Consider the following 115343-nt stretch of genomic DNA (forward strand, 5'->3'; position numbering starts at 1 on the left):
CGATTATCATCCAGCTGAAATTGCTAGCAGAGTTTATTTTAATTTTTGAACATTCAAATAGAACTCGAGAAGTACATTCTACCAACGATATAACAGTCGGGTTGTAAAAACATTGTCTTTGAGATCATCAGAAAAATTCTTCAAGCTCGTTTTCTCGTTGGTCACATGTTCATTATAGACGGTAAGCTTTAATCTGTTACTGATCTGATAAGCAAGACCATACCCCAATGTGCTAAATTTCACATCACCGTCCGCTGTAAAATTATCAGGCATTCCTATTGTCATGCCACTTGCTTTTGTATTGGGATCATACACATCGTAAGCTAATAGCGCTGTCACACCTGTTTTTGCAATTTCTTGTGTAAACCAAAGGTAATAACCGTTAAATTTCCGTTGATATAAGTCTGTCACGGGCTGTGTCGTAAAACTTCTGCTTGCGTAAGGGCCTTTGATATCGGTTCCTCCAGCGACACCTGGTTGATCACCGGCCACATATTCGGTTTTGAAGCTGGATCTCCCGAAGGTATTATCCAGTTCAACCTGCAAGTTTGCCCCATAGTAATTACGACCAATGGCTTTTCCTAGGTTGTCATCACTGGTATGCGCTGTATAACCGTTTGTGAGAGCTGTATAATAGGTTTTGGTATCGTTACGGACAGAACCTTTATAGAAAGAGCCTCCAAAACCGACATGCAATTTTTTATCTGCAAGACTGTCGAATTTAAAGGCTAAGTTACCAATCAGATCCTTTTTTGAGTCATAATCTTTGGCCGAGTGCCCACTTCCATTAACCAAAGCTAAATCTAGATTTAAGAATTTTATTTTCCCGCCAGGATGATAACTAACCATTCCTCCAAGATCCCGTTCACGTGGCATTAAAGTTTGGAAAACACGTGCCCGTTCAGGAAAATCACGGTAACCAGAAGAATAAACAATTGAATACCCAAACGGGCGGTTGAAGAGACCAGCGGTGAGACTCAGGCCCTTTTGATCAGGGTGCCGTAATTGGATGAAAGCATCCATTAATTGTACGCCGTCCTGCGTCGCATCGAGCTGGAATACAATACTAGAATAAGTGTCCACACGGTCGATCTTAAGTCGGCCACGTCGGATCATAAAACGATTGTCAGAATTCTTGGAAAAATCGCCCCCAGAAAAGGAGGTTATCCCCGGTGATTGCGCCTTTTGAAACTGCGTCTGAAGGTATCCTGTGATTTTGATATCATGTGGATCATAACTTGAAGGTGCATTGTTATTTTGCGCCATGGCTATTGCTGGGCCTATCAGACTAGCGAGTAAAAGTGCTTTTTTCATCTATTTAAATATTTATGAGTGTTTAGTCCCACCGTATAAAGGGCGCCTTTCACTCGGTTTCTTTCAGCTGCTACGAAGCGATCAGATCGATCAATTCTTTGTACAACCTCAATATACTGACGATTTTGTCAAATAAAATAATCTCCTAATATAATGAATGAGTATAGGCGCATTCCACATTTTCATTAATCACATGCCTCTCTTTTCAATGCCGTAAAAATAGACTCTCAATGTTAAGTTAATATTAATAAATTGTTAGACTATTAATTTATATACATAAAATTAATAATTTGATAATAATACTTTTGCAGAGCTATCTATCAATAAAAAAACCAACAAGCAAAACAGCTTGTTGGTTTTTCCATTTGAGAATAAATATGGTTTTTTTCAATTCAAAAATAGAGTTGATAAAAAAACTTTGTTATTTATTCTGTTCTCCAATATTGGGATTGGATTCCATTTCAGTTCTAGGGATAAGGTATTGCCAACTATCGTCTCCCGCTGCTACAGTCATCCAGTTATTAACAGAGCCCGATACATAATTAGGAACGACTGTTCTATCTAAGGGGAGGTTCAGTCTCTTTAAATCTAAAAATCTAAAACCCTCTCCCCAAAGCTCAACACGACGATGTATTAATATTTCTTCAACTAAATTCTGTCCTGTTTGGGTAGATTTTACCGCTGATAAATCACGAACTTTTACCAGATCATATAATGCATTTTGAGCGAGCCCATCCTGATTAGATTTTGCATAGGCTTCTGCTAAGATCAAATACATCTCTGAAGCACGTAGCAAAGGAACGTCTCCTAAAGTTCCACCTGCAGCCTTAACAGCAAATTTACGTGACATATACTCTTGTCTCGCAAATGTGGAAGCCGGAAGAGGGAAATTATCTGCAGTCGGTTTCGGTTCCCACATTTTTTTACGAACGTCAGTAACAGATATTTTATCGTATAATGCTGAATTTATTCGTTTAGGATTAGCCCTCATAAATGATGTATTAGCATTATAGGCAATTTGAGCGAAATAAGATCCAAAGGTATCCCCTTGGTCTGCTGTTGGCATAGAAGCCCAAACTTCTTCGCTCATCAGTGTAGCATCATTAAAACCTTTCTGATAAGTCGCCTGATCCATGAGCGGATATTTTCCGGTAGCAATAAACATACTTGCATATTTAACTGCATTTGTATAATCCTGCATAGTCAAAGCGACACGCGCACGCAGACCAATAGCGACATGCACGTTTGCCTGTGACTTATTTCCACGTGTTTCAACATTGAGCTTGATAGCTTCTTCTAAGTCATTAATAATCGCTGCATAAACATTCTCTACAGTTTCTCTTGGTTTTGCGGTGTCAGAAGATTTTAATAATAAAGGTATCCCAGGCTGGCTATTTGGCTTTGCATTGGCATTATAGCGCTTCGCATAAAGCTGAATCAAAAAAGAATAAGCATATGCTCGAAGGGTTAACGCTTCAGCCTTAATTCTTGTTTTCTCAGCCTCCGTTCCCTCAGCTTTATCTATGTTATCGATAATGAAGTTGGCATTTCCAATAATCTTATAAAATGTACGATAAACATAAAAAGTCACCGCATGATTATCTGCCCTATGTCCAACCCAATTACCCTCTCCAGTAGATGTGAACCAATTACCAGAAGATATACCAAGATCTTCACCCATAAAATCCATATCCAATAAAATTCCGCCAACACCCGGTTTATTCTGCTGATTACTAGCAACCTCATTAGTCCGTTCGAACATATATCGATAAATTCCGCTTAAGGCTGTATTCGCATTTTCTGTCGTTGTAAAGACTTTCGATATATCCACCCTATTTGTAGGTGCGGTATCTAAGTAATCTTTTTTACATGAACTAAACGCAAGTAAAGCGATCAGTCCTGAAGTTAAATATATTTTATTCATAACCTGTTCTCAAATAATTAAAATGAAACATTAATTCCCACGGTAAACGTTCTACTCGGCAAATAGGTACTTGAATTTGTACCATCAAAGCTTTCCGTTGGATTCATCCCTTTTCTTTTAGAAATTAATCCTAAATTTTCTCCTGTAAAGAATACCCGCGCGTTGGACACATCAAGTTTGCTCAAAAAAGATTTTGGTAATAAATAGGCGAAGTTCACATTTCTAAAGCTTAAATAAGATGCATCGATTAACCATCTAGTCGAAGCCGCATTAATATTTGTAGAATTTGCAGCATCAAGCCTTGGAATATCACTACCTGTATTTTCTGTTGTCCAAGCTTTTAGCGCATCAGCATGGTATGCCTTACCATAGGAAGAAGTCCCCATTAGGCCTGCGTAGTTAGAATCATAGAATTTTCCTCCGATCTGATATGTTATTAGAAAAGACAGCGAAAAATCTTTATAATTAAATGTGTTTGTAACTGCTCCAGCAAAGTCAGGTATCGCTGATCCAGAATAGTCAAATTTTGCATAATTTTGATTTTTAACATACTCTTTCCCGTCTATCACTGTAATATTTTTCGCCTCCGTACCTTCAGCTGGTAAATACAGTGAAGCTCCATCTGTATGGTCAACTCCAGCATATTGTCTTAACCAAAAAGAGTAATAATCTTTTCCAACCTCCCGACGTTTAGTTCCAGACGTAATAACTGGATTTTCCGTAGGCATTTTTGTAATCTTATTTTTAAATGTTGTAAAATTTGTAGCCAAATTCCATCTAAATTGATCGTTTCTAATCACGTCTCCATTTAACGAGACTTCTATCCCCGAATTATACATTGCACCCACGTTTCTAATTTGCGTATTAATTGCGTCTGAGACAGGAAGAGGAACGGACAATAATAACTTATCTGACCCTCTTTTATAAACCTCAATTTCTCCCGTTAAGCGGTTGTTCCAAAGGCCAAAATTAACTCCAGCGTTGAACGTATTCGAGCTTTCCCATGTTAAATTCGGATTTGGAGCACTATATAACAAGGTTCCAGGAGATACACCATTGTTTAAACCTAAAGTATAAAGAGATTGATATGCATAAAATATAGTATTGCCATCGGGATCCAAAAGATTATTATTTCCAACTTGTCCATAAGAAGCCTTTAGCCTCAAATCACTAAGCCATTCAGCACTTTCCAAAAATTTCTCTTTCTTTAAAGCCCAAGCCCCCCCAAGTGAAAAGAATGTTCCCCAACGCTTATCTGGGTGAAAAATTGATGATCCATCACGACGCACACTTCCGTCAAAGAAGTATTTTTCATCAAAATTATACGAAGCTTTTGCAAAATAAGATTCCAGCTTATTTTTATCTGTGTATCCGCTGATTGAATATGGGGTTACAAAGTTGTCAAATTCGATATTACCAGCTGAGATTAACCCTCTCTTTTCCGCTGCAGCACTATGCAAATAATAGTCATAGTTTTCATGTCCTAAGATTGCAGAAACGTTATGCTTATCAAACTTCTTTGTATAGTTTAAAATTTGGTTAAAAGTAAATGATCTTATTTGCGAATTTAGTTCGTAACCGGATCCATTTAAAGTAACACCATCACCAACCGTGTTATCCCAAAATGTACGATATGTCCTATTTCTAAGGTCAGCGTTAAAGCTAGGAGTAAATGTAAAATCTTTGAGGAATTTAATCTCTACAAATGTTCTTGAACTCAATAAAGTCCGTTTATTGTCACGATCATTAACCAATGTTTCATAATAAACATGTCGTCCAGGATTAGCTCCTTGCGGACGATTTACCGCGCCAGGATGCATTCCATAATCATACCACTGTTCTCCAGTAATGGGATTAATAACGGGATTTCCCTCATTATCCCAAGCTTTAACAGGATAAATAGGACCAATTCCTCTGATAAAATTAAAAGGGTTAACAAAAGATGAACCATTTCCTGTAGATGCGTCGGCAGCGAGATTGCCTTGCGACATACTTCCGGCGATATTAAAACCAGCTCTTAACCAACTTTTAACTTGTGTATTTAAATTCAAGCGTCCATTGAACCTTTCAAAATCAGATTGTTGCACATATCCCTGGTCTTTCAAGTAACCAAACGAAGCATAGTGATCAGATTTATCCGAAGCACCTGAAGCACTCATATTAGCTTCGGTTCTTTTGCCTGTTCGTACTATATATTTATACCAATCGAAATCATCATACAATAATTTCGCATTAGGGTTCATTTTACCATCTAAACCGACAATTTCATTATCGGCAACATTAAATGGGTTGTAAACAAGATTATTTTTAACTGTATTTTTCGCCCTTTGTGCTGCATCTGCTTCAGAGAGAGGGGTTCCACTATTCGGAAACATCAAAGAATTTTTGATAGCCTGAAATACAACAGGATAATAATTATATGTATCTACCAGGTCATACTCGGGAATTCCCCGCGACGAAAGCCCCTGTGAGAAATTAAAATTTAATGATCCTCCTCTTTTTCCTTTTTTGGTTGTAATGATTATAACACCATTACCTGCTCTTGATCCATATAGCGCAGCTGAAGTGGCATCCTTTAGAACTGATATACTTTCAATATCCGATCCATTGATGTCACCTATCTCACCATCAAACACCGAACCATCAACAACTAATAGTGGCGATTGGGATGCGGACATCGACCCAAAACCACGTAAACGAATAGAAGATCCAGTACCAGGTTGGCCATTACCAGCATTTACTGCTACCCCCGGAGCAATACCTGCTAATGCATTTGTTACATTGGTTACAACCCTTTTCTCTAAGTCTTGTGAGCTCATCGTAGCCATTGAACCTGTTACTTCCTTCTTCTTAGCAGTTCCATACGCAACAACGACAACTTCTTCCAAATTTTCATTTTGGTCATCGAGCGAAACATTGAATAATGATTGCCCTTCTTTCACAATTAATGTTTTATCAGCATAACCAACCGATCTAAAAACAATAATTTTCCCATTTGGCACAGTAATCGAATAATTACCATTTGAATCTGTTTGTGTAGCTGTGTTTGATCCTTGTACTACAATCGTTACCCCACCTAATGGCCGGCCATCAGCACTGGTTACACGACCACTTACTTTTTTCTCTTGCGCAAAAGCAACCGAAGTAAGAATCATACTGCCCACGAAAAAACTGAGTAATTTGTGTTTCATATATTTAATTTAATTAGTATATCTATTTCACAGTAAATATTACATAGGATATCCATGTAATTTATTTGCATTAAAAAAAGCGATGAGTCCTACTTTAGACTAATACAGTTAGCATTTAGCAAAATCAATCGAAATGTTAAGATTTTGTTAAAAACAAAGATAATATAAACTTTTATATTTGCAATATTGTAACAAAAATATATAAACAGATTTCAGAAAATTATTTAAATAAAAATCGGCCAAAAAAAAGGGCCAATCTTATTAAGAATTGACCCTTTCTTAGGTTATTTAAGAGAATTAACGAATTTTCAAACCTCTAATTATCAATTAGCGTCAAATTCCTGAATATCTTAGTTTAATAGTGTAGTTAATTGATATCCCAAAATATTCTACTCTTTTGTGGATCAATATCCCCCTGGGCTTTAACATTTACGCTGTTAAAACTATACTCGTTTTGAGGATACATCAAACGCAAAGGAATTTTCCTATCTCCTATACTCGAGTTTTTAGAAAGAGGTACGTCTTTAGGATATCCTAGCCTTCTGTAATCAACGTATGCTTCAAAATTATTTATACCTGGAAGCGATAAATATTTTTGGTTAATTATCAATTCCAATTTATTTGAAGCTGTTGCCCAATTTGCAGATGGGGATAGTAAAAAAGCAGTTGACACTGTATTTGCGTCAGCGACCTTTAACCAATTAAATGATTCCTTTACAGCATTTTCATAGGCCATTTTTGCATCGCCTGATATCCAGCCACGTTGAATAGCTTCAGCTTGCAAAAACAAACTTTCAACCGATGTCATTAACCATAGGGGCTGTGTTCCATCTTTCAAAATTCCTGTACCAATTACAATTGATTCTTGAGACGAAGATGCTCCTTTGACATTTGTTGCTCCAAGGTCTTTACCAACCCATCGATTATTAGGATCAACAGGGTTTCTAGCAGGCAAGAATAAATATTGATAACGAATATCATTGTTATTTTTGTATCTATTCAATAAGTAATTGCTCACACGATTAAATCCATCAGCCAATGTACCATTTTGGTTGGCAACATAAGTTGAATAAACTGGATTTACTTGGTTCGCCGCCATTGCAAATGCGATAGTAAGATTGGCTGATTTGTTAGATTCGATAAAGCCACTGCCATCTGCCGTAATTTTTGCTATCTCAGCACTCGGTGTTTTATTAAATTCGGATTGATGAATCAATAATTTCAGTGCCTGTGTATTGGCCAACTTACGCCATTTTGTCAAATCGCCGCCAAATAGCACGTCTGCATTTCTAATCTCGTCACTAATTGTCACTCCTTTCTTAAAAATAAGGCGAGCGGAGTCAAGCTGAATTAATAGGTCTTTATAGATATCCTCTGCTTTATCATATTTAGGAGCAACAGCAGCATCCCCACGCAATGCATCCGAATAAGGAACATTATTATACATATCAACCAAATACATATATCCAATGGATTTCATGACTTTCGCAGCTCCGACATAAAATAGTTCGTTTGTCGCCCTACCTTTTTTTTCCATAAAATCAGCGTCAGTCAATACGTCATACCATGATGTAGAACTATTAGCCCATTGGGTTTGTTGAAATGATGGTGTTATATCGTAGTTTTCCAAAGGCAAACTTGGGCCGAAATCACTACCTCTCCCCCAATAACCTGACCAAGATGCTGCCCAGCTATACTCTGTTCCCATACGTGTGGCAGTTTGCTTAAGTACCATAGGTAAAAGATAGCTAGCCTTAACAGTAGGTTCTGTAGGATTATTGGGATTTTCATTAATATCGAAGAAGCTATCTTTACACCCTGTAGTCGCTAAGACTACAGAAAATAGCGCTATTATAAATTTATTTTTCATCTTTAATTCTTTTGTAGTTAAAACTTAGCATTAATCGTAAATCCATAGTTTCTTACCGGTGGATTAGCATTTGAATCAACGTTTCCATAGGCATTAGGATAATCCGAAGTCATACTATTAAAATCGGGATCCATAAATTTATTTTCTTTAGGTAACCATAATGCTAAATTACGTCCCACAACAGCTATGGACAAACCTTTAATTATTTTCTGGCGTGCTGCTAGCCATTCTGCTGGCACATCATAAGTTAAAGAAAGTTCGCGCAATCTCCACTGATTTGCACTTACGATAAAATTGGAAGCCGCTCTTCTAAACTCCCCTGTATAATAATTATATATAGCTTCCTTCTCACCGATTTTAACGGATGTATTTTCAATATATTTACCGGGGTTGTTTGGATCAGCAATAACAGAATTTGGTAATACAAATGGTTCTCTATTATTATATACCGTCGCTTCGGAAACTCCAGTCCAGGCCATATCAGATCCTAAACCAAAAAACGATACAACATGTCCTCCTTTATGTTCAAACATCGCCGATAAATTAAAATTCTTCCAATGAACAGAAGGAGACAAATTAACAATCCATTTTGGCAAAGTTCGTCCAAAATTAACGTTATCAGAAGAAATAGTCGGTCTTCCTGTAGTTGAACTTACAATAATACGCCCTTGATCATCTCTTCGATAATCTGTTCCCCGCATTTGATATGCAGGAAGTCCCTTTATTGCATAATTTCCAGCTGCAACATATCCTCCTACTGAAAGCTCATTCAAACCAAGGCTTTCATCGATACTAGTAACTTTGGAATCGTTCCAGAGGAAGCTTCCTTTAAAGTTAACACCACCATTATTGAATTTTATTATTGGGGTAATATTAAAACCAAAATCTACCCCATAGCTATTAAAAGAAGCTGCATTACGGTAACTTCTTGAATAACCTGATGCTTCGGAGATATTTACACTGATAATTTGGTCAGTGTTTTTATTATAGAAATACGTAGCCTCTAAAGTCAAACGGTTATTCCATAATCCAGCCTCAAGACCAGCTTCAGTAGAATTAATACGTTCTGGTTTCAGATTAGGATTATAAGTCGTATTGTTGGCAGTCAAGCCTGGAACAGAACCAAATGGAAATCCACTCGTTGCAGGTTGAGAAAAAGTTGCTGCCAAGAAATAGGGGTCAATATCCGAATTGGCCGTTTTAGTCCACCCACCTCTAATTTTCAAATAATTGAACGCATCCGATCTCAATTCTGGAATTGCATCGGTCAAGATAACAGAAGCATTAACCCCAGGATAGAAATAAGAATTATTTCCCATAGCTAAAGTCGATGATTTATCCCAACGTCCAGTTACCTCGATATTTGCCCAATTCTTATAATTTAATCCCGCGCTACCATAATATGAGAAAAGGCGAGTCCGATAGCCATTAGAGGACCCCGATAAAATACCAATTCTATTACTTAGATTATATAACTCAGATACAACCAAATTATCAGCACCTACACGGGTTACTCTCCAATCATTTTGTCGAACATATGTTCCTAAAATTCCTTTAAAGGTAAAATTTTCATCAATCTTAGTGTTCACATCAGCAAAAAAATCTGAAGTGAGAATTGTTTGATTATAGTTATACTCTTCAATCGCCCCAGCAATTGGATCTTTTCCTCTATTAATAGCCCACTCCGATGGGTTCACTCCTACTGTTTTATTTCTTTCGGCAATATTACGTGAAGTTAAGGATGCCCGATAAGTAAAATTCAACCAGTCTGTTGCTTTTAAACCTAGATCTAAATTGGTTATTAAATCTTGTTTTTTGCCTTCTTTGCGCCAATTACCGATTGAAAAATAGGGGTTCAAACCATAGTTAGTAAACCAATTTTCATAGGTTGAAAATTTATCATTTTTATAATCCTTATATTTCGATAGAATAATGTCGGCAGGTGTATTGATTAGCTGACTAAACAAACCTGAGTTACCCCCTGTATTTTGAGCTGAGAAATAATCTGCCTGAGCCGTCTGATTATATAAATTGTAATTCTGTTGCGTATAATTGAAATTTACGCCTGCTTTAAAAACACCAAATTCTCTCTGAGAATTTAACCGGATCCCCGTTCTTCTATTTTTATCATCCGGCACAATCCCCTTAACCAAGGCATCCTCTAAACTTAAAAAGAAATCTTTTGCCGTCAATGAAACGCCTGTTTGATTTGTAACACCGGTGTTATAGAATTTTTGACGTTCATCAGTACCACTGTAAGTTGTTGTTTGCTGACTCCCATCTGGAAGCTTAGGTCCAATATCTATTGTCGAACCATCAAATGCAGGGCCCCAATTCCAGTTTTCAACCGGATCGATAATACCGTCATAACCCTGTCCAAATTGCTTTTGTAACTTAGGAAAAAATGATACATTTTGCCATTGTGTTGAATGGCTTAAATTTATTATTGGATTATCTGAGCCCTTCTTAGTAGTAACCATAATTACACCATTTCTCGCATCGGGACCATAAATTGCGGCAGCAGCTCCACCCTTTAAAACTGAAACATTTTCTACATCGTTCGGATTAAGAGAGGATAAATATTTGATATCCATTTGAATACCATCCAACACCAACAATGGGTCATTTTTACCAGTTAAAGAACGAATACCACGTAAGTTAATTTTTACATCTTCGTTTACACTCGAACTTGTCGTTGTAACGTTCAAACCAGCTACTTTACCTTGAAGGCCATTTGCTAAATTTACTGCACTAGCTTGATTAATCGTTTTTGAAGATACTTGTTCAGCTGAATACCCTAATTCTCTCTTCTCTCTCTTTACCCCTAATGCTGTTACCACCACTTCCTCCAACGAGTTATTAGAATCATCTAATGTAACATTAAAAGCTGATTGCCCTTCTTTTACAATTAATGTTTTATCTGCAAAACCTATTGAACGAAAGACAATTATCTTTCCTGTAGGCACAGAAAGCGAATAGTTACCATTCGCATCTGTTTGAGTAGCTACGTTTGATCCTTGTACAACAATCGTTACACCTGCTAATGGTTTGCCATCTGCTCCTGTAACGCGACCGCTGACTTTCTTCTCCTGAGCGAATGCCAACGAAGTTAGGATCATACTACCCACGAAAAAACTGAGTAATTTGTGTTTCATATGTTTATGTTTATTAAAAAAATGTTTATTTTCTCTGAAAAACCGGTTAGTATCGTTATTACTTTCTAACAATTATAGTATGTGCCTAGTTAGTAACCCATTTCTACAAAGCTTACGATTTGTTAAAAAATGTTAAACACAAAATTATAACTTTTTTTAACTTTTACAATGCAAGCATAACTTCTTGATAACAATTAGTTCACAAACAAACACAACAAGCTGTATATCAAATAAATAAAATTTATCTTCCATAAAAAAATTGTATCAACAAATTACTTTATTGATAGCTTTCAAGATCTAAAGACCACGATTATATTATATCAGGGAATAAATAAGCCAAATTAGGGAAAGTTCTGCTAGAGCTTAATTCTTATATAAATAGGACTAAATGGATATTCAACTCACCTTAAGGTATACCAGCAATACATTGAAGTTATATAAGTTCGATAGATAAAGAAAAAAATAGTTTAAATTTAAATTACGCTGTGTAAAACAGCCAAAAAGCTATTATCGTTTAATTAGATTCCTTGACAAAATTCATTTATTCTCAATCAGGTAGTTATCAGTCGGACGCTCCTGAATAAAAAAACGTATTAAACACAATTTAAATGAAATGAGCCCGATAGAATATCGAGCTCACTACAAATAACGGAATCTGCCCAATTTTTTGGCTGGCAGTCCAATTCAATTAAACCTAATTATTGCGGGTTATTTGGTAAAATATCTGGATTTGCATCAACTTCCGCTTGAGGAATCATAAAAAGAAACCTGTTATCACCTACAGGAATATTAAATCGACCGTAACCAGGGTGATTTGTTCCCGGATAATTTCGAATAACACCTAATTTTAATCTCTTTAAATCAAACCAAGCGAAGCCTTCACCCCATAACTCTATTCTCTTCTGCAAGATTATTTCATCTATCAAGGCCTGACCAGTTTTTGTTGATTTAGAATATTGTGGATCACGTTTACTCGTAATTTCAAATAGTACGTCTTTTGCTCCGGCTTCATTACCGGATTTTGCCAAAGCTTCCGCTTCGACATAATACATTAAAGCAGAACGCAGATAAATGTAATCGCCGGAAGTACGACCAGGGGTTAAATCTCGAAATTTAAAGCTAATGAAAGGACCATATTTGGTAGTCACAGGCGCTCCCTTCGCATTAGGAGCTGTAAACTCCTGCCCTTCACTTCCAGCGTACATTTCCTTTCTATAATCTGTCGCCGGTATTGATTCGTACAGCCTTCTATCAATAGAAATATTTCCGCCAGATGAATAACCATCGTCATTTGTATTGTCGTATAGACCAAAGAAAGTAGCAATATAGGTTGTTAATTCTGGATTGAGATCTGCCCCCCACATTGTTTCATTTTGTGAAATTTCATAAAATCCATTCTGCCAACCAGCCTTATCCAATAGCGCATAACCTTGTCGAGCTGCTCGCGCTTGGATGGCTGCTTCTTTGTAATTCCCCATTTCTAAATAAACATCAGCCAAAAAAGACTGTGCAACTTGCTTATCGATCATTTCTTTATTAGGTCTCGTATAACCTTCCAATTCTTCGATCCCTTTGCGCAAGTCACTAACAATCTGAGCATACACCTCTTCTGTCGTATTTCTTTTGGACGAAAGTTCCTTCGCACTAATGGGAATAGAAAGTTCTGAAGTATGTCCAACATACGTAGGTCCATAAATACGTGCTAACATGAAATGGAAATATCCTCTTAAAGCAATAGCCTGTCCGCGAATTGCTTTAAGTTGTTTATCTTCAGTATTCTCATCAACTTTATTTATAATGGTATTAACATTTCTTATTTGCGTATAATAAGTAAACCAGGGAAAATGGGATCTGGAATTGGTCGATATACGACCAGTATAATTATAATTGAAACCTCCCCAGTTCAAATTATCCATGACCACATCATTTCCCATTAAGTCAAGTACAGACAATACCCCTTTATGACCATGATCCTCATGCCCCGCATATCCCGTTGATTGTGCGGTCCTTAAAGTTGCTAGAACTCCTTTAAGTAAGCCAAGTGTTGCAGCTGAGGAAGTGGACAATTGATCGGAATTAATAGTAGATTCTGGATCTACATTCAAAAAACTCTTACTGCATGAAGAAAAAAGCATACCTGCAGCTAATATGTATATGATTTTTTTTGCTGTTCTCATTGTTTAAAAATTAACTGTTAAACCAAACGATACAGATCTTAGTAATGAATAACTATTCAATGTTAGACCATTATTAAGTTCTCCTCCTAGTTGCATCATACGAGGATCCAATCCTCTCCTTTTTGATAACATAAAGAGATTGCTTCCAAGCAAGCTTAGTCTTGCATTTTTAATTCCAGCCTTATCAAATGTTTTATTCGAGATATCATAGGAAATACCGACATTTTCCAAACTGATATAGTTTGCTTTCATTAAAAACATGTCGGACGAATTATACTGTGTTTGATTTTCAGAGGATAATATTGGCATAGTAGCATTTTTATTTTCTGGTGTCCATGTATTATATATGTCTTTATGATAATTAGCTCCGCTACTTCCCATTCCAGTTCCTTCGGAAAATAATCCTTGATACACCCCGTCAAATATATAGCCACCTAATTGATACGCAAATCCCGCATTAAATGATAGCTTTTTATAACGCAAGTCTAGCCCAAAACCTCCATATATATCTGGATTTGCTGTTTTATTACTCAAATACTGTGTTCCTTGCGTATAAGTTTCTGTAGTTGTCTTCTCTCCAGTTGCCTTCGCCGTCAACGGGTCTTTTTCACCGACATACCACTTACCGTTTCCAGTTTCAGGATTAACGCCAGCAAACTCTCTTAAATAGTAGGTATAAGCGCTTTCTCCTTCAACAAATCTGAAAATTCCGTCATTAACAAACGGCTTAGGTAAGCGAGTAATCTTGTTCTTATAATGAGTTGCATTAGCCCATAGATTAAGGTTCCAATCATCTGTTTTTATAACATCTCCATTTATTGCCAATTCAAAACCAGTATTCTTCATATCTCCAATATTTTTAGAGATTGCCGGAATTCCTGATGATGGTGCCTGTGGAAAGTTATATAACATATCGGATACCTTCCGAATAAAAAACTCAAACTCCACATTCAACCTGTTTTTAAACAAACTTAAATCGAAACCAGTATTAAAATTCCTTGAAACCTCCCATTTTAGATCTTGTGTCCCAGTATATACTTGTTTAACAGCAGGATCTCCCTGAGCGTCCGCCCTGATCTCAAATTGGTCCATATATGGGTAATAATTTCGAGAAAAACCAAAATGATTCCGATGATCCATTGACACATATCCCGGATAGTATAAGTTATCATTCCCTTGCTCACCATAACTTATCTTTAACTTTAGATTAGAAATGGTGCTATTAGATTTCAAAAACTCTTCATTTGAAACTACCCAAGCCCCTCCAATTCCGTAGAAATTACCCCATCTGTAGTCTGGATGAAAGACGGATGATCCATCTCTTCGAAATGAAGCGTTCAAGTAGTATTTATTTAGATAACTATAGTTCAATTTAGATAAATAGCCTTCGACTTTATAAATATCATTAAAACCGTCTAAAAAACTATACTTACTGGCATTCGTGATAAAAATAGACTCGGGAATCACGACAGAAGTTTTTGATCCAGCAAGCATTTTATTCATATAATTGGAACTTTCATGACCGATCATGATATTTAATTTATGATCGCCGAAAGTATTATCATAACTTAAAAGCTGTTGATTTGTAAGAGTACTTTCATGATTTAGCGCATTGGTTATAGAACCACCGTATGGCTGCGCATCACCGCCCTCTGTATTCCCGTAACGTAAACGATTTGCAGCCCTAAAATCATATCCTAAATTGTAAGTGAAATTAAAATGCTTAAAGAAATCAAAAGACGCAAAGGTACGCAGACTTACATTGGTATTATTATTTGTTTGTCTATCAAGTAATGTGGACGCATATGGGTTCATATTTGTTATGTAAGGCCTTTTTGCTTCCGTACCATCTGGATTTGTTGTTTCCCCACGTCCCCAATCATAAATCTCTCGACCTGCAGCATTTTTTAGAATATTACCATTCTTGTCCCTTGCAAAAATAGGATAAATAGGGGCTTGATTTCTTGACCACGAAAAAAGATTCGAATAAGTAGCAGACCCCTTTCCAGATTGCGGATCTCTGGCCTTAGTACTTGCGAAATTCACATTACCACCGACTTTCATAAATTGATAGGGACGAAACTCTAAATTCCCTCTTGCAGATACCCTATCAAAACCCGAATTTACTACGTACCCATTATCTTTTAAATAGCCACCCGACAAATACGAAGAGACCTTATCATTACCATATTTAAAATTCAGATTATGTTCATGTCTTATGCTATTTTTGAATAGATAATCGTTCCAATGATCCTGATATTTTACTGAGGCATTCTGATACAGTTTTCCCGTTTTCGGATCTACTATTTTGTTATTTGCTACGTTAAAAATATTATATCCTAAATCGTTAACCAGATTTTCCGTAGCATAGGCTCGGGCATCTGCATCATTTTCACCTAGAACAATTTCTCCCAATCGTAGACGTTGCCACCTTAATTCGTAGTATTCGCCGGGATCTGTGATATAATCGTAATCCTTCGTTGCACGGGAATTGAATCCTACTCTAGAATCTAGTGAAATATCCACTTTATCTGTATTTTTACCTTTTTTCGTCGTAATAATAATTACTCCGTTAGCCCCCCTGCTTCCATATAATGCATTTGCAGATGCATCCTTCAAGAAAGAAATTTCTTCGATATCTTGCGAAGATATAGACGCTATATCACCATTAAATGGCACTCCGTCAACGACATACAATGGATCATTGGATGATGATATGGAACCTAATCCCCTAAACCGAACAGTAGCAGCGGCTCCAGGTTGTCCTGTAGTAGATCTAATTTGGACACCTCCTACTTTACCTGATAAAGATTGAACAACGTTAGCGGATTGTACCTGCCCTAAATCCTTTGCTTTTAATGTTGCAATTGATCCTGCAACAGATTCTTTTGTTTGCGTACCATACGCAGTGACAATAACCTCTTCCAAAGCATTATTTACGTCCTCCAAAATGATATTGAAAGCATTCTGTCCTTCCTTTACTATTAAAGTTTTGTCAGTATAACCAACTGAATGAAAAACGATCACCTTACCACTTGCAGTTGATAAGGAATAATTTCCGTTGGCATCAGTTTGGGTAGCGACATTTGTCCCTTGGACAACGACAGTCACACCAGCTAAGGGCTTGCCATCCGAACCGGTAACACGACCACTGATTTTCTTCTCTTGTGCAAAAGCTACAGAAGTAAGGATCATACTACCCACGAACAAGCTGAGTAATTTGTGTTTCATATAATTTACGTTTATTAAAATATCTTTTTATTGATAGAATACTTCGGTTAGCAAAACATACTTTCCAATAAGCAATAATAGTCTACAGTTAGCAAAGAATTTACATTATATTATCTATAGTAATGTTAAAAATTCTTAATTACAAATTTATCACTTTTTTCTTTTTTTTCATTAAAAGTCTACATTACATTATAAATACATAAATAACATTCTGATTTTCAGTTGTTTATTTTTTTTTAATTATTCAAACATATAAATAAATACTACCAAAAACTTAACAACATACTTACCATATTATTTTAACTCAGTATATATCGTCCATTATAACATTACGCTCTTGTCGCCTTGTTGTTAAGAAATATCTATCTATAAGAAATTATAAAAACACAAAGTCTTTAAAATAACGAATGTCCATTCCAAAACTCATTTCCATAAAACAGGTAGGAGAATTGCATAAAAAAAGCGGTCTCTTTCGAGACCGCTTTTTTTATAAGATAAAGTCGATAGACTAGCGTTTACCGCCTGCCCACCAAACATTTTCAGTGTAGACATATTGTCCATCACCGTATGCTGCTTGGACATTCGGATTAGTCGTCGTGTCATCATTACCATATGGTAAACGTAATGGAAATTTACCTGGGTTTTTCAATTCAACAAAGTTCTCACCATTTGCTTTCCAACGGCGGATATCGTTATACATTTCTGTTGATTCACCAGACGCACCAAAGAATGCCAAATATTTCTGATTCGCAATCTCTTTCAAAGGATTAGCTTGAAATAATGGTCTAACATTATTATCAAAATAATCCGAAGCAGCTGCGCTTGTAATTTTATTTGACGTTTCAACCATTGTACCATTTGCTGCCACTGTTGGTGCAGCCAAAGCGGCATCAACAGAAACCTCCGAATTAGCTATTGAAGCGACTACAGCTTGTTTCAAAACAGGTTCCACTGTAGCAGCCCCTTGCCCTAAACGTTGCATAGCCTCAGCTTTTAAAAATAACAACTCATGATAACTCAAAAGTTGAGTAGGTGCAGTTTGAGAAAACACGAATGTTGACGTTAAATACTGATATTGTACCTGCTCACTTTCACCATTTGGAGCCAATAGATTATAAGATGCAGCATTTGATGCGATATCATTTACCTGTTTCCACACACCGGTCTTCGAATTCTGTGGTGTAAAAAAGTCACGAACCAATCGTGGATCTTTACGACCAATCATCTTATCTGCCAAACTTTTACTCGCCGCCAGACCATCTCTTGACCACTGAAAATCAAATAATGGATTCAAGTTTGTCTTACTATACTGCGTAAATTTTGCTTCGTCAGCAGCACTTGCGAAAGATTTATCCACATTTGAGATCACCTCATTTAATGCAGCGGACTTATTTGATGTAACATTCAAAAGTCGCATTCCGTAACGGGCTTTAAGTCCATATGCAAATTTTAGCCATTTAGCGCTGTTACCATTAAATAATATATCTTGTCCACCGGCAGCACCCGAGGCATGTGTATCTCCTTTAGGAAGATTGACAATAGCCGCGTCCAAATAAGCGATGACTTGCTTATATAATTCCTGCTGTTTATCTAATTTGGGATTCTTAATTTCCAAAGGTTTAAATCCTTCAGAATATGGCACATCGCCAAACATATCAGTCAACAAAGCTAAGTTGTAAGCTGCCATCACCTGGCCCATACCCAAGGTGGTATAGTTGCCAGCTTGGGGACCGCCTTCTGAACATTTCTCAATGACAATACGAGCATCGCGGAGAGCAAAATACATATTTCCCCAGGTATTGTTAAACGTCGACGCAGCTGATGGTTCATTTGTACGGTGCTCCGCATTCCATGTCTGATTGAAGACCCCTACTTCATGCTCTACATAGGTGGAAAGATAAGTATTGAAGTCCCCACCAACATTATAAAAAGCAGTTCTTGTGATTACATCAGTCAAAACAAATTTAGCTTGTACATCTGTAGGTTTGTTTACATTTTCATTGATCTTGTCCATCGCATCCTCCGAACAAGAAGTAAAAATTACTGGAGCAGCCAAAATGCCCATGGCCAATAATCCTACTATATTTAATTTTAATTTCATTGTATTAATCTTAGAATTTAACGTTAACACCTAGTCCATAACTTGATGTGCCCGGTAGAGAGAAACGCTCGAATGCACCCGACATATTTGTATTTCCTTGTGAAACCTCCGGATCAAAACCTTTTAATTCGGACCAAAGAATAATATTACGTGCGAACGCATTTACATCAACCTTGATTTTCGAATTTTGATAAACAGGATATCCCACAGCAACTTCACGTAACTTCACAAACGAAGTTCCACGGATACCAGCTTCGGAAATATTGCTCAACGTATTAAAATAATCATATGCTTTTGAAGGGTCAATTAGTATATCGTTCTTTTCATATTGACCTGGAGCTACTTCTTTTACCGCAGCCTGCTCGAATAAGAAGCCATTTCCATCACGGAAATCTACCGTCTTCTGTGTTACACCATATACATCCAGTGTATTTGAAGTACCGTGATACATTTGTCCCCCTTGTTTCCAATCCAATACCGCAGAAAGCCTTACTTTTTTGTATTCAAAGTTGGTATTGAAACCTAGGTTGAAATCTGGAGAAACACTACCGATTACTTTTTCCTCACCTGCCTGTGGAAGACCGTTTTTATCAACGACAATCTGTCCGGCATCATTTCTCAAATAAGATACACCGTAAATTACCGGGAATTTAGATCCAATACCTGCACGAACCTGTGGAGTAACAAAACCACCCATGAAGATACTATTTACACCTTCTGCCAATTCATCGACATAGTTATCGATTTTGGTAAAGTTGAATGCAAAATCCCATTTAAAATCACCTGAACGGTATGGAGCCACCGCTAAAGTAACTTCATGCGCATTCGTATGGATTCTACCACCGTTTGTCACCAAGCTTGAATAACCTGTGGAAGCTGCTAATGGTACTTCAAAAATTTGGTCTTTAACATTCTGACGTGAGAAGGTGTAATTCAAATTAATTAGGCCATTCCAGAAGGTCAGATCTGTACCGACTTCAATCGCTTGTGTGTTCTGAGGTTTTAGATTTGGATCATAAACAATGGAATATGGGGTATATGAAGTTATACCGTCACTGTTGATCGGGTAAATAATTGGTGTACCACTAGAAAAACCGCCACCATAAGTAGGTTTGTCATAATAACTTTCGTAGTAATCTCCAGCCTGACCAACTTCAGCATATGATGCTCTCAATTTACCCATGGTCAATATCGAATTCTTAACGCCTTCCAGTTCTGTAAAGACAAAGCCCGCAGAGACAGAAGGGTAGAAGAATGAACGATTATTTCTCGGCATCGACGAAACAATGTCATTACGGCCTGTAGCATTTAAAAACAACATGTTTTTATATGCCAATGCTAAACTACCAAAGGTACCGAAGGTACGTGTATGGCGCAAAGTTTGCTCACCTGTTACACTTGAAGCATTATTGATATGATTCCATCCCGGAAAGTTAAAGTTCATTCCATAAGCGTAGTCTCTTCTCCGTACACGGTTTACAATCTCGTTACCTACCATTGCATCAAAAACCAAATCATCATTGATCTTCCAATTGTAAGCAGCTGTTCCTAAGGAGTTCCACTCTGTAACAGAGACATTAAAATTTTCGACTTCGCCAAAACCATTCGCATGTCCATAACCCCAAAGATCAGTGTAATTTGTTGTATATGAATCAACACCTGCCTGATATTTTAGTGTTAATTTTTGGTTCTCTCCTAAGTTAGTCGCATATTGACCAAAGCCATTACCAAAGAAACGTTGTGTATCTTCTGTAAATCTATTATTCTCAACAGCCCAATAAGCTCCATCAAACCCAGCCGTACCGCGGTAAGTATTTTGGCTTGTAGGTGCATTTAAATAATAAGATGGTATGCCTTTTAGATCATAAGAAGCCGGAGCTCCGTAAACTGTTGCGACAATTCCATTATTTGCACCGGTCTGTTTTGAGATATGAGAATTTACGTAATTACCTGTAAAACCAGTAGTCCATTTGTCTGACAACTTAGCCTCGCCCGATAATTTAGCTGTATAACGGTCCATTCCGGTCGAAGGGACAATACCATTTGCATTGGTAGATCCTAAAGACAATGCATAACTTCCTTTTTCAAATCCTTGCACAATATTAAAAGAATTGTTAAAGGTATTTCCAACATTAAAAAAATCTTTCGCATTGTTATAGGCTTGCGGAGTTGCCCAAGGATCTAGGCCTGCATTGGCGCGCTGTGGAACGTAATACTGTCCCTGATGCTTACCATATTGTTTCGTATACTCGTTATCAGTATTTCCACCGTAAGTGGCATCATTGGCCAATTGATCGATAGCAGGTCCCCAAGACATCGACGATAGCGGTGAATACTTTCCACCTGTCCCTTGCGCATATTTTGTCTGAAATTCCGGAAGAACTGAAACCTTATCAAATGAAACATTCGAATTGTATGAAATCTGTGGTTTTCCTTGTTTTCCTTTACCGCTTTTAGTCGTAATCACAATTACACCGTTGGAAGCACGCATACCGTATAAAGCTGATGCTGCCTGCCCTTTTAGAATATTGATGCTTTCGATATCGTTTGGATCGATATCCAATCCTCTTGATGAATAATCGGCACCTGAAACAGAGTTACCTGTAGACTGGTCTGAAGTCGATGAAATCGGTAATCCGTCCACGATATATAAAGGCGAGTTGTTTCCTGTAAATGAACGCGCACCACGGATGGTAATATTTGCAGATGCTCCTGGCATACCTGATGAAGGCGTCACCTGAACCCCTGACACTTTACCCTGTAAAGCTGTCGCCAGGTTGCTATTCGCACCCTCGGTTAATTTATCTCCTTTAACCTCTTGTGTCGCATAACTCAATGCACGTTTTTGGCGGGATTGCCCCATTGCTGTCACAACGACCTCTTCCAAAGCATTGTCATGGTTATCCATCGAAACATTGAATACGCTACTGTTGTTATTAACAATGATGGTTTTATCGTCAAAACCAACTGAACGGAAGACAACAACTTTACCTGCAGGTACATTCAATGAATAATTACCATTGGCATCTGTTTGTGTCGCTTGATTAGTTCCTTGTACAACTACTGTCACCCCTGGTAACCCCTTACCATCAGTAGATGTAACACGACCACTAATCTTTTTTTCTTGTGCGAATGCGACCGAAGTCAGGATCATACCGCCAACAAGAAAACTTAGTAATGTTTGTTTCATGTTTTAGTTAGTTAATTTTATTATTTTTCTAATCCTTTATATTGATATAAATTATATCCGTTAACATAACTGTCTAAACACACATTGTTTAGACAATAAACAGCAATACGCAAAATAGCATACCGCTATTCATGTGGTAACAGTTGAAAATATTATTGGAAAAGTCAACCCTAGGTAGATGTAGAGTCAATCCATTGAAAATACTCAGCTGTAAAATTTGCTCTTTTCAGCATTTACAGTATATAATAGTTAGTGCGATTTTTATTAGCGGTTCCAAATATATAAAGCCAAAGTTGCTTTTACAAGTTTTTTAACATTCACTCATAAAAACAAAAAATAACGCAACAAAGACATCTGTATCTTACAAATTCAAACAGAAGATTCATTTTAGAATAAAAACTCTTCAAACAATTTTAAAACAGAATTTTATACGGAATCACTTATATTTAACAAAACATTAACAATGTGATAAGAAAACATTAACATAGAAGTCCGTTCGTTTTCTATCACCAAAAAAGCCGTAATTTATAATGATTCTAAAATCATTTCAAATCGAGTTATACCAAAAAAAGGGACTTTACCTGCTCAGGTAGAGTCCCTTTCAATACAAATCCCGAAAACAGGAATTATTATTTAATTATATCATTAATCAATATATTCGAATTTGGTATAAGGTACCAAAACCGCTGGTATCCGAATGCCTTTATCGGTTTGATTATTCTCTAAGATAGCTGCTACAATACGAGGTAAAGCTAAAGCAGACCCGTTTAATGTATGAGCTAGTTGCATCTTTCCTTCCGTATTTTTGAAACGCACTTTTAGGCGATTCGCTTGATAGGTTTCAAAATTAGATACGGAAGACACTTCCAACCAACGCTTTTGGGCCGAGCTATACACTTCCATATCATATGTCAGAGCGGAAGTGAAACTCATATCACCACCGCATAGGCGTAGCACACGGTAAGGTAATTCCAGTTTTTTAAGCAGCACCTGTACATACAGGCTCATTTCCTCCAACACTTCATAGGATTTTTCCGGATGAACAATCTGTACGGCTTCTACTTTATCAAACTGATGCAGACGGTTTAAACCGCGTACATGGGCACCATAAGAACCTGCTTCGCGACGGAAACATGGCGTATAGGCACAATGCTTAATCGGAAACTGCGCTTCCTTAACAATCACATCTCTGTAAATATTGGTAACCGGAACCTCCGCTGTAGGGATCAAGTATAGATTGTCATTATTGACATAATACATCTGCCCCTCCTTATCGGGCAATTGCCCTGTAGCAAACGCAGAGTCTTCATTCACCAAGATCGGTACCTGCACCTCTTCGTATCCTTGCTCAGCAGCTTGATCCAAAAAGAAATTGATCAATGCGCGCTGCAATTTTGCCCCTTTACCCTTGTAAATCGGAAATCCGGCCCCTGCGACTTTTACACCGAGCTCCAGATCCACGATATCATATTTGCTTAACAAGTCCCAATGTGGTAAAGCATCTTCTGCTAAAGCCGGAATCTCCCCATTCGTTAAAACGATTTCATTATCATCTGCGCTTACACCAACAGGAACTGATTGATGCGGTAAGTTAGGCAATTGCACAATCTTATCATTCAACTCGATTTCGATCGCACTTAATTTATCCAACAGTTGCTTCACCTGCTCTTTATATCCGGACGATTGCGATTTAACGGCTTCAGCTTCTTCTTTTTTCCCTTGGCGCATCAGATCTCCAATCTGTTTTGCCGCCGCATTAGCCTCTCCCGAAAGGGCGTCCGATTCCGCTTGGATCTTACGGCGGTCTTCATCCAAACGGATGATTTCGTCGACCAACCCAATTTCCTTGAAATGCTTGACAGCCAATCTTTCGATAACCGTATCCCTGTTTTCACGGATATAATTCAATTGCAACATAATTATGAATGTATTATTTAAAAAATAGTGAACAAACTTAGATAAATTTGCCTTCATATACAAGCAAATTTATTCTGCAATGCCTGTTTATAGCCTATTGATGCTTCTTTACAGAGTCTTGCATATGAGCGTCATCCATAGGCATGGTACAGCTGTTGATTGCTTCTGAAAGCTAGCCGATACCCGACGTATCCATTATTATTGACAGTTTGGCGAATACGTTCGATAACTTAATCACCATCGGAGCCAAGCTACTATTTATCGACAGTAGTTATAGTTCAATAATAATGAAAGCGACACCCTTCCCCTATTTATGCTATTCTGCCGCTATAATATAAAACGTTCTCCAGAAAAACAGTTTTCCAGAGATCGTTCCAAGCACTATTTTTTATCACTTATAAATTAACAATAAAAGTTTCCTGTCGGCAGGCTGATCATAAAATCAGATTTAAGCGATCGTCACCTCTTTGCATAAATAGACATCCTGGATTGCATGTAATAATTCCACGCCTTCCTGCATTGGCTTTTGAAAAGCCTTCCGCCCGGATATCAGGCCTGTTCCGCCAGCTCTTTTATTGATCACGGCAGTTTTTACAGCTTCCTGTATATCATTTTGCCCGGATGCTCCGCCCGAATTGATCAATCCCGCCCTACCGGCGAAACAGTTGAGCACCTGATAGCGACAAAGGTCGATCGGATGGTCTGATGACAACTGTGTATACATGCGTTCATCTAATTTACCATAGCTGCTCTTGCCCATATTGAGCGCCTTAAAACCACCATTCAGTTCCGGAAGTTTCTGTTTAATAATATCCGCTTTTATAGTAACACCGAGATGGTTGGCCTGTCCTGTTAGATCCGCAGCTAGATGATAATCCTTGTCTGTGGTCTTAAACGCCGAATTCCGCAAATAACACCATAATACCGTAGCCATACCGAGTGAATGTGCTTCCTCAAATGCTTTGGCAACTTCGATAATCTGACGATCGGATTCTTCCGAACCGAAATAAATGGTCGCTCCGACGGCGACTGCCCCCATGTTCCAGGCTTCGCGTATGGTACCATACAGAATTTGATCGGCCCGATTAGGATAAGTCAACAGTTCGTTATGATTGATCTTGACCAGAAAAGGAATCTTGTGTGCATATTTTCGGGCTACAGCCCCTAAAACACCAAAAGTTGACGCCACGGCGTTACAATTCCCTTCCAGGGCCAGTTTCACGATATTCTCCGGATCAAAATACTGTGGGTTGGGCGCAAAAGAGGCTCCCGCACTATGTTCAATTCCCTGATCTACGGGCAATATGGATAGATACCCCGTATGGGCTAACCTTCCTGTTCCAAAAAGCTGCCCTAAGCTGCGTAACACCTGTGGCGCACGGTCGCTGGCGCCATATACTTGGTCAATAAAAGTAGTTTCTGGAAGATGGAGCATCGATTTAGAAACTGCCGGTTTGTCGAATGCTAATAGATAATCTGATTCTGCACCGAGATGTGCCTGTATTTTTTCAATGTTTTGCATAATTTATTATTGCATTTATATAGAAAATAACTCCAAAACAAACAGAATGTTTTAGCACATATTTTATAGTAAAAAAAACTTAACTTTGACCATGTTATATTTAGTTCCAACACCTATTGGCAATCTGGAGGACATGACTTTTCGTGCAGTCAATGTTCTGAAAGAAGTAGATATTATCTTAGCAGAGGACACCAGAACAAGTGCCCCCCTTTTAAAGCATTTTGGCATTGATAAAAAAGTATTTGCACATCATCAACATAATGAACACAAAGCGGTTTCCGAAATCATTAAGTTTCTGAAAGAAGGACAAAATATTGCCCTGATTTCAGATGCTGGGACACCTGCGATCTCAGATCCTGGCTTTTTATTGGTTCGCGAGGCGATCAAGGAAGGATTGGAAGTGCAATGTTTACCGGGAGCCACAGCTTTTGTTCCGGCGCTTGTCAATTCAGGCTTGCCTAATGACCGCTTCTGCTTTGAAGGTTTTCTGCCTGTTAAAAAGGGGCGCCAAACCCGCCTGAAGGCGTTAGCGGAAGAAAAGAGAACAATGATTTTCTATGAGTCACCACACCGCATTCTCAAGACGATAGAAGAGTTTATTAGTATTTTTGGTGCCGAGCGACAAGCTTCTATTTCCAGAGAATTGAGCAAGCTGTACGAGGAAAATGTCCGCGGAACATTAACTGATTTAAAATTACACTTCGAAAACAATCCAATTAAAGGAGAATTTGTATTTTGTGTAGGTGGATTGGAATAAATTTTGACAATCTTTGATTAATAAAACGAATTTGACATGAACATGGAACAATTTGCACAAGATGGACAGGATATAAAAATCATTGAAAAATTGATTACTAAAGTCCAGGACATGCTGACTCCAGGAGAAAAAATAGATTATATCGCAGTACAGAAAAAACCTGCGGTAACCATATTGCCAGACAGTATCACCATTAGTAATAAACGCATTTTTATGTGCGAATTTACCAAGTTGGGCTTAGCGACGGATTTTGAAATTTTCGGCTGGCAGGATATTAAGGATATTGCCTTCAAAGAAGAAATCTTCGGTTCAAAAGTTACCGTCATTCCTTTCACCGGAGAGAATTTAAGTATTGACTACATTCCAAAAGTTCAAGCGAGAAAGCTCTACCAATATATTAAAGCGGCTCTTGAAAACTATAAAAAAACAGAACTGGCTGCTGAGAAGGAAAAGATTGTGATAGCACCCAGCAGTCCTCGGGAAATCGGGGTTGAGAAAGCTGAAAACAACCTAACAACTCCAGCGCCTGTAACTCCACCAGCACCGCTCATTACGCCTCCATCCGCGGCAGTACAACCTACAGCATCTGCTCCGGTTGCAGCACCAGCGGCTCCTGCTCCTGCCCCGGTTCCTCCGATAGTAGAAGAGGAAGATGATGAAATTACATTAAAACTGAAAAAACTAAAAACGCTCTTCGACAAGCAATTGATCACTCAAGACGAATACGAGCAAAAGAAAAGAGAAGTTTTATCCAGTTTATAAAATAAACGGTTATTGTGAAGAACAACTATTTATTGGCACTTTTAAGTGCCTTTTTATTGTGGTTAGGATGGCCACCAATCCCCTATTCCAGTCTGCTGCTCTTTATTGGATTTCTACCGCTGTTGATTGCACTGGAAAACATCATCCGTAGCGAAACAATCAAAAAAAAAGGTAAAAAGATCTTTCTAACAGCAGGTCTAACCGCAGTTGTCTGGAATACCGCATCTATCTATTGGGTATACAACTCCATCTCAGCAGTAATGCCGCCTTTCGCGGCAATTATGATCAGTTTGATCCCTTTCTGCCTAGGAGCAGCTTTAATGGCTCTTGCGTTCAGCTTTTATTACCAATTAAGACGCAAAACCTCATTGCTGTTATCCCTATTTGGATTAATGGGATTCTGGATCAGTTATGAATTTCTGCATGCTTCCTGGGATCTCGCATTTCCATGGATGACGTTAGGAAACGGCTTTGCCAACTTTCATCAATTGATCCAATGGTACGATATTACTGGTGTATACGGAGGCTCAATATGGATCTGGTTGGTCAATATCCTGATTTTCACCCTTTACCTTAACCGGAAAGGGATCTATCAGCTCAGAAATAGGCTTGTCTCAACACTGTGCTTGATTTTCGTCCTAACGGCTCCTGCAGCTTATTCTTTGTTTTGTTATTTCAACTATGAGGAGCACCAAAATCCAGCCCAGGTGGTGGTGGTACAGCCAAACGTGAACCCTTACATCAAGTTTCAGCTCAGTCCTGAGGAACAATTAACCACCTTGTTTTCGTTGTCCAACTCAGTAGCAAAACCCAATACAGAATTTTTCATCTGGCCCGAAACTGCGCTTTCCCAACATGGTGATTTTGACGAGGAAAACCTACGGGAGACCTACTCCTATCAACGGATTCTTAAATTTTTGGATCAATATAAAAATGGTAATGTTTTATCGGGCATAGAAAGTTATCAATTATATAATTATGCAAAGACTCCCACTGCCCGTGAAATTGCTCCAAATATTTATCAGGATAACTTCAATGCAGCAACACTGATCGATTACTCCTCCAAACTCCAATTTTACCACAAATCCAAATTAGTCCCGGGTGTGGAACAGATGCCCTTTGGTGCTGCAATGAATTTTTTAAAACCATTATTTAAAGCCTTTGGCGGCACCACTGGCGGCTATGGAAAGCAAGCGGAACCTTCGGTCTTCTATGCACAGAGTGGTATTGGGGCCGCACCTGTCATCTGCTATGAATCTATCTGGGGCGATTATGTGGCAAAATATGTTAAAAAAGGAGCCCAATTTATTGCCATTATCACCAACGATGGCTGGTGGGGGAATACTTCAGGGAAAGACCAACATCTGCAATACGCAAAATTAAGAGCTATCGAAAATCGTCGTTGGGTCGCCCGATCGGCAAATACCGGAATATCCGGTTTTATCAATCAACGCGGTGACATTGTTCAGCAGACAAAATGGTGGGTTCCCGCAGCACTCAACCAGGAAATCAATTTAAATGAGGAGATTACAACATATACTAAAACTGGTGATATTGCGGCCTATGTGGGCTTAGCAATCGCCTTGGGCGGATTTCTTATCCTCATTATACGTCGGCAACACGCACCTTTACCATGACCCACGCGAATTCAAAAACAAAATATTTCCTCTAAAACAGGAAAAAGATAAACAAAATCAAAAGATACCATAAAAAGAGCCTGATATCAGGCTCTTTTCCTTCAATCTATTTTTTGCACTTGGTTATCGTATTTTCAAAAAAGGATAAACTCCACTACAACCTTAGCAGTCTAGCTGTAGCACAATTATCGGCCCTCCCTCCCTTCACATGGAGTTTGTCCCTAAGATTTCAGTACCGCCTTAAAAAAACGACTAAATTCTGATGAAAATAAGTCATTTAATGCATTTGATTTACTTTTGAGATTTGTAATTTTGCAGCATGCAAGTATATTTTGACAATGCTGCGACTACAGCCTTAGATCCTGAAGTTATAAAAGTAATGGTAGATGTCATGGATAACAATTTTGGAAATCCATCCTCTATCCATAGTCACGGAAGACAAGTAAAAACAATCGTAGAAAAAGCCCGGAAAACAATCGCCAACCTACTCCATGTATCCCCGGCCGAAATTTTCTTTACTTCGGGCGGAACCGAAGCCGACAATATGGCTATCGTACGTTCAATTATGGACTTTGGCATCAGCCATGCAATTACTTCACCAATAGAGCACCATGCTGTTCTTCATACTCTGGAGGAGCTGGAGAAGCAAGGAAAAGTTCATCTTGACCTGCTCAATGTAGACAATAAAGGTAATTTAGACCTGAACCAACTGGAAGAGCTTTTAAGTAACAATCCACGTACTTTTGTTTCCATTATGCACGCAAATAACGAAATCGGTAACCTCAACGATATCCAGCGCATATCACAATTATGCCAACAATATAATGCGATATTTCACTCGGATACCGTACAGACTATGGGCCATTATCCACATGACCTTAGTCAGCTAAAAATTGATTTCATTACAGGCGCAGCCCATAAGTTTCACGGGCCAAAAGGGGTAGGCTTTCTCTATATCAATGCCAACAATAAAATCAAACCGTTGATTTATGGCGGCGCTCAAGAACGGAATATGCGTGGCGGAACGGAGAATGTCTATGGTATAGCGGGTCTTGCCAAAGCATTAGAACTCGCCTATGAACATATGGATGAACATCAGGCTTATATCCAGGATCTCAAATCATACATGATCGAAGAATTGCAAAAAGCAATTCCGGATATCGATTTCAATGGTGTTATCGAACCCGATAAATCGCTTTACACCGTACTCAATGTATCTTTCCCCTGCAGTGATCTTGCAGATATGTTGCTGTTCAATCTAGATATTTCCGGTATATCCTGTTCTGGCGGAAGCGCCTGTAGCTCAGGCACTGATATCGGATCTCATGTCTTAGGCGCTATTAAAACAAATTCAGACCGTCCATCCGTCAGATTCTCCTTTTGCAAAAACAACACCAAGGAAGAAGTGGATTTTGTTGTTTCCACCTTAAAAGAACTTTGTACAAAAAGCAAATAGGATCAAAGATTTATAAAAACAAAAAAACGAAGAGAATTCTCTTCGTTTTTTTGTTTTATGTAGATCATTTATCGTTCGACAGATTTCAATTTTTCGTTAGGATATAGTATTTAGAGATGTCACCGGTAATATCGTTTCCCGATAGATCGAGTTGACTCAAAAAATGGTTACCCAATTTGAATTTATAGTCGACGCCGTCCAGTGTAATAATATTTCCATCCAATTTCCATTTACCTTCACGGACAAAAACATCATCACTTTTGTTGAGATATTTGGACGAATATTTATAGGAATTATCTTTGTGCAATGAGATCAATGTTTCTATACCATCACAGTCGGCACAGGGCATGATCCCTTTATATTCTCCGATCACAATTTCCGCTTTGTCTCTTCCCTTTAATTCCTGTACATTATCTTTATAGGCAGCCACACTTTGTTTGGGATTATCACATCCCCCTAACATAATCATTACCAACAGTCCCACTGTCCAAATAAACCTTTTCATCTCTTTCCAAATTCAAAAAAATCAGCATCTAATAATTACACCCCTATAGTTTATAACAAATTAAATACCAAAAATTTAGAACGAATTAAAATTCATCGTCATCATCCTCCACTAAAAATGATAAAGCCCCCTGTAACTCCCCCAATGCATGGAAATTACGGCTTTTACGAGCAATTTCAATCCCATTTTTATAGGTGATGATTGCAACTTCCTGTTTGTCCAGTTTTTCATATAATTTTCCCAAATGATAATATGTTCCCACATAGTCGGGATGCTGCTGTATCAGTTGCTCAAATCTCGCCAAAGCTTCCTGCTCATCGTGCTGCTTCAAATATTCCGCAGCAATCGCGTATTTTAAAAAAGGATCTTCGGGACTCTCTTTCAAAAATTCTTGGAGTTGATCCAATCGTGTTGACATATCTTTTTTTTGTTTCAAACTTAACTAAAATTGCCTTCATCTGTCAACTATTATTTTAATGTCTATGTAAGGATTATATCCTACATCGAATCAACACACTCGTTTTACCAGGATTACTTAAAGGGAACATAGGAGCTCATGATAAAAACTGTTTCCTTTTCAACTCGACGGAAGATATAACAAGTGATAGCAATGATTTGTACATGCCCTATTTGACTATTTAATTCGACAGGCCGAGGAATCCACCCTACCAAAAATACTATGCTAGCATACAAAATGACACTATCCTGACGCAAGATTTTTATTAGAAAAAAGCGCTTTGTTTCAATAAAAAATTAACAATTTAACCTAAAAAAAGAGGAAAAATTATAAATAAAACAAAAACAACCTTATATATCCGATATAAATTCAAAATAACGCAACATTAAAAAGAACTAGCGAACCACAATTTTAAGAAGGTGCGGGCTTTTTATTTGACAGAAAATATGGTAAGTTTGGGTAAAACCAATCGTATATGAAAATATTAGTTTGTATAAGTAATGTCCCTGACACTACATCGAAGATCACTTTTACAAATGACAACACTGCCTTTAATACAGCTGGGGTGCAGTTTATTATAAACCCTTATGATGAGATTGCCCTTTCGAAGGCAGTTGAATTGGCTGAAGGTGGAAAAGGAACAGTGACTGTCATCAATGTTGGAGATGCATCCACCGATGCGACCATTCGCAAAGCATTAGCTATAGGCGCAGACAATGCCGTACGTATTAATGCTGTTCCAAGAGACGCCTGGTTTGTAGCCAATCAAATTGCAAATTATGCTAAGGACAATGCTTTTGACCTGATTTTGACCGGGCGGGAATCCATCGATTATAATGGTGCGCAGGTCGGTGCATTTGTTGCCGAATTGCTAAATATGCCATCTGTATCAATTGCCAAAAAGGTGGATATTACTGCGGATGCGGTCAGTATAGAACGTGAAATAGAAGGCGGAAAAGAGGTCTTAACCGCTAAGCTTCCGATTGTTATCGGCACGGCTGAGGGAGTCGCTGAACCCAAGATCCCCAATATGCGCGGGATAATGAGTGCGCGTACCAAACCCTTGGATGTGCTGGAGCCATCTACAGTGGATACACTTTCCCATATCGTCAATTATGAGACCCCGGCTCCACGCGGCACTGTAAAACTCGTCGATGCAGCAGAAGTGGAAAAGCTGGTTTCTCTGCTACATGATGAGGCCAAAGTTATTTAATCATTAAATTCCGAAAAACTATGTCAATACTAGTATATGTAGAAAATACCGATGGAAAATTCAAAAAGTCTGCTTTTGAAGTAGTTTCTTACGCCAAAGCCATCGCTGATAATACAAACACTGATCTTGTCGCCATTTCTATTGGCAATGTGGCTCAGGACGAGCTTGCTGCCTTGGGCAACTATGGGGCCTCCAAAGTACTCACGGTTAATAATGAGCAGCTCTCCTCTTTCGTCAATCAGGCTTATGCCAGCATTATCGCTGAGGCTGTCAAAAGTACAGGAGCAAATCTGCTTGTGCTTTCTAATTCATTCTCGGGTAAAGGGCTAGCCCCGCGGATTGCGGCAAAACTCCATGCGGCACTTGCAGACGGCGCATTAGCCTTACCAACAATTGAAGGCGAAAAACTAACAGTTAAAAAGACTGCGTTTTCCAATAAAGCATTCGCCACAGTAGAATTGACCGCAGCAATAAAGATCGTTGCCCTTAGCCCCAATGCCTATGAGACCAAGGAAACAGGAGGTCAAGCGGTAGTGGAATCATTTACGGCAAATGTTGCCCAAGCAGACTTTTCGACAATTGTTAAAGAGATTGTTCGTGCTACAGACAAAGTTTCGCTACCAGAAGCCGAAATTGTTGTTTCCGCAGGGCGTGGATTAAAAGGTCCGGAAAACTGGGGAATGATCGAAGAGTTAGCAGATGTTCTTGGTGCTGCCACAGCCTGCTCAAAACCTGTTTCTGACGCGGGATGGCGTCCACATTCTGAACATGTTGGCCAGACAGGAATTGTTGTAAGCCCTAATCTCTATATCGCAATCGGTATTTCTGGTGCCATCCAGCATTTGGCTGGAGTCAGTTCGTCGAAAACAATTGTTGTCATCAACAAAGATCCCGAAGCGCCATTTTTTAAAGTAGCCGATTACGGTATCGTTGGTGATGCATTCGATGTTGTTCCCAAATTGACACAGGCTTTAAAAGCTTACAAAGGCAGTTAAATTTTAATAACATATTTTTCTCCCCATTCATAAAAAAATGAATGGGGAGTTTTTGTTTGCCCTTGCTTATTTACAATTTTCCTGATAAAAAGGTCTTGATTACGAACGAGAGAACGATAAATTTGTTTCACAAGGAACGAATTTATAATTGCATATAAAAGCAAATTTATCTAAGTTTGTAGACCGCTTTGGAATTAAAATGAAGAAAATCAGATTAGATATCGTTGGTTTATCCTATAGTCAAACACAATCTGGGGCTTATGCCCTTGTATTGGGAGAAGTGGAGGGCAACAGAAGATTGCCCATCATTATTGGTAGCCATGAAGCCCAAGCTATTGCCATTCGGATAGAAAAAATGATTCCAAGCCGTCCCCTTACGCATGACCTATTTCAATCTTTCGCGGAATCTTTTGGTATTAAACTCGTTGAAGTACTTATCTATAACCTGATTGAAGGCATTTTTTATGCGAAAATTATTTGTTCTGATGGCAATAAAATAGTCGAAATCGATGCCCGTACCTCCGACGCCGTTGCTTTAGCGGTTCGATTCGAAGCCCCAATTTACGCCTACGAATTTATCATGTCATCTGCAGGGATCATTATTGAGGGACATGAATTCGCATTTTTGGAAAATCTGGACAAAGCGAACAAAGTACAAGACCCTAATATGGTTGAAGTCGAAGAAAAGACTCCTTCCAAATCTCCTAACAACCCTTTTTCTTCGTTAACGGACGAACAATTGGAGCAGGCACTCAACCAGGCATTAATGGAAGAGAATTACGAGCAAGCAGCCTTGATTAGGGATGAGATTTCCAAAAGAAAATAACTCCTCTCACTAAAGCGAAACAAAAACTCTAAATAATATCGTTTTATGTCTATTAAATTAAGATTGACCATTATGAGCTTCTTTCAGTTTTTTGTCTGGGGAGCATGGTTGATTACAATAGCTAACTATTGGTTTGGCACAAAGCAATGGGATGGCACACAATTCGGCGCTATCTTCGCCACTATGGGAATAGCCTCGCTATTTATGCCGACACTGATGGGGATAATCGCAGACCGCTGGATAAATGCTGAAAGACTATATTTTATGCTGCATTTATGTTATGCTGCCGTTCTTTTTTATCTACCGGAAGTTAATGACCCCCACACTTTTTTTTATGCGATGCTCGCAGCGATGTGTTTCTATATGCCGACTTTGGCCTTATCCAACTCAATTGCTTATACCGCATTAAATGAAAACAACTACGATCTGGTCAAAGCATTTCCCCCTATTCGCGTATTTGGAACCATTGGATTTATTGTCGCGATGTGGATCACAAATCTAACGGGTAATAAAGCCACGGCCTATCAATTTTATATTGCTGGAACAGCGGCCTTGGCCTTAAGTCTCTATGCCTTTACTTTACCCAAATGTCCGCCTAAAAAATTACAACAGGAAAACGCTTCCTGGACCCAATTATTGGGCTTAGAAGCTTTTAAATTATTTGGGAACTATAAAATGGCTTTGTTCTTTATATTTTCCATGTTCCTAGGAGCTGCATTGCAGTTGACAAATGCCTATGGAGATGTGTTTCTTGACGAATTTAAATTCTACCCGAAATTTGCCGAATCTTTTGTTGTGAAATATTCAACAATCATTATGTCGATTTCACAGATCTCAGAAACACTTTTTATCTTGGCAATACCCTTTTTCCTAAAGAGATTTGGAATTAAGAAAGTTATGCTGATCTCCATGTTTGCCTGGGTGTTACGTTTTGGCCTGTTCTCATTTGGAGACCCGACGGGTGGTCTGTGGATGATCATTCTTTCCTGTATCGTCTATGGAATGGCATTTGACTTCTTCAATATCTCAGGTTCACTATTTGTAGAAACATCGACAACCTCAAGCATACGGAGTTCCGCACAGGGCCTATTTATGATGATGACGAATGGTTTTGGCGCCGTATTCGGCAGTTATGCGTCCGGGTGGATTATTGACCATTATTTCACCAAAAGTTTTCAGAATGGACAGGATCTTGCCGGCTATCTGGATACAGATATCAACGATACACACTTTCTGAACTTCCTAAAGGAGAAAAGTATCGCACTATTGCCCGACGGCACACTGAACAATAGTCTTATGCTCAGAGATTGGCATGACATCTGGCTTGCCTTTGCGATCTACACACTGGTAATCGCGGTTCTTTTTGCCGTATTCTTTAGACATAAGCACGAACGTGAGTCGCTAAATTCGAAATAACAAAAAGCCGCAAATGCGGCTTTTTGTATATTTGCAGTATGCAAAACACATCAACGGCATTGTTAACGGATTCTCAATCGCAAATTTATAACTGGACTTTTCAATGGATTAAAAATCTAGGTTTGGACAACCAGACCAATCATTTTATCAACTCCATTATTCTATTATTGCTGGTCGTCTTATTTTTGATCATTGTTGATTATTTCAGCAAAAAAATTCTGTTATTACTGACGATCAAAGCGATCCGGCGAAGTGCCAACAGATTTGACGATTTGTTAATCCGGAATAAGACCTTAAAGCTCATTGCCCATTTCGTTCCCATTTTAGTCGCGCAATACATCATTCCTATTATTTTTATGGGCTTTCCAAATTGGAAAGAAAATATCAACAAATTATTGGCTATTGCAACCACAATCGTCAGCTTACTGATTATTCATTCCTTGTTAAAAAGTATCCGGGATATCTTACGTACAAAAAAGTCCTTTGCCGACAAACCGCTGGAGAGTTACCTACAGGTGTGCCAGATTATTATGTACTTTATTGGCGGTACGATCTGTTTTTCGATCTTGACAGGCAGTTCCCCCTGGTCATTTCTTTTATCCCTGGGTGCAGCCTCGGCAATCCTAATGTTGGTCTTTAAAGACACCATTCTGGGCTTTGTGGCCAGTATCCAGGTTTCGGCCAATGATTCCATACGGGTGGGGGATTGGATTGAAATGCCCAAATACGGTGCAGATGGGACCGTCAAGGAAATCAATCTCAACAACGTTAAAGTGCAGAACTTTGATAAGACCATCACGACAATCCCGACACATACCCTATTATCCGATTCCTTTAAAAATTATAGGGGCATGCAACAATCTGGCGGAAGACGCCTGAAAAGAGCAATCAATATTAAAATCTCCACAATCCGTTTTTTAGCGAATGAGGAGATCGAAAAACTAAAGAACATACAGATTCTCCGTCCCTATATTGAAGACCGTGCAAAGACAATTGATGAATTTAACAGCATGCATCAGATTGATCCTTCCAGTCCAATAAATGGCCGAAAAATGACCAACCTAGGCATGTTCAGAGCCTATGCACTAACCTACCTGCGTCAGAATCCTAATATTCACAAAACAATGCCTCTAATGGTGCGACAACTCGCGTCAACTGAACATGGTGTCCCCATCGAACTTTACTTTTTTGTCAATGATATACGTTGGGAATACTACGAAGGAATTGTCTCCGATGTATTTGACCATCTCTTTGCTGCCACGAAATACTTTGATCTCGAAATCTTTGAAAATCCCGCCTCGGATGATTTTAGACAGTATGTAAGCGCAAATAAAATAGGTCTTTTGAATTAATGACAATAACAGGCGTTATCCATAAAAACAGTGAAAGGTAATCCGGGGAGATTACCTTTTCACTTTAAAAACAAACTAAATTTTCAGACGTGTTTCACAACAGATCTACACATTAACCCTAACTCTTTATGAATCAAAAATTACTCTACACAAATATAGAGCTGCTATGTTAAGTGCATCTTAAGTTAACTTTAAACTTAAAACAATTCGATAAATAGTTATTTAAATTATTTATTTCGCATCGTTAATCAATGAACGCTACTTCTGTTTGATAAAACCAAAATTTGACCACCGGTCAAACCAAAACTGCGCTATTACAACCTGAATACAAACCACTTACACCTACTCACTGTACATAGCATACGATTTCAATCGCCACAAATCGATGGCGCTAACATGGGGTTAAAATATGGTATTCATAAGTCAAGCCAATCCCTTAGAGAACGGAATAGCTGAAATAATTTACCTGGGAGGCTGGAATAAATCGCATAAAAATGGGGCTATCCAATTTTTTTAGACAGCCCCTTTCCTGCAATACTACATATATAATTATTTCACCACGATACTTTTGGTAGCAAAATGTTCCCTGTTAAACATATCGGTAGCTCTGATTTCAAGCTGATATGTTCCAGTTTTAAGTTTCGGTAAATTCATCATCCATAGATGACTTGATTTCTCTGGATTGGATGGACGACGCGTTGTCATCAATTCTTCAGCAGTATCGTATTTTGCCAGCGCTTTTAAGAAAGCGGGATCACTCTCGTTAACATATTCCATCTCTTTCCAATCCCCTTGATCAATTCTGTAGGCAACTTTATCGCCTTCCCTACCAATGAAGAAGTTTGCATAAATGGGGTATCTTTTCGTGTACTTCTCCGGTACTACTGAAGCGCCATAAATATCAATCTGATAGCTTGCTGGTTTCCCGACTACCCTATAATCGAAACTATATTGATTATCTTCAATTTTTAAAATTGCATAACCTTTTGGTGTACCGTCCCGCATTGTAGAAACGGGAATTCCTTTATCATTCAGTTCACCTGAATACCAATCCCCAGATGTGGTTCCGACATTATATTCGTGATGTGGCTGTTCCTGCTTCCAACCATCTTTCTGTCCATAAAAATATTGACGTTGGAAATGTGTATGTGCTGAAAGTGAAAGTGTATGTTTAAAGGGAGCTAGTATATCAAAAAGACGCTGCCTATCTTCGTTGCGAAACACATTCGAATTTTCGTGATATAACGGAATATGGAAGGAAAGAACAATCAATTTATCTTTATCCACCTGTTTTAGATCATTTTCAACAAAATCCAATTGATCTTTTCTAAAACCGCCGAGATATCCTTTTCCAGTACGTGGATTGGGATAGATGATATCGTCCAATACAATAAAGTGTGCATTCCCATAATTAAAGGAATAGTTATTGGGACCAAAGGTCCGTTCATAAGATTCATCAGAAAGACTGTCGGTTTTGGCATCATAATTCATATCATGATTTCCCATCACATTGTACCAAGGTAAGCCCATCGTTGAAATGACCGATTTATATTTTGGTTGAAGAGATAGATCGTCACCGACCAAATCGCCTAAGCTGATTCCAAATTTTGCAATCGATTTGTCAGCAATCTCGTTGATGATTCCATACTTAAAAAATCCCAGCTCTTCTTCGGTATAAGCCTGTGGATCACCAAAGACAAAGGCCGAAAAACGGGTAGGCTCTTCCTGTTGATATAAAGCGAAGTTCAAATCGGAAGGAATTTTTCCTGTTGCCGAAACCCCGAGGTATTTTGATGCAGGACTACCTTGGACTTTGTGTATATAATAGAATTTCGGGTGGTTATTTTCATCCAGGGGCAGGGCATATCCAGAAGGTTTGACAACAAAAATGATATTATCTTTTCCAACTGGCAATTGATAATTACCATTATTGTCGCTAGTCACTACCTCGCGACCGTTACTTACAGAGACAGCTGCGATCCCTTTCTCGTTCTTATCTAATTTTCCGTTTTTGTTTATATCTAGAAAAACTTTTCCCTTTGCAAATTCCTGTTGTGCCTGTACCGCCTGGGCTAGCGCCAAAGAAATGGCCAATGCCATAAATGTTCTCATATTGAATATTGATTTTGTCGCTAAAGTACCCTATTACCATTAAGACAATATCAATTGTATATAAAGAATTCGTAAATATAAGTTCTTATCAATTCGTTACTAACTTAACAACTGGCTTTATTTTAATCAATAAATTAGAGGTGTTTCAATCGGATCTAACGGGTACTTTATACGTGTTTATCCGAATGAGGTCCGGATGAGGTCCGTATAAGCTCCCTATAAAGTCCTTGTTAGTTTACCAATTAGTATGATTTTATCCTGCACATGACATCAGACTTTCCCAAAGCATCTTCCTTAATTTGCTGTTATTATTACATCGAATGCGTTGCCCAATTTCAGCCTTTGCATAAGCTGTGTGAGGGATAATACTGCCCCAAGAGAAAATCAACATTAAATTGAAAGAAAAACTAAAAAAGGAGCGACCAAATCATTAGTCGCTCCTTTTAAAAAAAATACAATTATCGTTATTATCTTGCTTGAGCTGTTGCCAGCATACGGTTTACTTCGTCTATCATTGATTTAGCAGCATCATGCATCCGTGGGTTGCCCGCGAAATCTGCATCCAAAGTCACACGTTTCGACTTATCCTTGTAGTTGTATTCCAAGTAAAAACGAGGCACTTTAGAATTAATGGAATCTTTCTTCCACTCTGGACCGGTCATATCTGTATCCAAATTCCAAAATCCTAACTCCATTGCTTTGCGGTGCAGGTACAAAAGGTCGTCTTTTGTAAACTTTACAGTATCGGTAATTAAAGAATCTTGTTTGTCTAAATATTTATAGATACGCGTTTTCGAATTATATTCATTGACCATATGATTCGGCTCGCCATATTTGAATTCTATTGATTCAAAATCAGCAAAACGGAAGGGTGCATTTTTTATCATATTGCTGTAGTAATAAACACAATACATTAAAAATGGCACAATAATACAAAGGCCTAAAAAAATCTTTTTACTCTTTATTGTCATTTCTATAAAATTTTGACAAAAATAAGGATTTATATAGGGTATAAAAGTTTATGTCAAGATATGACATAAAAGCTACATGGATTTCATCTTGTTAGATCTTCGGAGAACCCGCATCCACAAAAGTTCTGGCATACCAGCTATCTGTAAGATCGGAAATAATAACTCCTTTGCGTGTGGATACATGTACAAATTTATTATTGTGTAAATACACTCCCACATGGTCTATCCCATTTTTACCAAAGGAAAAAAACACCAGGTCACCCTCCTCTAATTTTTCAGGTTTCTTTCTTTTTACAATACCCTCCATATCTCGGGATGTCCGTGGAAGATTACCTTTATACACTTCAATATATAGCAGGTTGACAAATCCGGAGCAATCCACACCACCTTTGGTTTGTCCGCCCATGCGATGCGGTATACCCATCCAGTCATCGATAAAAGAATAAAGCTGCGGATTTAGTTTTTTGACACTTACATTCAGTAAGGAGGCATAATTATCAAGGCGGGAACCTGAAAAGATTTTTCCACGTGCAGAGCTTGCATCGGTCAACACCGAGCCGTTGGAGGAACGGGATCCCGAAGTCATTACTTTTTTCTTCGTTGAACAGCTGCTCAAGAATAGTAGTGCGCTTAAAAAGAAGATAAAATAAGACTTTGCAATCATGCTGTTCGATTTACTTTCCTGCAGGACAAACTTAAATAAATTGCCGTTGATAAACAACCTATTTACCTCCTTCATAAAAAACAATTTATTCATTCGCTCTATTTTATTCAAAAGACTATCAGTGGCAAAAAGATGATTCCATAAATCCCGCAGCCATTATTGTTTCACTTTCGTTGAAGTCACAACAGATACCTCATCAATAGCTCGGGTTTATCATTTTTCCTTACCAAGAACGTTGGATCAGAAAAAGAATTGTTCAGAAATCGTAACTTTGCCGCCTAATTTATTTGAGAATGGAAAAATTAAAAGGTGCATTAGCCGTCTTTTTAGGTGCGAGCAGTTTTGGGATATTATCAACATTTGTAAAAAAAGCATATGGCCAAGGGCTTACTTTGGGCGAGGTGACAGGGATTCAAGTATTATTTGGCATGCTTATGCTTTGGCTTATCTTTATCACGATCAAGTTATTTTCTGGAAAAACCTTCCAATCTTCAACTAAAAAATCTTCATGGATCAAAATCTTAATCAGCGGCACATCAACTGGACTGGTGAGTGTCTTATACTATAAATGTGTACAGCTGGTTCCCGCCTCTCTGGCTATTGTTCTGCTGATGCAGTATATATGGATAGGCGTGGTCATCGAGTTTATCTTTTTCAAAGCAAAGCCATCAAAAAATAATCTGATCGGCATCGGCATTGTACTGGTTGCCACATTATTCGCGACAGGGCTCATCGAAAAGGGATTGGAAGATCTCAATTTAACCGGCCTACTATTTGGATTCCTGGCCGCAACGGCTTATTCCGTATTTATGATCGTGAATGGCCGTGTGGGTAATGATTACCATCCGATACAAAAGAGTGCAATCATGGTAACAGGTTCCTGTATTTTGATTTTCACCTTATTTCCACCGACTTATTTATTTAATGGTCAATTTGATGGTAATTTTCTACATTTTGGATTGATACTATCGCTGTTTGGCACCGTCATTCCACCATTGCTATTTGCTTATGGTTTGCCTAAAACAGGCTTCTCTTTAGGTGGAATATTAAGTTCTGCGGAATTGCCTGTCGCCACCTGCATGTCCTATTTTATACTACATGAATCTGTTTCACTTGTACAATGGATCGGTGTCCTTTTGATTTTGGGTACGGTGATCTGGTTAAATGCTGCAAAAAGCAGTTCTCACTAACCAAGATATTCGTTTAAAACATGATGACAGGTATTCCATACAACAATATCGAATGGCAAACCAACATTCATCGGAGAAGAAGGGAATAAAGATTTTCATCATGAAAAAGGGGTAATCTTTCAGAAGATTACCCCTTTTTTATCGTGTATAGTTCCTGAAGAACTAATGTGCCAATGTTTCTGAAACTTCTTCCACCTCTACTTCACAGGTATCTGTAACTTCCATAAATTTAACGGGTACAACTTCGTTCACCAATAATGGATCATACAAAGTCCGCACCTTGACATAATTTTTGGAGAAACCGTGCATATAACCATCTTTTTCATCTGCTTCGAACAGGACATCTCCCTGGGCGCCAAGCTGTGATTCATAAAAGGCGCGACGTTTCTTCTCTGAAAGAATATGTAACATCTTACTTCTATCACTACGCTGTGCTCCCGGTACAGCTCCTTCCATTTGAGCTGCGATCGTATTTTCACGCTCTGAATAGGTGAAAACGTGGAGATAGGAAATATCCATATCATTCAGGAAATTATAGGTATCTAAAAAGTCTGCACGTGTTTCACCCGGAAATCCAACAATCACGTCAACACCTATACAACAGTTCGGCATTAAGGACTTGATAAATTCTACTCGCTCGGTATACAGTTCGCGTTTATATCTCCGCCGCATCAGACCCAAAATCTTGTTGCTTCCTGACTGTAATGGCATATGAAAATGCGGAACGAATCTTTTGGATTGTGCTACAAACTCGATGATATCGTTTGAAAGAAGATTAGGTTCTATAGAAGAAATACGTATCCGATCGATACCTTCAACCTCGTCCAGTGCCTTTACCAAATCTAGGAAGCGGTCTTCGCGTTTACCATCGCGGATACCAAAATCCCCGATATTAACACCCGTCAACACAATTTCCTTAACACCCGAAGCAGCAATTTCTTCCGCCTGTTTTACAATCTCTTCAATCTTTCCTGAACGGCTTCCACCGCGTGCCAGGGGAATCGTACAGAATGTACAGGAATAATCACATCCGTCCTGAACTTTTAAAAAAGTACGGGTACGATCACCAATGGAATAGGCTGATACAAATTGATTGGTTTCATCAATCGGGCCATTATAAACAATTGTTTTTTCCTGTTTGGTCAAATCATTGATATGTTCAATGATATTAAATTTCTCAGCAGCTCCCAATACCATGTCTACCCCTGGGATCTCCGCAATTTCCTTTGGTTTTAGCTGGGCATAACAACCTACAATGGTAATATAGGCATTCGGAGAGTGCTTTAAAGCTTCCTTGACCACTTTTCTACACTTTTTGTCAGCATTGTCCGTTACAGAACATGTATTGATTACATAGACATCCGCACGGCTATTGAACGCTGTTGTATCATAGCCCGCTTCCTTAAATAAACGTCCTATGGATGATGTCTCCGAATAATTCAGTTTACATCCAAGTGTATAAAAAGCTACTTTTTTATTCTCCATAATATTTTGCAAAATTACATTTTTTTTTAGTAACCCTTCTCATCATTTTAAGTTTTGACTTTCTCGTTATAAGGATTTTCCTTAGTTTTGACTATCTTGAAAGGTCGAAGGCGCTAGAAGATTTAAAGATTAAGCATTTAATAAAATTAAACGTACAGATGAAACAATATTTAGATTTACTCAGACATGTATACACGAATGGTGTTGTAAAAACAGATCGTACCGGTACCGGTACAAAGAGTGTCTTTGGATATCAGATGCGTTTCAACCTTCAGGAGGGATTTCCTTTAGTAACCACAAAGAAGCTGCACCTCAGATCCATTATTCATGAGCTGATCTGGTTTCTGAAAGGCGAAACCAATATCCAGTATTTGAAGGAAAATGGGGTAAGCATCTGGGACGAGTGGGCAGATGAGCAGGGCAACCTGGGCCCGGTTTACGGTTCGCAATGGCGCTCATGGCCAACGCCTGACGGTCGTCATATCGACCAGATCACACAGGTGATCAACCAACTAAAAAACTCACCAGATTCCCGTCGGATTATCGTATCAGCATGGAATGTTGCTGAGATTGAACATATGGCCTTGCCTCCATGTCATGCTTTCTTTCAATTTTATGTAGCACCGGCACAACCTGAAAAGGGGATTATGAAACCTCAATTGTCCTGTCAGCTTTATCAACGTAGCGCTGATATATTTTTAGGTGTACCTTTCAATATTGCTTCTTATGCACTGTTGACAATGATGGTGGCACAGGTCTGTGATATGGAAGCTGCTGAATTTATCCACACACTGGGCGATGCACATATCTATAGTAATCACTTTGAACAGACGGAATTACAGTTGAGCCGCGATCCAAAGCCATTGCCTCAAATGAAAATAAACCCCGAGGTGAAAGATATTTTTGATTTCAAATTCGAAGATTTCGAATTGTTAAATTACGAATCACATCCACATATAAAGGCACCTGTTGCGGTTTAAGAAGACCTTTAGGAAGCTTCTCCTTGCATCATATCACTTTACACAATACGACTAATCTACACGACACAAGATGAGTAACCCAACGATCACATTAATCGTAGCAGCTTCGGAAAACAATGCAATCGGCATCAATAACCAGATGCCCTGGCATTTACCCAACGACTTTAAATATTTTAAAAGAAATACCATTGAACATTCTGTCCTGATGGGAAGAAAAACCTTTGAATCCATAGGCAAAGCTTTACCCGACCGAAGAAATATCGTCATCACACGTAATGCGGATTTCCAAGGAGCAGATATCGATGTTGCCAACAGCATCCAGGAAGCCCTTTTATATTGCCGCGATGAACGTGAGGTTTTTATCATAGGTGGAGCAAATATCTATCAACAAGCCTTACCGCTGGCAAACAAGGTACTTCTGACCCGTGTGCATACAACGATCCAGGGAGATGCATTTTTTCCGGCATTATCACCGGAAGACTGGGAACTGGTTTCTGCGGAACCGCATCAGGCAGATGATAAGCATGCATTCAACTATACCTTTGAGGTGTATACAAGAAAATAGTTCTACACGATGAACAAACTGGACCTGCAATTAAATAAGATGATGCATGTTATTATGTCTGCGATAAGCTTTTTTCTTTTCACTTTGTTGACTTCAACACAAGCTTTCGCACAGTTCCTTCCACCAACGACTATACGGACTCCTTATGGAAATGTTACTACTCCAGGCCACTATATGCCTCGGTTCTATTCATCATTCGGGAAGAAACCTGTGAGTAGTAGATATGAGTTTTATATTGTCTTAAAAAATGACAGCACTGTTGTTTCAAAAACTAAAATAAAACTTCGAACTGCTACCAAACCCAGTGAAATCTCCTGGAAAGAAAAGGGCAAAAAATATACAGTGACACCCGATCAAACGAAAGAGATTTATCGGATAGATGTAAAGAAAAATAAAATTAGAGGCATTCCACAGGATAGCTGTTGGTTATTTTTGGTAGACACCGTTAAATACCAAAAAAAATTCAGACGATATAGTATGACTGCTGATATCAATGATCCTACAATATCACATTTTAAGATTGATAACACGAACGAAATCTTGCCACTTCAAATAAGTACATTAGAGCCTTACGTTCAGGAAAATGAAAAAGCAAAGAAGCTGGTGTTAAAAAATAAATTATTAAAAGCCATCGAAGAATTGAATAGATAACAGCATATACCATATATCAAATTCAACAAATTAAGTCTGTCATCCGGATTACAGACACTAGGCATCTGAAATACAATTTTTCTATAAAAATGCATAAATATCTACTATTATTCTTCACACTATTCATGTCTAACACATATGCTCAAAAGATAGATACCGTATACCTGGAAAAATTACTTCAGAGTCACCCTGATCTGTTCCAGCGAATATTAAATCATTCGACAAAACATGAGGTACAGATCCTGTACACGCAAATTGACCGTGATAAATCCAATATTCCGCACTTCAGGTCTTATAGTTACCGGGTGAATCCTAATTGGTACTTCTATCCAGCGAGTACTGTGAAACTGCCAACTGCGATTTTGGCACTGGAAAAAATTAATGACTTACATATTAATGGGCTGACTAAAGATACGCCCCTGCGTATTGATTCTGCTTTTGAAAAACAAACCAGCGTATCTGTAGATGAGTCTGCTGCCAACGGACTGCCATCAATCGCCCAATATGTCAAAAAAATATTATTGACTAGCGATAATGATGCCCAAAATAGGTTGTTCGAATTTATTGGCCGTGCTGAATTAAATGCAAAATTGAAAAAATATGGTGCCAAATATAGCCGGATTGTCAACCGGCTTGCTATAGGAGACAAAGGAATCTGGGCCAAGCATACGAATCCTTTCACGTTCTATAAGGATGACCATATTATCTACCAGCAGAAAGAACAATTTGACCCCAAAGACTACGACATCAAATTGGCCAATACGCTTCAAGGCAAGGGTTACATAAACGATAAAGATGAACTGATCCATGAACCATGGAGCTTTGAAGGTCTCAATGTGTATGCGCTGGAGGATCAACAACTGATCCTGAAGAAATTATTATTTCCAGAGGCATTCAAAAGCAAAGACAGGTTTAATTTACAAAAAGAAGATTATAACCTACTCTATGATTATATGTCCCGTTATCCGTTTGAATCGGATTTCCCAAAATATGATACCACAGAATTCTGGCCTACCTACAGCAAATTGCTTTTCTATGGTCGCGAAAAAGAGACCAGGCTAAATCCCAATATCCGTATTTTCAATAAATATGGTGACTCCTACGGCTATAATATTGACAACGCTTATATTGTAGATTTCGAACAGGGTATTGAATTTCTGCTTGCTGTTGTTGTTCAATCCAATGAAAATGGAATTTACAACGACGGCATTTATGAATACGAGACCGTCACCTATCCATTTTTGAAAAACATCGGCCAGCTTATCTATCAGGAAGAATTAAAAAGAACAAAAAAAATCAAACCTGATTTATCCAAGTTTGATTTCAGAAAATAATACAAAAAAGGCTTTCAGAAATCTGAAAGCCTTTTTTTCAGCATTGATATCTGTTAGCTACACAAGGTAGTTCATATCTATGCGGATGATATAGCATCAGGAAAACACCCCGCCAATTACCTATTTCGCGGACAATAAAGCACTTTCAATCAATTCAGCATAGAAGTCACCTTCTTTCATACCAAAAGCACGTACCTGTTGTGGGATAAAACTTTGGGCTGTCTGCCCCGGAATAGTATTAATCTCAATAAAGTAAAACTTATCGGTACCATTTTCCAGGAAGAAGTCTACACGTACCATACCCTTACAATTTAACCGAATATAGATTTGCTTCAGAATAGCGGCGATACGCTCCCGTTGTTCGGCTTTCAGGTCGGCCGGTGTAATTTCCTCGGTCAAACCGGGGATATACTTCGCTTCAAAATCAAAAAATTCACGTGTTGTGCGAACTTCCGTTGCAGGCAACACGACCAATTCGCCTTTCGCATTACGGAAAATCCCTTCCGAGAATTCCCTTCCGGTTACAAATTCCTCAACAATTACCTGCTTTCCCGTATTCTCGGCGTCGAATGCTTTATCAATAGCTTCCTGCAATTGAGCAGATTCTTTCACCTTTGTCATCCCGATACTACTTCCACCAGCGTTTGGTTTTACAAAATATGGAAGGGAAAGATTACTTTCTACCGTGTTCACAGCTTCCGCTCGTTGCGATTCAAATAATAAAACAGATTTGGCCAGATACACTTCAGGAATATCACTTAATATGGCCTTTGTATACCCCTTGTTCATCGTCAAGGCCGATGTCAATGCATCGCATGATGTATAAGGAATATCCAGCAAATCAAAGTAGCTCTGTAGTCTACCATCCTCGCCCGGTACGCCATGGACCATAATAAAGGCTAAGTCGAAACTGATCGTTTCTCCATTTAATGGCAATGTAAAACTTTCACGCTGAATAGAATACTGCTGATTGTCTTTATCGGTATAAAACCATGCATCTTTTGAAATCGTAATCAGGTATACATCGTATTTATCATGATCAAGTTGGGAATTGACAAAGGCAGCGCTCTTAAAAGAAACTTCGGCCTCCCCTGTATAACCTCCAGTTATTAATGCTATTTTTGCTTTCATAAATTTTAGCGATTCGAATAGCAAATATAATTTGCTATACACGGAAAAACGAATAATTTTGTGAGGAATAATTTTATTTAACCATTCTGCAAAATTGGCTTCAATATTGCGGTTCTATGCAGAATTCATTTTTATCAAATACAGTAATGTCCAAAGTCGTACAATATCTTCAGACACCCACATTCAGAAAAAATCTCATTGCCGCATTTGTCGCGATAGTCTGCCTATTTCTTGCGGTATATGTCGGGCTGAAAATATATACTAAACATGATGAATCCATTGCAGTTCCGAAAATAAAGGGTCTACATATCAACGCTGCCATCCAGGCTCTGGAAGATGCTGGGCTGGAATATCAAATTGACTCCGTTTATCAGATGGATGCCAAACCAGGTCTGGTGATCGAACAGGATCCCGAACAGGGATTTCACGTGAAATCTGGTCGAACAATTTATCTGACCATCATCACTCAAGTGGCACCAGAAGTCTCCTTTCCGAATATTAAGGATAAGACCCTGATCGAAGCAATGGCTATTTTAAAAAATCATAATCTTAAAATAGGCGACACCACTTATGTTGCTGATATTGCTAGAGATATTGTGTTAGACGCGCAATTTGCAGGTCAGTCCATCCGAAATGGCCGGATGATCCCGAAAGGTTCAAGAATAGATCTTGTTCTTGGCAATGGTCTTGGGGCGAATGAAGTTGAAATTCCCAATCTGATCGGCCTTCCTTTGAACGAAGCTAAATTTGCGCTTTCTGGTGCCGGACTTGGCTTAGGGACTGTGACCTATGATCCGAATGTCACCGATACCACAACAGCAGTGATCAGTGTACAATCTCCAGGGGTAGAAAAGGGATTAACAAGCTTGGGGGCAAAAATAGATGTGACGCTTTCACTGACAGCGCCGTCACCTACAAGCGGTAGCTCTGGAGGAACAACGACACCAAAGCCACAGGTGAATCCGACACAGTCGACCCCGCCTGCAGCAAAACCGATTGCGACGAAGCCAGCTGCTACAACAAAAACGACAACAAATACCCCTCCTGCCAAGTCTTCAAATACAGCACCTGCAGCGGGGCAAAAAAAGGAAAATAAAGCAAATAGTCTAGGCTTCTAAAGCGATTATGAAGCCTTCATGAGCATAGATCATTTATATAAATGATGAGTCTATGTCCATGAAGGTTTCATCATAGATCTAAAAAATAATTCTGATGGAAAATAAAAAAGGAATACCAGGTTGGTTAAAAATTGTTGCATTAATCGTCATTCTTGTAGGCGGGTATTTTGCATGGACATTTTATAAGGCTTTCTTTGCCTCAAACGTTTCTGGAGAGAAAAAATACCTTTACATTCATGAAGGCGCTAAATACGAAGATGTTCTCAAATCGATTCAAGACTCCAGTCTATTGGATGATATCGCTTCCTTCGAACGTGCAGCACAATATAAAAAGTACGAACAAAATGTAAAACCGGGCCGTTATCTATTAAGTCCGGGAATGAACAATCGGCGTCTGATCGGTAATTTGATCGGCGGCTATCAGGAACCCGTGAAGTTTAGATTTGCCAATGTCCGACTAAAAGAAAATATGGCCGCATTATTAGGCAAAAACTTTGAGGCTGATTCTGCACAATTTATTGCCATACTGAATGATGAAGCCACTGCTCAAAAGTTTGGTTTTACCAAAGAGAACCTGATTTCAATTTTCATTCCAAACACCTACGAAATCTACTGGAATACCAGTCCAGAAAAGGTGATTGCCCGCTTTGATGATGAATGGAAAAAATTCTGGAATGCAGATCGCGTTGCTAAGGCAAAAGCACTTAACCTAACCCAACAACAGGTTAGCACTTTGGCTTCTATCGTTAAAGGAGAGGCTCTGCACCAGGACGAAATGCCCATGATTGCCGGCCTCTATTTAAATCGTCTCAAAAAAGGCATGCTCTTGCAGGCTGATCCAACAGTGATCTTTGCAAACAATGATTTTACGATCAGAAGAGTTCTAAATAAACATTTAAGAACAGATAATCCTTACAATACCTACATCTATAGAGGCTTGCCTCCGGGACCTATTTCGATCCCGAGCATTGCTGCCATTGATGCTGTTCTGAATTTCAAGCAACATGATTATATCTATATGTGTGCAAAGGATGATTTCTCGGGTTATCATAATTTTGCAAAAACAGAAGCAGAACATCTGGTCAATGCACGAAAATTCCAACAAGCGTTAGACGCCAGAAATATCAAGAAATAATGTTTGTATTTGACCATCAAATCCGCGTCCGCTATGCCGAAACAGACCAAATGGGTTATGTTTATTATGGCAATTATGCAGCCTTTTACGAGATAGCGCGAACTGAAATGCTGAGAAGTACAGGTATATCTTATAAAGAACTGGAAGAAATGGGCGTCATGTTACCTGTCACAGAAATGAAAACAAGGTATTTCAAACCGGGCAAATATGATGACCTGATAACGATCCGGGTAACGATTCGTAAGAAACCGGCGGTCCGTATTATTTTCGAATATGAGCTTTTTAACGAAAGTGGCGAATTGCTTAATCAAGGCGAGACAACATTGGTGTTTGTTAATATGGAAAAGAACAAGCCTTGCATGCCGCCCCAGATCTTCCAGGATAAGATGAGTAAATATTTTAATTGATATGGGGAAATTCCACCAATGGCTATTAAATTTTGAACCTTATTTTAGATTAATCGAATGGAGCAAAGGGGTTGTGTTGCCAGGCTTTGGTTCGCTTCCCCTTTATACTGTGGCCGTATTCTTCTTTCAGGAACTCTCCAGGGATTCAATCGTCAGTAAGGCTTCCTCATTATCGTATAGCTTTTTGTTGGCCATATTTCCCGGCATCATCTTTTTATTTACATTAATTCCCTATATTCCGATCAACAACTTTCAGGAACAATTACTGGATTTTTTGGCGGTAGTGATTCCAAAAAATGCGTTCCTTGTCGTCGAAACTACCCTAGAGGATATCATTAAAAACCAGAACGGAGGGCTCCTCTCCTTCGGTTTTCTTTTCGCAGCATATTTTGCGACAAATGGTATGGCATCCTTAATGAATGCATTCAATAAAGCTTCCTTAATGACGGAAAAAAGACCCTGGGTAAAAAAAAGACTCATTGCGCTAACACTGGCCTTTTTGATTATATTCGCCCTTACTGTCGGGATGACCGTATTTACCATCGCGGGTATAACGATCGACTATCTTAAAGAAACTACTGGTATTAAATCTAGCATGTGGGCGACCTTGTTAAAGCTTGCACGCTGGATTATTATCTTTGCTATCTATTTCTTTACGGTAAGCTGCATCTATAAGTTTGGGCCTTCCACATCTAACAAATGGAAATTGTTTAGCCCAGGAGCATCCATGGCCACGATTTTGGCTATTTTGACCTTCTCGATTTTCACGTTCTATATTAATCATTTCGGTGCATACAATAAATTATATGGGTCAATCGGAACGCTGATCGTCATTATGCTATGGATCTACCTCAATACGCTGATACTATTGTTGGGCTATGAATTGAATGCAGCAATAGCATTGTCCAAACAAACCATCGTAATTGCCAAACCACGGATTTTCAACTCATTTAAAAAAAACAGCGAATAGGTTGTAACTGTGTTTTAAGGGCGATTTTTTGACAGATAAAACAGACCAAAGGGGCTTATCTCGCTCACTGGTCAATAAAAAGCTGCCCTACCCTCTGCGGTCAGGTTATTCGACAGCAAGCTATAACTGAAAGTCCTTCAATAAAATAAGAAAAATAAAATTTTGCATTAAAAGTTTTTTTGTACCTTTGCAACTCCTACAACGTAGGAAAAAGGAGAAAATTAATTAATGGCAAAAAAACAAGAAGCAGAAAAAGAATTAGCAGCGAAAAACGCAGAGCTACAAGGTGCTGACACTAAAGTAGTGAAAGACACTGAAAAAATTGAATCAGAAGCTGATTCAAACTTAATCGACGAAATCAAATCAAACACTTGGATCACACCAGAAGGTGAATTTGACTGGGATGCAAATGACAAAGGTTTCGGAAATTATAGCGATGCTGAACGCGCTAAACTTGAAGCACAATACGCTGATACTTTCAACCAAGTTAACCAAGGTGAAATTATCGAAGGTACTGTCGTTTCTATCAACAACAAAGACGTTGTCTTAAATGTTGGTTTCAAATCTGACGGTTTAGTTTCTTTATCCGAATTCCGCGACTTACCAGAATTAAAAATTGGTGATAAAGTTGACGTGTTCGTTGAATCTCAAGAAGATGCTAACGGTCAATTAGTACTTTCTCGTAAACGTGCTAAAACTCAAAAATCTTGGGAAGCTATCAATGAGGCATTGGAAAATGATGCAATCATTACTGGTTTCGTTAAGAGCCGTACTAAAGGTGGTCTTATCGTTGACATCAAAGGTGTTGAAGCATTCTTACCTGGATCTCAAATCGATATCAAACCTATCCGTGACTACGATGTATACGTAGGTAAAACAATGGAATTCAAAGTTGTTAAAATCAACCACGAGTTCAAAAACGTTGTCGTATCACACAAAGTGTTAATTGAAAACGACTTAGAAAACCAAAAATCTGAGATCGTTGCTAAATTAGAAAAAGGTCAAGTATTAGAAGGAACTGTTAAAAATATCACTGACTTCGGTGTGTTCATCGACTTAGGTGGTGTTGACGGTTTGTTACATATCACAGATATCTCTTGGGGCCGTATCGAGCATCCAAAAGAAGTTTTATCTCTAGATCAAACAATCAACGTTGTTGTATTAGACTTTGATGATGAGAAAAAACGTATCGCTTTAGGCTTGAAACAATTATCTGAGCATCCTTGGGAATCTTTAGATACAGCATTAGAAGTTGGTTCTAAAGTGAAAGGTAAAATCGTAACAGTTGCTGATTACGGTGCTTTCTTAGAAATCATCCCTGGTGTTGAAGGTTTGATCCACGTTTCTGAAATGTCTTGGTCTCAAAACTTACGTTCTCCACAAGAGTTCTTAAAAGTTGGTGACGAGATCGAAGCACAGATCTTAACTTTAGATCGTGACGAGCGCAAAATGAGCTTAGGTATCAAACAATTAACTCCAGATCCTTGGAAAAACATCACTGAGCGTTACCCTGTAGGTTCTAAACAATCAGCTGTTGTTAAAAACATGACTAACTTCGGTGTATTTGTTGAGTTAGAAGAAGGTATCGACGGTTTGATCCACATCTCTGATCTTTCTTGGTCTAAAAAAATCAACCACCCTAACGAATTCACTAAAGTTGGTGAAACATTAGACGTAGTTGTATTAGAATTAGATGAAGAAAACCGTAAATTATCTTTAGGTCACAAACAATTGGAAGAAAACCCTTGGGATACTTTCGAAACAATCTTCACTGAAGGTTCTATCCATGAAGGTACTGTGATCAAAGTTGGTGACAAAGGTGATATCGTTGCTTTACAATACGGTGTTGAAGGTTTCTGTCCTTCTAAACACTCTGTTAAAGAAGACGGTTCTTCATTGAAAGTTGATGAAGTTACTTCATTCAAAATCATCGAGTTCAACAAAGAGAACAAACGTTTGGTAATTTCTCACTCTCGTATCTGGGAAGAAGAGAAAGAAGAAGCTCGCAAAGAAGAGTCTAACAACCGTAAAAAAGACGCTAAAGCTGAGTCTTCAGCTGTTAAAAAAGTAAAAGATTCTGTTGAAAAATCTACTTTAGGCGACTTAGACGTGTTAGCTCAATTGAAAGAGCAAATGGAAAATGACAAAAACGCTAAGTAATTAGTATTTTCAATCCATAAAAAGCGGCTGTTCCAAAAGGACAGCCGCTTTGTTTTTAAAGGTCTGCTTTGTAATTTTGTATACATAAGAATAATTGTTATGTCATTCAGATCAGCCTTAATTAATCCATCCGAACTTCAGGATACATTGACAAAAGACGACAATGTGATCCTACTAGACTGCACCATCGATAAGGTCGGCCAATCCTTAAAAGATTCAAAATTAGAATTGCTGCCAAATTCATTATTTTTTGATATCGAAGGAAAGTTTTCTGACCATACAGCTAAATTACCACATACACTGGTATCAGAACAGGTATTTGAAACTGAAGCCCAAGCCTTGGGTATTGATCAGGACAGCATCGTAGTTTTATATGATAGATGGGGGGTATATTCCAGCCCCCGTGCTTGGTGGATGTTTAAGGTGATGGGATTTGATCAGGTGTATATTCTAAATGGAGGGGTACCCGCCTGGAAAAAAAACAAATTTGAACTAGCAGATAATTATAAGCAGCAGCATAATACGGGGAACTTTAAAGCACATTTTCAGAAAAACCTGTATGCTGACAAGGAGTATATCCTGGCACACTATAAGTCATCAGCTATAAGCATTTTCGATGCCAGAAGTAAAGGAAGATTTATCGGCTTAGTTGCCGAGCCCCGAAAAGGACTGAACGGCGGGCATATCCCCCATTCCAAAAATTTGCCTTTCGAAGAATTGCTTGACGGTATTTACTATAAACCCGTTGACCAACTCAAGCAGCATTTTGATCAATTCAAAACAACAGGAAAGGAATATGTATTTTCCTGTGGTTCGGGGGTGACCGCTTCTATCCTGGCCTTTGCATCCTATATTTCAGGTCATACAAACATACGTGTATACGATGGATCCTGGTCTGAATGGGGTCGTGAAGAACTTAATCTTCCAATAGAAAAATAATCAAAATACCGTATTCCAGGAATAGAGTTTATCCTCTAAACGAATTACTTCGGCATCCAGTAGTTCCCGGATAACCTCTATTCTTCTTTTTTCAGTTCCAAGGGTTAAACTATCAACAAGATCGTGAAGATTTTTAGATGCGGCCAGCAAACTGTTCTTTATCTCTTCCTTGATTTGAGCACGTTGGTTTTCTTTGTGTATGCGTATTAAACATAGATCACATACCTGACAAAAACCAGCATTCTTCTCTCCAAAATAAAGCAATAATGACTGACTACGGCAATTTGCTTGTTCTAAGTAATTTATCATTCCATTGACCTGCTCCTCTTTCACTTGATGACGATCCCGGATGAAAATATGATCGATATGCAGATGTTTATAATCAACGCGATTTTGCAAAAAAGTCAACTGCGGAGCGTCTGTAGCAGGGAGATAACTTGCTATTTCCAATGCTTCCAGCGATTTGAGAAGCTCTACCACCCGATGGTATGGAATGCCAAGTTTATTCGCAAATTCGTATTCGTTAATTAGGATATAGTTCTCAAAAACGCCGCCATAGGTACGTAAAATTGCTTTGATCAATTTATCATATTTGGCATATTGCACCTGAACCTTGTACAACTCTGTGCTGTCAATTTCAAATTTGAAACGTGAGGGTATCGTCACTGCTTCTGACAATGTCAACCAGCTATCACGTTCCAAAAACTTCAATGCGTTCATTACCGGCAGCAAAGGCAATTGATATTTCTTAGCAAAGGTAACCACATCAAAGTCTACCGTAAGCCCCTCTCCCGCGCCGTACGGAATCTGGAAATGATTACATAAATAATGATAAGTCTGCTGTATGAAAGGAACATCTGGAAAACTGGCGGCCAACGTATCGACTAGTTTTTTTTCATCGTTCTTTTGATAAAGAATAACCGGATAAGCTTTTTTACCATCACGCCCTGCCCTACCGGCTTCCTGATAATATGCTTCCAGCGAATCAGGCAGATCCAGGTGAATGACAAAGCGGACATCGGGTTTATCGATTCCCATACCAAAAGCATTTGTAGCAACAATTACACGTACAGCATTCGACATCCATTCATCCTGCTTACGATCCCGCTCATGCCCTGCTAATCCTGCATGATAATAATCAGCTGCAACTCCATTGTTGATTAAAATACGGGCTATTTCCTGCGTCTCTCTTCGATTTCGAACATATACGATGCCTGATCCACCCAACTTATGAATAATACGCAGCATCCGTCCCATTTTATCTTCTTCCTCAATCGCCATATAAGCCAGGTTGTCCCGAAGAAAACTTTTGACAAATACATTTTGCTTTGGAAAATTGAGTTTCTGTTGTATATCGACAATAACCCGTTGGGTCGCTGTTGCGGTCAGTGCTAAAAATGGTACTTTAGGGTGAAGCTCTTTGAGTTTGGCCAGCTCCAAATAGGGTGGTCTAAAATCATATCCCCATTGCGAAATACAGTGCGCTTCATCTATGGCAAACAGATTAACATTCATAAACCGGATCCGCTCTCTAACAAGATCACTATATAAACGTTCTGGAGAAAGGTAAAGAAACTTTATTTTTCCATAGACACAATTATCTAAGGTGATATCCACTTCTCTTTTTTTCATCCCCGAATAAATGGCAACAGCCTGGATACCATTTTTCTTTAAATGTTCTACCTGATCTTTCATCAGGGCGATCAGTGGTGTTACCACGATGCAAATTCCCTCCATCATCAACGCCGGTACCTGAAAACAAATGGATTTCCCCCCTCCTGTCGGTAATAAAGCAAGCGTATCTTTACCAGAAATTACCGACTGAATGATTTCTTCCTGCAATGGCCGAAAGGATTCAAAACCCCAATATTGTCTTAAGATTGATATGCTATCTAAAGTCATAAGCTCTCCTTATCCCAAACATACGCAAAATTATCTTTTATGATATAATTCTTTATCCTCAGACTGTCCAGTATGACCTTTGCACGGAATGATTTCTTCAACGAATTGGAGCCATCGAGAATAACCTGTTTGGGTGAAATGGTGGATACTGCAGCAGCTAATTTTTGAATGGCATTTTTTCTGACAATCAGTAGATCCGCTGCTGGTAATACATCCTCAAAATGTTCCATAATAATTACTTTTCCTATTGGCAACGCGATCAAATAATTCACTCTTTTACCTGCATCTCTCAACGGAATAAATTGAACATTATCCTCTGTGGTCAGCACCTGGATTTCCCGGCCACAAGCATATTGTAGGGCTTTATGATTCAAGGAATCAAAAGTGCTGTAAATAACAGCCTGTTGATGTTTAAAATAAGCCATGGTCAACTCATTTCTCGTATTATATACCCGAAATCGCTCTATATTCCTGTTGATAACCTGACCGTGGATAGTTATGATCAACATTCCTACGACGCAAAAAAGCCCCAAATAGTGATACTTATAGTCCTTCCATTGATAAGCATATAAAAAGGAAAAAATGGCAGCATAGGAAAGATAAAGTACGCTATGGTCAATGATATTGATTTTGATCGTTGAAAAGGCAAGACTATCAACAGATTGCAGACAATAAAGCATAAATCCGATTAAATTTTCCAAAAGTATTCCCAGGATCTCATTGAGCCAGTCCATAGGATTAACCGTCATCACAAAGCCCAGATACATCGCTAATGTTGAAGGGAAATCAACAAGTAAATTAGCCAATAAAAAATAGGTGGGAAACCGGCCAAAATAATAGAGTGTCAGTGGTGTCGTCAAAATCTGCGCGGCAATAGAAATACTCACTGCGTCCCTAAAGAAACGCATCAACGGCTTTTTTACCACAATAATTTTTTCAAAAATGGGCAAAAACAATATCATGCCTAAAACCGCCAAAAAGGAGAGCTGGAATCCGACATCCCCAAGCGCCCTGGGAGAGCAGAGCAGAATCACGGTTGCAGCTGCTACCAAGGCATTGAGCGATGAGCTATTTCGTTTAAAGTACTGCGAAGATAAAACAAAACTGATCATAATAGCCGAACGCGCAATAGGCGGATCCAACCCTGCAATAAAAGCATATAGCCAAATAACGGAAAATGTTATTACAAAAGGTAACCAGCGCAACATAGGACGCAGTGTCACAAATCTAAAAACCAATGACAAAAAACCGAAAAGTACAGCCACATGCATTCCTGAAACGCTCAATACATGTATGGTGCCCGTATTTGTAAATGCTCTTAGGGTTTCCTCATCAATATCGCTACGAAAACCATATAACAAAGCAGCTGCGATGGAAAAGTACTTCTCTTTCCGGAAGTAAGGCTGTAGCTTTCGTAAAAAATATCCGCGAGCCTCCAGCGCCATACCTCTAATAGCGTTGTATTTTGAAAATCCTTTTGCAACTACCATATAGTTATCCGTATCCACGAAAATTTGATGGTAGATAGCAGTTCTTTCCAAGTATTCTCTATAGTCAAACTCCAGCGGATTTAACGGTGGGGCGACACGGACCATATTGCCCTTTACCCAGAGCTGATCAGCATATTGAAACTGGCTTTTCAATTTCGATTTTAACGAAACCATGATCTTGCCCTTAGCCGGGATAAAAGTTCCTTGCCTAAAACCGCCAGTTACCTCAGCTTCGAATCGGATGATATCAGCCTTTGTTTTAGGTTCATCAATAATATCGACAACATAGCTATCCAGCTGAAAATGCGAAAAATGATTTTTAACATACAATGGGTTACTACGCCAAAATTGCCATGTGCCAAATAGCAGAACCAACACATAGTATCCGAAAATATAGCCATATCTAAATACTGTTTTTTTGAGTAGATAGCAACAAAGAGTAAACCCCACGAATAGGAATAGGCTATACTCCAGGTATTGAAACCATTGGAGGGAAAACTTTAGCAGCGGTGCTGCAAAGAGCCCGATAATATAAACAGAAGTAATCTTCAATATCGGAATTCGCTCCAGCTTTTGATAAAAGTTCAAATCTTTCATAGTTGCCATCTCAACTGTAGCCTGATCTCGGACTTTCTGTTACCGCTGATCTCCTCCAAAGCAGAACCTATTGTATCTTTATCCGGATAATAATAAACCCCATACTTTGTCCATATATCGAGATTACGATTTATTTTATATCTCAAATTCACATAGGTACGCCATCCTTTTGTATGATACATTCCAAATCCTGAAGCATACAACACATCATTCTCGTAGGCATAAAACCGATTATCATAAGTATCGGTCTGGAAATAGGCTATCCGTGCATTTAGCTGAATCTTACCTATGTCAGGCTTCCAGAAAACATCCTGATAAAATAGATAGCCCAGGCTATTGTCCTCATATTCCCTCTTGAACAGGTTCGCTTCAGCCCGGGACCGGATCGTCCAAATAGCATTCAGCTTATATTGAAATTCTATGCGTAACTGCTGCTTTGAACTATTTACCAATCCTGATTCAGTTTGTCCCTGCCCGATATAATTCGTCTGCTTTAATCGATTTCTATACCTTAAAATGAGTTGTCCTTTCTTATACCAGATATAACTGAGCTGACTAAAAAAATCTGCTCCTACAGATCCGGTATCCGCTTGGTATTTAGCTTCCGGAAACCGAAAGATATCCATGTAACCGGACCAAACTAATTTTCTCGCCAATTGATAGGTAAGTCCTCCATAAACACCCTCTTCATTTGAGGTATTGCCCGATTCCCCAAAACCTTGCCCATAAAAAGTATGGTAGTTTTCTCTATAGTTCCGGACCAGAACAACAGTAGAGAGTCTTGGATGTAAACTAACGATTGATCCCAATAGCATAGCTGATCCTCCGTCTAGGCTATTGGCATACTCTCCAAAGAGATGAACGTTGCGGAACGTATAATTCGTATACAGGCTTATATTCTGCAATACATTACCTTCAAAATCATACTGCTGTCTTTTGCTTGTCCCCTGGAGCCTAATCGCATCCAATTGGGACTGATTGACGTGAATCCCAATCTTGAAACGATTGTATCGCCAAAGAACATTTAGTCCATAGGTCATTTGATGTGCAGCATTTCTGTAGCGCTGCTCTGTTGCTGTTCGATGCAGTCCGGACTGCGCAATTGTCTTAATTACTCTCTCCCCTACTGTATCATCGGCTACATTGGCATCAATGGGCCGGTAAGAAAAATAGGGAGTGACCTCAAATCGCTGCAACTGCCAAGTGCCTGAAATACCGCGCATAAAATTAACCTCGTTTAAAGAGGTGTATTGCTTTACACCGATGCCCTGCCGGGCAGTGTTTTGTACCAGTCCACCCTTGCCAAAGCTTAAACCGTTCCACATACTGAGCCCCTGACCAAATTGTAATGCATAATCCCCAACGACGAGATTGCGAATAGGACCGATCGATTTAACGATCAGGCTTATTCCATAAAAATCAAATCCTAATTTTTGCTTATCCCTAAAAAATGGCTCACCGGCATCCTTTTCCATATTAATCGCTAAGCGGATTTTATCTTTTAGATTAGCCCGGTATCGAATAGCATATCGATTGGGGTCTCCCAAGTACCGAGCTCTTGTCGTATCTGTAATCTGGTATCCTTTTGTTTGCTCCAGGCTGCGTCCATAACGCAATATAAACTCGTGGGATACATCTTTGAGTTTGCTTCCTGTAAGTGGACTAGCTTCTCCTACCTTAACGAAAGGTAGCAATAAGGATACGAGCCGTGCATTAAAACCCGCTATGGACTGAATCTCTAAGGCATTTATAAAGTTACCCGAAACCTGACGGTGTTCGATCAATCGCTGCGTCAACAAGGGGTCTATAAATTGTAATTCGATTAGTTCGGCCCCATCAGTCTTGTTCAGATCGATTGGGTTTTTGAGATAATACTGCCATTTTTCACTTAATTCACTTAAATCAGTGTCTTCGGGCAATTCCTCCGATAAGCTTTCAAATAATTCTTCGCGGCTGATTTTTTCATTTGTTTGCGCCATACAGGTTATCCCAATAAAACAACCTATAAAGAGCAAAATTTTGCTACAATATTTCATAATAGGTTTTATTAAATATTGGTTATCCGTTGGTTGAAGAAACACCTATCCCGGCAGAAAGCTAGATTCCTCTAGATTAAGTTAGAAAATAAAACGAAATAAAAAAAGGCCTGATGAAAAATTCATCAGGCCTTTCTATGTTCGTTATAAAATTGGTATTAGATATCAATTTTTGCGTAACGCGCATTTTTCTCAATAAATTCACGGCGCGGTGCTACTTCATCGCCCATTAACATCGAGAAAATACGATCACATTCAGCAGCATTTTCGATAGTTACCTGACGCAAGGTGCGTGTTTCAGGATTCATTGTCGTATCCCATAACTGCTCCGCATTCATCTCACCTAGACCTTTGTAGCGCTGTACATGTACACTATCCTCTTTACCTGTTCCTTTTAAGCGTTGGATCGCATTAATACGTTGGTCTTCATTCCATGCGTACTCATGCTCTTTCCCTTTTTTCACAAGGTACAACGGCGGAGTCGCGATATATACATATCCTCTTTCGATCAATTCTTTCATATATCTAAAATAGAATGTCAGAATCAATGTTGTAATGTGAGAACCATCCACATCGGCATCGGTCATGATAATGATACGGTGGTAACGCAATTTCTCAAGATTCAGTGCTTTAGCATCTTCGGCAGTACCAACACTTACACCTAAGGCAGTAAACATATTTTTGATCTCTTCATTTTCATAGATCTTATGCTCCATTGCTTTTTCAACGTTCAGGATTTTACCCCTTAATGGCATAATAGCCTGGTGTTTTCGGTCACGGCCAGACTTCGCTGTACCGCCCGCAGAATCCCCCTCGACAAAATAAATCTCACATTTGGTAGGGTCATTATCCTGACAATCGGCCAGTTTACCCGGAAGCCCAGAACCGCCCATGACCGTTTTGCGTTGTACCAGGTCACGTGCTTTACGTGCTGCTGCACGTGCTTGGGCCGCGATGACAACCTTTTGAACAATGGCTTTCGCTTCACGTGGATTTTCTTCAAGGTAAACACCTAAAATCTCACCAACAGCCACGTCTACAGCTCCCATTACCTCAGAGTTACCCAATTTGGTTTTTGTTTGGCCTTCAAATTGAGGCTCTGCAACTTTCACAGAAATGACAGCAGTCAATCCCTCGCGGAAATCATCCCCTGTAATTTCGACTTTTAGGTTTTTAAGTAAACCTGATTTATCAGCATATGCTTTCAGGGTACGTGTCAACCCTCTACGGAAACCTGCAACGTGTGAACCTCCTTCAATCGTGTTGATATTATTAACATACGAATGGACGTTCTCGGAATAGGTATCATTATATTGTAAGGCTAACTCTACAGGAATCCCCTGTTTGATGCCCTCTACATAGATCGGTTCAGGAATCAATGCCTGGCGTGTGCCATCCAAGAACTTAACAAATTCTTTCAGACCGCCTTCAGAATAAAATGTTTCTTTCTTTTCAGAACCGTCTTCATTGGTTTCACGCTCGTCCGACAAAGTTAAGCTTACCCCTTTATTCAGGAACGCAAGCTCACGAAGCCTATTGGCCAAAGTATCGTAATTATAAACGGTAGTCTGCGTAAATATCGTCGGATCCGGATGAAACGTTACAATTGTACCTGTTTTATCAGAGACACCAACTTCTTTTACATCGTATAATGGTTTACCGATTTCATATTCCTGTTGGTATATTTTTCCGTCGCGGTGTACCTCAGCTTTCAAAAGTGTAGACAATGCGTTCACACAAGATACCCCCACACCATGTAGACCACCAGACACCTTATAGGTATCTTTGTCAAACTTACCACCAGCATGTAAAACCGTCATTACGAGTTCCAACGCTGATTTATTCTCTTTTTTATTGATTCCGGTAGGGATACCACGACCATTATCCCGAACAGAAATTGAATTGTCTTTATGGATAGTAACAAAGATATCTGTACAGTATCCTGCTACAGCTTCGTCGATTGAATTGTCTACAACCTCGTATACCAAATGGTGTAATCCCTTTACACCGGTATCACCAATATACATGGATGGACGCTTACGAACCGCCTCTAAACCCTCTAATACCTGAATATTATCGGCCGAGTAGGTGGATGCATTTTTCTTTTCTTCGCTCATTGAAAAACTGTTAAATGTAATATCCAAAAATACGAAATTTTGGCCGATTTATCAAGTCTAGAGCAAAGTATTAAACGGATTATACGAAACAATCAAATGCTCAATAATTTTACTTTTTTAGGATTAAAAATTAGAATTTCGATTTTTTTATGTTAGGTTTGTTTCAGTATTAATTTGCAAATAATAAAAAAATGAACACTATATTTTCAATTGTATCGAAAGTTTCCTTGGGTCTTTTACTAGCGGGAACCATCGTATCGTGTAACCAAGGCGCCAAAACACAAAATGAGCCTTCAAAAAATGATTCAAATGCTGTGAGCAAAGAGAGTCAAGGCAGCAACAAGGATAAAATCGTCTATTTGAATTCTGATTCTCTTTCAGAAAAATATCAATATTTTAAAGACATCAAGTCAAAGCTTGAAAACAAAGTAAAAAAAGCACAAGCTGATCTTCAAGCTAAAAGTGCAGCATTTCAACGTGAGGTTGCAGACTACCAAAAAAATGCAGCAACGATGTCTGCTGCAGATAGACAGGCTACTGAACAAAAATTAGCACGTAAACAAGATGAACTGGCAAGATTGGATCAGACGGCATCTTCATCTCTTGCCAAAGATGAATCCGAAGAATTCAACAACGTATATAATAAAATCACTGAGTTTTTGAAAAAGCACGCTGCGGATAACGGTTATAAGCTTGTTCTAACTTATTCTAAATCCAATCCTACGGTATTGTATGCTGATCCTTCTCTGGAAATCACCAATGAAGTCATCAAACAGTTAAACGACGAATACAAATCTTCCAGCAAATAAGAAGACCAAACTAATAACAGGAAAGCCATCAAATGCTATGATGGCTTTTTTTATTTGTTAAGCTCCCCAAGCCTGCCGAAAAAGCACAGCCGAGTTACCACTTTTATGCTAGCATTGGCAACAAACAAAATTGTTTAGTATCTTGTCTTTGTATAAATTAGATTTATGATCAAAACGATTGTTGAAAAGGAAATCGCAAACTACGAATGGATTGATATCTCTGAACCTACCGCAGAAGATTTTGCATTCATCAAGGAAAGATATAATCTAAATGATGCTTCCATAAAAGATTCTAAAGAACCAGAGCATCTTCCTAAAATAGAAGAATTCGAAAACTATACCTTTATTATTCTACGGGTCATGTCGGACAATTTCAAGGAAAATTCGGATAGCATAGGAGAAGTAACAGATCGTCTCACAATTTTTTATGGCAGTGACTTTGTGATCACCGTACACAAACGCCGTATTGAGTTTTTAGAGAAACTCAAAAACATCGAGTTTACGAACATAAAGACAAAAAATAGCCGAAAATTGGCTGTATTTATTACTACCGCTGCTGTCTTCACGTTCAGTAAAACGCTGGAACAGCTTTCGACGCGTATCGACTCCTACGAGGAACTGATTTTTCTGAAACGCATGAAACAACAACCTGTGCTCAAAAATCTTTATTTTATCAAAAGGCAAATAGATGTTGCCAGAAAGGTTATTTTTCTATATAAAGAGGTTGTTGAGCATTTTCATTCGTCATCCAAAAAAGATGTATACACACGGGATCTAAAAGATCTTCAAATACGCACCTCGACATTGTACGAAAACTTATCTGAGAATGTAGCCCAATTACTAAACGTATTCTTTAATATATCATCAAATCATACCAATGAAATCATGCGTATTTTGACGATTTTCTCGGTATTTTTTATGCCGATTACATTTGTCGCCGGCGTTTATGGGATGAATTTTAAAAATATGCCGGAACTGGAATGGTATTATGGCTACCCCATTGCTATGGGAATCATGGTGGTTATTTCGATGGCCATTTACTTCTGGTTCAAAAGAAAAGGTTGGCTATAAGCCAACCTTTTTCTTTGTCATTACTACAAAGTCTTTCAGATAAAAAGGTTCAAAATAGGCAATATCCTCAAATTTTTTATTTTGAAATTTATCAAATGCCAATTGTGATAAAAAAGCAGCTGAATCTTTAAATCCTGGCTGTACATTCACCCGATCGTTGGTCTCAAACAATGTCTCGAATTTATCAGCACCGGAGCCAAATAGATGAACACGCTTGTATGTAGCCAACAGTTCATCGTAATAATCTGCATCAATGATTTCAGCAGAAGTAGGTTTTATCAGCTTACCATGATGGTCATAGACCGCCGCATATACTTCCATACGACGCGCGTCCAGCATAGGAATATAGGCTTCCTTCTCTTGCAGGTCAAATTGTTCCCGATACCCAGCGAACAATGCATCAAGTGTATTGATTGCAACCAAGGGTATATCTAGACCGTAACAAAGACCTTTTGCTGTAGACACCCCTATACGTAACCCGGTATAAGATCCTGGCCCCATACTCACCGCTATGCCGGCAAGCTCCTTTATAGAACGTTCTGACTCACGCAAGATCTGTTCAATCAAAACAGTCAATTTGGCGGCATGGGCATTCGGTTCATCAAGATTCAGCACAGCCAATGTTTGTCCATTTTGACTTAGTGCTACCGAACAAACGGTGGTTGAAGTATCAATTTGTAAAATTAAATTATTCATCGTTATATTGAAATCAAGGTACAGGGTCATGACCATGGCCGCCCCAAGGATTACAACGCCCTATCCGCTTCAAAGCCATCCAGCCCCCCTTAAAAGGACCATATTTTAGAATAGCCTCTTTGCCGTATTGAGAACAAGTAGGTGTATACCGACAATTGGCTCCCAAAAACGGTGAAATAAACAGTTGATAGAAACGAATAATGGCTAAGAAAATAAAACTAAAGAAAGGTTTAATTCCCTTTTTCCAAATAAACAGCAGCACATTCATCCTGTAATTTTTTTAGCATTTTATTCATCGCGGTATGTAACACATCATATGCTAAGATCTGTTTGCCTACGTACTGAATCGCTAAATACAAAGTTACATTATGTTTCAACAAAAAAGGAATCAAATTATCCGATTTCTGCAAACGATAGCTTTCACGCATCATGCGTTTTATCGCATTGCGGTCTACTGCTCTTTTAAACCTGCGTTTGGAAACGGATATAATAGACTGACAGGGGGGGGTATTTTCAGTCTCTTTGTTTTTCTCGAAAACAAAAACAATTCTAAAAGGGTACAAAACAAAAGAAGAACCGCTTTTAAAAAGCGTATCAATACGCCTTTTCGCACATAACCGTTCTTCTTTTGTAAATGTATTTCTCATCCGATGACTTAATCTTATCAGAAAAAGCTCTTATAAGCGGCCACCGATCCTTATCAAAGATTAACCTTTGTGACGGTATTCGTCAGACACTGTAAGACGTTTTCTACCTTTAGCTCTACGTGAAGCTAATACTCTTCTACCGTTTGCAGAGCTCATACGCTCTCTAAAACCGTGTTTGTTTCTTCTTTTTCTTTGCGATGGCTGAAATGTTCTTTTCATGACGCTATTATGCTAATTTGTTCTTACTTCAATTAATACAAAACTCCCCAAGAGGAATGCAAAAGTAAAGTTTATTTTAGACAAAAACAAACAATATTGAGAACATTTAGACTTTAGGTAAAAAGCGATCTCTAAATTATTCATAGACAGCCTAAAAAACCAATTTACAGATTACAGAAAATATAAAACAGAGAAGCGCTGCCCCTCTGTTTTATACGAAATCCAACATGAATTAGAATTATTTGGTTTTCAGAATATCTCTGATTTCTGTCAACAATGCTTCTTCTTTTGTCGGCGCAGCCGGTGCAGCTGGAGCTGCTTCTTCTTTACGTTTCAAAGAATTCAAACCTTTGATAACGCAGAAAATACAAAATGCAACAATCAGGAACTGGATAATTACATTGATAAAATTACCGTAGTTAATAGAAACCTCGGCTTGTTTCGCAGCCTCATCAGCGGCTTTCAGTATAATTTTTTTCGAGGAGAAGTCAACTCCGCCTGTCAAATATCCTATGGGAGGCATGATAATATCGTCAACCAATGATGTCACAATTTTACCAAATGCCCCACCGATCACAACACCGACAGCCAAATCAACAACGCTACCGCGCATTGCGAACTCTTTAAATTCTTTTAGAAATCCCATATTAAGCCATTTAATCGTTTAAAATTTTACCAAAATTAATAATTGTCACATAAATCTAATTAAAATAAACCACTTTTTTAACGCGAGTCTTCTATTATACTATATTTTCTCGCTTTAATCCTATTTTTAAAATTATGGCCTAAAACGATATGCGCAAGTTTTTTATTAACTTAATTTGCTATATTTGCTCGTTAACTAGGGCAAAATATCAAGATATATTGTATATTGATAGTACTTTAAATTTCATACGGTAATTAAAGCCCAGAATAAGATAAAGTATCTATGAAAAAGATTCTTATTGCAGACGACCACGGCATTGTACGACTTGGAGCTTCCGTTATTATTAAGGAAACACTTAAAAAAGCGGAAATTTTTCAAGCGGAAAATTTCGATGAGGTGCTAGAAAAGATAAAACTGGAAGATTTCGACCTACTATTATTGGACATCAATATGCCCGGAGGAAATAATATTAGAGTTGTCGAGGAGATTTTACAGATTCAGCCTGCTATTAAAATTCTAATTTTCTCATCCTATGATGAATCATTGTATGCTTTACGCTATATTGAAGCCGGAGCAGTAGGTTATCTCAATAAAACGACCGCAATGGCGGAATTAAGTCATGCGATCTTGGCCATCCAAGAAAGAGGTAAATATATGTCGAGCAATGTGCAAGACCTATATGTTCAAAAACTGACTCAGAGTAAATCCGAATTAACAAAATTAAATCCATTGGCACGCTTGTCGAACAGAGAAGTGGATGTGGCCAAACAATTGATAAAAGGCCTGGGAATCATCGAAGTATCAAACCTACTTGAATTAAGCCCATCAACTGTAAGCACTTATAAAAGCCGGATATTTGAGAAATTAAATGTGTCCAATATTCCTGAGCTGATTGAACTTTTCAGAATACACTCCAACAATTAACAGAATACACTCCAACAATATTTTAATTGTTGGAGTGTATTTTTTTAGATGAGATCATCCATCGTAATAACCGGAACATCTTTTACATTGATATCTTTTAACGGTTCGGATTTTTTATAGGCATAACCCACCTCAGCTTCTAAATCCCATAACATAGGAGCTAGAAAATTAAGACAAGTGGTAAATCCCTGTACTGTTGCTGAGAAATCACCTGTATCTTTTGAGTTTTTTGCCTCATTTTCTATTTCGAATGGCCCTTTGAATCCACGTTCCTGAAGTAGATCAACAAAACCGCGCCAATCCATACTATCTGATCCACCAAACCCAGGAAGCATTGCTTCATAGTGATGTCTGTCCCAATCATGTCCCGGAATACTCACATTTGCCTTCTCTGCGAGTTCAGCATCCACATGTTGCATCGGATACATTCCACCCCAATCTACACGGGCAGCTGTCTGCAGGTTGCGTGTGGTTTTCACATGTATACGTTGCAATCGACTGATGTCGGTATTGCGAATGACATCAATTGGATTTGTATTTTGCCAGACATCATGGGAAGGATCGTAAATTTCACCATGGGCTTTACTTGGTATCATTGCATACATTAATTTACGTGCGGCTAAAACAGCTGGTAAGTTATTATAGGTAGAACTATAGCGTGAAGAGCGCCAGCCCTCCATAGGACAGTTTTCGTAGAGTATAGTCACCCCAAGGCTTTCGGCATAATTAACAATCGGTGCAAATACGCGTTTATATTCATCCAGGTTTTTCTGAAATCCATCAAGCTGATTTCCCAATTCATGATTATAACCGACAAAAGTACCTACCTTGACATTATTCTCGTCACCACCCAACAAATGGGCAATCCGGATCAATTTCAATAAGTGATTCTGATTTTTCACACGTTGTTCAGGATCTCCGCCAATCATATTTTCAAAGGCTCCAAGCGAAAGCTTTAAATCAGCCTGATTAAACAACTCAAGTGTTTCCCTTGCTTTTACTGGTGTAAACTCATCATAGTCCAAATGCGTCGCTGTATGATCTTCGCGCGTACCATCTTTTCTAAAAACACATAGGTCAATCCCACCAGCGCCAATTCTTTTTGTTGTTTGAATCAATTCTGGTAATGACAATTTATCAAAGGCAGAACTCATCACCCATACAGGGTTATTTAATTTTGTAGTCATAGCTTGTATAATTGTATTATATCGGTATCTAAAGATACTAAAAAAGCCATCCGATTGGATGGCTTTTTTAGTATTTTATGTCAATTCACTTAATCTACATTATCATGTAAAAATGAATTATTTGGACGGATCTCTGTATTTCCATCTTCAAATGACAATGTAAAGCGAGATACTTGTGACTGCGAAGAATGGGGTGTATCTTCCAATGACATTTGCTTTCTCTTGTAAGCTGGTTCATTTTCCAACTCATGCAGGCCATTTGAAGATTTCAATTTCATACTTAACTCTTTCAATCGCAAGATACGCTCTTTTGTACGCACCAATTGGTCCTCAAACGAAACTTGCTCTTCTTCGACCTGAGGAACTTCGACCTGCTCATTGGTTGTGCTCGAAGAAAAAGATGTTCTTTCATCATAGTCTGATGATGATGGAGCAGTATATGAATCAAATACGGTCGGCATTTGAAACTGAAAAACAGAAGGTGAAGTTTTCAACTGAAAATCACTTTCAGCAAATGATGTTTCTTCCTCATAAGCACCGTCAAAGCCCAAATCATGACGTATTACTTGCGGTTCTTCAATCGCTACCTGTTGTTGTTGCACCACATTTCTCGGTGAAGTAAACAAATCAGACTGTAAATTATTTGGTGTCGAAGTATTTGTTGAAGGGGCTTGTGTATCCACACGTTGAACCGGAGTGACAAAACTATTGGCAGCTGGAGCTTCTTTTGGTGCAACCTGAGAAACAGGCTTTACAAAAGAATTGACCGGTTCAGGTGTTAAGGGCATAGACACCTTCGTATTTTCACGTTCTTTATCACGCTCCTCTGAAGTCTGAAAACCTGTCGCGATAATGGTTACGGATAATTCATCTTCAAAGTTTTCATCAATACAGTTACCCCAGATTAGGTCTGCTGACAAGCCGGCCTTTTCCTGAATATAATCGGTAATGATAGCAACCTCATCCATCGTTACTTCTTTTGTACCAGAAGTAATATTCAATAAAATATAACGGGCACCTTCGATCTCATTGTCTTTCAATAATGGTGAAGCTAAAGCTCCTTCCACTGCTCTCAATGCACGGTCTTCACCTTCCGCAACAGCATTACCCATGATGGCAACACCACTATCGTTCATTACAGTACGAACATCTTTAAAATCGACGTTCACATAACCTGGAATCGTTATAATTTCAGCGATACCTTTTGCCGCTGTAGTCAATATATCATCCGCTTTTGCGAATGCCGCAGTCATTGTTAAATTTCCGAAGATTTCACGTAGGCGATCATTGGAAATGACAAGGTAAGAATCTACATACTTACGCAATTCTGAAAGTCCTTCTTCCGCCTGTGAGCGACGACGCTTACCTTCAAATGTAAAAGGTGTAGTGACAATAGCAACAGTAAGAATACCGAGTTCCTTAGCTGCTTTGGCCAAGACCGGACTAGCGCCAGTACCTGTACCGCCCCCCATACCGGCAGTGATAAACAACATCTTGGTATTGGTTCCCAGCATGCGTTTGATATCCTCAATACTTTCGATAGCGGAATTTTCACCTACATCAGGATCTGCTCCAGCACCCATACCTTCGGTTAGACTTATTCCCAATTGAACTTTATTTGGGATCGGGCTTAACTCCAACGCTTGCGCATCGGTATTACACACGATAAAATCCACCCCACTAATTCCTTGTTTATACATGTGGTTTACGGCATTGCCGCCACCACCACCAACCCCAATAACCTTGATTATTGAAGATTGCTCTTTTAACATTTCAAACTGTATTGACATAACTTATCCCTATTTAACTTATAATGAACACGATATCAAAATGAATCAAACCCACTATATGTAATGTAATAATAATATAATTTCAACAAAAGTTTTCCACATTTGTGAAATTGTGGAAAACTTCGACCAATGTGGAAAACTTACTTTTTATCTAAAAAACTTGCGTCATCAATTTCGTTACCATCCTTAATAAATCGTTTGAACCATGACAGTAGTCCCTGCTCTTTTTGCTGTTGTTCTGAAACCTCTTTCGTCGTCATCGTTACCTGCACTTTTTTGGCTGGAGCATGTGCTTCTCTGCGGCTATCTTCCTCCTCTTCGTGGGATTGAATTCCTTTAATCAACAAGCCAATACTGGTTGCATATAAAGGACTTTTCAATTCCTCAAAAAGTGGCTTAGGCAACACCTCATTCTTCGATAAATATTCGTTCGGAAAACCCACACGACAATCAATTCCAGTAATGTACTCAACGAGTTGTACCAAGTGTTTCAATTGAGCGCCACCTCCTGTGATAACGATACCACCGATCAGTTTATTTTCGTAACCAGAGGATTTGATCTCGTAATACACATGTTCAATGATCTCTTCCATTCTAGCCTGAATGATATAAGCCAAGTTTTTCACAGAAATTTCTTTCGGTTCACGGCCTTTCAATCCCGGCACACAAATCACCTCATTTTCTTTATTTTCATCAGCCAGAGCAGATCCAAATCGGGTTTTTAGCAATTCCGCCTGAGAACGCAACACAGAACAACCTTGGCGAATATCCTCAGTCACAATATTACCGCCCAATGGGATTACAGCGGTATGACGAATAATTCCTTCATGGAAGATGGCAACATCCGTCGTTCCACCACCAATATCAACTAATACAACACCAGCATTTTTCTCATCTTCATCCAATACAGCTTCTGAAGATGCCAAAGGCTCAAGAATCAGTTCAGCAACTTCCAGGTTGGAATTATCAATACATTTTTTAATATTCTTGATATCGGTAACTCTTCCCGAAATAATATGGAAATTTGCTTCTATACGACGTCCAGCCATGCCGATAGGTTCACGGATACCCGGTTCATTATCTACGGTAAACTCCTGCGGTAAAACATGTATAATTTCTTCTCCTGGAGGCAGTACCAGTTTATACATATCCGAAATCAAACGTTCGATATCTCTTCGAATGATTTCATCATCGCCATCTGTTTTGGTAAATATTCCACGGTGTTGGATGCTCTTAATGTGTTGACCGGCAATCCCCACATTGACAACCTTAATATCGACATTAGATTGTGCCTCGGCAATTTCCACCGCTTCCAAAATACTTCCTACAGTCTTTTGGATATTGGCAACTACGCCTCTGCTCACACCGGCAGATTCGGCTTTACCGACACCTAATAATTCGATTTTGTTCCCTGAGCTACGTCTCCCAACCGTAACACAAATTTTGGTAGTACCAATATCGAGTCCCACGATAATTGGGTTTTCTCTTTCAATTTCTGCTGCCTTTGAGTTCATAATTTCCTGTATTGTTGCTGTATTACTATAATGTATTATTTGCTGTTTTTTTTGTTTGATCATCTGAAAAGCTCCAGTTTCCACGCTTTTCACAGATAATCTGTCCTCCGTATTTTACGTTCACCACCCCGTAGGCATTGATCCCCACTTTTGGCATGATCTGCGTATAAAATGTTTTTAATAATTCAAATTTCTGTTCCAACGAATCTGCGGACCCAACAATCAATTGCTGCGTTCCGACACGCGGAACAAGTTCGATATCATGGTCCGAATTGACATAAATCTGTACCACTTGGTTACTCCACAACTCGTCTTTTCCAATAAATTCCGCCACCTTCACCAAATCTTTTACCAATGGGGTCGAGATTGTATCCAATGCCTCGTTATATCCTTCGGCTATATTGCCGGTCGCCACCATGATGTGCGGAATATATTTTAATGTAGTCGGTATCTTTAAACCTTTGGGATCAACATAGAATTCGCGTCCATTTTTATTGATAATCCGCATCACAGCCTCGCGCTGATCGATATTAATCTGTATTGTTCCATCCATATCGGCATGGATACTTGCATTCGATACATAAGGCAATTTCTTTAGGGTCTTTTCCACGCGCTGAAAGGGAATACCATTCAACTTCTTCCCCACAAAACTTCCGTAGTTCTGCTCAATCAGTTTTGAAATATCTGCCTGATCAATAAAAGCCTCTGTACCTTCTATCACTATTTTCACGTCCTTGCAAAGCTGTTGTTCATCACGTTTACCCACAATGGTCATGATCACAACAACTACAATAACCCCAATAAAAAATAGGGTAAAATAGAGTACACGATTCCATTGTATTTCACGTAATTTTCTAAGCATGCTCAAAAACCGCTTTTAATGGTTTCACCAATTTATCAATATCTCCTGCGCCAACCGTCACAAGCAGATCCGGTTTTTCATTCCGTGCAAAATCCAATACTTCTTCGGCGGTAACAATCTGTTTATGCTTTGCTGTAATTTTCTCCAATAGCCAACTGGAGTTAACACCTTCAATAGGAAGTTCCCGTGCAGGATATATTTCCATCAATAATAGATTATCTGCCATAGATAACACCTCGGCAAATCCATCCACAAAATCTCTGGTGCGCGTAAACAAATGCGGCTGAAAGACGACATTTAGCTTCTTTGTCGGATATAACTTCCGCATGGAAGTCAAAAAGGCACGCAACTCCTCCGGATGATGTGCATAATCGTCGATATAAACCACTTCGGGCGTGCGGACAATATATTCAAATCGTCTTTTGACTCCTTTGAATGTTGTCAATGCCGTCTTAATTGCCTCAGCTGAAATTCCCAACAAACGTGCTACCGTAATTGCTGCAACAGCATTTTCAACGTTGTGAATCCCGGGAATACCCAAATGAATGTCCTCAATTTTTCCGTTCGCGTCCTGATAGTCGAAAAAGAACTCCCCTTCCCTAACATGAACGTTGGACGCATAAGCATCGGCTATCTCTTGGCCAGAATAACTAACCTGACCTTTAAATTCTAATCCTTTCCTTATAATTCGGGTACCACCATCAACGACCTTATCCAAAAACAACTGGAAAGATTCGAGCAGATGGCTCTTATCACCATAGATATCCAAATGATCCGCATCCGAGGATGTCACGATCGCGATATTCGGATGAAGTGTCAAAAATGAACGGTCAAATTCGTCCGCTTCAACAACTACCGTATTATTTGCTCCATAAAGCACGTTGGTATCATAATTGGAGCTAATGCCACCTAAAAAAGCTGAACAATCATATCCTGAATCTTTCAACAGATGCGCTACCATCGTTGACGTGGTTGTTTTGCCATGTGTTCCAGCCACTGCAATTGTAAACCTGCTTTCACTGATGATACCGAGTACCTGTGACCTTTTATACAATACATGACCTTGAGATTCAAAAAAAGCTTTAATCTTAGAATCTTTGGGAATCGCAGGTGTAAATATCACCAATGTGGCAGGCGAAGGCTGATGGAAAATAGGATCAATAGAATTCACATCATCCTGATATGTAATCGAAAGACCTTCATGGACCAATGCTTTGGTCAATTCGGTTTCCGTACGGTCATATCCATTCACCTCACAGCCCAAATGCTTAAAATAGCGCGCAAGGCCACTCATGCCTATCCCGCCTATTCCGATCAAGTAAACTTGTTTTATTGCATCTAGATTCATACGCTTTATCTATTTCTTATTTGCCAATTTATATACGAGCTCAGCAATCTGAATATCAGCATTCAGCTTACCAAGTGATTTTATATTTTCACTCAACTGCGCTACCTGATCCGGATTTTTAAATAAATCCAGCGCCGTTGGAATTAATGTCTTTATAGCGTCTACATCTTTCACTAGAAGTGCGGCATGCTTATTGACCAATGCCATTGCATTTTTGGTCTGATGGTCTTCCGCAACATTTGGCGAAGGAACAAGAATAACCGGTTTACCTACCACACACAGCTCGGAAATGGTTCCCGCCCCTGCGCGACTGATAATCAGGTCGGCCGCAGCATAAGCATAATCCATTTTTTGAAGAAATGCCATCATCTTCACATTTGCGGGTAGTTTCCCCTCCAGATCTGTCCGAAGCGAGTCTATGTAAAAGCTACCGCATTGCCAGATCACCTGTACCTCATCCTTAGCTAAAGTCTCCAAATAGGCAACGACACTTTCATTCAACGTTTTTGCCCCTAGACTTCCACCCAGTATCAAGATTGTCTTTTTATGTTGGTCCAAGCCAAAGAACTGTAAGGCCTCCGCTCTTTTGCCTTCGATCGCCACAGATTCCCTGCGTATAGGATTTCCGGTCAACAATACTTTATCAGCTGGGAAGAATTGTTCCATCCCCTCATAGGCTACGCAAATCTTAGCGGCTTTAACACCAACCTTCTTGTTTGTGACACCCGCATAAGAATTTTGCTCCTGAACCACGGTAGGGACTCCCAATTTATTTGCCATCATCAACAAAGGACCTGAAGCAAAACCACCAACACCTACAGCCACGTCTGGTTTAAAATCCCGGATTACTTTTTTTGCCTTGTTCAAGCTCTTCATTAATTTAAATGGTAATAGGATATTTTTCCAAAGCTGCTTCCTATTGATTCCCTGGATATCAAGTCCAACAATAGCATATCCAGCAGCAGGCACCTTATCCATTTCCATCCGACCATTGGCGCCCACAAATAATATTTCATTTGCAGGATCAATCGTCTTCAATGCATTTGCAATTGAAATCGCCGGAAAAATATGTCCTCCGGTACCACCCCCACTTATTATTACGCGAATTGCCATGCTCAATATATTATTTAAGCTGGAATTGAGCCGACAACCACTTTCTTCGGCTTCTGTTTTTCTTCCAACTGTTCTTTTCCTTTTAATTCCTCAATATTTCTACTCACACTCAGGATAATTCCCAGAGCGACACTTGTAAACAAAATCGAAGTTCCCCCCATACTCACTAAAGGTAAGGGCACCCCAGTAACCGGTCCCAATCCTACCGCAACTGCCATATTTGCCAAGGCCTGTATGGTCAAACTGAAACCTAAACCGGCAGCAAGGAACGTCCCAAACGCTTTGGGACTCATCGTGACGATACGTATACATCGATACATAAAAGCCAGGTATAGAAATAGCAAGATCACACCACCGACAGTACCGTATTCCTCAATAATAATTGCATAAATAAAATCCGAATATGGATGAGGCAGCACATTACGCTGCACACTATTTCCGGGACCTTTACCGAACAGTCCACCTGTGGCAATTGCAATCTTCGCATTATTTGCCTGATAGTTCTTATCATCCTGGAATGAAACGGTCTTTTCCACCTTTTCGGTGTTGAAGAAGGATTTCACCCGACTAATATAAGTTGCCCGACGTGGCCCAAAGAAGATAACCATCATCAATAGAACAGCTCCTCCACAGCAGACTATCGCAATCTGCTTAAAACTGATCCGGCCGATCAATAACAAAAGCACACTAACACCAAATAACATGAGTGCTGTAGACAAATTCGCCAATGCAATGAGAATAAACACCCCACATACCGACCCCATAATCGGCAAAAAGGATTTTTTAACATCCTTGATTTCCTCCTGTTTGCGCGATAACATCCGTGCCAAAAAAACAATCAACGAAAGTTTTGCCAAATCCGACGTTTGAAATGTCAATCCAATCCCAGGAATAGTCAACCAACGGCTTGCCTCATTAACTTTACTTCCAAACAACAGCGTAAACAACAATAAAGGAATAGTAATTCCCATCATTATTTTAGATATACCGGCATAATAACGATAATCCAGTTTATGAGAAAGATACATCAGAATAAATCCCACGGCGATGATGGAAAAATGCTTCAACAGATACATTTCTGTCCCCTTCCCTTCCTTATAGGCCAGGGTCCCGACCGAACTATATACAGCCAAAAGTGACCATCCCGATAAGATAATCACAATGATCCATATCCATCGATCACCTTTTAATTTAGACATTATGTTCTGTAACATATCCTTCTCCCTTTAAGGTTGTACCATTTATTATAATTCCATTACAGCAGCTTTAAATTTATCGCCACGATCTTCATAGTTTTTAAACCAGTCAAAACTCGCACAAGCTGGGGACAACAATACCGTATCACCCTTCTTCGCTAAATGTGAAGACAAGACAACGGCATCCTGCATAGATGTACTATTAACGATAATTTCAACATCCTGTTCAAAAGCCTTATGAATGGCAGCAGTATCCTTTCCTAAACAAACGATAGCACGTACTTTGTCTTTCACCAAATCGGCAAGCATCGAATAATCGTTCCCCTTGTCTACACCTCCCAATAACAATACAATTGGCGTCGAAAAACTTTCCAACGCATACCATACTGAATTAACATTAGTAGCCTTTGAATCATTGATATAATTCACTCCTCCAATACAGGCAACATGTTCAAGACGATGTGGAATATTCACATATGACCCCATACTCTCTTTCATCACTTGATTTCTCAACTCCTGCACTTTTGCAATCAATCCGGAAGCCATACTATTATAAATATTATGCTTCCCCTGCAATGACAATTCCTCAGTTCTCATAGTGAATGTATCGTTATTTGGTGTATTAATAATCATTGTTTTATTGGCAGTTAAATAAGCTCCCAATTCAACAAGCTGCTCTTGTGTAAAGGGTAAATAAGTCCCCTTACTATGATGTCTTTCCAATCCTTTGATTGTCTCAGGATCGTCTAAACAGTATATAAAATAATCTTTCTCTGTCTGATTTTGGATCATTCTGAATTTAGAATCCACATAATTCTCCATTTTATGGTCGTAACGATCCAAATGATCTGGAGTAATATTCAGAATGACAGCAATATCCGCTCTGAAATGGTACATATCGTCTAACATGAAGCTGGAAATTTCCAGGACGTAACAATCAAAATTTTCACGCGCGACCTGCAGGGCAAAGCTTTTCCCGATATTACCTGCCAAACCAACGTTTAAACCACCGTGTTTAAGCATCTCATAGGTCAACATGGTCGTCGTAGACTTCCCATTAGACCCTGTAATACAAATTAATTTGGCAGCAGTATATTGAGCAGCAAATTCTATTTCGGCAATTACCGGAATATTTTTTTTCTTCAAAGCGACCACCAAAGGTACCGTCTCCGGAATTCCAGGACTCTTTACAACCAGTGCAGCGTTCAATATGCGTGATTCGTCATGCTTGCCCTCCTCGAAAGCGATGCCTTCCGCTTTCAATTGTTCTTTATACTGATCAGCTATCAGGCCTTTGTCCGATACAAATACATCATATCCCTTCTCCTTCCCCAGGATTGCGGTCCCCACACCACTTTCACCTGCGCCTAGAACGACCAAGCTACCGGATTGAGGATAATATGTTGTTGCAATATTTGACATCGTTATCTAATTTTTAATGTTACAATTGTTAGAATGGCTAGAATAATACCCACAATAACAAAACGAGTTACAATTTTGGCCTCATGATAGCCCTTCTTTTGAAAATGGTGATGTAGCGGCGACATCAGGAAAATCCGTCTTCCCTCTCCGTATTTCTTTTTTGTGTATTTGAAATAAGAGACCTGCAGAATGACAGACAGATTTTCCAATAAGAACACACCACACAAAATCGGAATCAACAATTCCTTACGGATTAGGATAGCAAATGCTGCGATGATACCCCCTATGGCCAAACTTCCTGTATCACCCATAAAAACCTGCGCGGGATAGGTATTATACCATAGAAAACCCACACAAGCTCCCACAAATGCTCCGGCAAAAATTACAAGCTCACCGGAATTGGGGATATACATGATATTAAGGTAATCCGAAAAAATCACGTTACCGGATACATAAGCCAAAATGGCCAAAGTAACTCCAATGATTGCGGAAGTACTCGTAGCGAGACCATCTATACCATCGGTAATGTTAGCGCCATTGGACACCGCCGTAACGATAAAAATGACGACAACTAAAAACACAACAAAAGTCAAATAGTCACTTTGCAAGCCAAACACTTTAAATACCTTGGCGTAATCAAATTCATTATTCTTATAAAAAGGAATATTTGTCTTTGAAGATTTTACATTCTCAGCATATGTTTTTTCCCCTGTCCCCTCATTGATCACCACTTCCACCGGTTTAGTTGAAGTTGGCTTATCCACACCTTTGCGTACCACAATATCCGGGTGAAAATACATCGTACAGGCAATAATAGCTCCGAGACCAACTTGGCCAACAACCTTAAATTTACCAGCTAACCCTTCTTTATTATGTCTAAAAACTTTAATATAATCATCCAAAAAACCTATAGCGCCCATCCAGAGTGTTGTTACAATCATGATGATCACATAGATATTTGTCAACTTGGCAAATAATAATGTAGGAATCAAGATCCCAGCGATGATAATTATTCCCCCCATTGTAGGCGTACCAGCTTTCTTTTTCTCACCTTCTAGCCCCAAATCACGAATTGTCTCCCCAACTTGCTTATTATGCAAGAACTGGATCAATTTTCCCCCAAAAACCGTGGTAATAATTAATGAAGCAATTACAGCCATAGATGTTCTAAAGGAGATATATTGAAAAAGACCTCCTCCAGGTATATGGATATATTCACTAAGCCACGTAAATAGATGGTACAACATATTTCTATTTTTCGTTAAATGTATTTTCTAAAATTTCTTTATCATCAAAATGGTATTTTACACCATTCACATCTTGATATTTTTCATGTCCTTTTCCTGCAACCAGGATAATATCTCCAGGGTTTGCCAACTGATACGCAGTGCGTATCGCCTCCTTCCGGTCTGCTATAGAAAGAGTTTTCGCCCGCTGTTCAGTTCCTACACCAGCCTCGATATCTTTGATAATCTGATAAGGATCCTCTGTACGTGGATTGTCAGATGTGATCAGAAAACGATCGCTATAACGCAACGCCGCTTCCGCCATCTCCGGTCTTTTGGTTTTGTCCCGATCACCACCACAACCTAAAACGGTAATAATTTTCTGTTCTGGACGTCTCAACGAACTAATCGTTTTTAACACATTCTCAACAGCATCAGGAGTATGCGCATAATCCACAATACCAAAAACACCTGAAGCCGATTTCATCGTCTCAAAGCGTCCTTCAGCCCCTTTTAATGTACTTAAAGCCGTCAATACCTTTACAGTCTCCTGCTCCAATAAGATTGCTGCAGCATACACCGCTAAAAGATTATAGGCGTTGAAATCGCCGATTAATTTGACCCAAACTTCCTGCCCGTCAATACTCATCAACATGCCATCAAAATGACTTTCAATGACCTTAGCTTTAAAATCAGCTCCAGAGCGCAAGCCATAGCTTTTTTTATGGGCAACCGTATTTTGCAACATGACCTGACCGTTTCTATCGTCAGCATTGGTTAATGCAAATGCATGAACATCCAGATCATCAAAGAATTTCTTCTTGGCTTTGATATAATTGTCAAAAGTCTTGTGGAAATCCAAATGGTCATGTGTAATATTCGTAAATATTGCACCGGCAAACACTAAGCCGGCAATACGCTCCTGCACCACTGCATGTGAACTGACCTCCATAAAAGCGTAGTCACAACCATCATCCACCATATTCCGCAACAACTGGTTCAACTGGATCGGATCTGGTGTCGTATGGGTAGCAGGAATTATCTTTGAACCGATTTGATTCTGTACCGTAGACAATAGACCGACATGATATCCAAGCTCGGTAAACAATTGGAATAATAATGTCGCCACAGTAGTTTTCCCATTGGTTCCTGTCACCCCAACCAATTTAAGCTGCTCGGATGGATTTCCATAGAAGTTAGCCGAGGCTACTCCCAGTGCATATGCCGAATCCGCCACCAAAATATAAGCTACAGAATCCAATGTTTCAGCAGGAAGTTCTTCAACAATAACTGCTCTCGCTCCAGAAGTGATCGCTTTATCCACAAATAAATGCCCGTCTGTCTGTACACCACGCACAGCGATAAACAAACTTCCCAACTCCACCTTTCTGGAATCAAAGCACAAAGAGTGCACATCGACCTCTTCGAGGTTTCCCACCACCTGCTGAACAGGGATAGCATGCAATACTTTTTTTAAATCCATCATTACTTAAGTTCTAAATTTATCGCTGTTCCAAATGGGAGTTTTTGACCCGCGGCCAAAGACTGTGCTCCCACTCTTCCCTTTCCAGATACATGCGCTTTAAACCCCGCATTCTCCATCACATACAGAGCATCCATTAATCCCATCCCCACTACATTGGGAACAATTCCTTCTTTATATTTCAAATCAACAAATGGCACTCCTCTATTCGATGTATCCACTTCGCCTCTCGCCACCATATCCCAATTTATTGTATTAATTCCCAACTTATCATACACTTTCTTACTCGCTTCTCTTGATCCTTGCAAAGTCAAAGGCATTCTTCCACCTACATTAACCGCTTTGAATGATTTCTTCCCTTGCATTTCCATATCATTGGCATAGACCATATCCGCTAATTCTTTAAAAACAGGCCCAGCGATTGACGCGCCGTAATATCCATTCCTCGGGTTTCGAATCACCACAATAATGGAATATTTTGGATCTTCAGCAGGGAAATAGCCCGCAAAAGATGACTGATACCTACGCGCACCATAACCTCTTGAACCATCGGCCATTTGTGCCGTCCCGGTTTTACCGCCCGATGTATACAATGGGCTGGCAACACTTCTGCCGGTCCCTTCCGTCATAACACCTTCCATCATTCCCCTTACCTCTGCCAAGGCATGATCCGAAGCAATCTTTTCATTGATAACCTTCGCCTGAAAAGTTTGTATCGTATTGCCTAAATGTCTAATCTCTTTGACGAATAGCGGCGCAATCAATTTACCATTATTTGCAACCGCATTATAAAATGTCAGGGTCTGTAACGGTGTAATCTTCATCTCATAACCATAAGCCATTTGCACCAATGACAAACCACTCCATGATTTACTTTTCGACGTTTTCACCAGTGGAACACCTTCCCCCGGAATCTGCAGATCCAACGTTTTCCCAAAACCAAAAGAATGTAGTTTCGAGGTAAACTGATCTGGATTATCTTTATAAGCTTGATAGACAAATTTTGTAACCCCAACATTAGAAGACTCTTCAAAAGCCCGCTTCGCCGAAACTATAGATTTTTTAGGCGCATGCGAATCACGAATCGTATGCTTGTAAATCGGCCAATTACCATTTCCGATATTGATAGTGGTACTGGAATCGATTTTCTTGTCATCAATCAGTGCCAGATAAGAGGCCAGTTTAAAAGTTGATCCTGGATCCGCACTTTGTGCAATAGCAAGATTGAACTTTTCACGATAGACCCCATCTTTATCCCGCATAAAATTTGCTACCGCCCGTACCTCACCAGTCTTCACTTCCATCATCACAACACATCCTTCATCCGCATTACTCACAATCATCTGCTTCTCCAGTGCTCTTTGTGCCATATCCTGCATATTCACATCAATGGTAGATATGATATCCGAACCATCAACCGGTGCAACTTCGATGTCTCTATTGACAGGAATCCAAACCCCCCCAGCAATACGCTGCATTAATCTTTTCCCACTTTTTCCATCGATATATTCACCATACGCCCCCTCCAATCCAACATGGATATTCTCTTTCACATTTTTGTAACCGATTGTCCGGGCGGCTAAATTTACGAAAGGCAAGATCCGCTTATTCTGTCTATCCGTAATTAAACTACTTGGATAGCGATCTTTACCAACCCGAGCAGCTTTAAATAACGGAAATTGCTTTACCTTTTTTAAATCCTGATGTGATACATTTCGCTTAATCAGCACATAACGCTGTTTTTTGTTCCGCGCCTGTTTTAGTAATGTCAAATATTGCCGGGATGATTTATCCTTAAAAAAATCAGCCAATTTAATCGCCAGAGAATCAACTTTAAGATTGAAATATTCATTTTCTTCTTCAGGAATCGCCATAGCATCAAAACGAAGCTCATACTCAGGAACAGAAGTCGCCAACAAGCTTCCGTCGTTGGAATAGATATTCCCCCGCGCAGCTTCAACCTCACGCTCTTGAATAGAAAGACTATCCGCCAAAGCTTTCCAATGTTGCCCGTCCACATATTGCAACTTTAGCATTTTCCCAAATACCATAAATGCAAGTAGCACAATAAGTCCAAAGGCAAAATAGACGCGAATAAGAATCGTGTTTCTGATACTCATAACTCTCTCTATTTATCTTCTTTTTTCTCTACAACTTCAATCTTGATCGGCGGCTCTACCCGCTCTTTCAAACCCAATGAATCCACACGTTTTGCAATTTCCGTTTGCGTGGACATTTTCATAAGCTCAGCAGATAGCGATTTGTGATCCCAGCCCAACTCTTTGACTTCCTTGCTCACTTTATCGATACTTCGAATAGTTCGCTCAGCGAAGTGACGGTTAGAAATATACAACAGCATCAGAAAAGCAACGAAAGCCCCAAAAGGCAAATACTCCAATATTTTGTTTAAGGAAAGGTCTCCAACGGTAAAAAGCGTTTTAATAAACGCTTCTGTTTCTTCCGCCTTTTCCTCGACAGTTTCTTGTAGTTCCTCTTGAACTTCCTCACTCAATTCTTTCTGTCTTATTGTATTCCTACTCATCTTTTCACGCCATTTTTAAGACAAATCCAACCTTTCAGCAATACGCAGTTTCGCACTGCGCGATCTATTATTTACAGCCAGTTCCTGCTGCGATGCTGTAACCGCCTTACGGCTCAACACATGGAACGGCTTAATCTCATTTCCAAAAAAATCTTTCTCAACATCTCCTTTAAATTTCCCTTTGGCCATAAAATTTTTTACCAAACGGTCCTCTAAGGAATGATAGGACATCACCACCAATCTTCCTTCACTTTTTAATACATCAACAGTCTGCAACAAAAATTCTTGCAAAGCCTCCAATTCACGGTTAACCTCAATGCGCAAAGCCTGAAAAACCTGCGCATGATATTTATGTTCTTTTCCTTTTGGAACCATGCGCTGGATAACCTCTTTTAATTCAGCGACAGTATGTATCGGCTGCGCCAAACGCGCTGTCACGATTGTTTTCGCCAATGACTTTGCATTCATAATCTCACCATACATACCAAAAATCCGATGAAGGTCTTCTTCAGCGTAATTAGCCAACACCGCCTTTGCATCCAAATCTCCTACCTGATCCATACGCATATCCAGATCCGCATCAAACCGAATTGAAAAACCACGATCAGCCGCATCAAACTGATGCGATGAAACCCCCAGATCAGCCAAAATACCATCCACTGTACGCACACCATGCAGACGAAGGCTATTCTTTAAGAATCTGAAATTTTGATGGATCAATGTAAAACGAGGATCATCAATCACATTCCCCAATGCATCGGGATCCTGATCAAAAGCAAATAGCTTACCCTCCGGCCCCAGCCTTTTCAATATCTCACGGGAATGGCCACCACCACCAAAAGTTACATCCACATAAATACCGTTAGGCTTAATCGCCAAAGCATCCATGCATTCTTGCAACATTACCGGAACATGATAAACATTCTCCATATTACTATATTCCAAAATTGATATCCCCCATTACCTCTGCCGCCAAAGATGATATATCCTCTACTCCGCCATCACCCATCAAATCTTCATACCCTTCTTTAGACCAAACTTCGATCTTATTAAATTGGCAAGCCAAAACCAAGTCTGTTGTTATTCCTGCAAATTCAAGCAGGCTTTTTGGCAACAAAACACGTCCCGCCGCGTCCAAAGTCAACTCTGTAGCCCCACGTGTAAAAGCACGTACAAAAGCCCGCACTTTTGGATCAAATTGATTTAACTTAGCCAGCTTGGCTGTCATCAAATCCCACTCCTCCCGCGGATAAAAAACCAAATGTTTCTCAAAACCACGATTCACAACAAGCCCATCGCGCTCAACATGAGGCATCTGCCTCTTGAGCGCAGCCGGCAACACCATCCTTCCTTTGGCGTCTAGCTTGCATTCGAATTCTCCGATTAACTGAGTCATGTAGTCAACTATCCTATTCTAATTTAAATGTAAAAGTATACACTTTCTCCCACTTTCCCCCACTTTACAACATAAAAAAGTTTTCCACATCGAAAAATCGCTACAAGAAAAAATACCATACACTTTCCTTACAACATATAAAACCTTATTTACAAGGAGTTAAACACAGTTTTCAGTCACATAGCCCCGCGAAACAAAGGCGTATATTTTTCGATGTTTTTTCTGCAGATAGGATAAGAATTGTAAAAATTTCCTCTTTAGAAATTTAATTTTGACCCATTTTCGCAAAAAAATGGGAGAAAGTGGAGGGTAAAAAAATAGATCATCAGCTGTGTGGTTGAAAGTGGGAGAACAGCAATCAAATAAGGACAGTAGAATTCGTTATTGTCGAGTAAAACCAATAATTTTGCGTAAATTTTATTTATATTAAGATATGCACAGAACACACACTTGTGGAGAATTAACATTAGCTGACTTAGGGAAAACGGTTACCCTAAGTGGATGGGTTCAAAAATCCCGCGATTTGGGCGGTATGACTTTCATCGATGTTAGAGACCGATATGGTATCACACAATTAACGTTCAATGCAGATGATGACGCGTCTTTGCGTGCTAGTGCCCGTGAACTGGGAAGAGAATATGTCATAAAGGTAACCGGAGAGGTTATTGAACGTTCCAATAAAAATTCTAAAATCTCCACCGGAGATATTGAGATCAAGGTTTCAAACCTTGAGATATTAAATGCAGCGAAACTGCCTCCTTTCACAATCGAAGACGAAACAGATGGTGGTGACGATATCCGGATGAAATTCAGATACCTGGATTTACGTCGTAATCCGGTACGTGAAAACCTTATTTTACGACATAAAACTTCTCAGGAAGTACGTCGTTATCTTGACTCTCAGAATTTTTTAGAAGTAGAAACACCTTATCTCATCAAATCGACTCCGGAAGGTGCAAGGGATTTTGTCGTTCCTTCCCGTATGAACCCAGGTGAATTTTATGCATTACCACAGTCACCGCAGACATTCAAACAACTCTTAATGGTATCAGGTTTCGATCGCTATTTCCAGATTGTCAAATGTTTCCGTGATGAGGACCTACGTGCTGACCGTCAGCCAGAGTTCACGCAGATCGACTGTGAAATGTCCTTTGTAGAACAGGAAGATGTATTAAATATTTTTGAAGGACTGGCAAAACACATCTTTAAAACGATCAAAGGCATAGACCTTGGGTCCGTACCTCGCATGACGTATGCAGACGCTATGCGTCTTTATGGCTCAGATAAACCAGATATCCGTTTCGGAATGCAATTTGTAGAATTGAATGACGTAGCCAAAGAAAAGGGATTTCCTGTATTCGATGCAGCGGAGCTAGTTGTTGGTATCAACGCCGAAAATTGCGCGCATTACACAAGAAAACAACTGGATGCCTTAACCGATTTCATTAAACGGCCTCAAATCGGCGCTACAGGTTTGGTCTACGCCCGAGTGAATGAAGATGGCTCAGTTAAATCTTCTGTTGATAAATTTTTCACACCGGAACAATTAATGAGCGTTGCCGCTAAGTTCCACGCGAAACCCGGGGACTTATTATTAATTATGGCTGGTGGCAAGGATAAAGTTCGTAAGCAATTAAACGAACTACGTCTAGAAGTTGCTTCGCAGCTTGGTCTTCGGAACAAAGACACTTTTGCTCCCCTGTGGGTTATTGACTTCCCGTTATTGGAATGGGATGAAGACAGCGCACGTTATCATGCCATGCACCACCCTTTTACCTCTCCAAAACCAGAAGATATTCCGTTACTGGATACAAACCCTGGTGAAGTAAGGGCTAATGCTTACGACTTTGTCTTAAATGGCGTAGAAGTTGGTGGCGGATCTATCCGTATTCACGACAGAGAGCTACAATCCCTTATGTTTAAACATCTTGGCTTTAGCCCCGAAGAAGCGCAGAAACAATTTGGTTTCTTGATGGAAGCGTTCACCTATGGTGCTCCTCCGCATGGTGGTTTAGCATTTGGCTTTGACAGACTTGTCTCACTATTAGCTGGCCTAGATACGATCCGGGATGTAATTGCCTTTCCGAAAAACAATTCCGGAAGAGATGTCATGATTGATGCTCCGTCAACTATCCACCAGGAACAATTGGATGAATTGAGCTTAAATATTAACATTAAACAATAAATTTCAAGCTCGATTTTCGAGAAACAATTTATTAACACTATATTTAAAAGTTGGTAGGAAACGACCAACTTTTTTTGTGAAAAATCAGCAGATTAGATGTCAGAGAGTACGGCAAATACGTTTTTAAAGGAAAGTGCGCAGAAAGCATTTGACACCAAACATCGCGATATTATCAATTACAATATCGACAAGTACAATATTGCTTTTGAAAAAGGGAAAAGCAAATTTGCAGATCTCGAAAACACCAAAATAAAAGCAAATTTGATCAAATGGAAAGTAATGGAAAATCTCGATCGATATCTATTACAGTTTGAAGCAAATTTTACCGCGCGTGGTGGGAAAGTAATCTGGGCGAATGATGCCGATGAGGCACGGGAGGAGATCTATAAAATTATCGAACGAAAAAGAACACGCTCGATTGTAAAATCAAAATCCATGGCTACAGAAGAAATTGAGTTAAATCATTTCCTTGAATCCAAAAATATAGAAGCAATCGAGACTGATCTCGGAGAATATATTATTCAACTGCTCGACCAAAAGCCCTACCATTTTGTCACACCGGCCATGCATCTAAGCTTAGAAGATATTGCCAGACTTTTTCACGAAAAATTTGAAACCCCATTAGATGCCTCCGCAGAACAGTTAACACTGAAAGCCCGCGAGCTGCTAAGAGACAAATATTTAACAGCAGAAGTGGGGATTACAGGGGCTAATTTTTTGGTTGCCGAAACTGGGAGTATCGCGATCACTGAAAATGAAGGTAATGCGCGCCTGACTACTAGTTTTCCAAAAACACATATTGCCGTGGTCGGCATTGAGAAGATTATTCCTACGGTACAGGATCTTGAGGTATTTTGGCCACTATTATCCACGCATGGTACTGGTCAAAATCTAACGGTATACAACACCTTACTAACTGGACCAAAACAATCCTATGAATCTGATGGACCTGAAGAAATGTATGTTGTACTGCTCGACAATGGCCGAAGTAATCTGCTTGCACAGAAAGAACAACGTCAGGGTCTGTACTGTATCCGCTGCGGAGCCTGTCTAAATGTATGTCCCATTTATCAAAATATAGGCGGGCATACCTATGAGACTACCTACCAAGGTCCAATTGGATCTCTCATTTCTCCTCATTTAAATGGGATGAAGGAATTTAAACACCTGAGTTATGCGTCCACTCTTTGTGGCAAATGTACAGAAGTTTGTCCAGTAGGTATCGATATTCAACGCATGCTCCTCGTCAACAGGAAAGATTCAGTAGAGCAGGGTTTAGCAACGAAAACAGAACAAAAAGTCTGGGGCTGGTTCACATATGGTATACAACGTCGAAAATTAATTGATTTTTTTGGCGGAAAATTCAAGAACTTCTTTCTTAGAAAGCTTTTTAAAAAAACTTGGGGAGACCAACGGGAGCTTCCGAAGCTTGCGGAAAAATCCTTTTCCAAGCAATGGAAAGAGCAGCAAAAAAACAAAGAATAACAAAAAGTGGCATTAGCTTATCAGACTAATGCCACTTTTTATTGGCTTCGCTCCGTCTACTGCTGATAACCTAAAAAAGATAAATTGAATGACTGATAGCGCTTACTCCCCCGCTAGTATCGGCTTAAGGAGTTTATATTGAGACCATATGACACAAAAATATGGATTAATAGAACACACCTTTCAGAAAAAACCTTTATGGTCTTATAAGCAGAACAGTCTTGAAAATAAACTGAAGGTTCTTTCTCAGCAATAGCAAACAGACAATTTAGAAAAATAAAAAGGGGATCAATGATCCCCTTCTTAACTAACACTCACCAATTATTAATATGAAAACTATTCTTTTTGATCTAACCTTATGTAGTTTTTACTTCCGTATCAGCTCCTTTTTCAATCCCACCTCTCATAAAATCATCTTTTCGCATTTGTCGACTCTTTTTCCAATGCTGCCTATGTGTTCTATGGTTCTCAGTATAAGAATCTTTTAAAGCCTTTTGTTGTTCTGGAGTTAGTAAACTCATCATTTTTTTATGATCCGCAGCACGTTGTTTTCTCATTTTCTCGCGATACAATTTGCGCTCGGCAGCGATTTTTTTACGATCCTCCGCTTGCTTCAAATGAAAAGCGTATACCTCCTTGCGCTGTTGATCCGTAAATTTCAGTTTTTGATCCATACGATCGGTTTTGATCTTAGCCTGTTCTTCAGGATTTTTATTTTTTAAATCGTCATGTTTTCTTCCATCCAAATGCTTGTGCATCGGAACATTCCTGTCTCCTCCTTCTGATTTAAGATCTTTTTTCTCCTGTGCGAAACCTGTCAACATTAATCCGGATAACGCCAAACTTAACATCAATTTTTTCATTTCTCTATTTTTATAATTCAACAACCTTTCAAATACAATCGATTGAATTTTTAAACCATTTATTTATAAGAGTATGATCGAGCACTAAAAGTTTAAAACGCCATCTGTTAAATAAAGTTAAGAAAGGTATTATTGAGATACTGCACTTAAACGGATAGGCAAAGTATAGGCCACCCGAACGGCACGTCCATTCTGAACACCAGGCTTCCACTTCCTCGCCTTTTTCAATAAACTAACAGCAGCCTCCCCTGTTCCAAAGTTCATATCACGTTTAACAACAATATCAGTTAAAGATCCGTCCCGTTCTACCACAAAAGATACCTCAATAACACCCGATACCCCCTGATCCAAAGCTGATTGCGGAAAACTATAGTTTTCTGATACCCACTTCATAAAAGCAGGAAGTCCTCCCACGGGAGTAGGCATAATTTCCACCGTAATAAAAGGTTGGTCTGCACTTCCGTCTGTTCCACCACCTGACTCAGCCCCAGCGCGATGACCAGTAATTTCACCATTCTTTGTAGATGGACCAAATTCACCTCTAGCAATATGTGTACCCGCCGCGCTTGCTTTCAATGTGATACGCGCAGTCATTGTATTCGGTTTATTTAGTTCATCCTGCGTAGCAACATCCTCTGTCACTTTACTTGCCTGCGTAATCTTAGGCTCCGGCATCCGTACAAGATCGAACTTTGACACATCCTGTGCCATCTGTTGTGGTGCTTTGTCCTGCATTAAAACTGGCTCCTTTTTTACCTCCTCTTTTTTGTCGGCTTCTTTCTGAATTTCGTCTAGATGTTCAGGAGTTAAAACGACTACTGTGGTCGTTGTTTCCGGTATAGTTTTTTTGAAATATTTGTTATAGACATAGGATCCCCCAATCAAAAGGAATGCAAAGGAAACAACAATAGCTAGCCCTACATTTGTTGCCCTATTTGACAAATTCCGCAATTCATACGCACCGTACATCTTGTTGCGACCTGCAAAGATAACATCCAGCCATTCCTTGCGATAGATATTCAATTTTGAGTTCATCATAACATTAAAGTTTAAATCTTTTCATTATGATGCGCGAAAGCCTTATATTTCATAAAAATTTTGCACACTCTTATGAAATCACTTTTTTTAGCTATTCTTCTATTTACATTATATGGCTGTGGTAACAGTCAGAACCAATCAAAACCATCCGTTCAGAGTGAAAATAAAGAGCAATTAATTTCACCTTATTTTGGCTTTTTGAATCAGCAAAAAGATTCATTAATAGCGCTTCCGATGGATCAGGCCATGGAAAGTCCCGAAAAATACAACTATGTTATTATTGAAAATCAAATTAGCCCACTGGAATTTATACAGAATAAAACGGACAATAAGGAAAGCAACGGAAGACAAACAGCACAGAATTTTGCCAATAGCGAAGGTTCATTATTCACGATAAAGAATGAAATTAAATCGGGTGATTTCGGGATGCTTGTCAATCAGGCGTTTATGAATCAATATAAAGTTGAACCCTTTACAAGGGTACAGCGCGAAACGAGCACAGAGATAAAGGAAAAGCTGGAAAAAAAATATAATCGGAAAATAAGTAAAAGTACAACAGTCGCTGTTCTGAAAGATAAAGCTGAATTCAATCTAACAGTTTTTGAAAACCAGCAAGATTCGGCACTTGCAGTTTTTTCCTATACAAAAGAAGACCTATTGATTAACCTTGATTTTCCAGCAACTTATGATGATATTAGCACTTGGCGGGTTGACGACGGGGGGCAATTTGATAATGAGGCTTTTCAGATCCTGACCGTATTACGTTCGGAAGCTGGAATTAGTTTTGTTAGTATCTTTTGGGGAGCTGAAGGTTATGAATTGAACTTCTATCAGCCCAAAAAAGATAAATTTAGTTCAACAGCACAAGCCTACGGTTACAGTTCTCCTTTATAAGGATTTAGCGTTTCCCTAATCCCGATTATTAGGGAAACAATCTTATATATTTTACAGATGCATTCTCGCCATCGGAGCAACATCCTGACCAATAAAATCTCCTTTTAGGTATTTATGGTAGCCGGCAATGGCAATCATGGCTGCATTATCTGTACAATATTCGAATTTAGGAATAAAAACATTCCAACGGTATTTCTCTCCCATTTCAATCAATCCTCCTCTTAGACCTGAATTAGCTGAAACACCGCCCGCAATCGCGATATCTTTCACGCCGGTTTGTTTAGCTGCTTTCTTCAATTTATTCAATAAAATAGAGACAATACGGGATTGTACACTTGCGCAGAGATCAGCCATATTTTCTTTCAGAAACTCAGGATTCAGTTTTAACTGATCCTGTACCAGATAAAGTATTGCTGTCTTTAACCCCGAAAAACTAAAATTGAGTCCAGGAATTTGAGGTTCAGGTAATTTGTAGGCACCGGAATTCCCCTGACTTGCAAATTTGTCGATAAGCGGTCCTCCAGGGTAAGGTAGATTCAGAATCTTAGCAGTCTTATCAAAGGCCTCCCCAGCAGCATCGTCCAAGGTCTCACCCAATAATTCCATTTCGAAATAATCTTTTACCAGCACAATCTGCGTATGCCCGCCTGAAACGGTTAAACATAAAAAAGGAAAGCTGGGTTTAGGCGCTTCAATAAAATGAGCTAAAATATGCGCCTGCATATGATTTACATCAATTAACGGAATATTCTGAGCAAGTGCGAATGATTTTGCAAAAGAAGTCCCGACCAAAAGAGCTCCTAATAATCCAGGTCCGCGCGTAAAACTCACTGCATCTATTTGATTTTTGCTTATTTTTGCTTGACGAATGGCTTCATCCACCGTAGGAATAATATTTTGTTGATGAGCACGTGAAGCTAACTCAGGGACAACTCCACCATATTTTGCGTGGATTGCCTGAGTAGCAATAACATTTGAATGAATTTCACCGTTAATACAAATAGAAGCGGAAGTTTCATCGCAAGAGGATTCAATCCCTAAAATAATAGCCATAGCTAGAGGTAATAAATTAGAATACAAAAGTATCAAAAAAATAATAAAAATAGTGTCAATAGTCCTAGGTAGTATATTCCTTATACTACTTGCATTGGCATTATCGTTACAGCTAAAACCTGTGCAAAATTTTGTTGCACAGAAGACCATCGCGTATTTATCCAATGAGCTAAACACTAAAATCAACTTAAAAAATATATATTTTAAACCCTTTAAATCCATTGTCATGGAGGGCTTTGAGGTTTATACACCTCAGGGTAAGGAAATCATAAAGTCCGAAAAATTAGAAGCTAGTGTCAATCTGTCCCAATTAATAGAATTAAACAAGGTTGTCATTAACAAATTGACGATTGAAAATACAGAAAGTAATTTCGAACAATTTAAGGATAGCAGCAACATTTCATTTTTAATCCGATATTTCAATCCTCCAAAGAAAGAGAAGAAGAAAAGCTCAAAAAATATAATTTTTGATATTAAAGAACTTATTGTCAGAAATAACTCCTTCAACTATATTAATCACAAACAGAAACACTATAACAAAGTTGTTGATTTTGGTGATTTAGGTATATCTAAATTAAATGCACACTTTGATAATATAAAAATTGACTCCAATCGTATCTCAGCAGACATCAAAAGTTTCAGTCTAAATGAGAAAAAAGGATTAGTTATTAAAGGGCTTCTCGCACATACCACAGTAAGTAATAAAAGTATTGAACTCACGGATTTAATGCTTACAACCAATAGGTCCACACTCAAAGATTATATAAAATTAAGTTACAACAACTTTTCAGATTTTTCAGACTTTATCCATAAAGTCAATGTCGAAATACATGCACGTGACTCACGCATACACTCCGAAGATATTGCTCTCTTTTCATCACCAATGCATCAGGTTAAGTTTGATGTAAAGATCAAGAAATCAAAGCTGAAAGGTACGGTTGCAGCAATCAATGCCTCACAGCTAGATTTGACCATTGGGAAAAACACCAAATTAGCCGGTGATCTAAAAATTATCGGTCTACCCGATATCGACAAAACTGATTTTATTATTCCAAACGTTTTTATTTCCTCTGAAGATAGCGATCTCAAAAACATTATTGCTGACCTTGGCAATTTAAAGAACTTCAAACTTCCTGAGATTGTGACGCTCTTTAATAAATTTACGTTCAAAGGAAATCTAGTTGGGCAATACAATAAGTTTAAAACAAAAGGCACCTTCACCACAGCCCTTGGCGATGTCGCTGCTGACGGAACGTTGGATATACGCAAAGAAATAAAATATGCGGGTAAATTTCAGTCTCCAAAATTTGACTTTGGAAAGGTTGCTAAGTTAAAAGATCTAGGTAGTACGGGCTTCGATCTACAGCTTGACGGAGTAGGCTCCGATCCCAAGTATTTAAAGCTCAATATTGCAGGCAACCTCACAAATTTTAATTTTAAACAATACACCTATCAGCAGATCCAAGTTAATGGAAATATAGACAAACAATTATTTCTTGGGTCGGGAGCAATACATGATCCAAATCTCAGATTAGAGTTCACAACGGATGTAGATTGGTCCGCTCGGCCCAACTATCACCTGGACGCTGATATACAACAAGCTAACTTAAAAAAGCTCAATTTCTTTCAGGGTGACTCGATCAATATTATTGACACCAAATTCCATACGAGCTTAATTGGCGATAATATCAATAACATTACAGGAGAATTTAAATCCGACAGTGTTAGTTTTACCTCCTCCAAAGGTAAATTTGCTATCAAAAACATCAATTTCCTAGCAGAAGGAGATCAAGAAGCGCGATCCTTAACTCTGCAGTCTGCTATTGGTCATATAGACCTCAAAGGGAGGATAGACCTAAACACGATTGTCCCCTATTTTAAAGCACTTGCTATGCGTTATGCTCCTGCGATTGGATTTGAAAAGAATGATTTTAACCGCCAGGATTTTGACCTTAATATCAACATAAAATCGTTCCGACCCATTGCGACATTCTTTAGAAAGGACATCTCCCTAGATAGTGGAGCAACATTAAACGCGAAATTTGCCAGCGAAAAGCAGACTGCAAATTTTAATTTTTATGCACCTGAATTTAAATACAACGGCATACGTCTTACCCATTTGATTATTGACCAAAATGCCAATCTAAAAAATATGGAGCTGCAGACTTCGATTGATCAGATCAATTTTACAGATAGCACCTATATCAAAAATGTTAACATTTCAAATACCTTGGTCAACGACAGCCTACAGTTCAACATTAAAATGTCAGAATTGGAAGCTAGCAATAGCTTAGATCTCAATGGTGTTATCCGATTCGCTCATGCAAAGCCTGCTTTCATCAATTTTTATCCATCCAATATACTGATCAACAAAGAGCAGTGGCTTGTCAACAATGATGCGCAACTAAAAATTTCAAAGGGTAAATGGTACTTCGAGAGACTCACATTAAGTCATGCCGAACAGAAGGTCCATATCGATGGCATATTATCAAATGACGTTTCAGATCAAATCAATTTAAGATTTCAGGATTTTAATCTCAGCTCATTAAATGGTATCACAAAACCACATGGCATCAATTTGTCCGGAAACTTAAATGGAAAAATCGAGGTTAACTCTGTCTTCAAATCTCCATTCATTGTTGCCAACATCAAGACATCACCCATTCTTTACAACAATATCCCAATTGGAGCATTAGCGCTCAGCGCCAATTACGACCCTGAAAACCAATTGGTAAAACTGGACAGCAAAATAGAAGAGGGCGATAAATTAATACAGCTAACCGGTTCTTACAACCATCTAAGTGAAAGTAATAAACTCAACCTGAGGGCAACTTTGCAGAATACAGATGTATTTGTTTTCCAGCCGTTTTTGCGAAGTTTAGTTTCAAATATAAAAGGTAAGGTCAATGCTGAGCTAGATATTGAAGGGGATATACTACATCCGAAAATTAGTGGATCGGGAAAACTTGACAATGCTTCAATGGTAATCAATTACCTAAAAACGCCCTATCATCTATCCGAAGAGATCAATGTGACCAACAACAGAATTTTCCTTACTGGTGTCAAAATATACGATCAAAAAAATAATGAAGCAACCATTGATGGTATTGTCGATCTCAATAAGTTAAGTGATCCAGATATTGATGTGACAGCCGAAGCAAAGAATTTTATGGTATTGAATACAACAACAAAAGATAACAGTACCTATTATGGCACCGCTTATGCTTCCGGAACTTTTCAGTTCAAGGGACTGACATCAGCAATGAATATAAACATACGCGCTAAATCCGAGGAAAACACCGTCATCAATATACCTTTTAATAGTGCGAGTACCATTTCCGATAGTGATTTTATTTACTTTATTGAAAAAGATTCCACCAAAATCAAGAAAAATCAAAAGAAACGGGATTTCGATGGTCTGACAATGAATATGGATCTGTTGATCACGCCCAATGCCGAAATTAACCTTTTTTCCAGCATGGGCGAACTCTCGGGCAAAGGAAATAGCAACCTGAATATGCGGATATCTTCACTTGGAGACTTTGAAATGTTCGGAGATTTCATTGTAAACAGTGGTAAGTTTAATTTCACCGCACAGGACTACATCAACAAAATATTTGACTTAAAGGAGGGCGGAACGATCCGATGGGCCGGAAATCCAGCGGAAGCCAATATCAATATTAATGCAATTTATCAACAAAGAACAAGTTTAGCTCCGCTATATAATGCCGCAGGAAGAGAAGAAAACCCTGAACGTGTATTAGCGCAAGCAGACATGATTTTAAAAGGCCAATTGAGCCAGCCCGATATTACTTTTGACATCAATTTTCCGCAAAACCCTGGCGTAAAGGATGAACTACAAGGCTATTTCTCCGATGCCAATAATGTTAACCAACAGGCACTCAGTTTAATTGTGAGACGTAGCTTTACACCGGGCACGCAAAGTGATTTTGGTAAAGAAGTAAATAACACATTATTATCTGCGGGTACTGAAATCGCATTCAATCAGATCAATAATATCATCGCGCAATCGCTCAATATCAATTTCTTTGATATCAATATCAAGTCATTGAACGATGCCTCCGCCTCCCTTCGGTTATTTAATGACAGACTGGTCCTTACTGGTGGAATTTCAGATCGTCGGAATCAGGCCTTAACAGATCTGAATGTATTCTCAGATCGTGTTTCAACTGATGCAGAAGCCCTATTCTACTTACGTAAAGATGGGCGTCTTGTCCTTAGGGCCTCTAACCGCTTAAACACAAGAAATTTCCTTCTTAGCCCAAATGACGGCGAATATATCAGTGCATTTGGCCTTCTATATCGGCAGGAATTTAACACCTTTTCTGAGTTTCTGAAAAGACTATTTCCATTGGGAAAGAAGAACAACTTTTTTATTCCAACACAAACAGGGACAAAAAAAACTCAACCCAATTAACAATAGCCTATTGAAATAAAAATAAGTTTCAAAGATCCCGACCATTAACAAAACAGTAGAATAAACCACCGGTTATTAAATGGTAAAGCTATAGCAGAGAACTTGCTATTATGGTGTAATTGCTATAAACAAATACAACAATTATATTGCTATCATTGCGTCGAAGACAAAAAAAGCCTTCCAAGGTCTTGGAAGGCTTTTTTTATAGTCAAAATTGCTTACGCCAATTTTTCGAATTCTTTGTATTCGATCTCGTTGCTGTTCAATTTAACCAAACCTTTTAAGTGATCAAATACTTTCAGCGCTTTAGCTTCTTCGAACAAACGGTTACCTTGCTCTCTATCTTGTAACAACTGAATTGCAAATTGATTCAATTGCTCGTCAGAAGGCTCTTCGTTGATATTGTACATTTTGATCTGTGCGTAGATACGTTCTTTCGCTAAATTGATTACTTCATCATATTTAACTTCAAGGCCGTTTTCAGTAACAACACGGTTTTCAATGATTGTCCATTTCAGATTGTTTAGGAAATCAGCAAAACCTTCATTAAGTTCTTCTTCAGAAATGCTAGGGTTAGTTGCTTTCAACCATCTTTTCAAAAACTCCTCAGGGAAAGTTACGTCAACCTTCTCCATACCAAAAGTATACATATCGTTACGTAATTTTTGATCCGAGTTTTGTTTGAATAAGTTTTCCACTTCTTCTTTTACTTTCTCAGTAAATTGAGCTTCTTCAGTTACTTCACCTTCAGCGAACAATTTATCGAAAAACTCTTGGTTAAGATCAGCTTCTTCTAAGCGGTTGATGTTTTTAACAGTCAGCTCAAATTTAGTTACATCCAAAGCTGTAGCTTCTTCTTCTGTAATACCCAAGATACGTGCTAAATCTTCTGTTTTGAAAGCTTTCTTAACATCAATTTTTACTGTATCATCTTTTTTAAGACCCACCAAAGACTTTTTGATTTTAGCGTCTTCAACAATATCCGTACGGATTGATGTTGTTTTCTCAAGACCTTCCTCTTTATCTTGTTTTAAGGTAGCATATAATACATCACCTTCTTCAGATATCTCTGGGTTAGTCATCTTTCCATAGCTACGACGCAAGTTTTTGATACGATCCGCCAAAGTCTCTTCATCAGCTTTGATTTCGTATGTAGTAAACTCAGTTTCAGCTGTAAAAGGCAAATCAAAAGCAGGAGCTAGACCGATCTCATATTTAAAATTGAAATTGTCTTTAAAGTCCCAGCTATATTGCGCATCATCTTCCAAAGGAAGTGGTTGACCTAAAACCTCTAATTTATTTTCTGAAATATAATTTGTGATTTTATCGTTCACCAATTTATTGATCTCATCAAATAAAATGGATTTACCATAGGTACGTCTGATATGTCCCACAGGAACCTGACCTGGACGGAAACCTGGTAATTTTGCCTTTTTAGCTTGCGCTTTAATCTCTTTGTCGACTTGAGGATTATAATCTTCAGGTGCTAATGCGACGTTGATTACCGCATTGATTGCATCTACATTCTCGTGTGAAATATTCATACTCTTTTTAGCTATATCGCATTCATAAAAAAATCCTCCCGAGGTTTTAAGTTCGGGAGGACATCAAGTGCGGAAGAAGGGACTCGAACCCCCACGCCTTGCGGCGCCAGATCCTAAGTCTGGTGCGGCTACCAATTACGCCACTTCCGCATTAGGATTTCTTTTGATGCCACAAAGATAGAAACCAAACCTATATCTTGCAAGTATTTTTAACTCTTTTTTTTATTTTTTTTCAATATTCATCCTACCTCTTGCATAATTCATTATTATTCATTTACTTTGAATATCAAAGTACTTTTATGGAACAGAAAGATTTAATTAAAGAGCTTGGAGAGATCAGATTATTGATGGAAAAATCCTCCAAATTTGTTTCAATAAGCGGCTTATCAGGTGTATTTATCGGATGCTATGCATTATTGGGAACTTCGCTTGGCTACTATATGACGACTAGCCCTGACACCGCTACCGAGTCCCTCCATCTGGCTGTTCCCTCCATCTTTCTAATTGTTGCTATACTGACCCTCATGCTCTCACTACTGACAGGATGGATCATGGCTCGCAGGAAAGCAAAGAAAAATAAGCAGTCTATTTGGAACATTACCAGCAAATCTCTTTTATTTGCAGTTTCAATTCCTTTAATAGCTGGAGGTTTTTTGGCATTAATCCTATTTTTTCAGGGTTACTATCCTTTGATCGCTGGGATGCTGCTGATTTTCTATGGACTGGCTTTAGCTGCCGGTAGTATCTATACCTTCTCGGAGGTAAAATGGTTAGGCATACTGGAGATATCCTTAGGTTTAATGGCATTGTGTCTTCCAGACCAGGGACTGATGTTATGGGGATTAGGATTTGGTGTGTTACATATCATCTATGGTTTTATCGTTTACAAAAAGTACGAATCGTGAAATTAGATCTTTCCTTATATGACAAAGTATTCGAGAATAGAGTGCGCTTACAAATTATGAGCGTACTTGCAGTGAATGAAGAATATGATTTCAATTCCCTTAAAGAAGTATTGGAAGTAACAGATGGAAATCTAGCGTCCAATCTCAAAACTTTGGAGAAGGAAGAGTATATTGTCGTAGAAAAAAGTTTCGTAGACCGAAAACCCAACACTAAGTACAAAAGAACATCAAAAGGACTAAAAGCATTTGAAAACCATCTAGTCGCATTAGAAAATTTGATCAAACAACAATATAAATAATTTTTTTATCCATATACTTTGAATTTCAAAGTACTTTTAAAACACTAAAAACATGAAAGGAATCCGATTAAAGCTTATGCTCTATCTCTACAACTGGTCCTCCAAAGTGTACGCAGATATCTTCAAATGGAACAAAAAAGCATGGGGAATTAGCAAAGAAGAATTTTTAACCTACCCCATTGGGAGTATTGGCCATAATTTGGGCCTCTTTTACGTAAGTAAAGGATTTGATGTCATGCCAAAATTAGAAAATCATGATGTCTTTCATATTATAACGGAGACAGGAACTGAGATACAGGATGAAATAGCCATGCAATACCTATTGTTGGGTAACGGAAAAATCAGCTTGTATTTAACGGGCATGATCGTTATTGGTGGTATACTTTTTCCGGAACATTTTAAATATTATAAGAAAACCTTCCAAAAAGGTCGATCCCTGCAAAAGTTTTATCATATAGAATTCAAAGAGATACTTCATTATCAACTTACCGAACTCCAAATTGCATTATATAGTAAAAATATTCAACTAAACTTAAACAAATGAAATCATGGAAAACCAAAATTTAGCTAAAAGCGCGTTTACGACAGAACAGTCTTCGCTCTTTGACAAAATCAGTAACTCAACTGTCTTAAAATTATTTGTCATCCTATTTCTTTCGTTGCTTCTGCTTATACCACTTACATTGATTAGTGATCTAATTCAAGAACGTAAAGCACGTGAACAAAGTGTATCCGATGGTATCGCACTCAATTGGGGGCAGGAACAGGTTATTTCCGGTCCAGTCATCGCAATTCCCTACAACGAAATTGTTCAGAAGCAAGCTGAAAAAGGTAAAATTCCGGCAACATTGGAATATAAACAAACAAGATGGATATTCATTCTCCCCCAAAGCTCCAATATCAGAGCGGATATAAGTCCGCAGCATCTTTCCAGAGGAATATACAACACAGTAGTATATAATAGCCACATCTTGATAGAGGGCAGCTTTAATAAAATCGATCTAACAAAGTTGGAAATTCCAATCGAAAAGATTGACTGGAAAGGAAGCCGATTAGTATTTGGTATACAAGACTTTAAGGGATTAGGCAAACGCCCTATTCTAAAATGGAATGGCCAAGAGTCAGCTTTCGATCCCGATTTCAACAACCTCAAACTATTCAATCAAAATCTGGTCTGCCCAATTGCCATTGATCCCCAAAACGAAAGCCAATTCAAAATCACGCTTGATCTAAAAGGCTCAAAATCCCTCAATTTTGTTCCACTGGGTGATCAGACAAATATTGCTGCTAACGGAAATTGGGCTAACCCTAGTTTCACCGGAGCGTTCCTACCAAGTAAACGATCCGTCAGTAACAGCAATTTTTCGGCATCTTGGGAAATCCCTTCCTTCAGCCGAAAGTTACCTCAACAATGGTCAGGAGATATCTATCCGATCTATATTTTTGAAAAAAATAAGAACAACCTGGCCGATGAAGTTGAGGCCCCTCAGCCCACAGCCACAACCGCAGCTGAAACAAACGTACATAGTGATATGTTGCTCAATTCAGATATGATCACTATAAATTTTCTGCCAGACGTCAATAACTATCAAAAAACGACACGGGTTGCCAAATACGGTATTTTGATCATCATCTTGACCTTCACATCACTTCTTTTTACCGAAATCATCAAGAAAAAAAGAATTCATATTATCCAGTACGTGTTAATTGGAGCGGCCATGGTACTCTTCTATACGCTATTATTAGCACTATCGGAACATATCGGCTTTAATCCCGCGTATCTAATTGCTTCAGTTGCCACTGTCGTTCTTATTGCAAGTTTTATTAAGGCGATTACAAAAGATCTTAAATCTGCTCTTTTGCTTGGATCTATTTTAGGCACATTCTATATATTTATCTACGTGCTCATGCAACTTAGAGATTATTCACTTATCGCCGGAACGATCGGTATCTTTATCATTTTGGCAATCCTGATGCGCGTTTCTACAAAAATCAATTGGTACCAATTTGACAATAATCATGCTGATCAATAAGCAACATCTCAAAATCTATTGGGTAATTATTAGCATATTGCTCAAGAAATAAGCTTATCCCAACAAATAGCCGTCTTACTAAATAAGACGGCTATTTTCATCCTTTGCTTAGCTTTTAGTAGCAAAATCTGTAACTTGCGAGGACATTTTTCAGCATTATATATGAAACCATCATCATTTATTCAAACCGAGTGAACCCAACGAAGTCAGCTCACGAATACCTTAAAGTACTAATTAAATGAGTAAACGAGTTTATGAATGCCTCTTAAAAACATATACACTATGAATAGATTAGGTAGTTTCATCACAATTGAAACCGCCGAAAGCAGCATGAACCAAGCAAAGCAAGCTCATGAATACCATTGAAATAAATGCTTATGAATAATGCCTGAAAGGGAAAATGAAATAATGAATAGACAAATTTATACGGATGAAAAAACTTACAATAATTACATTAGCGATTATGGCATGCAACCTCAGCAATGCGCAAGAAAGCAAAGGTGGAAAATCCAGTTTAAAGATGGTTACTGAAACACCACAACCTATTAGCCCCAGCGCACTCTGGGATCTCGGGCGTGTATCAGCTGAAGGACTTTCTTCAGATGGTAAGACATTGCTGTACAGCGTTTCTAATTATAACTTAGAAAGCAATACGAGTGAGAAGAATCTTTATACGATTTCATTGGTCAACGGTGCCGGCGGTCAATTTACGGATCAAAAAGGAAGCGAAGCGGTAGTCCAGATCGAACAAAATGGCGATGTTATTTATCTATCAAAAGGCCATTTGTGGAAAAAAAATCTGACAAAAGGAGAGGCAACTCAGCTGACATCCGGTGAAATGGCCCTGGAAAATGTTAAATTTTCGCCAGATGGAAAGCATATTCTTTTTAGCCAAGCTGTATTAATCAAAAAATACCACAGCACTGATAAATATCCGGAATTGTCCAAATCAGATGCTTATATTTATGACAACTTAGATTACAGACATTGGGACACATTCAACGATGGAAAATTTAACCACCCCTTTGTTGCCAGCTATAGCAATGGAAAAATAGGAGAGCCTATTGATTTACTGAAGGATCAGCCCTATTATAGTCCACAGGCTCCTTTCGGTGGCGCAGAAGATTTCATTTGGTCACCCGACAGCAAAGCCGTGTTATATGTCTGCAAGAAAAAATTCGGGACAGATTATGCCGTGAGTACCAACACAGATATTTATCGTTATGAATTGTCTTCTGGTACAACCACCAATCTAACGGAAGGCATGAATGGCTATGACATTGCACCAGCTTATTCCCCAGATGGTAAAAGTCTAACATGGCTCAGTATGAAAACCGATGGTTATGAGTCCGACAAAAATGACATCATCCTATTCGATAAAAGCAGTTCAATCCGATTAAATTTAACAGCACACTGGGATGGTACCGTCAACAGTTTTATCTGGAGCAATGATAATCGCAAAATATACTTTACCGCTGCCACCAAAGGTACTGTGCAATTATTTGAATTAGAGGTACCTTCGAATATAAAGTCGAAAAGCCTTCCAAAGATCCAACAAATTTCAACAGGAGACTTTGATATTACAGGGATTGTTGGTCAAACCGGAGATAAACTGATTGTTACTTTGACCAAATTCACGCGTGCGACCGAAGTCTTTAGCTTTGATCTCAAAAACAAATCTTTGACAGCAGTCACCAAGGTCAATGACGACAAGTATGCTGTAATTGCGGAAAACAAAATTGAAAAACGTATTACAAAAGCCTCCGATGGCGCTGATTTATTTTCATGGGTAATTTACCCCCCAAATTTTGATCCCGCAAAAAAATATCCCACTATACTCTACTGTGAAGGTGGTCCTCAATCTGCGCTCACGCAATTTTATTCTTTCCGTTGGAACCTGCAATTAATCGCTTCACAAGGTTACATTGTGATCGCGCCAAATCGTAGAGGCATGCCAGGCTGGGGAGTAAAATGGAATGAGGCGATTTCCCAGGATTGGGGCGGACAGCCGATCAGAGACTATTTATCTGCTATTGATGACATATCAAAAGAAACATATGTGGATACAGCGCGTAGAGCAGCAATTGGCGCAAGTTATGGTGGTTATTCCGTTTACCAGTTAGCCGGAGTACATCAAAATCGTTTCAAAACATTTATTGCACATAACGGCTTATTCGATATGAGAAGTTGGTATGGTACGACGGAAGAACTGTTCTTTGCCAATCATGAATTGGGCGGCGCTTATTGGGATAGCAAAAACGAAAAATCCTATACGCAATTTAATCCGATTGAAAAAGCAAACAACTGGCATACGCCTATTCTGATTTTTCAAGGCGGGAAAGATTACCGTGTTCCAATAGGACAGGGTTTAGCAGCCTTCCAACTTGCTCAGTTGAAAAAAATAAAGAGCAGACTTGTCTATCTCCCTGATGAAAACCACTGGGTACTATCAGGACATAATGCACAAGTCTGGCAAAGAGAATTCTTTACCTGGCTTAAGGAAACTTTATAATAAAAAAACCGGCTATGTACATAGCCGGTTTTTTTATTATAAAGCAGGATACACCTGCCAAAGATTTATTTTTCACCTTTTTTCCCGAAAATAGATAGTTTGATATATTTCCCAGGTTTCTCCTTGACATCTTTCATCAGATTATCCATTTCTTTAGACGCACTATTCAGATTATGGTATAATTCTTCATCATTAAGCAATAGACCAATTGAACCTTTGCCGCTATTGATCTTGTTTGTAATATGCTGGAAGTCGGACATTGCGGTGTTTACCTTGTTCATGGTTTGTTCAAAATCCAGTCGCGCTGCTTTATCCGTTATATTGTTTAAGTTGGCCATTATCGTATTAATTTTCTCACCGTTTTGTGAAAAATTGGACGTGATCGATTCCAGATTGGCCATAATTCTATTTAGTCTTCCCTTTTCGGTTCCGACAAGTCCCTCCACATCTTTTGTGATTCCCTCCACATTTTTCAGAGACGTAGAAATACTATGAATACTATTCTTAAAATCATCTTGGAATTGCTTATCTAACACTGCGTTAACCACCGACAATGTAGAGTCCAGTTTGATTGTAATTGTTTCAATGCGTTTCTGAATGGGTTCTACCTTATCCATGATATTCGGTTGGATGCCTGAATTTAGAAAATCACCATCCTTGGCCATTTCTGTGCTATTTCCCATATCAAAAACAATGGCCTTCCCACCCAGTAAATCTGTACTGGAAATACGGGCAATGGTGTTTTTAGGAATATTATAATGGGAATGGATCTTAAATTCTGTTTTTATTTTGCCGTCCGGCTGTAAGATCATCTTTGAGACCCGTCCAATCTGATAACCATTTACTAATACAGGCTTCGAAGGAGTCAATCCATCAACAGTGGGATAAGTGGTATAAAACGTATTATCGCTACTGAAAACATCGTTTCCTTTTAGAAAACTATACCCTATAAATAATAGCGCGATCGCAACTGTTGCTAATATGCCGACTTTGGTTTCATTTGATATTTTCACAAATCATTTCTTTTGTAATGTGCATCATTAATATAACTTTAAAACAGCATAAAAGCAAATCTGTTTAGCGTTCAACAGAATTTTTATAGATTTTTAGAGCTGAAACCAGATTATTGACGATTTCCTGTTGCCCTTCATCTGATAGTAGATAGCTTTCCTCTTCCCGATTACTGATAAATCCGATTTCTGTCAGAACAGCAGGCATCCCTGCCTCCGCTAATACTGCTAAACCTTTTTCCCAGAACCCGCGGCTATGTCTTCCAGCTTTCACATACTCCCCTTCAATCATCTGTGCCAAACGGATGCTTTTTTCACGGAATCTGTTTTTCATCAAGGAAAAAATAATTGCACTTTCAGGGTCTTTAGGATCAAAACCCTGGTAATTCTCTTTGTAATTTGACTCGAGTAATAACGACGCATTCTCGCGCACAGCAGCATCCTGTTGCCCAAGACGATGTGAACCAGACACCAAGCTTTCTGTACCATGCGCACTAGAACCACCTGAATTACAGTGAATGGAAATAAATAAATCCGCTTTATTCGCATTGGCTAGACGAATACGTTTATACAATTCCACGAATTCGTCGGTAGTTCGTGTATAAATGATCTTGATCCCTGGAATATCTTTTTGAATTTGTCGTCCAAGCTTCAGCGCAACATCCAAAGCGACATTCTTTTCCAGGGATCGACGTCCCTGGGCACCGGTATCTCTTCCACCATGCCCTGCGTCGATAACAATCGTTTTAATCTGATAGTCGGGCGGTTGGGGTTGGCCGTTGTTTAATTTGAAAGAATTCAATAAAAAAAATCCCAAAGTAGCAAATACGATGCTACACCATTTTCTAATTCTTAAATCTGATTTCATTGAATAATTATTTGCTCTACTATAAACGAAACAAAATGAGTCAATATTATTTCTTTAATAGATAACGATATTTAACATATTTTCTATTTGTTTTTTGACTAATTTTGTCCTTCGAAGTTTAACATTATTTCACAAAAATAACATTTGTCTTTAATTTTGAAGTCGTTAATCAACATTTTAACACTATTTATCATTCTTGCAATGGGCAATTCAGCATTCGCTCAGAGCAATATTCCATTAAAACAGAACGGACTTCAAAGTAAGGACCCGGTTTCGACGACCAGTAAACTGCAGGACACAACTAAAATTAAACCTGTCGATTCCACGAAATCCGGACAGGATACCACCAAGAAAAAAGGCGGCGGATTGCAGGCGGAAGTCAGCATTATCGCAGTTGATTCCCAAAAATCAGAAGTAGCAAAGAACATTAGCCACTTGTACCGTGGCGCTAAAGTGAAGTATCAGAATTTTGAACTTTCAGCAGATTATATTCGCCTGGATCGCAATCAAAAAAAGATTTTCGCATCCGGGATCTATGATAAAAATGGCAAGTATGTAGGCCGTCCTATCGTCATTATGGGAAATGGAGAATCTCCCAAAACGGTAGATTCCCTCTATTATGATTACGAAAAACAGGAAGGGAATACTTACGGTATTATGACCGAGGTCGATGGTGGATTTATCCAGGCCAATATCGTCCGAAAGAATATCTATGACGAAATGTCCATCTACAAAGGACTCTACAGTACCTGTAATTTACCTGAACCACATACCCATTTCGGTATACATATATCGAAAGGAATTGTGACCAAAAATCAAATTATCTCCGGCCCTGCATATCTGGTTGTAATGGGTGTCCCTATGCCGGTAGCCTTCCCATTTGCCTTTTTCCCAAAACCTGATAAAAGAGCCTCAGGATTCCTCTTCCCATCTTTTGGGGAGGATTATACACGAGGTTTCTCCATGCGTGATATTGGTTGGTATCTCGCATTCAACGATTATTGGGACAGTGAAATTAGGGGATCATTGTATTCAAAAGGTTCATGGGAAGTATCCATGAATACCCGATATACCGTTAATTATAAATTTAACGGGGGATTTAATATCCGCTATGCGAACACCAAAACAGGCGTGGAAGGAACAAAAAATTACGGTTCCAATAAAGACTTCAACGTCACCTGGAACCATACCCAACGCCAGGAAGCGAATCCGGGAACATCTTTTTCCGCCAGTGTAAACTTTGGTACGGCCTCCTATTTCCGCAATACAGGTACAGGAAGTAATCTAACGACCTACGAAAATTTAGCTCAGAACAGGATGGGTTCATCCATCAGTTACGGAAAAGTCTTTGCCGATGGAAAAGTTAACCTGACAGCAAGTTTGACCCACAGTCAGAATATGGCGGACAGAAGTATTCAATTAAGCCTACCCAATATCAGCTTAAACGTTTCCTCGTTCAATCCCTTTGACAGCAAAGATCGTGTCGGCGAACAGAAGTGGTACCAACGTATTAATGTTGGCTACAGCTTTCAGGCGCAAAACACGGTCAATACCAAAGACAGTCTATTGTTTAGCTCGGGCGGCTTCAAAAGATTTCAGAATGGTTTCCAGCATAACATTCCGATCAGTTTATCGCTTAACGCTTTTAAATACTTCCAGTTCAACACCAGTGTGAATTATACCGAACGTTGGTACCTGCAAAGCACCAGACAACGAATTGATAACACGCCAGCAGGTTACAAACAACGGCTTGACACCCTACAGGGATTTAACCGTGCTTACGATTACTCGGTATCGACCGGTCTTTCGACCAAGATATATGGTATGTATCCAAAGATCGGGAAAATCGAGGCGATCAGACATGTGGTCACACCATCTATCAATTTTAACTATAGACCTGATTTCTCCGATCCACGTTACGGATTCTATCAGCATTACAATGACCAATATGGCAACCGGAATGTATATTCCATCTTTGCACAAGGTTTATACGGTTCACCTTCTGCCGGAAAATCTGCCGGTATTGGCTTCTCAATTGATAATAATATTGAAGCAAAAGTAAAGAGCAAATCCGATACGACCGACGGAGGCTTCAAAAAGATCCCGATTCTACAAGGGTTAACTTTTAGTGGAAATTACAATTTTGTTGCAGATTCGTTGAAACTGTCGCCGATAACTTTTTCTGGACGTACAGCATTTTTCGACCAGAAGATGAACGTGAATTTCAACGGTACCTTCGATCCCTATGCCGTCGATAACAATGGTACCCGTATCAACCGTTATGCGATCAAAGATGGAAGTTTGGCCCGCCTGACAAATTTTGGTTTATCCTTTGACTATAGTTTAAATCCGAAAGCGGCCAAATCCCGTAATAACAATATAGATTCTTTAAGAAAAGAAATGTCCGGTGCTGGGATGACCCCAGCGCAGGCGCAGGCTTTGGCCCGAATTAGTTCCGACCCCAATGCTTTTGTGGACTTTAATATTCCTTGGAATCTGGCGGCTTCATTCAGTTTTAATATGTCCAAGTTCTTTAATTCTAGCACGCGACGTATGGACAATCAGATTACCAGTACACTGAATTTGCATGGGGACTTTAGCGTTACCCCTAAATGGAAAGTCACCTTTCAATCCGGTTACGATTTCAAGCAAAAAGAAGTTGTCATGACTTCCTTCAATATCTATAGAGATTTACACTGCTGGGATATGTCCTTTGGATGGATGCCATTTGGACGATACCGAAGCTATAATGTCACCATACGAGCGAAAGCATCTATATTGCAAGATCTCAAATTGACAAAAAGAGCAAGTTCTGGAGGCAGTTATTTTTAAAATAACTGCTTTTTTGTTCTTAGTCCCACCAAATATGCCAAATTCCATGCTGTTGCAATTCGAAAAGACCATCCCGAAATTCTTTTTATCAAAACAATTTTAGCGTACAGTAGATCCGTAATTTTATGTAAGTTTATACTATGAAAGCAGAAATTATTACGATCGGAGATGAGATTCTAATAGGCCAGATTATAGACACCAATTCCAGCTGGATTGCACAACAATTGAGGAAATTCGAGGTGGAGATTGTCCAGATGACATCCATACCAGACAGCGAGGAAGCTATTTTCAGCACCTTAAAAGATGCATCTACAAGAGCCGACTTAATTTTAGTTACGGGTGGACTTGGCCCGACCAAAGATGATATTACAAAAAAAACCGCCGCAAAATATTTCGGGACAACATTAATCCGCGATAAAAAAGTACTTCAGCACGTAACGAGCTTCTTTGAATCCCGTAATATGGAAATGTTGGAAATTAATAGGCAGCAAGCCGATGTTTTGGCAAATTGCGAAGTATTGTTCAACGATTATGGGACGGCTCCAGGCATGTTGGTGTCGCATGCACAGAAACAATATATTTTTATGCCTGGTGTCCCCTTTGAGATGAAACATCTGATGGAACAGCGTGTCTTTCCTTTGATCGGCCAACAAAACAAAGATATATACATCCATCACGAAACCATACTTATCGGAGGCATTGGAGAATCTTATCTCGCCGAGGAAATAAAAGATATTGAAGAAGAGCTCCCGTCAAACATTAAATTGGCCTACCTGCCTACTTTGGCTTTTATTCGCCTACGGCTTTCCGGAAAGAGTAAAAACAAATCGGATATCCTACAAGAAGTAAAACTTTTTAAGAGCAAACTTCTGAATCGATTAAAAAATCATGCCGTTACGGATTACGATACAACTATTGAAGCCTATTTGATCAAGCAATTTACGCAGCAGCAACTTACACTGACAACAGCAGAAAGTTGTACAGGTGGTAGCTTGGCAGCCTCATTAACTGCAATCCCCGGAAGCAGCGAAATCTTCGTTGGAGGAACCATCCCCTACTCCAATAGACTAAAACAACAGCTACTGGGGGTTAATGAAACAACCTTGGAGCAATTTGGTGCGGTCAGTGAGCAGACAGCCGTAGAAATGGCAACAGGTGCAAAAACCAAATTTAACACTGACTATGCCATTGCAACGACCGGAATAGCTGGTCCTGGCGGTGGGTCCATCGAAAAGCCCGTAGGAACAGTCTGGGTTGCGGTAGCTGGGAAAAAAGAGGTGGTTACAAAGAAATTTCAATTCAACAACGATAGACTCATCAACATCGAACGTACCCGCATGAATGCACTTTTCCTGCTCTGGAAACTACTGGTAAAAGAAGAAGGCCGAGAACTTGAATAATATAAAATAATATTCTAATAAAATCCTTTTTTAAGGAATAATATTTCAAATTGTTGAAAGTAAACCACAATTTAATTAACTTCGTTTTTCTATAACGTGATTGCTAAAAAATATGGCTTTATATAAACTCTTACTTCCGAAAATGGGAGAAAGTGTATCGGAGGCAACGATTACCAAATGGTTGAAACAACCTGGCGACCAGATTGACGAAGATGACACTTTATTGGAAATCGCAACGGATAAAGTTGATTCAGAAGTACCTTCTCCTGTAAAAGGAATATTGAAGGAGCAACTTTATACCGCAGATCAAATCGTTCAGGTCGGCGATGTTGTTGCCATTATAGAAATAGAAGGAGGTGCCGAGACGAGCGAACCTGTTGCTCAACCGGAAGAAAGCCCCGCGGATCAATCTACAATTCCAAGTGAAACTATCGAATTGGATATACCAGGTATAGCACAATTGAATAGTTCGACCGAAGAAATGACCAATGTTCATTACGAACACAGCAGCCGCTTTTATTCGCCCTTGGTAAAAAATATCGCCCGTCATGAAGGATTATCTCAGGAAGAGCTTGACCGTATTCAAGGTACCGGAGCTGAAGGGAGAGTTACAAAAGAGGATATTCTGCTCTACGTAGCCAACAGGGGAGCTCAACAAAACGCAGATCATGTGCAAGCAGCAAGTGCTCCTATCGTTAAAAATGAACCGACTCCAGTCGTGCCAGTGCCTACTGTCCATACTGTTGTAAACGGAAATGACGAAATTATTGAAATGGATCGGATGCGACGTTTGATCTCCGACCACATGGTCAAGAGCGTTCAAGTATCGCCACATGTTTGTTCATTTGTGGAAGCGGATGTTACGAACCTCGTTCTGTGGCGTAATAAAGTAAAAGACGCTTATAAAAAACGTGAGGGAGAAAATATAACGTTCACACCCCTATTTATAGAAGCGATTACCAAGGCATTAAAAGACTTCCCTCTGGTAAATATATCGATAGACGGTTATAATATCATTAAAAAGAAAAATATCAATATCGGTATGGCCGCAGCACTGCCAAATGGTAATCTCATCGTTCCTGTAATAAAGAATGCGGACCAGTTGAGTCTCGTAGGACTTAGTAAATCGGTGAACGATCTTGCGCAGCGTTCCCGTGCCAATAAATTAAAACCCGACGACACGCAAGACGGGACATTCACATTTACCAACATCGGTGCTTTTGGTAATATCATGGGAACACCGATTATCAATCAGCCACAGGCCGCGATATTGGCCGTCGGTACCATAACCAAAAAACCAGCGGTAATTGAAACGGAATACGGTGATATGATCGGAATCCGCCATATGATGTATCTGTCCCTATCCTACGATCACCGGGCCATAGATGGCGCCCTGGGTGGCACATTCCTGAAACGGGTGGCGGACTATCTGGAAAACTGGGATAGCAACAGAGAAATTTAACAGCAACAGTATAGCGATAAAAAAATGGCTGTCCTTTGGACAGCCATTTTTTTATTTAACATCCGTTGTATCCGCGCGGCAATGAATTTTCAGCGATACAAAATGTCTACTTTAATTCTATCATCACAATGCTTTATGCTACAATATGCTATTTGCAAACTGCAGCTTCTTTTTCCTGATCACCATTTTGAACCGTAAATAGAGCAACAGTGATGAGGTCAATAAGCCCAAGGTCAAACCATACCAGATGCCCTCAATTCCCCAATCAAAAAGTATTCCCATCACATAACCACTTGGTAGTCCGATAACCCAATATGCAATAAAAGTGATGATCGTAGGAATATTAACATCACCCATGCCTCTCAAAACTCCCAGGCCAACAACCTGTGTACCATCAAATAATTGGAAAAGTCCTGCAATAATCAGTAGTTGAGCTGCAATGACAACCACAGCTTTATCAGAAGTAAAAATATAAGGTAGATAATTATTGAAGATCGCAAACAAAGAAGCAGTAATCAGCATAAAAACCAAGACCAACTGATAAGAAGTTATTGCAAAGCGCTCCAGGCGGAACAGGTTTCTGTTCCCATAGCTATTGCCTACTTTGATGGTTGCCGCTGCGGCAATACCACTGGCCATCATATAAGTCATTGCTGCAAGCTGAATCGCTACCTGATGCGAAGCTTGTGCGGTAGCACTTATGGTTCCGGCAAGTAAAGATGCTCCGGCAAAGGCGCCAATTTCAAAAACGTACTGCATTGCAACGGGAGCTCCGATCCGTAAGATCTTTCCTAATCTTACCCGATCTATTACCGTAATTTTAAAATGCTGAATGTAGCTCTTGAACTTTTGTGAGCGTAGCACATAAGTCATCATGACAGACATCATCAAAATGCGGTCAATCAGGGTACTGTATCCGACACCTCTCACACCCATCGGTGTAATACCGAACATACCTTTAACAAAGATAATAGCAAGTATAATATTGAGTACGTTTCCCCATATCGTTACGTTCATCGCCTGTTTGGTAAAGCCCAAACCTTCGGCAAACTGCTTAAATGTACTGAAGACCATCAACGGCAACATTGAAAGGCTTAAAATCAGCAAATAAGGTTTCGCCTCCTTTACAACCGCCGGATCCTGATTCAAATGATCAATTGCCAGCATGGATCCGAAATAAACCAGACAGAACAACAATATGCCCGTAATGATATTCAACCAAAAACTATTGGATAATAATACCGCACACTCCTCTTTATTATCACGGCCATTTTCCTGCGCGATCAAGGGGGTGATGCCGTAGGCAATCCCCAATCCGACGACCATAACGATCATAAATACAGCATTCACCAAGGACACTGCCGCCAGTGGAATTGTCCCGGCAAAATGTCCGACAATAACACTGTCTGCTGTATGTACCAATGTATGCCCCAATTGTGAAATGACAACCGGGCCCGCCAATATGATCGTACTTTTATAATACGGCTTGAATGTTTTAAATTTTCCCAACATAATCAATTCCTCAAAAAATAGGCACAAAAATACAAAGATATTTCCGCTCTATCGTGATATTAAAAAATATTTAGCAAAAATATAACAAAATTTACTTGACAAATACAGCCCTTTTGTTAAGTAATTTTTATGTTTCAAATACCTTAAAATTATCTTAAATTTACCTGTTGATCTAAGAACTATAGAAATATAAATGTAACTTAGCATCTAGTTAGTAATCAAAAGAAGAGGAAAAGAGTATGTACAATCCAGTAATAACATTTCTAAACATCGGAACACAGGAGATGATTTTAATCGTGTTTGCGATCTTGTTACTTTTTGGTGGCAAGAAGCTTCCTGAATTGGCCAGAGGTTTAGGTAGGGGGATACGAGAATTTAAAGATGCATCCGAAGGCATCAAGCGTGAGATTTCGGATCAGATCAATAATTTTGAAAAAGACATAGATCTTAAGGCAGAAGTCAAAGCGGAAACCATTCCTAATGACGTAAAAGCCGCAGAAGAACAGGCCCAAGCTGAACAAGAATCCCAATCAGCGGAAACCGCTGAAAGCTCAGAAGCTGAATCAGCAAAGAAAAAATATGAATTTACTACGCCTGCTGGAGTTGTTGAACACAACCCACACAAGCAATTAGATTACGGAGAGGAACCTTCTCACATCACCTACGGATACAATGACCACTTTGCTGAGAACAAAAACAACGAAGGTGAAGAAAAGAAACCTACAGAACAGGAGGAAAATACAAACAAACCTGCGTAATCGCATTGTATTAATTTATAATCAGCTATTTCATAGAGCTGTTGAATAACCATTCAACAGCTTTCCTTTTTAAGTAAAACCCACAATGAGCTTATTATCACACGAAATTACCATTGCTAACGAGCTATCCATAAGCGAAAAACAAGTTCGCACCACAATTCAACTATTGGAAGAAGGTGCTACGGTTCCATTTATCTCCCGTTACCGGAAAGAAATGACCGGTAGTCTTGACGAAGTACAGATTACAAACATCAGAGACCGATCCCAACAGCTCAAGGACCTGGATAAACGTAAAGAAGCTGTTTTAAAATCCATCAATGATCAGGGAAAACTAACACCTGAACTTGAACAACAGATAATGTCAGCCGAGACGATGGCAAATCTGGAAGATATCTACCTTCCGTACAAACCAAAACGCAAAACAAGAGCCAGTGTTGCCCGCGAAAAAGGTCTACAGCCTCTGGCCGACCTTCTCTTGGCACAGGACAAAACAGATTTTATGCCCCTCGCAAGTTCGTTAATAGACCCCGAAAAAGGTGTCAGCAACAGTGAGGAAGCCTTAGCTGGAGCAAGGGACATCATTGCTGAAATTATTGCCGAAGATGTGACAGTACGATCCAAATCAAGAGCCATATTTCTGGAAAAGGCAGAATTTGTATCGAGAGTGGTCCCCGGAAAAGAAGAAGCAGCAATTAAATACAAAGATTATTACGAATGGTCGGAGCCGTTAAAAGACGCTCCTTCACACCGCGTTTTAGCTATGCGCCGCGGTGAAAAAGAAGAATTACTTTATTTGGATATCGATATCAATGAAGACAACATCCTTCCAGCCATTGAATCACTCTACATCAAAGCTTCCAACGCTGCCGCAGCACAGGTGAAATTGGCATTGACTGATAGCTACAAGCGATTATTGAAACCTTCCATGGAAACGGAAATCCGCGTGTTGACCCGTCAAAAGGCGGATGAAGAAGCGATCAAAGTTTTTGCGGACAATGTTCGTCAGTTACTTTTAGCGGCTCCATTGGGACAAAAAAGATTGCTCGCGATAGACCCGGGATTCCGAACCGGATGTAAAACCGTTGTATTGGATGAGCAGGGCCAGCTAAAGGAAAACACGGCAATTTTCCTACATAATGGTGCAAATGGGCTCGCTGAAGCGCAAAAAACGATTACCTATCTGGTTTCCAAATATGACATCCAAGCCATTGCCATTGGTAATGGAACTGCAGGACGTGA

At 39.1% G+C, this 115343-nt stretch carries 85 protein-coding genes and 1 tRNA gene (1 of these 86 only partly in view); 37 read left to right on the top strand and 49 right to left on the bottom strand.

Annotation, left to right across the window (positions count from 1 at the left end; translation table 11 throughout):
* Positions 1 to 78: 78 nt before the first annotated feature.
* The 11 genes from ABDW32_RS19500 to ABDW32_RS19550 all read right to left on the bottom strand — a co-directional run bounded on the left by ABDW32_RS19500 (position 79) and on the right by ABDW32_RS19550 (position 25592).
* On the bottom strand, positions 79 to 1314 hold the full coding sequence (locus ABDW32_RS19500) for a porin (RefSeq protein ID WP_343565432.1): 1236 nt from the start codon (positions 1312 to 1314) through the stop codon (positions 79 to 81).
* 421 nt (positions 1315 to 1735) lie between these two features.
* Positions 1736 to 3238: a RagB/SusD family nutrient uptake outer membrane protein gene (locus tag ABDW32_RS19505; RefSeq protein ID WP_343565434.1), complete on the bottom strand. Its 1503-nt coding sequence runs from the start codon at positions 3236 to 3238 to the stop codon at positions 1736 to 1738.
* A 17-nt stretch (positions 3239 to 3255) separates the two neighbouring features.
* Entirely contained in the window at positions 3256 to 6429 is a 3174-nt protein-coding gene (locus tag ABDW32_RS19510) for a TonB-dependent receptor (RefSeq protein ID WP_343565436.1), read from the bottom strand.
* A 367-nt stretch (positions 6430 to 6796) separates the two neighbouring features.
* Complete coding sequence (locus tag ABDW32_RS19515; protein WP_343565438.1) at positions 6797 to 8299, bottom strand: SusD/RagB family nutrient-binding outer membrane lipoprotein; 1503 nt, start codon at positions 8297 to 8299, stop codon at positions 6797 to 6799.
* 17 nt (positions 8300 to 8316) lie between these two features.
* Positions 8317 to 11454: a SusC/RagA family TonB-linked outer membrane protein gene (locus tag ABDW32_RS19520; protein ID WP_343565439.1), complete on the bottom strand. Its 3138-nt coding sequence runs from the start codon at positions 11452 to 11454 to the stop codon at positions 8317 to 8319.
* Positions 11455 to 12152: 698 nt separating this feature from the next.
* Complete coding sequence (locus tag ABDW32_RS19525; protein ID WP_343565441.1) at positions 12153 to 13631, bottom strand: RagB/SusD family nutrient uptake outer membrane protein; 1479 nt, start codon at positions 13629 to 13631, stop codon at positions 12153 to 12155.
* Positions 13632 to 13634: 3 nt separating this feature from the next.
* Entirely contained in the window at positions 13635 to 16862 is a 3228-nt protein-coding gene (locus ABDW32_RS19530) for a SusC/RagA family TonB-linked outer membrane protein (protein ID WP_343565443.1), read from the bottom strand.
* A 508-nt stretch (positions 16863 to 17370) separates the two neighbouring features.
* Complete coding sequence (locus tag ABDW32_RS19535; RefSeq protein ID WP_343565445.1) at positions 17371 to 18963, bottom strand: SusD/RagB family nutrient-binding outer membrane lipoprotein; 1593 nt, start codon at positions 18961 to 18963, stop codon at positions 17371 to 17373.
* Positions 18964 to 18973: 10 nt separating this feature from the next.
* Complete coding sequence (locus ABDW32_RS19540; protein WP_343565447.1) at positions 18974 to 22153, bottom strand: SusC/RagA family TonB-linked outer membrane protein; 3180 nt, start codon at positions 22151 to 22153, stop codon at positions 18974 to 18976.
* Between the two features lie 645 nt (positions 22154 to 22798).
* Positions 22799 to 24070, bottom strand: a complete 1272-nt coding sequence (gene serS, locus ABDW32_RS19545; protein ID WP_343565449.1) for a serine--tRNA ligase — start codon at positions 24068 to 24070, stop codon at positions 22799 to 22801.
* A gap of 448 nt (positions 24071 to 24518) precedes the next feature.
* The gene (locus ABDW32_RS19550; RefSeq protein WP_343565451.1) at positions 24519 to 25592 is read right to left on the bottom strand and encodes a class I fructose-bisphosphate aldolase; all 1074 of its coding nucleotides are present in this window, start codon (positions 25590 to 25592) and stop codon (positions 24519 to 24521) included.
* A gap of 91 nt (positions 25593 to 25683) precedes the next feature.
* Here ABDW32_RS19550 and rsmI point away from each other — a divergent pair, with 91 nt between their 5' ends.
* From rsmI to ABDW32_RS19570, 4 genes are all read left to right on the top strand, one after another.
* The gene (rsmI, locus tag ABDW32_RS19555) at positions 25684 to 26349 is read left to right on the top strand and encodes a 16S rRNA (cytidine(1402)-2'-O)-methyltransferase (protein WP_343565453.1); all 666 of its coding nucleotides are present in this window, start codon (positions 25684 to 25686) and stop codon (positions 26347 to 26349) included.
* 36 nt (positions 26350 to 26385) lie between these two features.
* The gene (locus ABDW32_RS19560) at positions 26386 to 27111 is read left to right on the top strand and encodes a PH domain-containing protein (RefSeq protein WP_343565455.1); all 726 of its coding nucleotides are present in this window, start codon (positions 26386 to 26388) and stop codon (positions 27109 to 27111) included.
* A gap of 14 nt (positions 27112 to 27125) precedes the next feature.
* The gene (lnt, locus tag ABDW32_RS19565; protein ID WP_343565457.1) at positions 27126 to 28748 is read left to right on the top strand and encodes an apolipoprotein N-acyltransferase; all 1623 of its coding nucleotides are present in this window, start codon (positions 27126 to 27128) and stop codon (positions 28746 to 28748) included.
* Between the two features lie 319 nt (positions 28749 to 29067).
* On the top strand, positions 29068 to 30204 hold the full coding sequence (locus ABDW32_RS19570) for a cysteine desulfurase family protein (RefSeq protein ID WP_343565458.1): 1137 nt from the start codon (positions 29068 to 29070) through the stop codon (positions 30202 to 30204).
* 85 nt (positions 30205 to 30289) lie between these two features.
* On the opposite strand, the gene ABDW32_RS19575 is transcribed toward ABDW32_RS19570, so the two are convergent.
* Together ABDW32_RS19575 and ABDW32_RS19580 are read right to left on the bottom strand one after the other, a co-directional pair.
* The gene (locus ABDW32_RS19575; RefSeq protein ID WP_343565460.1) at positions 30290 to 30709 is read right to left on the bottom strand and encodes a copper resistance protein NlpE; all 420 of its coding nucleotides are present in this window, start codon (positions 30707 to 30709) and stop codon (positions 30290 to 30292) included.
* 85 nt (positions 30710 to 30794) lie between these two features.
* Entirely contained in the window at positions 30795 to 31127 is a 333-nt protein-coding gene (locus ABDW32_RS19580; protein WP_343565462.1) for a tetratricopeptide repeat protein, read from the bottom strand.
* Positions 31128 to 31641: 514 nt separating this feature from the next.
* Between ABDW32_RS19580 and ABDW32_RS19585 the strand changes: the two genes are divergently transcribed.
* From ABDW32_RS19585 to ABDW32_RS19605, 5 genes are all read left to right on the top strand, one after another.
* Complete coding sequence (locus tag ABDW32_RS19585) at positions 31642 to 32379, top strand: electron transfer flavoprotein subunit beta/FixA family protein (protein ID WP_343565464.1); 738 nt, start codon at positions 31642 to 31644, stop codon at positions 32377 to 32379.
* Between the two features lie 20 nt (positions 32380 to 32399).
* Positions 32400 to 33374, top strand: coding sequence for an electron transfer flavoprotein subunit alpha/FixB family protein (locus tag ABDW32_RS19590; protein WP_343565466.1), 975 nt, complete (start codon positions 32400 to 32402; stop codon positions 33372 to 33374).
* Between the two features lie 199 nt (positions 33375 to 33573).
* The gene (locus ABDW32_RS19595; protein WP_343565468.1) at positions 33574 to 34200 is read left to right on the top strand and encodes a bifunctional nuclease family protein; all 627 of its coding nucleotides are present in this window, start codon (positions 33574 to 33576) and stop codon (positions 34198 to 34200) included.
* 45 nt (positions 34201 to 34245) lie between these two features.
* Complete coding sequence (locus ABDW32_RS19600) at positions 34246 to 35616, top strand: nucleoside permease (RefSeq protein WP_343565470.1); 1371 nt, start codon at positions 34246 to 34248, stop codon at positions 35614 to 35616.
* Positions 35617 to 35654: 38 nt separating this feature from the next.
* The gene (locus ABDW32_RS19605) at positions 35655 to 36968 is read left to right on the top strand and encodes a mechanosensitive ion channel domain-containing protein (RefSeq protein WP_343565472.1); all 1314 of its coding nucleotides are present in this window, start codon (positions 35655 to 35657) and stop codon (positions 36966 to 36968) included.
* 549 nt (positions 36969 to 37517) lie between these two features.
* Here the strand turns inward: ABDW32_RS19605 and ABDW32_RS19610 are convergent.
* The 3 genes from ABDW32_RS19610 to ABDW32_RS19620 form a co-directional block, all read right to left on the bottom strand.
* On the bottom strand, positions 37518 to 39080 hold the full coding sequence (locus tag ABDW32_RS19610; protein ID WP_343565474.1) for a calcineurin-like phosphoesterase family protein: 1563 nt from the start codon (positions 39078 to 39080) through the stop codon (positions 37518 to 37520).
* A 467-nt stretch (positions 39081 to 39547) separates the two neighbouring features.
* A complete protein-coding gene (locus ABDW32_RS19615; protein ID WP_077438663.1) occupies positions 39548 to 39967 on the bottom strand; it encodes a hypothetical protein in 420 nt (139 codons plus the stop codon).
* A gap of 175 nt (positions 39968 to 40142) precedes the next feature.
* Positions 40143 to 40808, bottom strand: a complete 666-nt coding sequence (locus ABDW32_RS19620; RefSeq protein WP_343565477.1) for an NlpC/P60 family protein — start codon at positions 40806 to 40808, stop codon at positions 40143 to 40145.
* A gap of 200 nt (positions 40809 to 41008) precedes the next feature.
* Here ABDW32_RS19620 and ABDW32_RS19625 point away from each other — a divergent pair, with 200 nt between their 5' ends.
* Positions 41009 to 41905 carry an EamA family transporter gene (locus ABDW32_RS19625; RefSeq protein ID WP_343565479.1) on the top strand — a complete coding sequence of 299 codons (897 nt, stop codon included), beginning with the start codon at positions 41009 to 41011 and terminating at the stop codon, positions 41903 to 41905.
* Positions 41906 to 42067: 162 nt separating this feature from the next.
* On the opposite strand, the gene mtaB is transcribed toward ABDW32_RS19625, so the two are convergent.
* Positions 42068 to 43390 (bottom strand): tRNA (N(6)-L-threonylcarbamoyladenosine(37)-C(2))-methylthiotransferase MtaB, encoded by a 1323-nt coding sequence (gene mtaB / locus ABDW32_RS19630; protein WP_343565481.1) that lies wholly within the window; start codon positions 43388 to 43390, stop codon positions 42068 to 42070.
* A gap of 158 nt (positions 43391 to 43548) precedes the next feature.
* Here mtaB and ABDW32_RS19635 point away from each other — a divergent pair, with 158 nt between their 5' ends.
* The 4 genes from ABDW32_RS19635 to ABDW32_RS19650 all read left to right on the top strand — a co-directional run bounded on the left by ABDW32_RS19635 (position 43549) and on the right by ABDW32_RS19650 (position 46920).
* The gene (locus ABDW32_RS19635) at positions 43549 to 44370 is read left to right on the top strand and encodes a thymidylate synthase (protein ID WP_077438538.1); all 822 of its coding nucleotides are present in this window, start codon (positions 43549 to 43551) and stop codon (positions 44368 to 44370) included.
* 70 nt (positions 44371 to 44440) lie between these two features.
* Complete coding sequence (locus ABDW32_RS19640) at positions 44441 to 44935, top strand: dihydrofolate reductase (RefSeq protein ID WP_343565483.1); 495 nt, start codon at positions 44441 to 44443, stop codon at positions 44933 to 44935.
* A gap of 9 nt (positions 44936 to 44944) precedes the next feature.
* Positions 44945 to 45586 (top strand): hypothetical protein, encoded by a 642-nt coding sequence (locus tag ABDW32_RS19645; protein WP_343565485.1) that lies wholly within the window; start codon positions 44945 to 44947, stop codon positions 45584 to 45586.
* 125 nt (positions 45587 to 45711) lie between these two features.
* On the top strand, positions 45712 to 46920 hold the full coding sequence (locus tag ABDW32_RS19650) for a serine hydrolase (protein ID WP_343565487.1): 1209 nt from the start codon (positions 45712 to 45714) through the stop codon (positions 46918 to 46920).
* A 120-nt stretch (positions 46921 to 47040) separates the two neighbouring features.
* On the opposite strand, the gene ABDW32_RS19655 is transcribed toward ABDW32_RS19650, so the two are convergent.
* Entirely contained in the window at positions 47041 to 48051 is a 1011-nt protein-coding gene (locus ABDW32_RS19655) for a D-alanine--D-alanine ligase (protein ID WP_343565489.1), read from the bottom strand.
* A gap of 116 nt (positions 48052 to 48167) precedes the next feature.
* Between ABDW32_RS19655 and ABDW32_RS19660 the strand changes: the two genes are divergently transcribed.
* From ABDW32_RS19660 to ABDW32_RS19685, 6 genes are all read left to right on the top strand, one after another.
* A complete protein-coding gene (locus ABDW32_RS19660; RefSeq protein ID WP_343565491.1) occupies positions 48168 to 49169 on the top strand; it encodes a PASTA domain-containing protein in 1002 nt (333 codons plus the stop codon).
* 94 nt (positions 49170 to 49263) lie between these two features.
* A complete protein-coding gene (mltG, locus tag ABDW32_RS19665) occupies positions 49264 to 50304 on the top strand; it encodes an endolytic transglycosylase MltG (protein ID WP_343565493.1) in 1041 nt (346 codons plus the stop codon).
* Positions 50304 to 50711: a thioesterase family protein gene (locus ABDW32_RS19670; protein WP_343565495.1), complete on the top strand. Its 408-nt coding sequence runs from the start codon at positions 50304 to 50306 to the stop codon at positions 50709 to 50711. Before mltG ends, ABDW32_RS19670 begins: the two co-directional genes overlap by 1 nt.
* Before the next feature lies 1 nt (position 50712).
* A complete protein-coding gene (locus tag ABDW32_RS19675) occupies positions 50713 to 51681 on the top strand; it encodes a YihY/virulence factor BrkB family protein (RefSeq protein ID WP_343565497.1) in 969 nt (322 codons plus the stop codon).
* Positions 51682 to 51909: 228 nt separating this feature from the next.
* Positions 51910 to 53841 (top strand): 30S ribosomal protein S1, encoded by a 1932-nt coding sequence (rpsA, locus tag ABDW32_RS19680; RefSeq protein WP_286589947.1) that lies wholly within the window; start codon positions 51910 to 51912, stop codon positions 53839 to 53841.
* A 99-nt stretch (positions 53842 to 53940) separates the two neighbouring features.
* On the top strand, positions 53941 to 54780 hold the full coding sequence (locus ABDW32_RS19685) for a sulfurtransferase (RefSeq protein ID WP_343565503.1): 840 nt from the start codon (positions 53941 to 53943) through the stop codon (positions 54778 to 54780).
* On the opposite strand, the gene ABDW32_RS19690 is transcribed toward ABDW32_RS19685, so the two are convergent.
* From ABDW32_RS19690 to gyrB, 4 genes are all read right to left on the bottom strand, one after another.
* Positions 54781 to 56682 carry an ATP-dependent DNA helicase RecQ gene (locus tag ABDW32_RS19690; RefSeq protein ID WP_343565505.1) on the bottom strand — a complete coding sequence of 634 codons (1902 nt, stop codon included), beginning with the start codon at positions 56680 to 56682 and terminating at the stop codon, positions 54781 to 54783.
* Positions 56679 to 58769: a ComEC/Rec2 family competence protein gene (locus ABDW32_RS19695; RefSeq protein ID WP_343565507.1), complete on the bottom strand. Its 2091-nt coding sequence runs from the start codon at positions 58767 to 58769 to the stop codon at positions 56679 to 56681. Before ABDW32_RS19695 ends, ABDW32_RS19690 begins: the two co-directional genes overlap by 4 nt.
* A complete protein-coding gene (locus ABDW32_RS19700) occupies positions 58766 to 60748 on the bottom strand; it encodes a hypothetical protein (RefSeq protein ID WP_343565511.1) in 1983 nt (660 codons plus the stop codon). Before ABDW32_RS19700 ends, ABDW32_RS19695 begins: the two co-directional genes overlap by 4 nt.
* A 215-nt stretch (positions 60749 to 60963) precedes the next feature.
* Positions 60964 to 62922 (bottom strand): DNA topoisomerase (ATP-hydrolyzing) subunit B, encoded by a 1959-nt coding sequence (gene gyrB, locus ABDW32_RS19705; RefSeq protein ID WP_343565513.1) that lies wholly within the window; start codon positions 62920 to 62922, stop codon positions 60964 to 60966.
* 191 nt (positions 62923 to 63113) lie between these two features.
* Between gyrB and ABDW32_RS19710 the strand changes: the two genes are divergently transcribed.
* Together ABDW32_RS19710 and ABDW32_RS19715 are read left to right on the top strand one after the other, a co-directional pair.
* A complete protein-coding gene (locus ABDW32_RS19710) occupies positions 63114 to 63731 on the top strand; it encodes an OmpH family outer membrane protein (RefSeq protein WP_343565515.1) in 618 nt (205 codons plus the stop codon).
* A gap of 165 nt (positions 63732 to 63896) precedes the next feature.
* Positions 63897 to 64802: a CorA family divalent cation transporter gene (locus ABDW32_RS19715; protein WP_077438780.1), complete on the top strand. Its 906-nt coding sequence runs from the start codon at positions 63897 to 63899 to the stop codon at positions 64800 to 64802.
* On the opposite strand, the gene tsaB is transcribed toward ABDW32_RS19715, so the two are convergent.
* The 5 genes from tsaB to mscL all read right to left on the bottom strand — a co-directional run bounded on the left by tsaB (position 64797) and on the right by mscL (position 67010).
* Positions 64797 to 65498, bottom strand: coding sequence for a tRNA (adenosine(37)-N6)-threonylcarbamoyltransferase complex dimerization subunit type 1 TsaB (gene tsaB, locus ABDW32_RS19720; protein WP_343565517.1), 702 nt, complete (start codon positions 65496 to 65498; stop codon positions 64797 to 64799). The two genes, ABDW32_RS19715 and tsaB, sit on opposite strands and share 6 nt — an antisense overlap.
* Positions 65499 to 65511: 13 nt before the next feature.
* On the bottom strand, positions 65512 to 65766 hold the full coding sequence (yidD, locus tag ABDW32_RS19725; protein WP_343565519.1) for a membrane protein insertion efficiency factor YidD: 255 nt from the start codon (positions 65764 to 65766) through the stop codon (positions 65512 to 65514).
* The gene (locus ABDW32_RS19730; RefSeq protein ID WP_343565521.1) at positions 65729 to 66145 is read right to left on the bottom strand and encodes a ribonuclease P protein component; all 417 of its coding nucleotides are present in this window, start codon (positions 66143 to 66145) and stop codon (positions 65729 to 65731) included. The genes yidD and ABDW32_RS19730 overlap by 38 nt, the downstream gene beginning before the upstream one ends.
* 60 nt (positions 66146 to 66205) lie before the next feature.
* Positions 66206 to 66364, bottom strand: a complete 159-nt coding sequence (rpmH, locus tag ABDW32_RS19735; protein WP_075991291.1) for a 50S ribosomal protein L34 — start codon at positions 66362 to 66364, stop codon at positions 66206 to 66208.
* Positions 66365 to 66602: 238 nt separating this feature from the next.
* On the bottom strand, positions 66603 to 67010 hold the full coding sequence (gene mscL / locus ABDW32_RS19740; protein ID WP_343565523.1) for a large-conductance mechanosensitive channel protein MscL: 408 nt from the start codon (positions 67008 to 67010) through the stop codon (positions 66603 to 66605).
* A 282-nt stretch (positions 67011 to 67292) separates the two neighbouring features.
* Here mscL and ABDW32_RS19745 point away from each other — a divergent pair, with 282 nt between their 5' ends.
* On the top strand, positions 67293 to 67934 hold the full coding sequence (locus ABDW32_RS19745) for a response regulator transcription factor (RefSeq protein ID WP_343565525.1): 642 nt from the start codon (positions 67293 to 67295) through the stop codon (positions 67932 to 67934).
* A gap of 44 nt (positions 67935 to 67978) precedes the next feature.
* Here the strand turns inward: ABDW32_RS19745 and ABDW32_RS19750 are convergent, their stop codons facing one another.
* The 14 genes from ABDW32_RS19750 to mraZ all read right to left on the bottom strand — a co-directional run bounded on the left by ABDW32_RS19750 (position 67979) and on the right by mraZ (position 85013).
* Positions 67979 to 69121, bottom strand: coding sequence for a sugar phosphate isomerase/epimerase (locus ABDW32_RS19750; RefSeq protein WP_343565527.1), 1143 nt, complete (start codon positions 69119 to 69121; stop codon positions 67979 to 67981).
* A gap of 89 nt (positions 69122 to 69210) precedes the next feature.
* The gene (gene ftsZ / locus ABDW32_RS19755; protein ID WP_343565529.1) at positions 69211 to 70911 is read right to left on the bottom strand and encodes a cell division protein FtsZ; all 1701 of its coding nucleotides are present in this window, start codon (positions 70909 to 70911) and stop codon (positions 69211 to 69213) included.
* A 140-nt stretch (positions 70912 to 71051) separates the two neighbouring features.
* Positions 71052 to 72425 (bottom strand): cell division protein FtsA, encoded by a 1374-nt coding sequence (gene ftsA, locus ABDW32_RS19760; protein ID WP_077438788.1) that lies wholly within the window; start codon positions 72423 to 72425, stop codon positions 71052 to 71054.
* A 25-nt stretch (positions 72426 to 72450) separates the two neighbouring features.
* Complete coding sequence (locus tag ABDW32_RS19765) at positions 72451 to 73287, bottom strand: cell division protein FtsQ (protein ID WP_343565532.1); 837 nt, start codon at positions 73285 to 73287, stop codon at positions 72451 to 72453.
* A complete protein-coding gene (gene murC / locus ABDW32_RS19770) occupies positions 73280 to 74635 on the bottom strand; it encodes a UDP-N-acetylmuramate--L-alanine ligase (protein WP_343565534.1) in 1356 nt (451 codons plus the stop codon). Before murC ends, ABDW32_RS19765 begins: the two co-directional genes overlap by 8 nt.
* Positions 74636 to 74644: 9 nt before the next feature.
* Positions 74645 to 75748, bottom strand: coding sequence for an undecaprenyldiphospho-muramoylpentapeptide beta-N-acetylglucosaminyltransferase (murG, locus tag ABDW32_RS19775; RefSeq protein ID WP_343565536.1), 1104 nt, complete (start codon positions 75746 to 75748; stop codon positions 74645 to 74647).
* A 14-nt stretch (positions 75749 to 75762) separates the two neighbouring features.
* The gene (locus ABDW32_RS19780; RefSeq protein ID WP_343565537.1) at positions 75763 to 76962 is read right to left on the bottom strand and encodes an FtsW/RodA/SpoVE family cell cycle protein; all 1200 of its coding nucleotides are present in this window, start codon (positions 76960 to 76962) and stop codon (positions 75763 to 75765) included.
* A gap of 30 nt (positions 76963 to 76992) precedes the next feature.
* Entirely contained in the window at positions 76993 to 78366 is a 1374-nt protein-coding gene (gene murD, locus ABDW32_RS19785) for a UDP-N-acetylmuramoyl-L-alanine--D-glutamate ligase (protein WP_343565539.1), read from the bottom strand.
* Positions 78367 to 78368: 2 nt separating this feature from the next.
* Positions 78369 to 79613 carry a phospho-N-acetylmuramoyl-pentapeptide-transferase gene (gene mraY, locus ABDW32_RS19790; RefSeq protein WP_077438768.1) on the bottom strand — a complete coding sequence of 415 codons (1245 nt, stop codon included), beginning with the start codon at positions 79611 to 79613 and terminating at the stop codon, positions 78369 to 78371.
* Between the two features lie 4 nt (positions 79614 to 79617).
* Positions 79618 to 81078, bottom strand: a complete 1461-nt coding sequence (locus ABDW32_RS19795; protein ID WP_343565542.1) for a UDP-N-acetylmuramoyl-L-alanyl-D-glutamate--2,6-diaminopimelate ligase — start codon at positions 81076 to 81078, stop codon at positions 79618 to 79620.
* Positions 81078 to 83195 (bottom strand): penicillin-binding protein, encoded by a 2118-nt coding sequence (locus ABDW32_RS19800; protein WP_343565544.1) that lies wholly within the window; start codon positions 83193 to 83195, stop codon positions 81078 to 81080. Before ABDW32_RS19800 ends, ABDW32_RS19795 begins: the two co-directional genes overlap by 1 nt.
* Positions 83196 to 83203: 8 nt before the next feature.
* Positions 83204 to 83617 carry an FtsL-like putative cell division protein gene (locus ABDW32_RS19805; RefSeq protein WP_077438765.1) on the bottom strand — a complete coding sequence of 138 codons (414 nt, stop codon included), beginning with the start codon at positions 83615 to 83617 and terminating at the stop codon, positions 83204 to 83206.
* A 15-nt stretch (positions 83618 to 83632) separates the two neighbouring features.
* Positions 83633 to 84547, bottom strand: coding sequence for a 16S rRNA (cytosine(1402)-N(4))-methyltransferase RsmH (gene rsmH / locus ABDW32_RS19810; protein WP_343565547.1), 915 nt, complete (start codon positions 84545 to 84547; stop codon positions 83633 to 83635).
* A gap of 4 nt (positions 84548 to 84551) precedes the next feature.
* A complete protein-coding gene (gene mraZ / locus ABDW32_RS19815; RefSeq protein ID WP_077438763.1) occupies positions 84552 to 85013 on the bottom strand; it encodes a division/cell wall cluster transcriptional repressor MraZ in 462 nt (153 codons plus the stop codon).
* Positions 85014 to 85446: 433 nt separating this feature from the next.
* On the opposite strand from mraZ, the gene aspS reads away from it, so the two are divergent.
* The gene (aspS, locus tag ABDW32_RS19820; protein ID WP_343565550.1) at positions 85447 to 87198 is read left to right on the top strand and encodes an aspartate--tRNA ligase; all 1752 of its coding nucleotides are present in this window, start codon (positions 85447 to 85449) and stop codon (positions 87196 to 87198) included.
* A 96-nt stretch (positions 87199 to 87294) separates the two neighbouring features.
* Positions 87295 to 88683 (top strand): LutB/LldF family L-lactate oxidation iron-sulfur protein, encoded by a 1389-nt coding sequence (locus ABDW32_RS19825; RefSeq protein WP_343565552.1) that lies wholly within the window; start codon positions 87295 to 87297, stop codon positions 88681 to 88683.
* A gap of 356 nt (positions 88684 to 89039) precedes the next feature.
* Here ABDW32_RS19825 and ABDW32_RS19830 read toward each other — a convergent pair whose 3' ends face one another.
* On the bottom strand, positions 89040 to 89567 hold the full coding sequence (locus tag ABDW32_RS19830; protein ID WP_343565554.1) for a hypothetical protein: 528 nt from the start codon (positions 89565 to 89567) through the stop codon (positions 89040 to 89042).
* A 108-nt stretch (positions 89568 to 89675) separates the two neighbouring features.
* Positions 89676 to 90584, bottom strand: coding sequence for an energy transducer TonB (locus ABDW32_RS19835; protein WP_343565556.1), 909 nt, complete (start codon positions 90582 to 90584; stop codon positions 89676 to 89678).
* A 72-nt stretch (positions 90585 to 90656) separates the two neighbouring features.
* On the opposite strand from ABDW32_RS19835, the gene ABDW32_RS19840 reads away from it, so the two are divergent.
* Entirely contained in the window at positions 90657 to 91478 is an 822-nt protein-coding gene (locus ABDW32_RS19840) for a hypothetical protein (protein ID WP_343565558.1), read from the top strand.
* Between the two features lie 51 nt (positions 91479 to 91529).
* Here the strand turns inward: ABDW32_RS19840 and tsaD are convergent, their stop codons facing one another.
* Positions 91530 to 92531, bottom strand: coding sequence for a tRNA (adenosine(37)-N6)-threonylcarbamoyltransferase complex transferase subunit TsaD (gene tsaD, locus ABDW32_RS19845; protein WP_343565667.1), 1002 nt, complete (start codon positions 92529 to 92531; stop codon positions 91530 to 91532).
* Positions 92532 to 92757: 226 nt separating this feature from the next.
* Here tsaD and ABDW32_RS19850 point away from each other — a divergent pair, with 226 nt between their 5' ends.
* Positions 92758 to 96969: a translocation/assembly module TamB domain-containing protein gene (locus ABDW32_RS19850; RefSeq protein ID WP_343565560.1), complete on the top strand. Its 4212-nt coding sequence runs from the start codon at positions 92758 to 92760 to the stop codon at positions 96967 to 96969.
* 218 nt (positions 96970 to 97187) lie between these two features.
* Here the strand turns inward: ABDW32_RS19850 and ABDW32_RS19855 are convergent, their stop codons facing one another.
* Positions 97188 to 98513 (bottom strand): trigger factor, encoded by a 1326-nt coding sequence (locus ABDW32_RS19855; protein WP_343565562.1) that lies wholly within the window; start codon positions 98511 to 98513, stop codon positions 97188 to 97190.
* A 68-nt stretch (positions 98514 to 98581) separates the two neighbouring features.
* A tRNA-Leu gene (locus tag ABDW32_RS19860) sits at positions 98582 to 98663 on the bottom strand.
* A 149-nt stretch (positions 98664 to 98812) separates the two neighbouring features.
* Between ABDW32_RS19860 and ABDW32_RS19865 the strand changes: the two genes are divergently transcribed.
* From ABDW32_RS19865 to ABDW32_RS19885, 5 genes are all read left to right on the top strand, one after another.
* Positions 98813 to 99418 carry a hypothetical protein gene (locus ABDW32_RS19865; protein ID WP_343565564.1) on the top strand — a complete coding sequence of 202 codons (606 nt, stop codon included), beginning with the start codon at positions 98813 to 98815 and terminating at the stop codon, positions 99416 to 99418.
* Positions 99415 to 99717 (top strand): transcriptional regulator, encoded by a 303-nt coding sequence (locus tag ABDW32_RS19870; protein ID WP_077438752.1) that lies wholly within the window; start codon positions 99415 to 99417, stop codon positions 99715 to 99717. The genes ABDW32_RS19865 and ABDW32_RS19870 overlap by 4 nt, the downstream gene beginning before the upstream one ends.
* A gap of 52 nt (positions 99718 to 99769) precedes the next feature.
* On the top strand, positions 99770 to 100261 hold the full coding sequence (locus tag ABDW32_RS19875; RefSeq protein ID WP_343565567.1) for a Coq4 family protein: 492 nt from the start codon (positions 99770 to 99772) through the stop codon (positions 100259 to 100261).
* A gap of 4 nt (positions 100262 to 100265) precedes the next feature.
* Positions 100266 to 101750, top strand: a complete 1485-nt coding sequence (gene creD / locus ABDW32_RS19880) for a cell envelope integrity protein CreD (RefSeq protein WP_343565569.1) — start codon at positions 100266 to 100268, stop codon at positions 101748 to 101750.
* 430 nt (positions 101751 to 102180) lie between these two features.
* The gene (locus tag ABDW32_RS19885) at positions 102181 to 104262 is read left to right on the top strand and encodes a S9 family peptidase (RefSeq protein WP_343565571.1); all 2082 of its coding nucleotides are present in this window, start codon (positions 102181 to 102183) and stop codon (positions 104260 to 104262) included.
* Between the two features lie 65 nt (positions 104263 to 104327).
* Here ABDW32_RS19885 and ABDW32_RS19890 read toward each other — a convergent pair whose 3' ends face one another.
* Both ABDW32_RS19890 and ABDW32_RS19895 read right to left on the bottom strand, forming a co-directional pair.
* Complete coding sequence (locus tag ABDW32_RS19890) at positions 104328 to 105275, bottom strand: MlaD family protein (protein WP_343565573.1); 948 nt, start codon at positions 105273 to 105275, stop codon at positions 104328 to 104330.
* Positions 105276 to 105339: 64 nt separating this feature from the next.
* On the bottom strand, positions 105340 to 106140 hold the full coding sequence (locus ABDW32_RS19895) for an N-acetylmuramoyl-L-alanine amidase (protein ID WP_077438747.1): 801 nt from the start codon (positions 106138 to 106140) through the stop codon (positions 105340 to 105342).
* Positions 106141 to 106341: 201 nt separating this feature from the next.
* Here ABDW32_RS19895 and ABDW32_RS19900 point away from each other — a divergent pair, with 201 nt between their 5' ends.
* The 3 genes from ABDW32_RS19900 to ABDW32_RS19910 all read left to right on the top strand — a co-directional run bounded on the left by ABDW32_RS19900 (position 106342) and on the right by ABDW32_RS19910 (position 111834).
* On the top strand, positions 106342 to 108972 hold the full coding sequence (locus ABDW32_RS19900; protein ID WP_343565576.1) for a putative LPS assembly protein LptD: 2631 nt from the start codon (positions 106342 to 106344) through the stop codon (positions 108970 to 108972).
* Between the two features lie 140 nt (positions 108973 to 109112).
* On the top strand, positions 109113 to 110372 hold the full coding sequence (locus ABDW32_RS19905; RefSeq protein ID WP_343565578.1) for a competence/damage-inducible protein A: 1260 nt from the start codon (positions 109113 to 109115) through the stop codon (positions 110370 to 110372).
* 112 nt (positions 110373 to 110484) lie between these two features.
* Positions 110485 to 111834, top strand: a complete 1350-nt coding sequence (locus ABDW32_RS19910) for a dihydrolipoamide acetyltransferase family protein (protein WP_343565580.1) — start codon at positions 110485 to 110487, stop codon at positions 111832 to 111834.
* A 138-nt stretch (positions 111835 to 111972) separates the two neighbouring features.
* Here ABDW32_RS19910 and ABDW32_RS19915 read toward each other — a convergent pair whose 3' ends face one another.
* Positions 111973 to 113346 carry an MATE family efflux transporter gene (locus ABDW32_RS19915; protein WP_343565582.1) on the bottom strand — a complete coding sequence of 458 codons (1374 nt, stop codon included), beginning with the start codon at positions 113344 to 113346 and terminating at the stop codon, positions 111973 to 111975.
* 239 nt (positions 113347 to 113585) lie between these two features.
* Here ABDW32_RS19915 and ABDW32_RS19920 point away from each other — a divergent pair, with 239 nt between their 5' ends.
* Both ABDW32_RS19920 and ABDW32_RS19925 read left to right on the top strand, forming a co-directional pair.
* Positions 113586 to 114104, top strand: a complete 519-nt coding sequence (locus ABDW32_RS19920) for a twin-arginine translocase TatA/TatE family subunit (RefSeq protein ID WP_343565584.1) — start codon at positions 113586 to 113588, stop codon at positions 114102 to 114104.
* 85 nt (positions 114105 to 114189) lie between these two features.
* Positions 114190 to 115343 carry the 5' portion of a Tex family protein gene (locus tag ABDW32_RS19925; protein WP_343565585.1) on the top strand. 1084 nt of this gene lie beyond the right edge of the window, so the window shows 1154 of its 2238 coding nt (coding positions 1–1154); its start codon is at positions 114190 to 114192; its stop codon lies beyond the right edge, outside the window.

Source organism: Sphingobacterium sp., assembly GCF_039596235.1.
Classification (GTDB): Bacteria; Bacteroidota; Bacteroidia; order Sphingobacteriales; family Sphingobacteriaceae; genus Sphingobacterium.

Coding starts and splice junctions, on each gene's coding strand:
- ABDW32_RS19690 (WP_343565505.1), bottom strand. CDS start 56,682: ATGACTTTAGATAGCATATCAATCTTAAGACAATATTGGGGTTTTGAA.
- yidD (WP_343565519.1), bottom strand. CDS start 65,766: ATGAATGTGCTGCTGTTTATTTGGAAAAAGGGAATTAAACCTTTCTTT.
- ABDW32_RS19525 (WP_343565441.1), bottom strand. CDS start 13,631: ATGAGAACAGCAAAAAAAATCATATACATATTAGCTGCAGGTATGCTT.
- ABDW32_RS19730 (WP_343565521.1), bottom strand. CDS start 66,145: ATGAGAAATACATTTACAAAAGAAGAACGGTTATGTGCGAAAAGGCGT.
- ABDW32_RS19855 (WP_343565562.1), bottom strand. CDS start 98,513: ATGAATATTTCACACGAGAATGTAGATGCAATCAATGCGGTAATCAAC.
- ABDW32_RS19840 (WP_343565558.1), top strand. CDS start 90,657: ATGAAATCACTTTTTTTAGCTATTCTTCTATTTACATTATATGGCTGT.
- ABDW32_RS19835 (WP_343565556.1), bottom strand. CDS start 90,584: ATGATGAACTCAAAATTGAATATCTATCGCAAGGAATGGCTGGATGTT.
- ABDW32_RS19805 (WP_077438765.1), bottom strand. CDS start 83,617: ATGAGTAGGAATACAATAAGACAGAAAGAATTGAGTGAGGAAGTTCAA.
- ABDW32_RS19640 (WP_343565483.1), top strand. CDS start 44,441: ATGAGTAACCCAACGATCACATTAATCGTAGCAGCTTCGGAAAACAAT.
- ABDW32_RS19505 (WP_343565434.1), bottom strand. CDS start 3,238: ATGAATAAAATATATTTAACTTCAGGACTGATCGCTTTACTTGCGTTT.
- creD (WP_343565569.1), top strand. CDS start 100,266: ATGGAAAACCAAAATTTAGCTAAAAGCGCGTTTACGACAGAACAGTCT.
- aspS (WP_343565550.1), top strand. CDS start 85,447: ATGCACAGAACACACACTTGTGGAGAATTAACATTAGCTGACTTAGGG.
- rpmH (WP_075991291.1), bottom strand. CDS start 66,364: ATGAAAAGAACATTTCAGCCATCGCAAAGAAAAAGAAGAAACAAACAC.
- ABDW32_RS19530 (WP_343565443.1), bottom strand. CDS start 16,862: ATGAAACACAAATTACTCAGCTTGTTCGTGGGTAGTATGATCCTTACT.
- ABDW32_RS19660 (WP_343565491.1), top strand. CDS start 48,168: ATGCAGAATTCATTTTTATCAAATACAGTAATGTCCAAAGTCGTACAA.
- ABDW32_RS19850 (WP_343565560.1), top strand. CDS start 92,758: ATGGAGGGCTTTGAGGTTTATACACCTCAGGGTAAGGAAATCATAAAG.
- mtaB (WP_343565481.1), bottom strand. CDS start 43,390: ATGGAGAATAAAAAAGTAGCTTTTTATACACTTGGATGTAAACTGAAT.
- serS (WP_343565449.1), bottom strand. CDS start 24,070: ATGTTGCAATTGAATTATATCCGTGAAAACAGGGATACGGTTATCGAA.
- ABDW32_RS19715 (WP_077438780.1), top strand. CDS start 63,897: ATGATCAAAACGATTGTTGAAAAGGAAATCGCAAACTACGAATGGATT.
- murC (WP_343565534.1), bottom strand. CDS start 74,635: ATGAATCTAGATGCAATAAAACAAGTTTACTTGATCGGAATAGGCGGG.
- ABDW32_RS19915 (WP_343565582.1), bottom strand. CDS start 113,346: ATGTTGGGAAAATTTAAAACATTCAAGCCGTATTATAAAAGTACGATC.
- ABDW32_RS19920 (WP_343565584.1), top strand. CDS start 113,586: ATGTACAATCCAGTAATAACATTTCTAAACATCGGAACACAGGAGATG.
- ABDW32_RS19765 (WP_343565532.1), bottom strand. CDS start 73,287: ATGCTTAGAAAATTACGTGAAATACAATGGAATCGTGTACTCTATTTT.
- ftsA (WP_077438788.1), bottom strand. CDS start 72,425: ATGAACTCAAAGGCAGCAGAAATTGAAAGAGAAAACCCAATTATCGTG.
- ABDW32_RS19745 (WP_343565525.1), top strand. CDS start 67,293: ATGAAAAAGATTCTTATTGCAGACGACCACGGCATTGTACGACTTGGA.
- ABDW32_RS19625 (WP_343565479.1), top strand. CDS start 41,009: ATGGAAAAATTAAAAGGTGCATTAGCCGTCTTTTTAGGTGCGAGCAGT.
- ABDW32_RS19655 (WP_343565489.1), bottom strand. CDS start 48,051: ATGAAAGCAAAAATAGCATTAATAACTGGAGGTTATACAGGGGAGGCC.
- mscL (WP_343565523.1), bottom strand. CDS start 67,010: ATGGGATTTCTAAAAGAATTTAAAGAGTTCGCAATGCGCGGTAGCGTT.
- ABDW32_RS19605 (WP_343565472.1), top strand. CDS start 35,655: ATGCAAAACACATCAACGGCATTGTTAACGGATTCTCAATCGCAAATT.
- ABDW32_RS19710 (WP_343565515.1), top strand. CDS start 63,114: ATGAACACTATATTTTCAATTGTATCGAAAGTTTCCTTGGGTCTTTTA.
- ABDW32_RS19570 (WP_343565458.1), top strand. CDS start 29,068: ATGCAAGTATATTTTGACAATGCTGCGACTACAGCCTTAGATCCTGAA.
- rsmI (WP_343565453.1), top strand. CDS start 25,684: ATGTTATATTTAGTTCCAACACCTATTGGCAATCTGGAGGACATGACT.
- ABDW32_RS19540 (WP_343565447.1), bottom strand. CDS start 22,153: ATGAAACAAACATTACTAAGTTTTCTTGTTGGCGGTATGATCCTGACT.
- murG (WP_343565536.1), bottom strand. CDS start 75,748: ATGGCAATTCGCGTAATAATAAGTGGGGGTGGTACCGGAGGACATATT.
- ABDW32_RS19795 (WP_343565542.1), bottom strand. CDS start 81,078: ATGATGGATTTAAAAAAAGTATTGCATGCTATCCCTGTTCAGCAGGTG.
- ABDW32_RS19645 (WP_343565485.1), top strand. CDS start 44,945: ATGAACAAACTGGACCTGCAATTAAATAAGATGATGCATGTTATTATG.
- ABDW32_RS19510 (WP_343565436.1), bottom strand. CDS start 6,429: ATGAAACACAAATTACTCAGTTTTTTCGTGGGCAGTATGATTCTTACT.
- ABDW32_RS19610 (WP_343565474.1), bottom strand. CDS start 39,080: ATGAGAACATTTATGGCATTGGCCATTTCTTTGGCGCTAGCCCAGGCG.
- ABDW32_RS19875 (WP_343565567.1), top strand. CDS start 99,770: ATGAAAGGAATCCGATTAAAGCTTATGCTCTATCTCTACAACTGGTCC.
- ABDW32_RS19635 (WP_077438538.1), top strand. CDS start 43,549: ATGAAACAATATTTAGATTTACTCAGACATGTATACACGAATGGTGTT.
- ABDW32_RS19585 (WP_343565464.1), top strand. CDS start 31,642: ATGAAAATATTAGTTTGTATAAGTAATGTCCCTGACACTACATCGAAG.
- ABDW32_RS19595 (WP_343565468.1), top strand. CDS start 33,574: ATGAAGAAAATCAGATTAGATATCGTTGGTTTATCCTATAGTCAAACA.
- ABDW32_RS19685 (WP_343565503.1), top strand. CDS start 53,941: ATGTCATTCAGATCAGCCTTAATTAATCCATCCGAACTTCAGGATACA.
- gyrB (WP_343565513.1), bottom strand. CDS start 62,922: ATGAGCGAAGAAAAGAAAAATGCATCCACCTACTCGGCCGATAATATT.
- ABDW32_RS19910 (WP_343565580.1), top strand. CDS start 110,485: ATGGCTTTATATAAACTCTTACTTCCGAAAATGGGAGAAAGTGTATCG.
- ABDW32_RS19780 (WP_343565537.1), bottom strand. CDS start 76,962: ATGTTACAGAACATAATGTCTAAATTAAAAGGTGATCGATGGATATGG.
- ABDW32_RS19580 (WP_343565462.1), bottom strand. CDS start 31,127: ATGTCAACACGATTGGATCAACTCCAAGAATTTTTGAAAGAGAGTCCC.
- ABDW32_RS19520 (WP_343565439.1), bottom strand. CDS start 11,454: ATGAAACACAAATTACTCAGTTTTTTCGTGGGTAGTATGATCCTAACT.
- ABDW32_RS19670 (WP_343565495.1), top strand. CDS start 50,304: ATGTTTGTATTTGACCATCAAATCCGCGTCCGCTATGCCGAAACAGAC.
- ABDW32_RS19825 (WP_343565552.1), top strand. CDS start 87,295: ATGTCAGAGAGTACGGCAAATACGTTTTTAAAGGAAAGTGCGCAGAAA.
- ABDW32_RS19575 (WP_343565460.1), bottom strand. CDS start 30,709: ATGAAAAGGTTTATTTGGACAGTGGGACTGTTGGTAATGATTATGTTA.
- mltG (WP_343565493.1), top strand. CDS start 49,264: ATGGAAAATAAAAAAGGAATACCAGGTTGGTTAAAAATTGTTGCATTA.
- ABDW32_RS19865 (WP_343565564.1), top strand. CDS start 98,813: ATGGAACAGAAAGATTTAATTAAAGAGCTTGGAGAGATCAGATTATTG.
- mraZ (WP_077438763.1), bottom strand. CDS start 85,013: ATGACTCAGTTAATCGGAGAATTCGAATGCAAGCTAGACGCCAAAGGA.
- ABDW32_RS19515 (WP_343565438.1), bottom strand. CDS start 8,299: ATGAAAAATAAATTTATAATAGCGCTATTTTCTGTAGTCTTAGCGACT.
- ABDW32_RS19695 (WP_343565507.1), bottom strand. CDS start 58,769: ATGAAAGATTTGAACTTTTATCAAAAGCTGGAGCGAATTCCGATATTG.
- ABDW32_RS19900 (WP_343565576.1), top strand. CDS start 106,342: ATGGGCAATTCAGCATTCGCTCAGAGCAATATTCCATTAAAACAGAAC.
- tsaD (WP_343565667.1), bottom strand. CDS start 92,531: ATGGCTATTATTTTAGGGATTGAATCCTCTTGCGATGAAACTTCCGCT.
- ABDW32_RS19800 (WP_343565544.1), bottom strand. CDS start 83,195: ATGAGTATCAGAAACACGATTCTTATTCGCGTCTATTTTGCCTTTGGA.
- ABDW32_RS19590 (WP_343565466.1), top strand. CDS start 32,400: ATGTCAATACTAGTATATGTAGAAAATACCGATGGAAAATTCAAAAAG.
- ABDW32_RS19650 (WP_343565487.1), top strand. CDS start 45,712: ATGTCTAACACATATGCTCAAAAGATAGATACCGTATACCTGGAAAAA.
- ABDW32_RS19600 (WP_343565470.1), top strand. CDS start 34,246: ATGTCTATTAAATTAAGATTGACCATTATGAGCTTCTTTCAGTTTTTT.
- ABDW32_RS19615 (WP_077438663.1), bottom strand. CDS start 39,967: ATGATAAAAAATGCACCCTTCCGTTTTGCTGATTTTGAATCAATAGAA.
- ABDW32_RS19700 (WP_343565511.1), bottom strand. CDS start 60,748: ATGGCGCAAACAAATGAAAAAATCAGCCGCGAAGAATTATTTGAAAGC.
- murD (WP_343565539.1), bottom strand. CDS start 78,366: ATGTCAAATATTGCAACAACATATTATCCTCAATCCGGTAGCTTGGTC.
- ABDW32_RS19885 (WP_343565571.1), top strand. CDS start 102,181: ATGAAAAAACTTACAATAATTACATTAGCGATTATGGCATGCAACCTC.
- ABDW32_RS19895 (WP_077438747.1), bottom strand. CDS start 106,140: ATGAAATCAGATTTAAGAATTAGAAAATGGTGTAGCATCGTATTTGCT.
- ABDW32_RS19905 (WP_343565578.1), top strand. CDS start 109,113: ATGAAAGCAGAAATTATTACGATCGGAGATGAGATTCTAATAGGCCAG.
- rsmH (WP_343565547.1), bottom strand. CDS start 84,547: ATGGAGAATGTTTATCATGTTCCGGTAATGTTGCAAGAATGCATGGAT.
- ABDW32_RS19675 (WP_343565497.1), top strand. CDS start 50,713: ATGGGGAAATTCCACCAATGGCTATTAAATTTTGAACCTTATTTTAGA.
- ABDW32_RS19550 (WP_343565451.1), bottom strand. CDS start 25,592: ATGCAAAACATTGAAAAAATACAGGCACATCTCGGTGCAGAATCAGAT.
- ABDW32_RS19560 (WP_343565455.1), top strand. CDS start 26,386: ATGAACATGGAACAATTTGCACAAGATGGACAGGATATAAAAATCATT.
- mraY (WP_077438768.1), bottom strand. CDS start 79,613: ATGTTGTACCATCTATTTACGTGGCTTAGTGAATATATCCATATACCT.
- ABDW32_RS19535 (WP_343565445.1), bottom strand. CDS start 18,963: ATGAAATTAAAATTAAATATAGTAGGATTATTGGCCATGGGCATTTTG.
- ftsZ (WP_343565529.1), bottom strand. CDS start 70,911: ATGTCAATACAGTTTGAAATGTTAAAAGAGCAATCTTCAATAATCAAG.
- rpsA (WP_286589947.1), top strand. CDS start 51,910: ATGGCAAAAAAACAAGAAGCAGAAAAAGAATTAGCAGCGAAAAACGCA.
- ABDW32_RS19750 (WP_343565527.1), bottom strand. CDS start 69,121: ATGACTACAAAATTAAATAACCCTGTATGGGTGATGAGTTCTGCCTTT.
- ABDW32_RS19500 (WP_343565432.1), bottom strand. CDS start 1,314: ATGAAAAAAGCACTTTTACTCGCTAGTCTGATAGGCCCAGCAATAGCC.
- tsaB (WP_343565517.1), bottom strand. CDS start 65,498: ATGAATAATTTAATTTTACAAATTGATACTTCAACCACCGTTTGTTCG.
- ABDW32_RS19620 (WP_343565477.1), bottom strand. CDS start 40,808: ATGAATAAATTGTTTTTTATGAAGGAGGTAAATAGGTTGTTTATCAAC.